At 42.7% G+C, this 115,343-nt stretch carries 69 protein-coding genes (2 of these 69 running past the window's edge); 9 read left to right on the top strand and 60 right to left on the bottom strand.

The genetic code is table 11. The annotated features are described in order from the left end of the window. The 9 genes from R8G66_05940 to R8G66_05900 all read right to left on the bottom strand — a co-directional run. Positions 1 to 10,393, bottom strand: partial view of an amino acid adenylation domain-containing protein gene (locus R8G66_05940; GenBank protein ID MDW3191881.1) — the 5' portion only. It extends 7,295 nt beyond the left edge of the window; only the first 10,393 of its 17,688 coding nucleotides appear in the window; the start codon lies at positions 10,391 to 10,393; its stop codon lies beyond the left edge, outside the window. 160 nt (positions 10,394 to 10,553) lie between these two features. Beyond that, positions 10,554 to 12,929 carry an ABC transporter permease gene (locus tag R8G66_05935; protein MDW3191880.1) on the bottom strand — a complete coding sequence of 792 codons (2,376 nt, stop codon included), beginning with the start codon at positions 12,927 to 12,929 and terminating at the stop codon, positions 10,554 to 10,556. A 119-nt stretch (positions 12,930 to 13,048) separates the two neighbouring features. Next, on the bottom strand, positions 13,049 to 13,972 hold the full coding sequence (locus tag R8G66_05930; GenBank protein ID MDW3191879.1) for a cupin-like domain-containing protein: 924 nt from the start codon (positions 13,970 to 13,972) through the stop codon (positions 13,049 to 13,051). Positions 13,973 to 14,199: 227 nt separating this feature from the next. Next, complete coding sequence (locus tag R8G66_05925) at positions 14,200 to 15,780, bottom strand: cyclic peptide export ABC transporter (GenBank protein MDW3191878.1); 1,581 nt, start codon at positions 15,778 to 15,780, stop codon at positions 14,200 to 14,202. 7 nt (positions 15,781 to 15,787) lie between these two features. Continuing rightward, entirely contained in the window at positions 15,788 to 16,516 is a 729-nt protein-coding gene (locus R8G66_05920; protein MDW3191877.1) for an alpha/beta fold hydrolase, read from the bottom strand. After that, complete coding sequence (locus R8G66_05915) at positions 16,513 to 17,952, bottom strand: condensation domain-containing protein (GenBank protein MDW3191876.1); 1,440 nt, start codon at positions 17,950 to 17,952, stop codon at positions 16,513 to 16,515. Before R8G66_05915 ends, R8G66_05920 begins: the two co-directional genes overlap by 4 nt. Before the next feature lie 183 nt (positions 17,953 to 18,135). Next, complete coding sequence (locus tag R8G66_05910) at positions 18,136 to 22,605, bottom strand: type I polyketide synthase (GenBank protein ID MDW3191875.1); 4,470 nt, start codon at positions 22,603 to 22,605, stop codon at positions 18,136 to 18,138. A 15-nt stretch (positions 22,606 to 22,620) separates the two neighbouring features. Then, positions 22,621 to 23,601, bottom strand: coding sequence for a TauD/TfdA family dioxygenase (locus R8G66_05905; protein ID MDW3191874.1), 981 nt, complete (start codon positions 23,599 to 23,601; stop codon positions 22,621 to 22,623). Between the two features lie 54 nt (positions 23,602 to 23,655). Beyond that, positions 23,656 to 24,579 carry a cupin-like domain-containing protein gene (locus tag R8G66_05900; protein MDW3191873.1) on the bottom strand — a complete coding sequence of 308 codons (924 nt, stop codon included), beginning with the start codon at positions 24,577 to 24,579 and terminating at the stop codon, positions 23,656 to 23,658. A gap of 159 nt (positions 24,580 to 24,738) precedes the next feature. Between R8G66_05900 and R8G66_05895 the strand changes: the two genes are divergently transcribed. Both R8G66_05895 and R8G66_05890 read left to right on the top strand, forming a co-directional pair. Then, the gene (locus R8G66_05895) at positions 24,739 to 29,181 is read left to right on the top strand and encodes an amino acid adenylation domain-containing protein (protein MDW3191872.1); all 4,443 of its coding nucleotides are present in this window, start codon (positions 24,739 to 24,741) and stop codon (positions 29,179 to 29,181) included. Positions 29,182 to 29,443: 262 nt separating this feature from the next. Continuing rightward, positions 29,444 to 31,435 (top strand): alpha/beta fold hydrolase, encoded by a 1,992-nt coding sequence (locus R8G66_05890; protein ID MDW3191871.1) that lies wholly within the window; start codon positions 29,444 to 29,446, stop codon positions 31,433 to 31,435. On the opposite strand, the gene R8G66_05885 is transcribed toward R8G66_05890, so the two are convergent. Continuing rightward, positions 31,430 to 33,007: an NAD(P)-binding domain-containing protein gene (locus R8G66_05885; GenBank protein ID MDW3191870.1), complete on the bottom strand. Its 1,578-nt coding sequence runs from the start codon at positions 33,005 to 33,007 to the stop codon at positions 31,430 to 31,432. The two genes, R8G66_05890 and R8G66_05885, sit on opposite strands and share 6 nt — an antisense overlap. A gap of 424 nt (positions 33,008 to 33,431) precedes the next feature. On the opposite strand from R8G66_05885, the gene R8G66_05880 reads away from it, so the two are divergent. Further along, positions 33,432 to 33,599, top strand: a complete 168-nt coding sequence (locus R8G66_05880; protein MDW3191869.1) for a hypothetical protein — start codon at positions 33,432 to 33,434, stop codon at positions 33,597 to 33,599. 485 nt (positions 33,600 to 34,084) lie between these two features. Here R8G66_05880 and R8G66_05875 read toward each other — a convergent pair whose 3' ends face one another. From R8G66_05875 to R8G66_05850, 6 genes are all read right to left on the bottom strand, one after another. Further along, complete coding sequence (locus R8G66_05875) at positions 34,085 to 34,966, bottom strand: glycosyltransferase (protein ID MDW3191868.1); 882 nt, start codon at positions 34,964 to 34,966, stop codon at positions 34,085 to 34,087. Positions 34,967 to 34,985: 19 nt separating this feature from the next. After that, positions 34,986 to 36,401, bottom strand: a complete 1,416-nt coding sequence (locus R8G66_05870; GenBank protein MDW3191867.1) for a trehalose-6-phosphate synthase — start codon at positions 36,399 to 36,401, stop codon at positions 34,986 to 34,988. Between the two features lie 311 nt (positions 36,402 to 36,712). Then, on the bottom strand, positions 36,713 to 37,918 hold the full coding sequence (locus tag R8G66_05865; GenBank protein MDW3191866.1) for a condensation domain-containing protein: 1,206 nt from the start codon (positions 37,916 to 37,918) through the stop codon (positions 36,713 to 36,715). 161 nt (positions 37,919 to 38,079) lie between these two features. After that, positions 38,080 to 38,409 (bottom strand): hypothetical protein, encoded by a 330-nt coding sequence (locus R8G66_05860; protein ID MDW3191865.1) that lies wholly within the window; start codon positions 38,407 to 38,409, stop codon positions 38,080 to 38,082. Positions 38,410 to 38,428: 19 nt separating this feature from the next. Then, the gene (locus R8G66_05855) at positions 38,429 to 40,153 is read right to left on the bottom strand and encodes an ABC transporter ATP-binding protein (protein ID MDW3191864.1); all 1,725 of its coding nucleotides are present in this window, start codon (positions 40,151 to 40,153) and stop codon (positions 38,429 to 38,431) included. Positions 40,154 to 40,168: 15 nt separating this feature from the next. Then, a complete protein-coding gene (locus tag R8G66_05850; GenBank protein ID MDW3191863.1) occupies positions 40,169 to 41,437 on the bottom strand; it encodes a cupin domain-containing protein in 1,269 nt (422 codons plus the stop codon). A 104-nt stretch (positions 41,438 to 41,541) separates the two neighbouring features. Here R8G66_05850 and acpS point away from each other — a divergent pair, with 104 nt between their 5' ends. Continuing rightward, positions 41,542 to 41,919: a holo-ACP synthase gene (gene acpS / locus R8G66_05845; GenBank protein MDW3191862.1), complete on the top strand. Its 378-nt coding sequence runs from the start codon at positions 41,542 to 41,544 to the stop codon at positions 41,917 to 41,919. A 4-nt stretch (positions 41,920 to 41,923) separates the two neighbouring features. On the opposite strand, the gene R8G66_05840 is transcribed toward acpS, so the two are convergent. From R8G66_05840 to R8G66_05750, 19 genes are all read right to left on the bottom strand, one after another. Continuing rightward, entirely contained in the window at positions 41,924 to 43,255 is a 1,332-nt protein-coding gene (locus tag R8G66_05840; protein ID MDW3191861.1) for a condensation domain-containing protein, read from the bottom strand. 5 nt (positions 43,256 to 43,260) lie between these two features. Continuing rightward, positions 43,261 to 43,806 (bottom strand): 2OG-Fe(II) oxygenase, encoded by a 546-nt coding sequence (locus R8G66_05835; GenBank protein MDW3191860.1) that lies wholly within the window; start codon positions 43,804 to 43,806, stop codon positions 43,261 to 43,263. Between the two features lie 47 nt (positions 43,807 to 43,853). Further along, positions 43,854 to 44,693: a cupin-like domain-containing protein gene (locus R8G66_05830; protein MDW3191859.1), complete on the bottom strand. Its 840-nt coding sequence runs from the start codon at positions 44,691 to 44,693 to the stop codon at positions 43,854 to 43,856. A gap of 73 nt (positions 44,694 to 44,766) precedes the next feature. Then, positions 44,767 to 45,552: a class I SAM-dependent methyltransferase gene (locus R8G66_05825; GenBank protein ID MDW3191858.1), complete on the bottom strand. Its 786-nt coding sequence runs from the start codon at positions 45,550 to 45,552 to the stop codon at positions 44,767 to 44,769. A gap of 21 nt (positions 45,553 to 45,573) precedes the next feature. After that, positions 45,574 to 47,904 (bottom strand): FtsX-like permease family protein, encoded by a 2,331-nt coding sequence (locus tag R8G66_05820; GenBank protein MDW3191857.1) that lies wholly within the window; start codon positions 47,902 to 47,904, stop codon positions 45,574 to 45,576. A gap of 46 nt (positions 47,905 to 47,950) precedes the next feature. Further along, complete coding sequence (locus tag R8G66_05815; protein ID MDW3191856.1) at positions 47,951 to 48,232, bottom strand: hypothetical protein; 282 nt, start codon at positions 48,230 to 48,232, stop codon at positions 47,951 to 47,953. A gap of 11 nt (positions 48,233 to 48,243) precedes the next feature. Beyond that, a complete protein-coding gene (locus R8G66_05810) occupies positions 48,244 to 50,139 on the bottom strand; it encodes a S8 family serine peptidase (protein MDW3191855.1) in 1,896 nt (631 codons plus the stop codon). 51 nt (positions 50,140 to 50,190) lie between these two features. Beyond that, positions 50,191 to 51,642: a radical SAM protein gene (locus R8G66_05805; protein ID MDW3191854.1), complete on the bottom strand. Its 1,452-nt coding sequence runs from the start codon at positions 51,640 to 51,642 to the stop codon at positions 50,191 to 50,193. A gap of 298 nt (positions 51,643 to 51,940) precedes the next feature. Beyond that, positions 51,941 to 52,120: a hypothetical protein gene (locus R8G66_05800; protein MDW3191853.1), complete on the bottom strand. Its 180-nt coding sequence runs from the start codon at positions 52,118 to 52,120 to the stop codon at positions 51,941 to 51,943. A 25-nt stretch (positions 52,121 to 52,145) separates the two neighbouring features. Further along, entirely contained in the window at positions 52,146 to 52,325 is a 180-nt protein-coding gene (locus R8G66_05795) for a hypothetical protein (GenBank protein MDW3191852.1), read from the bottom strand. A 25-nt stretch (positions 52,326 to 52,350) separates the two neighbouring features. Then, positions 52,351 to 52,530, bottom strand: a complete 180-nt coding sequence (locus R8G66_05790; protein MDW3191851.1) for a hypothetical protein — start codon at positions 52,528 to 52,530, stop codon at positions 52,351 to 52,353. Positions 52,531 to 52,554: 24 nt separating this feature from the next. After that, the gene (locus tag R8G66_05785) at positions 52,555 to 52,716 is read right to left on the bottom strand and encodes a hypothetical protein (protein MDW3191850.1); all 162 of its coding nucleotides are present in this window, start codon (positions 52,714 to 52,716) and stop codon (positions 52,555 to 52,557) included. A 164-nt stretch (positions 52,717 to 52,880) separates the two neighbouring features. Beyond that, on the bottom strand, positions 52,881 to 54,824 hold the full coding sequence (locus tag R8G66_05780) for a S41 family peptidase (protein ID MDW3191849.1): 1,944 nt from the start codon (positions 54,822 to 54,824) through the stop codon (positions 52,881 to 52,883). Next, on the bottom strand, positions 54,811 to 55,725 hold the full coding sequence (locus tag R8G66_05775; protein ID MDW3191848.1) for a UPF0489 family protein: 915 nt from the start codon (positions 55,723 to 55,725) through the stop codon (positions 54,811 to 54,813). The genes R8G66_05780 and R8G66_05775 overlap by 14 nt, the downstream gene beginning before the upstream one ends. Positions 55,726 to 55,810: 85 nt before the next feature. Continuing rightward, on the bottom strand, positions 55,811 to 57,139 hold the full coding sequence (locus tag R8G66_05770) for a cupin-like domain-containing protein (GenBank protein MDW3191847.1): 1,329 nt from the start codon (positions 57,137 to 57,139) through the stop codon (positions 55,811 to 55,813). A 1-nt stretch (position 57,140) separates the two neighbouring features. Further along, positions 57,141 to 57,875, bottom strand: a complete 735-nt coding sequence (locus R8G66_05765) for a hypothetical protein (protein ID MDW3191846.1) — start codon at positions 57,873 to 57,875, stop codon at positions 57,141 to 57,143. A 12-nt stretch (positions 57,876 to 57,887) separates the two neighbouring features. Continuing rightward, a complete protein-coding gene (locus tag R8G66_05760) occupies positions 57,888 to 58,664 on the bottom strand; it encodes a helix-turn-helix domain-containing protein (protein MDW3191845.1) in 777 nt (258 codons plus the stop codon). A 228-nt stretch (positions 58,665 to 58,892) separates the two neighbouring features. After that, positions 58,893 to 59,411, bottom strand: coding sequence for a UpxY family transcription antiterminator (locus R8G66_05755; protein MDW3191844.1), 519 nt, complete (start codon positions 59,409 to 59,411; stop codon positions 58,893 to 58,895). Between the two features lie 286 nt (positions 59,412 to 59,697). After that, positions 59,698 to 62,826, bottom strand: a complete 3,129-nt coding sequence (locus tag R8G66_05750; GenBank protein ID MDW3191843.1) for a lantibiotic dehydratase — start codon at positions 62,824 to 62,826, stop codon at positions 59,698 to 59,700. A gap of 871 nt (positions 62,827 to 63,697) precedes the next feature. Here R8G66_05750 and R8G66_05745 point away from each other — a divergent pair. The 4 genes from R8G66_05745 to R8G66_05730 all read left to right on the top strand — a co-directional run bounded on the left by R8G66_05745 (position 63,698) and on the right by R8G66_05730 (position 68,069). Next, the gene (locus R8G66_05745; GenBank protein MDW3191842.1) at positions 63,698 to 64,744 is read left to right on the top strand and encodes a histidine kinase; all 1,047 of its coding nucleotides are present in this window, start codon (positions 63,698 to 63,700) and stop codon (positions 64,742 to 64,744) included. Further along, entirely contained in the window at positions 64,725 to 65,450 is a 726-nt protein-coding gene (locus R8G66_05740; protein MDW3191841.1) for a LytTR family DNA-binding domain-containing protein, read from the top strand. The genes R8G66_05745 and R8G66_05740 overlap by 20 nt, the downstream gene beginning before the upstream one ends. A 317-nt stretch (positions 65,451 to 65,767) precedes the next feature. Further along, entirely contained in the window at positions 65,768 to 66,268 is a 501-nt protein-coding gene (locus tag R8G66_05735; GenBank protein ID MDW3191840.1) for a YHS domain-containing (seleno)protein, read from the top strand. 400 nt (positions 66,269 to 66,668) lie between these two features. Beyond that, on the top strand, positions 66,669 to 68,069 hold the full coding sequence (locus R8G66_05730; protein MDW3191839.1) for a hypothetical protein: 1,401 nt from the start codon (positions 66,669 to 66,671) through the stop codon (positions 68,067 to 68,069). 12 nt (positions 68,070 to 68,081) lie between these two features. On the opposite strand, the gene R8G66_05725 is transcribed toward R8G66_05730, so the two are convergent. The 25 genes from R8G66_05725 to R8G66_05605 all read right to left on the bottom strand — a co-directional run bounded on the left by R8G66_05725 (position 68,082) and on the right by R8G66_05605 (position 114,196). Then, entirely contained in the window at positions 68,082 to 68,312 is a 231-nt protein-coding gene (locus R8G66_05725; GenBank protein MDW3191838.1) for a hypothetical protein, read from the bottom strand. A 55-nt stretch (positions 68,313 to 68,367) separates the two neighbouring features. Beyond that, the gene (locus tag R8G66_05720) at positions 68,368 to 68,787 is read right to left on the bottom strand and encodes a hypothetical protein (protein ID MDW3191837.1); all 420 of its coding nucleotides are present in this window, start codon (positions 68,785 to 68,787) and stop codon (positions 68,368 to 68,370) included. Between the two features lie 20 nt (positions 68,788 to 68,807). Beyond that, the gene (locus tag R8G66_05715; GenBank protein MDW3191836.1) at positions 68,808 to 73,112 is read right to left on the bottom strand and encodes a hypothetical protein; all 4,305 of its coding nucleotides are present in this window, start codon (positions 73,110 to 73,112) and stop codon (positions 68,808 to 68,810) included. An 18-nt stretch (positions 73,113 to 73,130) separates the two neighbouring features. Beyond that, positions 73,131 to 73,946, bottom strand: a complete 816-nt coding sequence (locus R8G66_05710; protein MDW3191835.1) for a hypothetical protein — start codon at positions 73,944 to 73,946, stop codon at positions 73,131 to 73,133. Between the two features lie 11 nt (positions 73,947 to 73,957). Beyond that, positions 73,958 to 76,078: a DUF4157 domain-containing protein gene (locus tag R8G66_05705; GenBank protein MDW3191834.1), complete on the bottom strand. Its 2,121-nt coding sequence runs from the start codon at positions 76,076 to 76,078 to the stop codon at positions 73,958 to 73,960. An 11-nt stretch (positions 76,079 to 76,089) separates the two neighbouring features. Beyond that, positions 76,090 to 77,442 carry an ATP-binding protein gene (locus R8G66_05700; GenBank protein MDW3191833.1) on the bottom strand — a complete coding sequence of 451 codons (1,353 nt, stop codon included), beginning with the start codon at positions 77,440 to 77,442 and terminating at the stop codon, positions 76,090 to 76,092. Next, positions 77,436 to 80,264, bottom strand: a complete 2,829-nt coding sequence (locus R8G66_05695; GenBank protein MDW3191832.1) for a contractile injection system tape measure protein — start codon at positions 80,262 to 80,264, stop codon at positions 77,436 to 77,438. Before R8G66_05695 ends, R8G66_05700 begins: the two co-directional genes overlap by 7 nt. Next, positions 80,264 to 86,140, bottom strand: a complete 5,877-nt coding sequence (locus R8G66_05690) for a carboxypeptidase-like regulatory domain-containing protein (protein ID MDW3191831.1) — start codon at positions 86,138 to 86,140, stop codon at positions 80,264 to 80,266. Before R8G66_05690 ends, R8G66_05695 begins: the two co-directional genes overlap by 1 nt. Positions 86,141 to 86,152: 12 nt before the next feature. Beyond that, positions 86,153 to 90,724, bottom strand: a complete 4,572-nt coding sequence (locus R8G66_05685; protein ID MDW3191830.1) for a hypothetical protein — start codon at positions 90,722 to 90,724, stop codon at positions 86,153 to 86,155. Next, positions 90,721 to 95,049, bottom strand: a complete 4,329-nt coding sequence (locus tag R8G66_05680) for a baseplate J/gp47 family protein (GenBank protein MDW3191829.1) — start codon at positions 95,047 to 95,049, stop codon at positions 90,721 to 90,723. The genes R8G66_05685 and R8G66_05680 overlap by 4 nt, the downstream gene beginning before the upstream one ends. Next, a complete protein-coding gene (locus R8G66_05675; GenBank protein MDW3191828.1) occupies positions 95,049 to 95,462 on the bottom strand; it encodes a GPW/gp25 family protein in 414 nt (137 codons plus the stop codon). Before R8G66_05675 ends, R8G66_05680 begins: the two co-directional genes overlap by 1 nt. Before the next feature lie 12 nt (positions 95,463 to 95,474). Next, on the bottom strand, positions 95,475 to 95,753 hold the full coding sequence (locus R8G66_05670) for a PAAR domain-containing protein (GenBank protein MDW3191827.1): 279 nt from the start codon (positions 95,751 to 95,753) through the stop codon (positions 95,475 to 95,477). A 141-nt stretch (positions 95,754 to 95,894) separates the two neighbouring features. Next, on the bottom strand, positions 95,895 to 97,646 hold the full coding sequence (gene vgrG, locus R8G66_05665; GenBank protein MDW3191826.1) for a type VI secretion system tip protein VgrG: 1,752 nt from the start codon (positions 97,644 to 97,646) through the stop codon (positions 95,895 to 95,897). Next, positions 97,639 to 98,373 (bottom strand): hypothetical protein, encoded by a 735-nt coding sequence (locus R8G66_05660; protein MDW3191825.1) that lies wholly within the window; start codon positions 98,371 to 98,373, stop codon positions 97,639 to 97,641. The genes vgrG and R8G66_05660 overlap by 8 nt, the downstream gene beginning before the upstream one ends. Then, on the bottom strand, positions 98,374 to 98,523 hold the full coding sequence (locus tag R8G66_05655) for a hypothetical protein (protein ID MDW3191824.1): 150 nt from the start codon (positions 98,521 to 98,523) through the stop codon (positions 98,374 to 98,376). It lies immediately after the preceding gene. A 6-nt stretch (positions 98,524 to 98,529) separates the two neighbouring features. Beyond that, positions 98,530 to 98,988 carry a phage tail protein gene (locus tag R8G66_05650; GenBank protein MDW3191823.1) on the bottom strand — a complete coding sequence of 153 codons (459 nt, stop codon included), beginning with the start codon at positions 98,986 to 98,988 and terminating at the stop codon, positions 98,530 to 98,532. A gap of 1 nt (position 98,989) precedes the next feature. Further along, entirely contained in the window at positions 98,990 to 99,424 is a 435-nt protein-coding gene (locus R8G66_05645) for a phage tail protein (protein ID MDW3191822.1), read from the bottom strand. Between the two features lie 55 nt (positions 99,425 to 99,479). Continuing rightward, complete coding sequence (locus R8G66_05640) at positions 99,480 to 100,883, bottom strand: phage tail sheath C-terminal domain-containing protein (protein MDW3191821.1); 1,404 nt, start codon at positions 100,881 to 100,883, stop codon at positions 99,480 to 99,482. Positions 100,884 to 100,920: 37 nt separating this feature from the next. After that, a complete protein-coding gene (locus R8G66_05635) occupies positions 100,921 to 102,996 on the bottom strand; it encodes a phage tail sheath C-terminal domain-containing protein (protein ID MDW3191820.1) in 2,076 nt (691 codons plus the stop codon). 14 nt (positions 102,997 to 103,010) lie between these two features. Continuing rightward, complete coding sequence (locus tag R8G66_05630) at positions 103,011 to 104,111, bottom strand: hypothetical protein (protein MDW3191819.1); 1,101 nt, start codon at positions 104,109 to 104,111, stop codon at positions 103,011 to 103,013. A gap of 7 nt (positions 104,112 to 104,118) precedes the next feature. Next, positions 104,119 to 104,721, bottom strand: coding sequence for a DUF4255 domain-containing protein (locus R8G66_05625; protein MDW3191818.1), 603 nt, complete (start codon positions 104,719 to 104,721; stop codon positions 104,119 to 104,121). A gap of 630 nt (positions 104,722 to 105,351) precedes the next feature. Continuing rightward, entirely contained in the window at positions 105,352 to 112,026 is a 6,675-nt protein-coding gene (locus R8G66_05620; protein MDW3191817.1) for a hypothetical protein, read from the bottom strand. Further along, positions 111,983 to 112,432 (bottom strand): T9SS type A sorting domain-containing protein, encoded by a 450-nt coding sequence (locus tag R8G66_05615; GenBank protein MDW3191816.1) that lies wholly within the window; start codon positions 112,430 to 112,432, stop codon positions 111,983 to 111,985. The genes R8G66_05620 and R8G66_05615 overlap by 44 nt, the downstream gene beginning before the upstream one ends. A 333-nt stretch (positions 112,433 to 112,765) precedes the next feature. After that, positions 112,766 to 113,287 carry a DinB family protein gene (locus R8G66_05610; protein MDW3191815.1) on the bottom strand — a complete coding sequence of 174 codons (522 nt, stop codon included), beginning with the start codon at positions 113,285 to 113,287 and terminating at the stop codon, positions 112,766 to 112,768. A 474-nt stretch (positions 113,288 to 113,761) separates the two neighbouring features. Continuing rightward, positions 113,762 to 114,196 (bottom strand): helix-turn-helix transcriptional regulator, encoded by a 435-nt coding sequence (locus tag R8G66_05605; GenBank protein ID MDW3191814.1) that lies wholly within the window; start codon positions 114,194 to 114,196, stop codon positions 113,762 to 113,764. A gap of 174 nt (positions 114,197 to 114,370) precedes the next feature. Between R8G66_05605 and R8G66_05600 the strand changes: the two genes are divergently transcribed. Then, positions 114,371 to 115,343 carry the 5' end (the start) of a TonB-dependent receptor gene (locus tag R8G66_05600; protein ID MDW3191813.1) on the top strand. It continues 1,097 nt past the right edge of the window, so the window shows 973 of its 2,070 coding nt (coding positions 1-973); its start codon is at positions 114,371 to 114,373; its stop codon lies beyond the right edge, outside the window.

The raw sequence follows: 115,343 nt of genomic DNA, 5'->3' as shown, positions 1-115,343 counted from the left end.
AGGCTAAGTCGAATGGCAGATATGAATCTAGCGTGATCAGGCGCTCAATCTCTTTCCCAGTATTGCCAAGACCAACAAGATCGAAATACTCCAGGGGTATCTTGACGTCATTGGAGGGAAGTACCCACTGACGAATTTCGCCGCCCTCATTTTCCTTAAAGACAGTCCTTAACACCTCGTGCCTTTCGATGATAGCGCTAACTACTTTCTCCAGGATTTGGATATCATAATCACCTTGTAAGCGGATTTTAGAAGGAATATTATAGGCCTGGTGGGCGTTATCGAATTGACTAAGTATCCAAATCCTTCTCTGTCCGTCAGAAAGCACATAATTTTCTGAAATAGGTGCCTTCGGAATGGTAAGCGATTCGGACACAGATATGTCTGAGACCAAAAGGGCTTGATCCCGAATGGTGGGATTGCTAAAAAACTCTTTGATGCTGATTTTAACATCGAAGGTCTTTTTATATTCATTGGAAAGGCGGATAGCTTTTAAACTATGGCCGCCGATTTCAAAGAAATTATCTGAAATACCCACCTTGTCCACACCAAGCACCTTTTGCCAGATTTCAGCCAATTGCTGGTGAATTTCAGATGCTGGCTGATCTTCATCGATATCATGGACAGTCTCTATCAAGGCTTCCTCAGCCAATTTATGCTTATCCACTTTGCCATTAGGCGTGAGTGGCAGCGAATCCATAGGTACCAAATGCGTGGGAATCATGTAAGCAGGCAAAACCGCTTCGAGTTGCGTTCGAAGTTGCGCTACATCTCCTTCCATCACCACATAGCCAATCAGGTCATTAACCCCCGCTCCTGTTAAGTCTTTGGCAAGTACCGTCACATGACCCACTCCTTCACACGCTAGCAAGTGATGCTCGATCTCTCCGAGTTCCACACGGTAGCCACGTACTTTTACCTGATCATCCTTACGACCCAGGTATTCTATCGTTCCGTCAGGTAGCCACCTGCCCATATCCCCGGTGCGGTACATGCGTTCATCCGCTGCATGTGGGTTCGATATAAAATGTTCATCTGTCAGCTCTGGCCGATTGAGATAGCCCCTGGCAACTCCCGGCCCCGATATGCAGAGCTCACCAGCAACGCCAATGGGTTGCAGCTCCAACTCCTCAGATAGGATGTAAACCTTCTTTCCTGCAAAACCACTACCTATAGGAATATGTTGGTCCTTCTCCTGTACATGATAGAAGGTACTGTCTACACAGCATTCAGTAGGTCCATAAACATTGGTCAACTGCGGACGATCTGCTACATCAGCAAAGCTTGACAAAAAGCCATCTACGGTCTCGGAGGTAAGGGCTTCACCACCAATCAATAGCTGTTGCGCTCCGCGCCCCAACTTGTCACCTGCCATGGTCATTATTTGCAGATGTGATGGCGTACCGTCTACCAGGTCTAATCCCTGATTGACCACATAATCCCAGATATGGCCGCTTTCTTTGACTGCTTCGGGCACTATATGCAACTGATGCCCCCCTAAAAGGGCAGCAAATATCTGTTGGACGGAAGCATCGAAAACTACAGAAGCGAGCAAGCCTACCTTCATTGGCTTCTCATACTTGTCATAAACTTCTCGGAAAAGCCCTTCTACCAATCGCACTACCGAGAGATGCTCTACCATCACCCCTTTGGGATAGCCTGTAGATCCGGATGTATAAATGACATAAGCCAGATTCGAAGGGCTTAACGTAGCAGCAACAGGTTCCGTCGAATATCGCTCCTGCTCCGCCTTAAATGTCTCAATTTCATTTTTGTCTAAACACAACTTGCCAGCACTATCCTCCAAAATGAAGGAAATTCGGTCTTCCGGATAGGATGGATCTATAGGAACATAGGCCCCGCCACACTTCAGTATTGCCAGCATGGCGATGATCTGCCATTCTCCGCGCTCTAATAAAATTCCTATGCGATCTTCAGGCTTAATTCCATACGAATCTTTGATGTAATGAGCCAATTGGCTGCTTACCTTATCAAGCTGTTGGTAGGTCAACTCGGTTACCTCGTAGGAAAGCGCTATGGTATCGCTATGACGGGAAACAACTTCTGAAAATTGATCGATCAACGAAACATCTTTGCCCCCATATCCATGTGACTTGTTAAAGGTATGTAGTAGGGTCTCTTGCTCTTCGAAAGGTATATAGCCTAAAGCGCTCAACTTTCGATCGGGGGAAGTAACGAATGATTGGACCAAAGTGAGAAAGTGGTCCCCCATATTAGAAATCAGCTCGCCATCAAAGATATGCTGGTCATATTCGAAAGTGATCTCCAGATAGGTATTATAGTCCGTAATGGAAATACTGAAACTGTAGTTGTTTTCTTCATACGTATCAACAGAATCTAGTCTGATACCTGTCTCATTATTGCCTTTGGAGAGCATGATCTCCATCGGATAATTCTTATAAACCAGTACATGATCCAGCAAGTTCATACCAAGATCGCTAAGCGATTGTATGTCTGAGAGGTTTTGGTAATGATAATCGCTGCCACGAATCGACTCTTGCTGCAAGCGCTTCAAAAGGCTTAATGGAGAGTCTTTGTCTTTTTCATAATTTACCCTAACAGGAATGGCATTAATGAACAAACCAATCATCTGTTCTACCCCCAACAATTCGGATGGGCGTCCGGATACGACCATTCCAAATACTACATCTTCCGTATGGTTGTATTGAGATAATAGATAACCCCAGATTCCATTGACCATGTTGCCCTGCGTAATGCCCTGGCTGGCACCAAAACCTTTGAATTGCTCGTATAGTGCTCCTTCAATATTGACCTTCTTAAGGCCAAGTGATTTTTTACTTTCAATGCTCCTATTTGTCCGTAGCTTCGTCAACGGAACAGAGGTTAACTTCTTGTACCCTGAGAGATATTCTTTCCAGAAAGCATCCGCTTTTGATGAATCCAGCTGATCTAGCCACTCAATATACCTTGAGTATAAAGGAGGAAGGGGCTGATTAAAAGTAGAACTCCCAAGAACATCGTCGACGAGCTGGTAGAAGTCATTGACCAATGGACTCATACACCATCCATCCATAAGGATGTGATGATGGCTCCAAATAAATTCGTATAATCCTTCTTCGATCTGCAGTACCTGCAATCGAATCTGTCCTGGTGAATCTAAGTCAAAACCCCTCTTGCGGTCCGTTCGTTTCTTTTCAGCAATGTAGCGTTCGCGCTCCTCTTCTTGTATGGTTGGAGGAAGGACCTCAAAGCTAAAACTGTCTACCGCTATCTCTCGATGTACAACCTGTAAAGGCTGTCCATGAAGGTCGTTTCTAAAGCTCGTCCGCAAGACTCCATGTCGAGCAATCAACCGTTCATAGGCTTGTGCCAGCACATGCCCTTCTATGCTCTCGAAACGATATTGATAAGCGATTTGGCCAAAATACAATGAGGTTGAGGCATCTCGTAGCCAGTGATAATAAATACCAGACTGCAAAGGAGACAGTTGATAGACGTCCTCAATCGTACCGGATTCATTAATGACTGCAAGCTCTTTGAAATCCAGGCCTTTGAATGTCAGATCTGCAGGCGTCAACAACCTTTCTTTTGAAGCTGACAGCCGTGTAATCATGGTGCTCAGATGCGATTCATAAGCGTTCAACAGCCGTTCTATTGTCGACTGGTGGTAATTTTGAGAAGAATAATTGATCCATAAGCTCAACTTCCCGGAAACCGTCATGCCCCCAACACTCAGCTTGGCTTCTGATCCGTTTTGGCTTCCTATTTCAACTCCTATAGACTCTTCTTCCGGTGCATAACTAAATGCTGCTAAACTGTTATCTTCATTGCCATCACCAAAATCACCCAGGTAATTAAACTCTACGGAGGGCTCATAATTCGTTGAGAAGCCATCTCCCAAGTAGGCTAATATGCCATACCCTATTCCTTTATTTGGAACTTTTCGTAGTGACTCCTTAATACTGATCAGCGCTTCGTCATCAACATGCTCACCAATTTCCAGCACATAAGGATACAGAGAAGTGAACCATCCCACCGTGCGAGTAATATCTATTGAATCAAGTATATCTTCCCTACCGTGTCCTTCAAGCATGACTGCAATGGACTTACTTCCAAAGACATCTCTTAAGGCCAAACCCAGGCCGGTCAACAACAGGTCATTGACTTCCGTGTTGTAAGTACCATGTACTTTTTCAGCCAGCAATTGGGTTAATTCCTCAGATAAAGAAAAGCTCAGTTTTTGGTCATAAGCTACCGTGACATCAGTTTCGACATCTACCGGCACCACGTCAGTACTTCTATTTAACTGACTTTCCCAATATGCCTGTTCTTTCTGTATTTGTGGCGTTTTCGCAAAGTCTTGTAACCCTCTTGCCCATTTCTGATAGGCGTCTGTCTTTGAAGGAAGGTTCAAAGATTTGTTTAACGAGGCTTGATCGTATAGCGTTGAAAGATCCTCCAATAAAATACGCCAGGAAACGCCATCTATGATCAAATGGTGCATGATCAGTCCGAGCCGATCACCATCAGATAACTGAAAGTATGCGATCTTGAATAATGGTCCTTGCTCTAATTCGAAAGAGGCTTGTATTTCCTGACCTATACTTGACATTTTGGCGAGTTCGTCCTGCTCGCCGCGCAAGTCATATTGGGAAAGGTCATATCTTTTACCCTCCTTACCACTCCTGTTAAACTGCAGCCATTTAGTACCCCTTTGTCGGTAAACCATTCTAAGAGCATCGTGATGCCCGGTTAAAAAATCGAGGCATTTGGTCAATATATCCCTATCTATTGGGTCTGAACAGCGCAGTAGAAGCGATTGATTGAAATGGTGATGCTGATGAATATGTGAAGCCTCAAAAAATGCCCATTGAACCGGAGTTATAGCAACTTCCCCCTTGACCTCTGACTGGTCCATGGTCAATGAAGATTGAGCTGTCAAAAATGTGGACAATACACCTATCTCCGGATTGCGCAGGATATCCTGCATTTTTAAGCCAAATCCCTGTTTTTTCAGTCTTGCTATTATTTGGATAGACTTGATAGAGTCACCACCTAACTCGAAGAAGTTGTCTCTAATGCCAATGGTTTGACGTTTTAGTACTTCCTCCATCACAGCTATAAGCATCTCTTCCTCATGATTTCTTGCCGCTTGATACGTTAATTCGTCAGCAACAGAGTGATCCGGATCTGGAAAGGCATGCTTATCCACTTTGCCATTAGGCGTGAGTGGCAGCGAATCCATAGGTACCAAATGCGTGGGAATCATGTACGCAGGCAAAACCGCTTCGAGTTGTGTTCGAAGTTGCCCTACATCTCCTTCCTCCATCACCACATAGCCAATCAGGTCATTAACCCCCGCTCCTGTTAAGTCTTTGGCAAGTACCGTCACATGACCCACTCCTTCACACGCCAGCAAGTGATGCTCGATCTCTCCGAGTTCCACACGGTAACCACGTACTTTTACCTGATCATCCTTGCGACCCAGGTATTCTATCGTACCGTCACGTAGCCACCTGCCCATATCCCCGGTGCGGTACATGCGCTCATCCGCTGCATGTGGGTTCGACATAAACCGTTCATCTGTCAGCTCTGGCCGATTGAGATAGCCCCTGGCAACTCCCGGCCCCGATATGCAGAGCTCACCAGCAACGCCAATGGGTTGCAGCTCCAACTCCTCAGATAGGATGTAAACCTTCTTTCCTGCAAAACCACTACCTATAGGAATATGTTGGTCCTTCTCCTGTACATGATAGAAGGTACTGTCTACACAGCATTCAGTAGGTCCATAAACATTGGTCAACTGCGGACGATCTGCTACATCAGCAAAGCTTGACAAAAAGCCATCTACGGTCTCGGAGGTAAGGGCTTCACCACCAATCAATAGCTGTTGCGCTCCGCGCCCCAACTTGTCACCTGCCATGGTCATTATTTGCAGATGTGATGGCGTACCGTCTACCAGGTCTAATCCCTGATTGACCACATAATCCCAGATATGGCCGCTTTCTTTGACTGCTTCGGGCACTATATGCAACTGATGCCCCCCTAAAAGGGCAGCAAATATCTGTTGGACGGAAGCATCGAAAACTACAGAAGCGAGCAAGCCTACCTTCATTGGCTTCTCATACTTGTCATAAACTTCTCGGAAAAGCCCTTCTACCAATCGCACTACCGAGAGATGCTCTACCATCACCCCTTTGGGATAGCCTGTAGATCCGGATGTATAAATGACATAAGCCAGATTCGAAGGGCTTAACGTAGCAGCAACAGGTTCCGTCGAATATCGCTCCTGCTCCGCCTTAAATGTCTCAATTTCATTTTTGTCTAAACACAACTTGCCAGCACTATCCTCCAAAATGAAGGAAATTCGGTCTTCCGGATAGGATGGATCTATAGGAACATAGGCCCCGCCACACTTCAGTATTGCCAGCATGGCGATGATCTGCCATTCTCCGCGCTCTAATAAAATTCCTATGCGATCTTCAGGCTTAATTCCATACGAATCTTTGATGTAATGAGCCAATTGGCTGCTTACCTTATCAAGCTGTTGGTAGGTCAACTCGGTTGCCTCGTAGGAAAGCGCTATGGTATCGCTATGACGGGAAACAACATCTGAAAAAAGATCGATCAACGAAACATCTTTGCCCCCATATCCATGTGACCTGTTAAAGGTATGTAGTAGGGTCTCTTGCTCTTGTAGGGGTAAATATTGTAACTCCTCTAAATTCGTATTTGATTCAGAGATGGCAGCTAATATCAGGTTTTCAAAATGGAGAGTCATTCTCTCCACAATATCCAAATCGTAGATATCTTTATTGTATACCACCGTCAACTCTAACCCATCCCCTTCCCGGAAATTGAAGCTTAAATCAACATGTGCCGGGATAACCCCCACATCATATTCTTCTATTTTTATCTGATGTAAACTATCGTTTGAAACGATACTATTGACCTTACTTTGACTTTGAAAGACCATCATGACATCAAATAGTACTGAACGACTGGGGTCTCGCTCCAAATCAAGTTTATCCACTAACATGTCAAATGGATAGCCCTGATTTTCGTAGGCTGCCAAAAACTTTTTCTTTTGTTGTACAAGTAGCCCTTCAAAATGACCATTATCTGGTATGATGGTCCTGATCGCGAGCGTGTTCAGGAATAACCCTAATTGACCCTCCAAATCAGGATGGTCTCGACCCGCAATCGGCGTACCTATGATAATATCTTGTTGACCAGTATAACGATATAACAAGGCATTCAATCCTGCCATCAATGTCATAAACAGTGTGGCATCACTTTTCCTAGCAAACTGATTGAGTGTTAAAAGAAACTCAGGTGAATAAATTTTGACATATCGACCTCCCTGATAGGAAAATGTTTTTGGTCGCTCTTTGAATGTAGGGAGTTTGAGGTGCGTGATTTTTCCTTCGAATTCCTTGAGCCAATATTTTTCGGAGACTGCTATTCGTTTGTCGCGCAATTCGGCCAATAGCCACGTAGCATAATCCTTATACTGAATATGCAATTCATCTAACCGGTATTCCTTGCCCTGGACTAGATTATTATATATCTGTATTACTTCGGAAGTGAGTAACTCTACGGACCATCCATCACTGACAATGTGGTGCATGACAATGGAAAACAAGTGTTTTCCATCACCAATTTTGACAATACTGGCTTTTAGCAGTGGTGCTTGCTCAAGGTCGAATGGAGCTATGAGATAAGATTGAAGATATGTATCAACTTGATCGCTACTCTTACTTTTAAAATCCTGATATTCAATCTGAAAAGTCAACTCTGAAGCAGAAACAACGAATTGCCCAACATCGCCACCTGGATTTATCTTGAAAAAAGTCCTTAAGATTTCGTAACGATCAATGAGTTGTTTAAATGAAATCTCTAGCTTATCCACCTCCAAATCACCCGTTAACAACAACGAGCTTGATATATTGTAAGCAGCATTACCACCCTCAATTTGACTAAGCACCCAGATTCTTCTCTGGGTATCTGTCAACGGGTAGTAATCAGCTTCCAGGGCGCTAGGTATCGGAGCATAATCAACCGTATTGAGGCTAACACTTATTTCCGATATTTTAGGCTTTTCAAAAAACTCCTTTACTGAGATGCTTTTTCCTAATGTCTGATATATTCTGTTAGTAACCTGACCAACCAGTAAACTATGACCTCCTAAATCAAAGAAATCATCATTCACTCCCACTTTATCAAGTGTGAGTACTTCCTGCCAAATTTCTACCAGGGCTTCCTCCGTGTGATTTCGAGGGCTTACATAGGGTACTTGATTTACATCTTGAGTGTCTACATCGGGAAGTGCTTTCTTATCCACCTTCCCATTTTTAGTGAGTGGCACCGCAGGGACCCTGATGTAATATTTAGGAACCATATAATGTGGCAGCTTACCTTCGAGCAAGGTTTGTAATTCTACGCTTGCTATCTCTTGCCCAACAAAATAGGCTACCAGCATTTTTTCTCCTCGAACCAGCCTAAAATCAATCACTGCCTGATTGATTTCCGCGGGTAATTCTAACAAGGCATTTGCTATTTCTTCGAGCTCAACACGGTATCCTCTAATTTTGATCTGGTCATCAGCCCTTCCCAGATACTCCATGGAAAAGTCGCTCTTCCATTTTGCAAGGTCTCCGGTTCGATACAAACGTCCGTTGGGATCAAATGTATCCACCAAGAACCTTTCATTGGTCAACTCACTTCTGTTCAGGTAACCTCGTGTTACACCAGCTCCTCCTACATAGATTTCACCGATGACGCCCGTGGGCACCAGTTGCTGGAATTCATCAAGAATATAGCAAGTTGTCGTTGGGATTGGTTCTCCGATATTACTTGAAGGACTATCCATCTCTTCAAGAGAAACTTCATGATATGTTACATGTACGGTAGTTTCTGTAATACCATACATATTCACAAACTTAATATTCGGATATCCCCCTGCCCATTCCTTCAACCTTTTGGGATTAAGTTTCTCACCTCCAAATATGATGTAGCGTAAAGGAACCTTATCGACACGGCTCGAATGATCCATCAAATTGTAAAACGCAGTTGGCGTTTGATTGAGCACTGTGACTTGCTCTTCGATGATCAACTCCAGAAATTTATCCGGATCTTTGGTGATATGTGAAGGCACTACAATCAGCTTGCCTCCAAAAAGCAAGGCTCCAAAAATTTCCCAAACAGAAAAGTCAAAGCAGAAAGAATGAAACAGTGTCCATGTATCCTGATCGTTAAAATCAAATGATGGATTGGCGTTCTTGAATAACCTTACAACATTTACATGCTCCACCATGGTCCCTTTGGGTTTACCTGTGGTTCCGGAGGTGTAAATAATGTAGGCGAGATTGGATGGATTCAGTTTAACATCCGGAGTTGTGGTGGCATATTGGCGATGGGTTTTCCAAAAACTCTCTATTTCTAGCTTGTCAATGCACAATTTACATTGACTGTCAGACAGGATGTATTCAATTCTTTCCTCCGGATATTCAGGGTCGATGGGCACATAGCATCCACCTGACTTCAATACCGCCAGAATAGAAATGATCTGCCATTCACTTCGGTCAAGATTGATCCCAACTAATTCTTCAGGCAAAACGCTGTAGCGTTCAATTAGGTAATGTGCCAACTGAGAGGATCGCTCATCAAGTTCTAAATAAGTATATTCCTTGTCGCCGTATTTTAATGCGACGTTGTTAGGGGTAGCAATGACCTGCTCAAGGAACAGACTTACGATGGTTTTATCTTTAGGATAATCCGTTTTAAAGTATTCTAATGCTTTAAGTTGTTCGGTAAGTTCTTCATCTGTTAAGATTGGAATATTTGCTATTTCCAGTGCCAGATATTCTTCGAGGTTCACTAGCCATTTTTCATAATTCCTTAGAAAATGGCTGGCCACTTCACCCTCCAAATGAGCATTTTCGTAATACAATGAACAGCGTAATTCACGCCCGTCAATAGTGGTTTGAAGGTGTAGACGATTTGCATCAATCCCGGCACTATCATGATTAAAGGAAAAAGCAAGTAATTCCGTATTATCTAAAGATTCCTCGTTGGAGCTAGCACTATTTGAAAGGTTATTGTAGGCATCCTGCACCTCTTGCGTTACCATTTGCAAGTATTGCTTCAATGTGACCCCCTCAATTGATCCTAAAGAAAGATGCACTCCCAACTCCTTGTCTATCAAGTTTTGGGAAAATATTGGCTCTTCTTGCCTAAAGTACCTTTGAGACAAGGCACTATACAGGGTGATCAAAATGGTGAATTCAGCAGCTGCATTGCCTTTTGTTACCTTCTGAAAATAGGGTAAATCACTGCTACTGAAACTTACCTTTTCTATGCTGTTTTGCTGATAAGATTTCTGATGAGCCAGACGCTGCTGATCCTCCATTGATTGTTTGTTTTTAGTTTGGTTTGGTAGTTGACTCATTTAGGACACTGCGAAATAAATGTTTATAAATGAAATCCAGATTCCTTTTTATCAGGTTATCATTCAGTCTTCAATATTTGGGGTACAGATTAGCTTTTAATCTTCATTTTAGGGATAGCCATCAATCGTTTCTCAAAGCTTCTGTAGGATTTATCCTTGCCAATGAGAGTATTTGCCTCAAAATTGTCACAAACGATATTGCGGCAAGGGTGAGGACAGGAAACACAAAAACACCTAGATCAAACCCTTTGCGAAAGGCAAAATTTTCCATCCATGATTGGCCAAAATAAAAAACGACAGGAAGAGAGATCGCACTTGCTATGATCAACAGTATCACATATTCCCTGACTAACAGAAACATCAACCCTGAAAGACTGGCGCCATGGACTTTTCTCACACTGATTTCCTTGCGGCGCTGAGCCGTAGAAAAAGTGACCAATGCAAATAACCCCAAACAAGTAATAATGACTGATAGCAATGAAAAAGATGTTAACAAGTCTCCAAATTGCACTTCAGATTTATACTGCTTTTCAAATTCTTTATTTAGAAAGAAGTAATCAAAAGGTTCGCCTGGAAAAAGAGAAAGATAGGTTTCTTCAAGGTGGTCAACGGATTCTTGAATTCCCCCCTTGGTTACCCTTGAAGATACATAAGAACATATATAAGGATTAATCGCAAACAGATAAGGTGAATTAGGCTGTTTTAGGGAACTCCAGTGAAAGTTTTCTATCACACCGATAATCTTCACTGTATCGTTAATTGCACTGATGATCAATTTTTCTTCAAGTGCTTTTTCCGGTGATCCCAATTCCAACATGTTTACAGCTTCCTCATTGATGATGACACCATCTTTATGCGAAGACATAGTGGCAGCGAATGGACTACCGGACATAAAGTCAAAGTCATAGGTTGAATTAAATTCATTATCAACAAAAATCACCGTGACATCCGATTGTTGATCCTGGGCTTTGCCCAATTTTCTCACCCCGCCTCTCCAGTTGAATCCGGTACTTGGTACATGCCCTGAACAAGTTACACTCTCAAAAGTATTATGCTCCTTTAATTCATCTTTCAAAACACGTAGCTTCGACGCTGAAAAGTCACTGTTTCTTGGCCCCTTTGCTACCAGTATCTTTTCCATTTCGATACCCAGGTCTTTGTTTTTCATGTAGCGTATCTGCTGATAAACAAAATAGGTGCCTGATATCAACAATAAGGAGATACAAAACTGAAATATGATCAGGCCTTTTCGCAAGGCAAAGCCCCCCATGCGTTGTAGTTTTTCTGACTTCAGCGCATTGATCACATGAAAGGAAGCTATGACGAATGCAGGATAAAACCCGGAAAGGAAAGATCCTAGCAGCAAAATAATGATCGCATACAACCAGAACGCCGGTTGACTAAAAAGCGTAAGATTAAGCTCCACTCCTACAATCGTATTCAAAGCTGGAAGCAATAAATAAGAAACACCAATAGCTAACATTGCGGACAACACATTTAATAAAATTGATTCCGCCATGAACTGAACAACGATTTGTTCTTTATACGCGCCAAACGATTTTCTTACCCCGACTTCACGTGCCCTTCTTATTGCTCTTCCAATTGATAAGTTGATATAGTTGGCCCATGCAATCACCAGAATAAAAATGCCTATTATGGTGAGAATTCTCACATTCAAAATGTCTCCATTGTTTGCCGCCAAATCTTCAGGAAAATCAGACTTAAGGTGTATGTCAGTCAAAGATTGCAACGTCATCTCCCATGAGACGTTGGCCTTTGCTAATTCTTCACCTATTTGATTGTCTACTAGTCGATTAAGCTTTTGAGTAACCACTGAAGCACTGCTGGCATCATCTACATTCAAATAGGTAACAAAGTTGGTCCATCCCCATCCATCACTGTTTTTATACTGATCGTGAGCCAACAGCATATCCATAGGGATCAGAAAATCAAACTTTAAGTGTGTATTAGAGGGTAGGTTCCCTAATACCCCCGTTATTATAAAATCACTTCTAACCCAATTTCCACTTACGGTTAATCTTTTGCCCATTGGATCCTCATTCCCAAAATACTTCTTAGCTGCTTCTTGAGAAATAACAATGTTGCTCTGCCCCTGAAGGCAGCTTTCCGCATCCCCTTTAAGCAATTGATAACTAAATAGTTGAAGGAAATTTTTATCAACGAAAAGTATGTCACTTTCTTCAAATGATCGACTTTCTTCTTTAATACTTACAATACCGCTTTCTTCAGGGTGAATCCTACTGTATCCCACAACCTCTGGTATGGTTTCAAGGCTTGACACACCAAGACTGAAGGGAGTAAAGGGTCCGGATGAGAGTATTTCATCATTTCGCAATTCTGATCGAGTCAGTCGGAATGTTTCATTTCCATTGGCATGGAATTCATCAAAACTCAACTCATAATTAACGTACTGAAATATTAAGATACCAATACTAAACCCTATGACAAGACCTGAAATATTTATGAAGGACATCATTCGATCACGCAAAAGATGGCGCAGGGTAATTAGGAGGTAATGTTTAATCATAATCAATAATTTTTGGGAAGTTGATTTACCGAATTATAATTCAGTATTTCATTGATTTGTCTAAGCCTTTATAATTGTCTAAATCGTTTATTAAAACCAAAACTGGCAGCTGCTATTAATCCAATAATTGGTGAGAGAATCGAAAAAGGCGTTATTGGGTAAAGAATATTTTTATAAGCATACCTAACAAAGAAGTTAGAAAAGTCTCCTAGCCTGTGAAGTGGGCTACCCCAACAGTAGGCCAGCGTAAAACCAATTGAATTGTCTTCGGGTACCACACCATGATACCAATAAGGTGGGATATAAAGTGCATCGCCTTGCTCCACCGTAGCCACCAAAGGAGACAAATTGAATGAAGCATCCAACTTTTCGCCATGTACATACTTGTCTTTATTAAAGAATTCAACGATTTCCCGGGCGTTTTCAATATCTGGAGACAACAACGCTACTTGTTTTGTGCCGGCTACCTGGCACATCAATGTTTCATCAAAATCATGAAAGTGCCAACCTGTTGCAGCTCCTTTATACATAAATGCCCTCAACTTGGGATAAGCTCTGGGCCCTGTTGGATCAGAAAGGAACTCAAATGTCCCAAGTGAATCAACTGCCTTAGCAAGGCCTTCTATTTTTGTTAGTTCAACTGTTGGGATGCTGAATATTTTATTTTCGCCACTAAATAGCCGCTGAATCGCTGAGTGAAATCCCATGATTTCTACCTTCTCTTTCATCCATTCCTGATCATTGTAATTGTGATTTGTAAAAGTCCCTACTTTAAAATCACTGATCTCATGTAACCAAAAGTCCTGGTTTGTCCATTTGGAAACTGCATCCCAGTGAGAGACCGCACCTTTGATCAGGCATGCCTGGCTTCTATCAACGAATTCTCGTTTAAACTCCTTTTCAGAGACGGTCAGTGCGTTCAGAACTGGCAATTCTCTGGCTGAATCTATATTTGGAATAGCTGAAAAAATCTGGTTCTTGTTGAGACTCAATGTTTCGTATTGTTATTTCAGGAATATTGAAATCAAAAGTAATCAATTCATTACAGTTGAATTAGGTATGTACTTAGTTGAATTAGGCATGTACCATACTCGAATTGGACAAATCTCTAAGATTGGATCAATGAAACCGGATAGGTTCATTAATTCGTCTTTGTAAAAATCAAATCTATTCCTGGTCAAAACTCATCGCCTGATTCCATAGAAATATTCATTTATGGTCAATTCACAATCCGACCGTACTCAAACTTGATCATTCTATCAGCTGCGTCGAAATAAGTGTCGTCATGTGTTACCGCTAATACGGTTTTCCCCATTGCTCTGAATTGTGGCAATAGTTCTCTGTAAAAGTATTTCCTGAACTCAGGATCTTGTTCTGCCGCCCATTCGTCTAATATAAGGATCGGTTTATCTTCAAGTAACGAAAAAATCAGGGCTAATCTTTTACTCTGGCCTTTTGATAGATTTTTTCGAGTAAAATACTCATGATCCGTGCCAATTATTTTTTCTAATCTCATGAGTTGGATTAACTCACTGAATCTGGTGTTTCCTTTAAGGGGAAAATCTTCATAGTTATTAGAAAAAAGATGATTATCCGTATAAATGGCCGCAATGAGTCCATGCAGACCATCTTTAGTACTATTAAGAACCTTGTCATTTAACCTAATTGCACCATTTTCCGGTGTGTAAAGGCCTGATAGCAAATTGATGAAGGTACTTTTACCTGACCCATTTCCTCCAGAAATAAACACAATTTCACCCTTTCTCAGTTGGAAGTCTATTGGTCCGAGGACAAACTCACCATTTTCGCTTTTGTGCCGAAAGGTGATATTTTCCATTTGAAGCAACTCGAAACTTTTGTCTATCTGCTCTTCTTTTTCTTCTTTACTTTCTACTGCTTTAAAGTCCTCAAGAAATTGTTTTACCCGATTGATGGCTACCAGAAATCGCGTATAGGTCTGTTGTAGATTTATTAGGTTGTTGATCGGCCCTGTTATAAACAATAGAATGATCACATAGATCAGCATCTCGTTTTGCGAGATCAGATCAAAAGCTGGTAAAATGAACAAAATCACTGCAATGACGAAGTGTAATCCGTACTCACTGATCATACTCAACGAAAGGAATACGTAGTTCAATTTATAGTCGAGTTGTTCAGATTTATCGCGATTGGGGTTTAAGTATTTGGAGACAACATTTGTTCTTCTCACCAGACTCAACTTAAATTCCTTAAATCCGTCGACCAAATCTTTGATGTATTCGTGGTAGGTCTCATCATACTCCCGTAGTTTGTTCATTTGAGAAGACATGAGGTTAATGATGAAAAAGTACACACCTGTCATGATGACGATCAGTGAGAATACGATGGACGCGGATACAACCGAAATGGTAAACATGTAGCCCAATCCCAGTATGAGGAGCATTAAGGAACAGACAGTCTCTTTAATCACATATGGCAAACCAGAAAAAGCCCTAAGGTCCGTCATTACCGTGTAAAAACGCTCACTTCCAAACTTATCCAATGCTTTTATGGGAGCATTCAACAACTGCTTGAACAACTTTTTCTCACTATCATAGAGGATTTTGAAAGTATACTGGTTGAGCTTTTTTTGAAAAATGACGTTTAATAAATAAGCATAGACGATGAATGAAATAAATACAAAGCCCATGTAGGTCTTGAGAAAGGCCTCATTTCCTACCAACACATTGTTGATGATGTAGATTATACCAAAATGCAATAATGTATGTGGGATGGCATACAATATGACATATACGATATGTAGTTTATTTATTTTGAGCATACTGTCTTTAGTGGGTTTTTGGTTGTGCCTCAGTAACTTCCTTAGAACACGTCATCAATACTTCCACGACCTGTTCCGGATGTTCGTGTATAAAAAAATGATTGCCCGAAAATATCTTTTTATTTAACTGCTGCTTAGTGTAGCGTTGCCAATTCTTGATTTTGTCGTGATGTTCTTCTTCATCACCCATAAGGGCATAAATGGGACAGTCGATTTTAATGCCTCCTTCAGTAAAATTATCAGGGTCTACTACTTCAAAATCCGCTCTGATGATCGGGTCAAAAAATGAAAACAATTCCTCTTCCTCCAAAATCTCTTCGGGAATACCGCCCATGCTCTCCAATTTGGCTTTAAAAGTTGCGGAATCCATCAAGTGGATTTTCTCATCTCTCTCTTCTTCAATTCCTGGCCCTGCTGTTCCCGAGACGATCAAATAGCCTGGAGGGTCTCCCATCTCCTTCATTTTGAAAGTCAGCCACAATCCCATAAGAGCACCCATGCTATGTCCGAATATGACATACGGGATATCCTTATTTCTGATGACCTGTAGTTGTTCCAGGAGGTCCAAAACCGCTTTGTTTTTGTCAGTGATCAGCTCCTCGTCAAACCTCCTTCCCCTGCCGGGCAGTTCAAGAAAATGATAATGGTGTTGTGCAGGAAGATGATCCTTAAGAAAACCATAGGAATAATGACTACCCCCCGCAAAATGGAAAAAGAATACTTGAAGTTCAGTCATCCTCTGGTAAGAATTTCATTAATCGGCATATAATGATAGTCCATCATTTTATTCAAAATTCTTCTATATCGCTTTGACAACATTTCAATGAAAGACCTATCAAATAGTCCTTGCTTGTATCTGAATTTCACCTCTATTCCATTCGTACATCTGGTAATCATACAATCTATATCATAAAAACATGGTGAATTTTCCTCTTCGTATGCAGAGGAAAAGTCGGTAATGGTTTGCTCCTCAGTTTCATGAAAAATATTGATGAATGTGGTCCCAAGTGCTTCCAGAGAAACATCACAAAGCTCAAGTATTCTGTCTAATCGAAACAATTTATGATCCAGGACTTCAAAGGTTTTGTGCTCAACATTTTCGATAAAGTCACTTAATATCATTTCTTCATCAATGACTGATCTCAATAAAAAATTATAGGCCAGCCATCCAACCGTATTCATGAATTCCGAATCTCTTAAGTCCCAGACACCACCAACCACTATATCTGGCTTATGTGTCAGGTCAAACAGTGTAAGCTTATAACCGACGATCAACAAGTTGGAGAAGGTAGTCCCGAGTTTTGCCGCTACTTCATTAAGAGAGTCTAAAATACTTTGTTCATACACGGTCCGATACACAGGACCTTCATAACATGTAATGCGATGAATGTTGCCTACTAAGCTGTTAAAGTCCCTGACATTCAAGCTGAGACCATTTGAATCGCACTCATAGGCCAACTCCTCCTTATAGGATTGAATCAAGGGATGATGATACGCTGGGTCATAAAATTGCTGAAGATAAAACGTTGGTAATGTGCCTGATAGTTCTCTTTTCCAATAGTCTTTAAGTGATTCTCCATGAATTGCCAATTGCTCCTTTTCCCAATTGCCAATTTGAGCACCAGGTAATCCTGATTCAACTGATACATCGGCACCTGACAATATAGCTTCGTACAAACTCCATAGATCATGATTGAGCACATTCATCGACCACTGATCGGTAATGATATGATTGACAGAAAATGAAAATATGGCTTCGGAGTTTTCCTTTACATATAGGTTTGCCATCCACAAAGGCGAATCAATCAGTTCAAATTCCCAATCCTCATCTTTTCTAAGGTGTTCTTGTATTAAGACGTTGGACGCTTCTAAATGAACTACATTCAGCGAAGGAACCTTATCTGTAGGCAATATGACTTTTTTAAATGAACTACCCACCTTTATAAAATGGGCTCTTAAATTATCATGTCCCGCTACCATTTGACCAAAGGCCTGAGCAAATGCTGAAACATTGATTTGTCCCAGATTAATGACCGCCAAAAGATTCAAACAAGAAGACTCTCTTCTTAGGTCTAGCTCCGAGTTTACATGAAGGTTATACAATAGTAATTTGCACCTCTCCCGGTGGGATAAATCATAAAACTGGTTAGAAGAACTGACCAACGTTTCCATTATATATTGTTGGAGTTTTAGTACCGTGCTGATCTAAGACGGCCGAGATTAATTAAAAAACCAGGGTCATTTAGGGCATTCGGAATGAGCGTTTGATCAAAAACCCCATCTTCCATATTTCGCACTTTTATCCTTGCAAACAGTTCGTTCATTAATTTGAAATTTCTTGTAGTTGTTCCCGCTCTAGATAATCAATTCATAAGTATCATCTACTTTATCATCGGCATTTTCGCTGTTTTGCCGCGACTCAATTAAAGTTGTCAATTTACTTACGGATGGATTGACCAAAATATCTGTAGGGCCGACGTTGACGTTTATCAGCTTAGATATTTTGTTGGCAATATGAACGGCTTTTAAAGAATCTCCACCAATCTCAAAAAAATCAGTATCCAGCGTGATGTCTTTACGGCCAAAGAAACTACGCCAGATCGCCAATACAGATTTTTCTTCATCTGTAAGATGATCCAGGTAGCTCATTGTCTGGTCTTCAAACCCCGCATCGAGCGAAAGGTCATCTTCATCATCCGTGGCCTTATCTACCCACTTATCCATTTGTAATCCCAGGTTGGTGTAGGAAACCACAACTTGTGGATTATCTTTCAAGGAAATCAGCTTTTGGAGCAAACCGGAAATTTCTTTCTTGTGTAAACTCTCACGCTCTAAACTATCGAAGTTGACCGAGATCCAAGAACGAAGTTTTCCTTGTGATCTATTCGACGCGACGAAATAATCCAGAAACGTGTTTGCAGCAGCATATGCCGCAAACCCTAAACCTCCCAAAATAGAGGATATTGATGAGGTCAGGATACAAAAGTCCAAATCGTAATCTTTGAGAGATTCTTTCAAAGAAATCAGACCTGAAATTTTTGGAGCAAACTGACGATTGAAATCATCTTCACTCAAATCCCTAAGCGGTTTAAAAGTCGACCCTCCTACAATACCTGCTGCATGAATGACTCCATTGGGTTTCCCGAAAATCTTCTCACTTTCTTTTAAGATATCGTTAAACTCCGTCTGGGAGGAAATATCACATGCGAAATAGACAGGCTGGTTTTCCAATTTTTCAAGAGCCATCATTTTTACTAATTTCTCTTTGAAAGAATCCGAAGTGCTGCCATCTTCTATCATGCCTTCCCAAAGGCTTCTATCGGGAAGCTTGGATTTACCTAACAGAATAAGTTTTGCATGATAAGTTTCTCCAAGAAATTGAGCTACTCTATAGCCAAAATCACCCAGACCTCCAGTGATGAGATAAACACCTTCGTGTCTGAAAGCAGTGACTTCTTCCTGATGAACTTTTATAGGATCAAATATCTGTTTGAACCTTAGCCCATTCCGAAGAGCAATCACCTTACCTGGTTCTGCATGAATGACCTCCGCATATAGTCTGTCATCCTCTTCAGGTTGGTTAGTAGATATATCCACTAACCCAGTTTTGATACCTGGAAACTCCTGTCCTATAACTTTTAACATAGGCACAATAAGCGACTTTGCAGGACCGGATATTTGAGGATTCGTACTTTCTATATCGTGTAGTTCATTGACGATTGCCGTGACCTCACTTATTGAGGTCATCTCTGCTGGCAAGGTCTTTATAAAATTGAGTAACCCTGGAATACACGTTTGATTAACAGTAAAAGGAAGAGGCTCCTCCTGAGGTTCTTTCGATAATAATCCCCAACAATAAATGATCCTTTGTGGACTTAATTTCCTTGTTAATATCGAATCAAACAGACGGGTAAAGTCCTTTTCGTTGTTCGGGTTTAAAATAAAACTTAATGAATCATCATGCTGAATAAACTCATCACCTTCCTTAACCACAATGACCTGTTTACCCTCATTTTTTAATTGTTCTACAATCAAAACCCCAATATCCTCTTTGTCTAGAAAAACCAGAGAACAATTCAGTAAATCTTCTTGTCCATGTGGTTTGGGGACAAGTTTCCATGTGGGACGATAAAACCAGTCATCCATCTTGATTCGCTCAGTACCTGAGCCAAGCCTTCTATATAAAATGTTTCTAACATCTACATTAGAAACGCATTTCAACTGATCAAAAGCGTAAGTAGGTAGCGGTATAACCGCTCGTTTTTCACTTTCTGAAATTTTATCCCAATCAGGCTCAAGGCCAAGCGTCCATAGTTTTGAAACACCACTCAGGACATGTTCCAAATCGCTTGCTGTGTCCTTTGGGTGGCCCAGAAAGTTAATGATGGGTTGGTTGTTTGTTTTGTTGCTATTTCCACCGACAAATGAGCTCAATGTTTTACCCGGCCCAACTTCCAGGAATAGGGCATTTTTTTGGTTCAATAAGGTGTCAATACCATCGCAAAAACGCACTGTTTGGCGCAAATGACTGGTCCAGTAACCTGGCTGTGATATTTCAACATCCAGCGCTGATTTGCCTGTCAGGTTTGAAATAATCGGAATCTGCTGAGCAGATATCTCGATCTGGTCAAATGCGTTTTCAAAATCAGTTAAGACACCATCCATCATAAAAGAATGGGCTGCATGTGAAGTTTTAATAAGCTTCGTTGAAAAGCCATTTTCTTCCATTTTTGTCCGAAACTGATCGATCACTTCAACAGGGCCTGAAACAACACATGATTGGGTACTATTTACAGCAGCCAATGACAATTTGTCCGTATTGGAAAGATAAGGAGTAAGGTTTTTTTCAGATATAGAGATACTCAGCATGGCCCCAGTTGGCATGGATTGCATCAATTCAGCTCGCTTTAAAACAAGCCACAACGCATCCTTAAATTTGAATACTCCACCTATGCATGCCGCAACATATTCACCTACACTATGCCCAATCATACTCTTAGGCTTGATGCCCCAATTGATGAGCAATTTGGCAAGAGCATACTCGAAAATAAAGTTCAAGGGAATGGCATATTCCAGCTCATTGATTGGCGTTTCTGTATCAGAAAAAACGACAGATCTTAAATCTTTTTTTGTCAGGCTCTTGAGGTGATCAAAACACTGATCCACTTCTTTACGAAAATACGCTTCCTGCTCGTAGAGCTGCACACACATATTTCTATGTTGTGAACCTTGCCCTGGAAACATAAAAACAATATGATTCTGCTTATTTTTTGTTAGAGGAGTTGATGGGGGCTCTTTTTTAAGGGCCTCTAACTTCTCCACCGCCTCTCCTATACTTTGACAAACCACACTTTTCCGATAAGGAAAAGACTTTCTCCTCGATGTTAGCGTGTGAGAGATATCTGCCAATTCAGTATCTGAGTGTTGACCTAACCAGACTGAAAGGTTCTCAATATTTTGATTCAGTGCAGCAACGGAGTTTCCCGACACAGTCAAGGTGTAATGACTCCTGGACGAAGCTATGGACTTTTGGATAGGTGCTTCTTCCAAAATCAGATGTGAATTCGTCCCCCCAATTCCAAAAGAGCTGACCCCAGCACGCAAAGGGGTCTTGTTTTCGCTCCAATTTTTGAGCTCGGAAGTTACCTTGAAAGGACCCGACTCAAACTCAATATCAGGATTGGCTTCGTTAAAATGCAGCGTTGGAGGGATTGTTTTGTTCTTCAGCATCAAAGCAACTTTAATAAACCCTGCAACGCCGGCTGCTGCGTCCAAATGTCCAAGGTTAGATTTAACCGAACCTAGCGTGCATGAATGTGACGTATCGTGGTTAAATGCTTTATTCAGTGCGGCCACCTCAACGGGATCGCCCAGCTTGGTTCCCGTACCGTGTGCTTCCACATAACTAATCGTATCATAGGGTACTTTACCTATTTGCTGGGCATTTTTGATGCATTCATACTGCCCTAAAATACTTGGGGCAGTATAACCTACTTTACGATTCCCGTCATTGTTGACCGCTGTGGACTTAATTACTGCATAAATATGATCCCCATCTTCAATCGCTTCTTGTAGTCGCTTGAGTACCACCACACCTACTCCTTCTCCACTTACAGTTCCGGAGGAATCCTTGTCAAATGAGCGGCAATGTCCATCGCTCGAGTCTTTGGCACCTGGCACGTAGCTATAACCTTTGCTGACGGTAGAAGAGATACTCACACCTCCTGAAACAGCGATATCGCACTCTTTCATCAAAAGGGCTCGGCATGCCAGATGCGTCGCAACAAGTGAGCTTGAACATGCGGTATCTAAATAGTAACATGGGCCTTTAAGATTCAACTTATAAGCGATCAGTGTGCTGGCAAAGTTCTTATTTGATATTTCGCTCAGAAAGAAAGGGTCGACATTCGAGTTGGGCGATAGTTCCGCATAAGTGCGCCAATTCAAGTTATCAGAAGCTGCCAAATACAGTCCGGTTTTTGAATCCGATGAAATCTTCTCCCCTGAGTCTTCAATCGCCTTCCATGTGTGTTCATGAAGCAATCGGATTTGCGGATCCATTAGATCAGCCTCATGCCTGGTATAACCAAAAAACTGATAGTCGAAATTTTCGGGATGATCGAAACTACCTTGTGAACCAATAAAACCAGGCTGATTAATGTCTTCAATTGACATGCCTAAAGCTAACAGTTCGTCTTCACTGAAAGACTTGATCAATTCTTTAGATGTACAAAGATTTGTCCAGAATTCTTGCAAATCCCTTGACTCGGGAAACTGGCCGGACATACCTATAATGGCCACTTCAAGGCCGTTGTAATTGGGCATTTTAGTTAGGCTGTTTTAGTTGACAAAGTCCTGGGATATACCCATCGCTGCTAATATGGATCTCTCACCTTCATAAGGTTGTCTTCCATGTGAAAAAAGCATGTTGTCCAGTAAGAGCATGTCATCCTTTTTCCATTTATATAAAACTGATTTTCTCGTATAGTAATCCTTAATCTTAGCGACTACTTCTTCTTCGATATCAGTTCCATCTCCGTAATACGAAGTAAAAGGCAGGCTTTGTTCCCCAAAGTAATCCACAACATCCGGATCATACTGAGATTTATGATAGAAATACATATGATTAAACCAGACCTCTTGTTTCGTGACAGGATGTATTTGAAAGGCAGGTAAAACCCAATTTAACCTGAGATGATAGTCATCAACCCATTGATAGGAAATATCGTTTTTCTCTAAAATGTCATGAAGGACATTTTTATCGCTTGTTTGATAAGTAGTTTGCCAATCAAGTCCGACCCCCTCTATGATGTTTCGTTCGTACATTATTCCCTTTTCTCGAAAGGTTTGAAGCTCTTCAGGTGATAAAAGCTTCATAACTTCTCTCTCATCTGCTATTGGTGTTTCTCCACCTTTATCTGCTGGTGTATTACAGAAAAATGCAATGATCCGATTAAAGGTCTTCGAATAGGAATTTTCGGTATGCAGATTGATCGGCTGATCGCTTGGATAAGTCGTAGACGTATAGACCTTCTCATAGACTTGATCTCGTGGCGAGGTTCGATTGACATATGAGAGTGGTTCTCCAATAATCTCAGAAAAGACTTCATTAAATTCTTTTGAACCCCCAATAGTCATGCCCGTGAAAAGAATAGCCCCATGTTTTGCCAAAATATCCGAGATATCCTCTTTATGGGACTTGGCCCATTGTATAAAATCAATTTTTTGAGTTGGTGATATCGTAACGGGCATGGAACCGGGCTGAGTTCCAAACTGCAGTTTAATGTCATCGCCCAATACGGAAGCTGTTTGATTTCCCATATGTTGGTTTAATCGTGTTTGTGAGTATTAAAAAAAGAACGTTTTATATAAAGCTTAGATTGAAATTCGCTGCTCTTCGACCATTTCTGAATTTTCGAGAAATTTAAGTAAATCGTTGACCGTGATATGTTTACCTAGCATATCCGAAAAGAAGAAAAACAAGATTTCCAGCTGGTCATCGGCGGGATTTTCTTTTACAAAATCGATAAGTCTTTCTTTCTCCGTGTGGTATAGAAAATTCCAGGTAATTGAGATGCTATCTGTTAAACAGGTAACATCATGAAACCAGCCCGATGGAAAAAGAATGATCTCTCCTGGTTTCAAAGTCAGGTGATAATTAGGGGATGCATTTTTGAAGTTTGGGAACCTGGAATGATCAGGTTTTTTAACATCTACAAAATCCTGCCCTGACATCAAATACTCTGCTTGAGAAGGATCATATAAAATGACCTCTTTTTCGCCAAAAAGCTGACAGAGAATGGCATTGCTTCCAAATGGATCTCGATGAAGCCTCGTTCTTGCTCCTTTTGCAGAAATAAAAAGACCCTTGTAAGGATACCGTGAGGTCGTTATATCTTTCTCAGTATTAGTATCACCGAAAGGGACAACAAGTGATGATTTAGGCAAAAAAGTGGGATGGGTCCAAGCATCCCTAAGTTGCTCAAAAGCAGTATCAGACCAACAAAAGTCCGCATTTTTAAGCTTAGTATACCATCTAATGTATTCAGTGCATTCTTTATCAGGACGTGAAAAGTTATTTGTTAGGTAATCATTTAAAGACGTGACATCCTGAAGGTCAAACAGGTTATTGTAAACTTGTGTTTCAAAACTTCCTAACTCTTTTTTCAAGGAATCTGGAGTGAATCTGGTTAAGTCCCAATCCCTCATCCCATCTAAAACAATTACTGGTTTATTTGATGCCAGGTATGAATCAATAAAGTCCGTCTCACTTAAATTTTCAACCTTATCTATAGTCATTTGGATTGTAATTGTATTTAATGTGCTTCGATAATTCGCACATATATAATTGAATTAGCTCTAAAACTAATCAAATCTACAAATCCTTTGTGATTCTTGTTAGGTTTACAACGATCTAAAAATAACTTATCGTTTTATTTCACGAATAACTAAATAATAATGGAGCTAACTCTCACCTTGCCACAGCAGGATATATTTTATGAACAAATCCTCTACCCTGGTGAACCTACTCACAACATAGGAGCAAAAATTGAGATAAAAGGAGTCCTGAATACCAGCACTTTACAGAGCGCCTATGTAGAGATGCTCGATCAAAACGATGCTTTTAGAATGGTATTCAATCGCAAAAATCATCGAATACAAAGTGGCATCCTCATCGATCACATGAGTGAGCTAAAATTGCTTGACTTTTCAACATTCGAGGATCCTGAACAATCTGCTCACCAATTCATGCAATCGGAGTTTAGCTTGCCAATGGATATTTTATCGGGCAAACTGTTGCACAAGTTTATACTTATTAAGATAGGCAAACAGTTGCATTATCTTTTTTCGGTCTACAATCACATCATTACTGATGGCTGGGGAACTTCATTGATGTTTCAGCGACTTGTAAGTAACTATAATGAGTTGCTTGAACATAAACGGGTCGTCAGCAAATACCCTTTTAGTTACAAGGATTTCATCGCTGATGACAAGTCTTATGAAGATTCAAACAATTACAGATCAGATAAGGACTATTGGGTAAAAAGATTTGATCCCCTTCCTGAAAGCTTACTAGAGAAAACCAATGCGACCGAAACGCATGCGGCTAGTACAAGAAAAGAACTCTATGTGGAGAGAAATCAATTTAATCGCATTGGAGAACTAGCCAAGGAATGGCGCATCTCCTCTTTTCATCTGATGCTATCAGTATTGTTTACCTATCTAGGCAGAAGGTATGGCAAAGAAGATATTTCAATCGGCTTACCTACTCTGAATCGAAACAAAGCAATATTCAAAAAAACTGTTGGATTGTTCATGGGGATCACCCCGCTCCGAATGAAGCTTGATTTCGAAGAGAGTATCCCCGAATTAGCCGTAAGAATAAAGGACCAGTTAAGAATCGATTATAGGTATCAACGATTTCCGCTCGGGAGACTCCTTCAAGAATTGAATTGTCTGGAAGATAGACAAAGACTATTTAATATCACTTTGTCTTACGAAAAACATAATTACGCCAGTCAATTCACTGAGACCCGTACAACCGTTATGCCTTTATCTCACGGATCAGAAAGAGTAGCACTGGCCATCTATATTCGTGAATTTGATGACGAGAAAGATGTTAGAATCGATTTTGATTACAACACATCATTTTTCACACCCGATGATATCCATTTTCTTGCAGGACATTTTGAAAAAATACTTCATGGTGTCATTGAAGCCCCTGGCCGACCTGCAAAAGATGTGATCTACATCACAAAAGAAGAACAGAAAATCTTTGATGAATCGAATAAAACAGACCAGAAATTTCCAGACCGCATTACACTTCTTGATCTGATCAAAGGAAATGCAAAAGACCTACCTGCTAACAGCGCCGTTCGGGATTCTGAGAGATCACTAGCATTTTTAGAGCTTGAAAGGATTTCAAATCAAATCGCAAATTTCCTGACTATTGAGAAGTCCAACGGTAACATCAATCAACCCTATGTTGGTCTTCTATTAGAAAGAGATTCGGCCACACTTGCCATTATTCTGGGCATCTTCAAAGCAGGGATGAGTTACATCCCTATTGATACAAACATGCCGGAATTGCGGGTCAGGGCGGTCCTGGAGGAAAGCCTACTCGACTACCTTATCGTTACCGAAAGCGCGAAATTAGACGCTCCTGGAGTGTCCCAGATGCCCGTTAAACGGTTATTGCGACAAAGCCAACAACATTCAGAAGAAGTTATTTTCAAGATAGAACGGTCTGATATTGCTTATATCATATACACTTCTGGCTCAACGGGAAGGCCTAAGGGAGTCAAAATCTCACATGGCGCTTTAGTGAACCTCTTGTTGAGCATGAAAGAAAGACCTGGTTTTGATCAGACCGATGTTCTTTTTGCAGTCAGCACCTACTCTTTTGACATTTCCATTTTAGAATTCTTCCTGCCATTAATTGCTGGTGGCACTGTCTATATAGCCTCCAAAAGCGAGCTCAATGATCCCAAAAAGCTGATTGGCACGCTGGAAGCAGTCAAGCCTTCTGTCATTCAAGGGACACCTAGCTTTTTTCAATTTTTGATCAATGCCGGATGGAAAGGAGATTCTGGCCTCACCATCTTATGTGGCGGCGACCGACTCAGTAAGGAACTAGCCCATGTATTGATTCCTATCTGCAGCAAGCTATGGAACATGTATGGGCCTACCGAAACCACGATTTGGTCTAGTGTGCACCGCGTCTCATTCGCTGACCAATCGTTGATCATTGGTAAACCCATCGCAAACACACAGTTTTACATCTTAGATAGTTATCAAACTCAAGCTCCTGTTACTACCTGGGGTAATTTATATATCGGTGGGGACGGGATTTCCGATGGTTATTTCAATAACGAAAGACTTACAAAAAGTAAGTTCATTTCCAATCCATTTAAGAAAGGGAGTACGCTTTACGATACGGGGGATATCGCCAGATGGAGAATAGATGGTTCGGTAGAATTCCTGGGCCGCCAGGATGGACAAATTAAGATTCGAGGCTATCGGATTGAATCTGCCGAAATTGAAACCAAACTAGTTGCTATCTCTGAAATTTCTCAAGCGATAGTGGTAGCATCAAAAGATGGCAACTCGGAAACTGTCCTTGTAGCATATGTCATAAGCAATGATACCTGTGACCCTGTTGATATCAAACGATCATTACAAAGGGAATTACCCGATTACATGGTCCCATCCGTGATCAAACAAGTTGAAGCATTTCCTCAAACGCACAATAACAAAATTGATCGAGTAAGCCTTTCAAAAATTCCCCTGGTTAATGCCCCTAAAGAAGCAACCTATCTTGCCCCAACTACTCCGTTAGATTTGACTATTCAACAGTATTGGAAAGAAGTGCTAGGAACAGATCATTCCATGAGCCTTGATGTCAATTTCTTTCAATTGGGTGGCCACTCACTTAATGCAGTGAAGCTCATTCATCTGATCAATAAGAACCTGTCTGTTTCGCTTGAATTGGGCGAGGTATTTAAATATCCTACGATAGCGCAAATAGTCAAAAGAATTGAGGAAAATCTGTCATCAAACAGCACATCTCAAATACCAATAGCAGATGACTTCACTTATTATCCGCTTACTCCTGCACAATATGAAATATGGCTGGCCTCTCAAAGCTCAGACATGTCTATTGCATATAATTTAGCTGCAGCATTTTATGTAGATGGAGCACTTTCCATGAACAGAATTGCGAAGACTTTCGACTCCCTGGTAAAAAGGCATGAAATATTAAGAACGAATTTTTTGGAAAGAAATGGGACCACATTTATGCATTTCGCCGATGAAGAAGTGGTTTCCCCGGAGTATTCGTCAGTTACTCTGGAACAAAGTGAGGTACAAAGGGAGCTGAATAATTTTGTCAATACTGAATTCGATCTGGAGCATGACTTATTGATCAAGTTTATGATAATTCATGTGAAGGGCGGACAACCGGTTATTGCTTTCTGCTCGCATCACACCATTTTAGACGGCTGGTCACTGGAACTCCTGACAAAGGATTTTATGCATCTATATGATGCCGACTCGGATATGCCTTCGCTTCCTGGAAAATCTAACGAAATCCAATTTAAGGATTATTCACAATGGATGTTAAATCATCTGAGGAACCAGGATGTGTCTACTTTCTGGAAAAAATATCTTGAAGGATACGAGTTCAAACCTAGCATTCAGCGTAATCAGGACTCAATTACACAAGCAAGCACAGGAGAAGTATTATCCTTTACTATCCAGGGTGACGATTACATCCACATGAAGAGTCTTGTAGCTACGTATAAGATCACAACTCATACGTTGCTTATATCCGTACTTGTCATGTGCATCAAAGCAAAATCACAGCATCGCGATTTCTGCTTAGGTATCATTAACTCAGGACGAGCTTATTCTCAGACCACTAACCTTATCGGCATGTTGGTTAAAACGATCATTTTAAGAGTTGGAATCAAGGATGATCAATCCCTGATGGAACTATTTGAGGACATTCAAGAAAATGTTTTGCTAATCGCCAAACATCCGGATCTACCAACAACGATCAACAAGAATAAGATGATTGATCTGCTTGTCACTTATCAAGATCGAGAAACAAATTTCCTGGAATCGCTTCACATGAATAACACAACTTTTCATCCACTGGACATTCAGCTGAATCACAGCAAATTTCCATTAGTGGTCAATTTTGATGAATTGGAAAGCTCACTAAAAGTGACCATTTCATATGACATTAAATTATATGCTAAAGATTCCGTCCAATCCATTCAATCTACATTTGAACAAATCGTAAAACTTATTGAAGGAGACGGTGATCAATTAATTGCCGAAATAGTTGAAGAGAACGGAAGTATTTCTGAAGAACTTACTATTGACTTTGATTTTTAATCCGAATCTTTGAACGGCACTTACCAGGCTTACGTACCTGACAAGAATTATCAGTTGTTATCTAATAATTTAATTTTACCTGAAACTCAATTGGCTAAACGTGAATGACAAATATTTGTGCAGTCTGGCAAGATATGCGCTGTTTTTTTCTACAACTTTAGGGCCATGGAAGATACCATAACTTTCTCCTAATCATGTGACGCTTACTTAAGTACAAATCAACATATAAACCAATTAGCCTTACCCAACAAAATAGAAGAGGATGTTAAAAAATATTAAAACGTTGTATTTGATTAATAATTTCGTCAAACGAGTAAAGCATAAATTTGCTATCAGCAGGATTATCATCTTGTTCATGCTTTCTTTTTTGGGCTATAGTGTATTTGCTCAACAGGACATATTGCAATTTGAAAAGACAGATCCATTTTATCCGAATATAGATTCCACCCTCCTCAAAGACATGGAATGGGGATATTTCAATGTTCCTGAAAATTGGGAGATGCCTGATTCTGAGCCAATTAAACTAGCAGTTGTCAGACTGAAAAGTCAATCTAGTGAGGCAAATCCACTGGTTGTTCTTGCAGGAGGACCAGGGTCAAGCATTATTGAAGGTGGGTGGTATTGGCTCAATCATCCGATTAGGGAGAAGCACGATATCATTTTAGTAGATATCAGGGGTACAGGATTTTCAAAACCAAGGCTTTGTCCTGATCTCGGTAAAGCGTTTTTTGAAATTTTTGCGAAAAATATTGACGTAAAGCAAGCGACATCATTGAGAGTAGAAGCGACATTGGACTGCCAATCCGACCTGACAGAACAAGGGGTTGATATTGCAGCTTTCAACAGTATAAGTGTCTCCAATGACCTCAATGCCCTAAAAAATTACCTGGGTTATGAAAGCTGGAATGTAATGGGCATTTCTTATGGAACCTATATCGCACAGGTTTATGCTAATTATTTTCAAAACGATATAAAATCCTTAATTCTAGACTCTCCTATTTTAGACATCAAGCAGTATTACACTACGAATACCGCCAATTATCGCAGTAGTCTGCAAAAGGTTTTTGAAAATTGTAAAAACAACCCGGATTGTAACCAGGATTATCCGGAGTTAGCATCTGTTTATTTAGAAACCATAGAAAGCCTTGAAGCGAACCCAATAACCCTTTCTGTAGACAATAGCATCGTAGCAACAGGGAGTTTTACTTTCAATACAAATGACTTCAAGCTGGCCGTGCAACAAAGTCTGTATCGGAAAGAACTGATAGAAATCATCCCACTCCTGATCTATCAATTCAGCAATCGCAACGAATCAGCTTTGGCAGCACTAATCGAGTCGTTTTCGCAAAACCTTAACTTAGATTACGGAGTGTATTACTGCTTTACCTGTAATGAAGCCATACCGGCCAACTCGTTCAGTGATTACGAGCAAAACTCAAACAGCTCAGGCAATCAACCGTATCAATTGTCTTTCTATAAGTCCGATTTTGAAATCTGCTCTGTTTGGAATAATGAAAGAGACACATTGCGTTTGCCTGAATCACCGGATTTATTGAACATGCCCTCCCCAGTCCTTATTTATAATGGATTTTTTGATCCAATTACCCCTCCTTCAAATGGTAAAGGATTAAATAACCTTCTTCCTAATTCGTATTTGGTAAAAGCCGGAGCGTATGGTCATACACCAAGCTTTACAAATGAAGGCAATTCAGTCCTCAAAGCGTTTTTAGCAAACCCATCAACCCAACCAAATGTCGATGAGTTTGCTCCTTTCGATCCGGCAAAGTTTGCCACGGGCATATTTATTACCTCAGGAGCGATTGGTATGGCAAAGAGTATTCAGAATTTTGATATACTCTTCTTTGCACCACTCATCATCTCGTTAGTTATTTTTATCAGCTATATCGTTTTTCAAGTTTTCTCGAAATTCAATAAACAGCAAACACGTCGACAACAAAAGGTCGCAGAATCTTTGATACTGTTTTGTTCCTCGATCGCCCTGGTAATCGTGCTGATTTTGGTCTATGCCATTATACAGACTTTGAATATTAACTTCAACATTGTAGCGTTCGGTATTCCAAATGATTTTGCATTTATCAGCATCTTGAATTATGCATTCATTGGAATACTCGCAGCTACCTTTATTTACTATGCCATTAGATTCAAAAACCTGAATAATAGAGCGCTTCTTTTTGCTATATTATTTTCTAATGCAATAACTGGAACCTACTTATATCATTGGGGCTTTTTATAACATTTCAATCATTTTGCCAGCCTCTTCTAGTCGAGCATTAATATGTTTTTGAAGAGGATTGAAATGCACAGCTTCCTCACTCCAGTTACTCTCAAAATCTTCTATAATGTGATGTGACGATAATAATGCTCCATCCCTGTATTCGCGAATAACCGGATGCAAGAAGGCACTTTTATCCGCATTGTCAACGTCATCTTTATGAACTCGTTGCACTGCAAAAATATTGTCAGCATTTTCAAAGACTTCATTGCCATATTCAAGCGTGATTACCATGAAATGAGTAGCAAACAAATTGGTATTGTCATGGAGGTAGTCAACTGGCACGTCATAAAAATATTCAAATGAATTTGTCTCTATATTCAGACACACAACATGTGAAATAAACCCAAATTGTTGCCAAATACTTGCGGCCCTATTCACATTGATAATGATCTTTCTGGAAAGTGCTGTGCTATCCAATGTCTCACTTCCATCTGTTTCCCACGAAAAGCTATTATTGAGTTTATTTATGAGAATTTGAGAAAGGCATTTACTGTTGTATCGAAAACCGTGGATGAATCCGGATGTGGATTTTTTATAATCCCGCATGTGTGTCAACGTACCGGCAAAAAACAAATTATCAACGTTCTTAGATTCCCATGAAGAAGTCTGCAAGGGGAACTTATTATTGATGGTCATCTCTGGTCGAGAATCAAAATGAAAAATAGAATTATCAAACCTAAAACCTGCGCAGGTGATGATGTCATCATATTCTATGGTTTCTACTTCACCATTTGCATTCGCATATCCAATTTCAACTAATATTTTGGAACCTTGCTTTTCAATTTTTTTAATCTGACCGTTAATGATCCCATTTTGAGACTTGAGTTGGTAGGTGTCAAGAAAGTTATTATTTATTGCCCTGAGGTTTCCAACATAATGTGATTGCCAGGCCATTTTTATTGGACTTGGGCTAAGGCAATGAATTAGTGAGGCATAAGGAGTTAGACTTTCAGCAGTCTCCAGGGCAGAATTTCCTTTCCCGATGATAAGCACTCGCCTGTTGGCATAGATCTCGGGATTGTCTATATCTTCATAGTTTTTGCTAATATCAATGTTCTCTATTTCAGGGATATTGGGCTTACTCAAGCCAGTTGCAACCACCAGATACTCCGACTGGTAAATAGCATCCTGGGTTACGATCTCAAATGTTTCATCAGTCTTCTTAATTTCATTGATGCAACTGTTATAATTCACGTTCAGGTCATGTGTTTTGACATAGTCATTCAAATAATTGACTAGATGGTCCGGGTCTGGGAAATATTCTTTCGAATAATCTTTGAATTTAACATCGCCTTTATCTGACAATAGTGAATTCCAATCAAATCTCATGTTTACCTCCGGGTCATCTGACCCTGTGTAAACTTTGTTAATTGAAATCAATCTTCTTTGTATGGGAAATTTCGAAAAAAAAGATCCGGCTTTATCGTTTCTTTCTAACACCAGATAGTCCACCTTCATTTTTTCCAGGAAATAAGCCAGTTGTACTCCTCCTGGACCCGCCCCCATGATAATAACCTTCTTTTTAGTCATTTGATATAGATATTAATTGATTTAGTTATATAATAATTAAAGCTTGACTCTATGAAATTTTGGATAGTTAAAACTGTCTTGATATTGAATTATTTTAACTCTTTCTTATAACTCTTTAAGGTAAAAGAAATACAATATTTTGAAATAAGTGCTCTTTAAAATGGAGAATAAATTCTCATTAAGCTGTATTGGCATAAATTTTTAGAAATAATCAGATAAGACGAACAATGATAGAGAAAATATATGTCTTTTGAAATGTAAAAACATCCCATGAAACTAAGATATTGGTTTACTTAAATCAATGATGTTTCTTAATGTAGTTGATGATTTCTTAAAAACTTCTTCCATAAGTCTCCTAAATTTTTCTCCCTTTGATTTGACGCATTAATTCAACTCATTCTGAAGCCTTCAAATGAAGATGAACATGGTCTTAGACAACAACTCCTTTCAATATCCGGATGACCATCTCATCACAGATTTCTCTGAGGCTTTTTTATTTGGAATTTTTGAGGACAAGAAATTGGATCGGGCGAAATCCCGTAGCAATCAATTCTTCTGTGAAGCAATAGTGGAAGTGGAAGTTGCCTTCTAACAAAAGACTTGATCTATTTGAGTTTTTCAAACTAAAATGAGCAGAAAAGAATAAGGACGACCAGTCAAAAAACGCTATTAGAGCCAATGAATCAGTATTTCGTCAATATCTAAATTGGTGAGATAATGGGAAAACGACTACTTCTTATATCCTATTGTTTTGCCTTATAGTTTTCAATTAATCCATCTCCCCACAGCGCTTCTATGACTATGAAATTTGTGCGTATCCATATTACACCGGAACTTCATCTTCACATTGAAGATAAAATTTCTTTAAGACCATTCAAAATACCAAATGACTGAAAATCCCATCATTATAAATTAATAAATAATCCAATTCCCACTAACAAAAAAACCCTCCGAAAATCAGAGGGTCTTGTTGGGGCGTGACTACTACCTAAATTAATATTGAGATGTTTTTCTATTTCAAAACAGTTTACACTTATGCAACAGCGTTTTGGATTTTCGCTAAATCGTCAACCTGCACTAAATCGGAACTGTTGACGTATTTGTCACCAGTTTATCGTTTAATTCGTGTGTACCACAATGGAGTAATAGCTCCGTTTCATATGCAGGAAATTTTTCATAGAAGTATTGCTTATTTCTCATCTCCTGGACTTCTCTCTCTTTCGGGTTTTTCTTATGAGGAATATGTAAACCCTCGGCACCCCGAACCAGCTTAAATCCTACCCCTTTGGAATACATATGATAGCCCAGGTCCACATCCTCCATGCCCCAGCAACCATCATAATTTGTATCAAATCCGCCCAACTCCAGCAACAACTCTCTTCTGGCAGCCACATTACAAGTCCAATAGAGTACCCAGGGGGCTGGCAAACCATTTAATTCATCCTGGCAGGACTGATAATCCTGTTCCCGAGCATCATAGAACTGTCCTGACGTTCTAAAGAGTTCAAATGTCTCTTTAGCGGTCCCTTTGACCAGATCGAAAAACTGCGCTTTCAATTGTTCTCGAAAATATAGATCATCCGGCTCTGTCCCATACATATAACCTATCGTCGTTATGGCCTCGGGTGATCCCTGATGCGCCTGGTAATGACTTTTCACAAAATCAGGGGCAATGACCATCCCTGCATCGATAAAAACACATAATTCATTTTTTGCCTCCTTTATCGCCATATTCCTCGCAGAGGCTACACGAAATCCCCTATTCTCCTGAAACAGGTAATTCAGCTCCAGTCTTTCTTTATATTCGGCAATCACTTCTTTCGTACGATCACTGGAACCATCATCGGCTACAATCACTTCCAAGGTTAAATCACTTAGGTTTTGTTCGACTACACTTTGAAGTGTAGTTCGCAAAAGAGCATCTCGATTGTAGGTAGGTATGATTAAACTAACACTCATGTTTCGAATATTTTATACCTCACTTAACTGACTTCAATTCCTTTCTTTCTTCAAGAGCCGTTAGAAAATTCCGTCTCCATGTATTCACATTATTGGAAATAAGTCTTCTTCGCATCATTCCCATCCGTCGATTCTGTTCGTTCACTGTCATCTTCAATCCACGCCAAATCGCATCCCCTAATTCGGTTATATTAAAGGGATCAATGATCAAAGCTCCGATATTCAGCTCCTGACTTGCTCCCGCCCATCTACTCAATACCAAAACACCTTTTTCTTTCCTACTGGCCACGTACTCTTTGCACACGACATTCATGCCATCACTCAGAGAAGGGATAACCATTACATCACAGGATCTGTATATACTGGAAAGTACCTGATCATTTACTGATTTATACCAGAGCTTCACTGGCTCCCACCCTGAACTACCGAAATCAGCATTGACTTGTTCTACTTTTGCAAATATTTCTTTTCGGATGTCCTGATACGCCACTACATCTTCGCGAGAAGGGACCAATAAAAGCACCAATTTCACTTTGGTCCTTAAATTTTGGTGCCGCGACAGCAATGCCTCATAAGCTAATAGTAAATTGGGAATACCCTTCGTATAGTCCAATCTGCAAACGCAACCGATCACTTTTTCGACATCAAATTCTCCTCGCAACTGGCTGGCTTTACGTCTAACAACATCTGTCCTGGATAATTCGAAGTATTTATCAAAGTCAATGCCCATTGGAAAAGCCTTAACGCTAAATTCATTAGAGCTGTTTTCATCTGCAGTAGCATCATAGAGGGGATTAAAGTAGGCTATTGTGTCCTTAAAATTTCGGATATACTCATCTAAATAGAAGCCAACTAGATCTGCACTTTGTAGGGAATCAAGCAAAGCGGTAATGCCAGGCATTCGTATCGCAGTTTCTACTTTAGGAAAAGGAATGTGGCTGAAAAACCCAATTTTATTCATCAACCCTCGGCTTCTCAACATACCTGGAACAAGCATCAACTGTATATCATGGATCCATATCACATCTTCAGGGGACGCATATTCCGCGACTATATCAGAAAAGATCGCATTTACTTCCAGATATGTGTCCCAGTAACTATCACGTGCTGATACCCTGGATAACTGATCATGGAAAACAGGCCAGATCACGGAATTGGTAAAACCATTATAAAAGCCCTCCACCTGATCTTCTGTAAGTGATACGGGTACCAAGTTTTGCTCAGAAAGATCAGCTGCAATTTCATTTAACTGTTCTTTATTGTCTTCATCGGCAACTATTCCGTTCCAGCCGATCCAAATGCTATCTTCTCCCGGGTAGATGGATCCCAGTGCGCTGATGAGCCCCCCGTTACTTGCCTGTACCTCAAATTCATTTTTGTGCTGCTCAATCGTCACAGGCAAACGGTTAGAAACTATAATTGTTTTTTGTCTCATGCTTTAATCTTTTTTGGTAATTAAAAAAATCGTATTTCTTACTATTTGGAAAACCTCATATGACAGGACATCAATACAATAATTGTGATTGGAATCAACGTCAATAATTACATCAACCAGGGAGGTGAATGCACTTGCTACACACTGCTTAAAAACTAGATCTACCTAATCGTGAAGTGAAATCTTGCGGGTGTTATGTGAATCGCAGCATACATCCATGACTAGCATCATCAAGTGTATTCGGGTCAAAATTTTCTTAGCGGTAGCCTTTAGTTTGTTGAATTCGCTTGCATTAAAACGCAATTCTATTTCTATCCAATCAGTTCTAATGCCTTGATCGAACTTAGTTGCTCGAAGAGCAGTTCATTACACTTTTGTTGAAACGCAAGTAGTGTCTTTTTAGTCATTTGACGTTGACTGGCGCAATAGTGCAACAATAGCCCGTTATTATATTCGTAGGCGTAAATGATAATTGGCGAACGTGTCCAGTCCTCTGACACCTCAGTATTGCACTTACCTTCAAAGGACTCATCCAGGCGGTTGTGCGAAATCCAAACCGAACGACTCACAATCTCCTCAGCATCTAGTTCAGTCTCATCGTATATGATCCTGCGAGACGCTTTAAAATATTCCTGTCGCAGTAACTTTATCCAATCTTTAAACGCTCTATCTTGCCGTATAGGGATCAGCATATATACCTCACTGAACAGTGGGCCAATCAAATCCTCTTTCGTAAGATGTCTCAAGTTAAATACCGACCGAACCAGACATTGCTCATTGGCCGAGCATTCAGAGGTGGTCGCCAACATAGCTGCAATAACAGCTAAATGCAGTGAATAAGCTTGCATCTCTTTTCTGGCGTTTTCCACATCGATTGGAATAAATGTACTGCACGCATATCCTCGATCTGTCTCAGATTTGTCCGGCGTATCCTGATTAAAGGAAACTTTCCAATTTTCATTTTCCAGACGTTGTTTCCAATACTGAACAGATCGTATGTTTTTACGGTGCCATTGCTCAAAATACGGATAATAACGCGTTTCAAGACTTATCACATCCTGTTGCGTATCTTCTTCTTTATTGAGTGATTTATAGATGGTGTTTATCTCCTGTCGTATTATGTCAAGCGAAGGCGTATCGTAAACCAGGTGATGCATGAGGATCATGAGATAATCCTGATCTCCTGAAGACAGCAGATAACCCTTCACCACACCATTCATAAGATCAATCTCTCGCTTGGCCTGTTCTACAAAACCATCAATGGATTCACTGTTTGATAAAAGGACGTGCTCTAAAGGAAATTGTTCAGCAGATCTGATCTTTCTGTGGTAACCGTCTTTCTTCCATATGTAGCTGCTCCTTAATATTTCCCACTTTGTCATGAATATACGAAAACTCCGTTCTAAACATGCTTTATCGGCTTTTGTGGCATTGAGCCTTAGCTCAGCGATCAGGGATGTACCCAGGTCTTTCGCTCTAAGAACGGCTAAAATGGCATTTTCCTTAGGTGACAACATCGGTTACAACTTTATCCTCTGGGGATCTAAGAACGGCAATACCGAGAAATTCAGGGCCTACAACAACGCTCATCGCAAATCATCTTCAAGTTTCACTTCAATAGAAATTATTAATGACCTGAGCGTTGTTATCAAGTTGGCCCAATGGGTTCAAAGTTTGTTTACCATAAAAAATCAAAATCACCATCTGAATACTTATCACCAGAAGCACTATATCGCCCAAAGTGATTCATTGGGTCTTTTCTGGACTTAGAAACGATACCGTCCCCAGTCAAACTTCCGGATTGATCAACCGTTTTTGAAATATCTTGAGATAAAAGTTCTTCCTCACTCTGATCCTTTGTGACCTCTTTGGTCTCTTCTTGACCAAGCCCAAACAATCCTCTTAACATGCCAAGAAAATCTTTTCCCTGATATGCATCCACCGATAAGGAACCAGTATGGGAATCTTTCTTTATCGGAAATTCCTCGCTTTTCTGTAAGTCTTTCATTTGACGATATTTAAAAAATTTAAGCGTAAACGAGTTGATCTTTCATCAACTCATAGTAATAATTCTTGTTTGAAATAAGGTGATCATGACTTCCACACTCTACTACTTTCCCATCGTGTAGGCATAGTATCGTATCGAACTTCAAGATCGTACTCAGGCGATGACTTATCGCCAAAATTGTCTTCTCCTGATAGTTATTCAGGATGGCCTTCCATAATTTCTCTTCTTTCAGAGAATCAAGAGCCGCAGTAGCTTCATCAAAAATCAGCACTTGCCTATCAGTTAATAAGGATCGCGCAATGGCTATCAACTGTTTCTGACCTCCTGACAAGCGTACTCCCTGGTCCCCCATGGGGGTATAATAGCCATGGGGCAGTTTCATGATATCTCCATCAATTCCAACCAATTTTGAAGCTTCCTTCGCTTGCTTCTCACTGGAATTAAGGTTTCCGTATTTGATATTTTCTACAATCGAATGGTTGAAAAACTGATGATTTTGTCCGGTATAATAAAGTGTAGATCTTATTTGAAAAGAATCCATGCTTTCAAGATCCGCTTCATCCAGATAGATCGATCCTCTCGTAGGCGTATAGTACCTACCCAGTAGTTTCATTAAAGTACTTTTCCCCGCACCACTTTTACCTACCAGGACATAATTTTTACCTTTTTCGAATCGAAAATCGAAATCCCTGATCAAGGATTCTCCATTATAGGAGAAGTTGACTTTGTTGAATAAGATGTGCTCCTTCAAATCGAGAGGACCGCTCATAGCGTTGACAGGTTCAACTGTAGGCAAGCTGAAATAGCTAAAAACCCGCTTCATGTAGGATTTGGCCTGTATCAATTCTACATAGAGCCTCATTAAATCCCTGAAAGGAGAAAACAGGCGGTTCAGATATTGCAGAAATGCTACCAAAGCTCCTACGCTCATTGCTCCGGTCATCACTCCTTTGCCTCCCCAACTAAAAACAATGATTGGGGCCAGAGATATTAGGAAAGTGATGATCCCTGCATTACCAGAGGCCAGCAATGTTTCTTTCAAACTAAAACCGATAATCGTATAACTGCGTTTGGTAAGATTATTCACTTCGTAACTCTGCCGGTTCAAACCTTTAACAAGCTCTATGTTCTCGAGCCTCTCTAACATGAAAGCGATAAAGCTCCCCTCCTTCTCCCGTAGCACCTCTGCTGCCTTTTGTATACGAATCTGAAAGAATCGTATGGTCAGATAAATAATGGGAATAACAGTAATCGATAAAAGAAAGAGCTTGAAATTCAGCATAGAAAGAGCCACACCTAATCCAATAATTGTCAGGATATTATATACAAATCGTATGGCACTGCTGGTCAAAGCGCGTTCTATGATATCTACCTCGTGGCCTAACCTTTGTATGATATCACCTTTCTGAGTTGTATTAAAAAAGCTCATTGGGAGTCGTAAGACATGTGAAAACAGGTCTTTCCTGATATCCAAAATGACTCTTCCACCAATCCAATCGCGCAGGTAATCAGAAATGATTTCGATAAGGATGCGTAAGACATTGACGATGATAAGCACCCCCAGAATATTCAACAGGCCCTCGTAATCTCCCGCCGGAAATAAATCGTCGATAATTACCTTTAGGATGTAAGGTGAGGCCAATGTCCCGAAACTGGCCAAAGATATCAACCCCAACGTCAAGACTAGTTTCCAGGTGTAGGGTTTTAAATACCTTAAAAAGGTTAGGATAATTTGGTCCTTCATGGTTGATTTTTAAGGTTATTGGATCAGCTCGATTGTTCTTGCGTTATTGAGTACACTCAGGAAATAATTCACTACTTTCCCAGGTAAATCAATAAGAATCTCCTGGATGTCAGCTCCACTCAATACCTCGTATGTATTCAGTCTATGAATCAGATCCAGTAGCTGCTCCGAATAAATCATATTGATCTCGAAGCTTCGGGCATATAGAACCATTGTACTTCCTGACACAGTGTAAGTCAGGTAAAAGGGCCTAATCAATTGTATTCTTGTCTTTTTGCTAAGGAAAATCTCTGACTTCTCTTTCTCATTGCTTAAAGAAACAGGCTTTCGACTCCAACCTCCGTTGCTAAAATTTTTCTTCACTCGCTGCTCAAATGCACACCAAAGAAGGTCTTCAATAGAAGACTTATGGTCGTTTAATTGTAAGCTTTTCAGCATCTGATTAAACTTATCTTTTATGTTGTGTTCTTTAACCTGATCTTCCGGAACCACATGATTGTCTGCAAGTACATTTTCAAGGTAATCGTCCATTAATGATAGCGTGACCTTCTTGGAAGGGTGGTTGTCAAACCAAACTGTTACACTGATAGATAATTGTTGTGTTTCACCAAGGTGATAAACACCCCAGGGCATGAAATACATGTCTCCTGGTCCTAATACATGCTTCTTTGAAAAGGGCAAAAACCGATTTACCTGAGTTTCATTGACCTTGGGATCCATGCTTTCATAAACTTTCGTATCCCAGGTATGCATTACCTTATAATTCGGTCCAAGGTGAAAACTGAACACATAAGCATTGGCTGTATCCATATGGATGCCAATAGGCGTGTAACCATAGTTTCCAATGAATGTCGTAGTATGCAGTCCGTTTACCGGCAAGCCATATTTATCGATTACGGGTTTTAATATGTTGGAAAAGAATGATGCGAAATAGTTATCAAATCGTTCTGCATAATTCAAGATCAGGCAAAATGGATCATCGCCAAAACCTCGCTCTGCCCATCCTTCCAGCCCTGCATCCAGGTTCGAACAAGATTTGCTCATCAGTTTTCGGATGTAGTTGAAGTCCTTTCTTTCTTCCGAAACCCAAAGCCTAAATCCATCACTGTACGCTTGTAGTTTCTCAATCTTCCTCAATACCCGAACCAAAGCAGACTTGATCGAGACAATATCTTCCATGCTTAAAAGATCTTTTTCTACATGGATTTTTTGATAACCTGAACTCTTTTCATCAATCTGATTCCAGGCATCGGAAACTTCGACTTCATTACTATTGTACCACATGTTATAAGAAGATTTTTAGGTTTTTAGAATTATCAACTTCACTTTTATGAGAGATTAAAAATCATTTCAAAAAGACCAGCAGAACATTTTAGTGATCTAGTTATATGACCCTTTCCATCGGAGTAGATATCGAAGAAATAGCCACCATTGAGCGCCTGTGGAATGAACATGGCGATAAGTTCCTTAACAAAGTTTTCACCGATCAGGAACGATCTTATTGTTTGGACAAACCCTCACCACTTCCACATCTTGCTGCCAGGTATGCGACGAAAGAAGCCACTATGAAAGCTTTAAAAACAGGTTGGAACGACGGCATTCAATGGAAACACATTGAAGTCGTCAAAGAAGCTCCTGAAGGATTCCCTGCTCTAAAACTTCATAAAAAAGCGCAAGAGGCATTCGATACCCGAGGATTTTCAGCCCTGGATATATCTTTCAGTCATTCAGAAAATTATGTAGTAGCTACCGTCCTTTTTTCATAAACATTTAGACAGCAACTTCCCGCATTGGCTCTTTTTCTTGATCACAATCCTGTGTGCATACCATCCTTATAGTTTCTTCCACCCCTCGGATCATATGAGTAATTGTATCTTTTTCAAACTTGAAAGGCGGATACTGGAATTCTAGCCGAATATTATGACTTAAGTGAACAATCAATGAGAACAAAAAGAGCTCCCCACGTTTGTTATCATACTCCCATTCCTTTCTTGGCATTGGTTGTTTGTCCAGATCATCAAAACCTCTTTCATTCAAGAAGTTAAAAGCAAAATCAGTATGTGCAGCCAAATTACGACCAACCAGATAGTGCGGATAGCCCTGGTTTTTGTGCACCATCATCAACTCTTTTTGCACTTTCCGAAAGAATTTTACGAATGTCAGGTCCTGATCAAATCGATGTTTCAAAATCACAAGGTTGATAAATAAGCCCAGTACGGACTTCAATAAAGGAGATTCCTGTCGTCCCTTATACACCGTTATTACCGGAATATCATCGGCCCCTGTCCACTCCCTAAGCGACAAAAAATAAACTCCCAGGAAAAAGGTCACAGGAAGGATACCCTGTTTTTTGCAATAGTCTGCCATCTGGAAAGAAAGTTCTGAATCTAGCCTCACGAATAAGGATTTCCTCCTTCTGTCCTCTACATGAGATACATCTTCTGAATCAATTAGCAATTCAGGGATGATACTTTTGGACAACTTTTCCCTCCAATAGGCAGCTTGCTTTCCATCTCTCCCCTCAGGAGGTACCGACTTTTGCCAAAGAATGTAATCCAGATAATCAATTGAATCTGAGTGATCATTAAGCTCTTTCTGCTGCTTCAATGATCTGTAAACTTCACTCAACTTTGTCAGAAATAAATGGCATGATTCGGTATCTGAGACAAAATGATGAAAGACAATAAAAATCCGAAACCTGTTTGAAGCTATCTTGATCAAATGCATCCTACATAACGGAGCACGGTCTAAAAGAATCGGCAACTCATTTTCCTGACAATAGATATCCGATTGAGATTCAGCCTGATTACCTAGTGTGCTAAAGTCCACATACTGAATTTCGTCGTTAGCCTTATCCTTGATGGTAATCTCACCTTGACCTTTTTCGAATTTCAATGTAATCCTGAAATATCTTTCCGTAGCTAAGAGATGCTGATAAGCCTGATTCAGTAAACCCGGGTCAATTGCATGATTGAAGTCCCTTGAATATGGCAATACATGCTTATTCAACATCTCAGGAGTATAGTTAGCGGTAAAGCGAACTTGTTGATGTGAAAGAGGATAACCTGACTGGTCAGGTCTTCTGGTAATATTGGATTCCATTTCGACTAAGCTTTGGCGTATTTCATCGCTAAAGTGAAGCGAGACTGAGTACAAATTCTTGTGGGTATAGTACCTACATGTTCAATATTTCCATCAAAAAGAACAAAACGACCGGGTCTTGGTGTGATGCTCGTTACTGCCTCATTATCCTCATAAAAGTGAGTTTCACCTCCCCAGGTATAATGCCAATCGGTATTTGCGTAATAGAGCACAGTGATATCATCTGCTTTCACATCACAATCAAGGTGAGGGTATTCCATGTCTCCATAATGACACATATTGATGTATGCTCTATAAAGTTTATGCTGATGGGGCTTCAACTCATCTAGCAGTTTTCTTCCCATTAATCCAACTTCAGTCTGCGTTTCAAACTTTTCACTTTGAAAGTTGACACTGAAAATCGGGTATTTATCATCCTCATCATCCAACTCTCTCCGACTATAAGGCAAACCGGATATCATCTGGTGAAAGTCGTCCACAGTGTCCTTATCGACAGCATCGTCCACTACAAAAACAGACCTTCCACAAACAATTCTTTCAGAAACTTTCATATTTATATCGTATTTAATCCCTTAAAAAATTCGAATTGATCCTACCGCTATATTGTCAGGTGCTCCTCGACAATTTTGCTCATGGACTCAAAACCTTGTTTTGACTTTTTCTTTTCAAAATGGGCCAGCACGTTTTTATAATTAGTTTCATTGATGAAGTTTTCCGTCAACGAAAAAGTCGTCTCCAGGTTAAGGATGGTATGCCACCAACCCGAAGGAGTAAAAACAGTATCACCAGGGTATTGTAAACAATACTTAGGCCGTGCTTTAGCCAGATCGGGATAATCCTCCAATGAGGCTTTAAAAGGATCTACTTTACCTTCATATAGGTAAGGGTACTGGGATTGGTCGAAAAACAACCACAACTTCACTCCGGTAATCAGATAATTCCAGGCACTTGTATCCCAAATATCCAGATGCAACCCACTTCTGGTGTTTTTTGCTCCGATATAAATCCAGGAAAAATTGTATTTCCTTTTTTCAATAGGCAATTCAGTATACCAACAATTGAAATAATCCGGCACTTCATAATCATCTTTCATGGAGGTATAAGCATGAAAATGTATGTTGTTGAGATAATAAGGATCTTCCTCCTCTACAGACTCCAGGTATCTAAAGTATTCTTGAAGTTCAAAAACTTTATATTCAGATCCCGTCTCAGTGACCCGTTCACCTTTCACTTTGAATTGTCCAAAATGTGTCTCCAGAAAGGGCAAACTCCACTTATCAGGGAGAACCCAGTCCGCATCAATTCCAGAAATAGTTACAGGTTTGGCTGGGAAACCGTACTTCTCGTTAAAGGTTTTCTTATCCATATCACCAGAAGACTCGATGTGTTCAAGCTCTTCCAGACTCCAGGGGAGTTTAGTCAATTCATTTAATGACATAGAAATTCATTTAGTGCTTAAGATTAATCACGGAGTATCCAGGCTTTTTGGACCAAAAATTTGCTTTCCCGCTTCACTCAGGCTTACACACCGTGATCAGTCCTTTTAGGACAGTGTCTGAGAGTTTAATGTCTTTCGTCTCAAAACCTGCGTCCCTAAATTCCGATTCGATAGATTCGATTGAAGGAAAGAAGTGCTGATATTCGGTACCTGAATGGATCACATCACCAATCTGGTAGTTCATATTACCTAATATTATACGTCCTACCCATTTACTAAATATCGATAGACCAGGTGGATAATTTGACGCTTCATATTTATACTGACAGACCAGATATCCACCTGGCTTCATCGCCTCATTGAGACTCCTTAACATGGCAATTCGTCTCTTTCTGGAGGGTATCAATGAATAGAGGCTAGTAGATAGCCATACCAAATCATACTCTTCACAATTTTTGAAATTTAAAGCACTTATATCAGCAGTAAACGCCTTTAACCTAACTCCAAATTTCTCAGCATTCTTTTTGGCTCCTTCTACCATTTCAGGAATGAAGTCTATACCTGTCACCTGATACCCACGTTTGGCCAACGCTATGGCTTCTCTGCCTCCTCCAACACCTAAGACAAGCACTTCGCCTTTACTGAAAGGGACAGTGTTAAGTAAATACTCTTCGAAATCGTAGAGTCCACGAAGCACAACATCTTCTGAAATCCACGAATCAACGACTTTCTGATCATTGTAGATACGTTCGTTGAAGCTCACCAAATCATCAGGTCGCAGTACTGCTACCGAGAGAGATTCCGAAATAAACCTACCCAGGTTGATGAAATTGTCGGCGATCGTAAGTCTAAGATTCATGGTCGTTAATACAATTCGACATTAATCATCCGCCTTAAGCGAATGGACAGGATTTCTATTAATGGCCTGAAGGGTGTAGTATGCAGTAGTTACCAATGCCACCGAGAGAATAATCACCAGAATAGCGATGAATAAACCCAGTCCTATTTCCGCGTGAAAGTAAAATTGTTGAAGCCATTGACGGCTTAGCAGATAGGAAGCAGGTGCAGCAATAAAGAAAGAAACAATGATCATCACCATGTATTTTCTGATCAAACCATAAAATATCTGGTGTGAAGCAGCTCCCAGCACTTTCCGTACGGCTATCGACTTCTCATTTTTCTTTGTGTTGTATAGAGAAAGGCCAAACAATCCGAGTATGGATATAATCGTAGCAACGATCGCCAGAATTTTATTCAGCTTTTCTACAACCATCTCACCACTGTAAAGACTTTCATATCGATTCTCTAATAGAGAGAAGTCTACAGAATAACCTGGTGAGTACTTTCGCAGCAGAATGTTGAGGCTATTAATCATCACATTATCTGGTTCCCGGGTAAATCGGACATAAGCATATGCTGTCTCTTCAGGATCAAACATGAGGATCAATGGGTCAATGGGGTTATATAAAGATTCGTGGTGAAAATCCTGAGTAACTCCAATTACAGGCGCCCGGCCGTGCCAAAAAGTCATGGCCTTATTTAACATGGAAAGTGGTTCACCGTCCATGATAATGGAGGCAGCTGTAGCATTGACCACATAAGCCAACGAATCCGAACCATAGTCCCGTGAAAAACCTCTACCTCCCTGGATGGGGATCTCAAAGGTCTCCAGAAAATCATGGTCAACTTGCACCAGGTTAAAACTGTATTTTTCGTATGGATCTTTCCAGGCCCAAGAGGCATCAGTACTCGAATTATCAATATTGAACGGAGCATAATCCGCCCTGCAGACACCTTTGACAAAAGGCAATTGCATCATATCCGTTCTGAACGGCTCATAGTTCTGTCGAATTTGATCGGAAAGCACAATCTCGACTGTGTTTCTATACTGGAATCCCAGGTCCTTGTTGATCACATATTCATTTTGAATTCTCACAATCTGGCTGATCACCATCAACAAAATAGCAAGGCAGAACTGAAATATGACCAGACCACTTCGAAAACTGGTTTTCTTCTTCCCTGCGTCAAAATTGTTACCGGGAAGACTTTGTAAGGGATTGAGTTTCGTGAATAAAATTGCCGGATAACTAGCTGATAAAATCGAAGTTAACAGCACACCACCGAAAATCAACAGGATGAAATTAGGATCAAACCATTGAATAGATATGTCTTTTCCTGTCAGCGTATTGAAGTAACCGAGGAATAGTAATACCACGATCAAAGCAATGAATAGTGCACCTATCGTAAGCAGCAATGCTTCTGTAAGGATATACATGATCACGTTCTTTTTGGTCGCGCCAAGGATATTGCGCAGTGCGAATTCCTTGGATCGGTCACTTGCAACCGCGGTAGCCAGATTCACATAATTGATGCAGCCAATGATCAGAATGAATATCCCGAATATGATGAATGCCTTGATATAAACAATCTTACCTGTAGGATCTTCCTTACCTGCCGAAAAATCTGCATGGAGGTAATAGTCTTCAAACGGGTAAAGAAACAAGCGATTCGTTCTCCTCTCCTGCTTTTGATGAATAAAATCCACGATTTTAGAAGAAAACTGATGCGCTGACGCATTACTGTTGAGTGTAACAAAGGTATTGATCGCACTACTTCCCCATTTGTTGATCCATGTGTGTTGCTTTTCCAGAGTCACAAATGGGATTAAAAAATCAAACTGAAGTGAAGAATTGGCAGATTTGCTATCGACGACAGCTTGCACCTGAAAACTACCCACCAGTTCACCTGCTGCCCCATTGATTTTTACAACCTTACCTATGGGATCCGCTTCTCCAAACAGGGCTTCGCTGACAGATTGTGCCATTACTACTTTATCTGGCGAGGACAATAATTCTGTCTTTGGTCCATTGACAATTGGAAATGAAAAGATATCCAAAAACTCAGGGTCTGTATGAGCTCCATCAGTACGTATTTCCTTCTCTTCCCATGAAATGACATAGTTCCCATCAAAATTCTCGACATATCTGGTAATGAACTCAACCTCGGGGTTTTCACTGGCTAAACTTGGTGCAAGCAGCGCCGGTGTGCTATGGTAGATATCCACTTGCCCATTTGCCCGGGGCATTTCCTGCATGATCTTATAGATATTTTCATTATCATGAAATTGATCTACACTCAGTTCATCGTTTACCCACAAGTAGGTAATGATCAAACAAAACAGACTGACTGATAGCCCGAGGATGTTGATCACAAATAAGACCCTTTGTTTAGAAAAGGATCGAAAGAAAAATTTAATATCAAGCTTCAACATTTTCTAGTTCTTTATGTTTTTGGATAAGGGAAACAATGGTTTCTATGCTTAAAAAAAAGTTTAAATCAACTTCATCATCATCGAATTCGAGATCAAACTCCTCTTCGATATACATGACAAAACTGAGTGCCTGACTCGATTCACTCAGTACTACATGCAATACATGATCGTCCAGATCACTCTTCAAGTCCAGGACTTCCCGGTAGTCTTCACCGAGTAATTCCTTCAAAATTTGAACTAATTTCTTCTCTATTTCAATCGTCGACATGAATCAAAACGTTATTTGAAAAAATTCTGAATTTCGCGTAGGATGAGTGGTTTATTGCGCTCATCTTTTATGTTTATAACTGGTATATGCAATTTTTCTGTAAGCTCTGAGGCTTTAGCCTCAAACTCCTCCTCCTTCAACCAGGTATCGGATACAAACCTCTTCCCTTTCAATTCCCTGACCGACCTCATTTTAGGTGTCATGGCAAGGAACAATGGTTTAGCATCATAATAGACCCGCATGACGTTTAGCAGATTTTCAATGATTTCGACCGGATCTTCAGGACTTACGGTACATATGAATGCATCTGGCCTGATTCCCGACAAGAAATGCATGGAAGAGAAATCTGCAATTTTATGGGTCACTCTGGGTATGGTCAAACCCTGTGTACCGCTCAGGATAATCTGAGGCGACTGATATCGCGCAATTCCATTGGTGACCGCATCAATGAAACGACCCCATTTTTCTTCTTCCAGAAATACGTTGGAATTGTGCCCATAGGGAAAAAGAAAATCAGCTCCTAATAGCGCAGCCTGAGGTTCCGTCGCTACATGGCCCACACGGTATCCCGCGTTGGAAAGTACCTGCTTCACTGTTAATTGAGTCGTAATCTTACCCTGAGTATTTCCCGTACCTACTACTGCAATGGCAGGTACGTTGTGATCATAGAATCGATAGTTGATCACATCTTCAAACAAGTCATCCCCGACTGTAGGGCAATAGATCACTCCCTGGTAATCAGGAAACTCATTTGATTGTATCCTAAGGGCAAGTTGATGAACATTTTCATCCCAAAGAACAAGGTTCTTATCAGCACCTAATGACCGTTTCAGCAAGTTGATTGAAAAGATGATATTGGCATCAAAGAGCTGATCAAGAAAATACCCCATGACCATCGTATCATACTTATTCAGGTCTTCATCTTCCATTTTCTTTTGCACCCGAACACCACTTCCATTGATGTTTCTTGTATCCAGAATACTTCGAGGATAGTCAATCAATAATGCGATTTCAAAAGGACACAGCTCTTCAAATTCGATCACTGTTTTCATCTCCTTCTCAGAGATCCCTGTAATCGCTAATCTTCCCACATTGGGAAACGGTAAATTCCCATGGAACAGCTCCTCACCCAGGGCATCAAGGTTCTTGCTTTTTTCATTCGGAACGAAAGCATTTTCGGCTCGCTTTATGTACTGTAGCTCATATACATCATTGGAAGCATGCCTCTTGATCAACTCCAATAAGGATTTATTATCAATGATGGACCAGTCTTCTTCCTGAAGCATTTTCGCCAACGTTCCACTAAAATGTGCCGCGGCAAAACTGTTTCCGGAAGTGATTTTGTAACCGTTATCCTTCCAAAGCAACCGCTTGGTTGTTCCTTTTGCAAGCACATTAATATGACTTTGATCCAGAAACCCATAGTCCAATTTATCATTGGCAATCCCAGTGGACACGGCAATTACTTCAGGGAAGAAAGCTGGATAACATTCAAAACCAGGCACATTGTGAACGGCGGCAACAATGATCTTTCCTCGTCTTGAAGCTTCTTTGCAAACCAGGTCCAGCTCCGGATTGGGCTTATTCGTCGCAATACCTAAACTAATATTAATGATCTTGATATTGGGTTGATCGAGACACCATTTGATCCCCTCTAAAAGTAGCAACTCATTAAGTGCGTCTTCTTCCGTATGCAGTTTCACTGCGATCAGGGTTTGATCCGGGACGATGCTGTGAATGATACCGGCAATGGCAGTACCATGCCCGGTATCATCTTCAAAGTATCGATCATTTCGCGATACTTTACCGTCCTTTTCGAGGATCACAACGCCATCAAAACTGCATTTCGTGAGCTTTCTGTGAGCCACTTCTACTCCCCTATCAATTACAGCTACCTGAAAAGACATATGTGAATTTCAATTTTTACGTATACATTAATCAAAGCCAAAATGATCGTGCTACTTATTGGCGTGTCCGCCGTTTAGCACTTCATTCCCGACAGGGTTGGCAATAATTTCAGGATGATCCAACATCATGATGTACTGGTCTTTCAAGACAGATTCGAGGTTAGATTTCCAAATCGTACAAGGAGGTTTTTCCTCGTGTCGATACGCCTCAAATGAGCAAGTGTAACTATCGCAAACAGGTAAGAATTTGCAGTTTGCACAGATATCACTAAACTCATGGCGATCATAGCTCATGTAGTGTTTGAAGTCACTGATTTCATACCCATCTGAACAGTGCTTCACCATCTGTTTATCATCGTGAATTGTTTCCCAACATTTATGGACATTACCCTCGGGATCAAATACGATGTGATATGGATTGACCCAGGTCGAGCATTCTTGCTGAACGGTAGGCAGGTCCCAACCTATTCGACCTGTTTTCTTACCATTTTCACAAGCCCAGGCGTTATAACGCTCCATTTTGGTCATTTTGAACTCATTATGAATTTTTTGATACGCATCAGCATCCAGTCGATCCGAAGTATCTTCTTCATTTTCCTCATAGGATCTCAAGACTGAAGAATCTACTGTAATCGTATCACTCTTCTGTGGCCATATTCCATAGTCATACAAATCATCGAAGAACTGACCAAAGTTGCTAGCCACCTTTTTGTCCGTATTCACTCTGATGGTCAAAGTCATATCATCAGGTTTCGCCGCAATATTTCTTAATATCTTCTCGTAGTTTTCACCACCACTTTTTAGAGGGCGGTACTCATTATGCGTCTCTTTTGAACCATCTATTGTGACTTGTAAATGTGATACCTGAGCTTCATGAAGGATTTTCCAGGCTTCCTCATCCAACAGAATACCATTGGTAATGATCTGAGCATCAAACTTTTCAATGCCATTGTCTGCACAAAACTTATGGATCATCGGAGAAAACTCACGGATCAATTTTTTATTGATGAGAGGTTCACCACCGTACCAGCATAGTGAGAAATTCGCCCATTTTTTTACTGGTGCTTTATCTACAAGCTGTTGCAAATACCAAATCATTTGCTTCATCACCTCAGGATCCTTCAGGGTCTTATTTGGTTTGACGAATTCGAAGCAATAGGGACACCCCATATTACAGGTGATTGTAGTTCCTATCGTGATGGTGAGTGATGCCTTATCAAGATCAAAAAGGTTTTCCCGTCCTGAATTATAGATATCCTTAAATGCCGCTTTTTCATCATGATTCTCGTGAACCAGATAATTGCGATCCTGTAAATAATCGATGAAATCTTTAAATGAAATCAATTGATCCGGATCAAAAGCGCCATCATCGATCCAATTCTGAAATATGTTACCCTCTTTATAAGGCAGCACTTCCAGTCCTCCAGACAATAGGTTATACAATAGGTATTCGTTTTTTTCCTCTATAGGAATAAGTACGTTGTAAAAACTAGACTTTAACATAGCTCAACTGTGTTTAATTGAAGTGAACTCCAGAATCATGATTGATATCATCTCCTGAAAGGAATATTTCGGTTAATTACCCGGTAGATGAGGAACAGAAACCTGATCGCTCACTGGGTTGGTATAAAATCAAGGTAGACGGACCCCTTGGTTGTTGGTTATTGTTGTTTTGAATGGAGAGTGAATCCCCGATGGAACACGCTAAAGATAAGCGTGAATTGTTTAAGGAAAAGCTAAAACAGAGAGCAACATCGAGGCTGCTCTCTGATTGATTTGTGAAGTGTAAAATGGTCTCTGATTAGAACAAAATGTCCTCTTCAGAATCCGCACTTTTGTTACCGTCTCTACATTCGTCGCGAGACTCACAATAAGATTGTACAAGACCATAATCCATTTCCAGGTCTTTTGAAGGTTTGATCAACTCCTGGATCGAACCTTGGATGCTTCTCTCAGAAGCAGGTTTTGTTTGCTTGTTCATATGATATAGATTAAAAATTTACTATTTAAAAAAGGATATCTTCCTCGGTATCCGCACTTTTGTTACCGTCTCTACACTCGTCGCGAGACTCGCAATAAGATTGTACAAGACCATAATCCATTTCCAGGTCTTTCGATGGCTTGATCAACTCCTGGATTCCACCTTGAATGCTTCGTTTGGAAGCTGGTTTTGATTCTTTGTTCATGATATTAGATCGTTTAGATGATCAATTAAAACAAGATATCTTCTTCGGTATCAGCGCTCTTGTTGTCCTTTCTACAAGCATCTCGAGACTCGCAATAAGATTGTACAAGACCATAATCCATTTCCAGCTCTTTCGATGGCTTGATCAACTCCTGGATTTCACCTTGAATGCTTCGTTTGGAAGCTGGTTTTGATTCTTTGTTCATGATATTAGATTTTAAGGTGTTCAATTAAAACAAGATATCTTCTTCGGTATCAGCGCTTTTGTTACCTTTTCTACACTCGTCTCGTGTTTCACAATAAGCTTGTACCAGGCCATAATCCATTTCCAGCTCTTTGGAAGGTTTAACTAGTTCTTTTACAGAACCTTTCACTTTTTTTTGATTTTTCATAGTATTAAAAATTAAATAGTTACTCATTCAAAAAAGTATACCTTCCTCTGTGTCCATGCTCTTAGTAGTGATGCTACAATTATCTCACTCACCACATGGATTCCCTGCTTTCACAATAGTCCTGCACATCCATAATCCATTTCCAGATCTCTTGTAGGTTTTATCTATCTACCACCAAGTAGCTCTACACCTTTGTTCAACAATGTGTTTTCATAAGGAGCCAGATCATAGATGGAAGAATACTTCATCCACACATCAGGTTCTATTCCCTGATCTTCAATCACTTTATCTCCGGGGAAATAATTTTTATCAGCCGCGCTATTGGTTCTGAACCTAAGGCCAGAAGGGAAATAAAAATCATAAACAGATGCCAGGCTCCCTCCTGTATTATTCCCTGAAAAGAATAGCACATTGTCCAATCTGGTCATGGCTAAAATAAATTCCTCAGAAGCACATCCTGTCAATTCATTACCCAGAATCACCACTCGCTGGTCCACAGGAAAGCTGCGTTCCTTATTAGGTTTTATAACTGTGGTTTCTTTCTTGTTACCGACATAAGAGTAGCTGTAGTTATAAGGCTTGGCATGCGGTATGAATAGAGAGAACATTCGCATGGCACCCAGGGCTTCTCCTCCACCGTTGTTACGCAAATCGATGATTAATCCCTTGGCTTGCTGGATTTCTTCCCAGTGATTGAGGAACCTCAGGTATACCCCCAGTTGCCATTTGAGTATTCGGAAGTAGGCAATATCGCCTTCCAGCATCTTGAATTCATAGGACTTAGCCCTAAAACCTGGTGGAACCCGGGGCTTTCTTGTTCTTTCTACTACTATTTCTGTAGGGTTACAATTCTCCTCCAGGTAAGTAATGGTAATCGCATCTGATTGAAAAGCCTCCGTCATTTGTGTAAGTGCAAGCCTTCTTCTTCTGTCTTGAGCGCCATATTGCAGATTTGTCAAACTGTCCAACAAGTAGGACGCTTCGATCCCATTCACCTTGATCACTTCCTTATTCAGCAACGGATCTAATTCTTCTTTGAAGGATGCAGCGATGAATAACTTGTTGTTAATATCATATAGCCTCAGTGGAAAAATTCCGCGTTTTGCTTTCTGCTTGGGTACTTCCACTCGAAAATGAGGGTCCTGAAACGTTTCAAATACGAATTGTTCAAGTTTAGGTAAAAACTCGTCTTCTGGCTTGTGCTGATGATTTTCAACAATCTGCTGAAAGTCATTATAAATCTCTGCTTTATCTAACCCTTTTTCCTCATAATACGGATAGTACTGCAATGAAAGGTCCAGGATTTTCACCACTAAAGGAGCCTCTTTATCTTCTTCACTTCCTATCACTGAGTAACTACCTCTGCAATCTTTGCACGCATAAAAAGACTCTGGTGAATTCGCAATCAGACTTGGACTGTATCCTGAAGGACGCTTGATATCATAACCGAGTAAGGGATCCCTGTCAAACAGCCGGTTGATGAATGGCTGCTGCGCTTCAACTATTTCCCGATAACCGTTTCTAAGCACCAGGTCTCCAACGGTAAACTCATATGCTCGAGGTTCTGCCTGACTTACGGTGATTGCCATCTTGCCCACCCTGAAATACGCCGGCAACTCCTGTTCAGACCAATCGGAAATATCTTCATCTCCGGGTACCTGATAACCTTCATGTTTTATCGAGTACCTCTTGGTTAACCAGCGTTGTTCATCAGGAAGGAAGAAATGAATGGCATAGGCATCAATATACCTGGCCAGAACTCGCTGATATAAGATGGTCGAGTCTGCATAAAAATCGAGCATCGGCTCGAAGTTTTTCTCCCAAACTTCCTGAAGCTCACCCGAAGCAAGCGGCAATCCTGTCTTTCCTTCCTTACCTACTGCTTCAAGTAAATTATAGCCGTCGGTCAAGGGTTCTTCCAGGTATTCGTATGGGGGAAAATAATAACCTGGCTCGCTTTGGTAATTATCCGCCCTCAAGGAATAAAAGTCTTGTTTGAGTTGCTGTTGAGAGAATACGACCTTCCACTGGGCAATTACAGGCGCTTGAAAACCGGTAGTAATGATCAACACTACCAGGCCACGAAAAATTCTATTAAGCCGTTGCATATGTCAATTCATTTATATGTCTCAATTCAATATCGTAAAGACTCTTAAGTCCTTCAATCACCTGATCCTCAATGAATTGCCATTGATCTGATGGTGTATAACCACTGTGACGTGACCTGCAGATATCGATGAGTGCCGGTTGTACATGTAGTTCTTTCAACTTATTGATCATCAGATCAATTCGATGTTGGATCTCTTCCTCTGATACCTTAGCTACAGAATGATACATTTCCCGAAAGGAATTGATCAGAAAATAATACCTACCCTCCTCTTCAACGGCATATAGCTTTGGAAAACCAAGGAAATTCATTCGGTGATAAGGATCGTTCTGATAACGTTCATATTCTTCCCTGGTAATTTCCACGACCGTCTCTCTAGATTCATAAGCATCCGTCTGGCAAGAGAAATAGTCCAGGTCAATATCAAGGATAACAGGTTGATCCATGGAGGCTAAATCTTCTATATGAGATTTAGTGAACATGAAATTCTTGTTATCGAACTTGGAGCGGGTGTTTCTGATATCATCTACTTTACCAGCAATCAACTTCTTTCCCGACTGGTTGAACGATCTTACAAACATCTCTTTCGTGCCTGCTCGATCGTGTCTTTGTCGGACCCAGCACATTCCAGTAATGATCTCCAGGTAAAGGCTGGGAATGATGAAAGTAGCAATATCAATTTCGTTATAAGTAAAGTAGTGCAGACTTTCTGTATCTCTTTTGAACTCATTCAGAGAAGTACTGAATCGTGGCATTTGCAAATCGGAATGCTCATCGAAATGCAGCAAAAAATTCCCTTTTTCAGGAATAATACCTTCGTTAATAGCTTGGTTCCAGATGAAGAAGGCTTCGTTGTGTTCTTCTACGATGAATGTGGGTGTGATCTCTGTTTGAAAAGTCATGATTCAAAATTCTTTATCTTGATTAGTAAATTCAATGTCGTTTTTTGACTTGTTCTATCGTTATTTGACTCACGATAGCTATGTGCTAGGCTGAAATGATCTCTATTGCATGTATCTCATACAAAGCAGCCAAATGGTTATAGAAAGTTTCCTCTTCATAGCTGCCATTTTGTGATAATCGCTCATGTAGTTCAAGCACTGAGCCCTCCCAACCATTGTTCACATATTGGACCATAGACAGTAATGTCGAATCCATATCCAGGACTTTTGAAACACCACTATGAGAAAGTATCATTTTGTCATTGTAGCGCTTGAAGAAAACTGGAAAATCAGCATCGGAAAGGATATTTGTACTGGAGCTCAACAAAACAGAGGTTCTAGGTTTCAATCCCTTGTTAAAACCCATTGCACTCATTTTCCTGGTCCACTCGGAATTCAGAAAGAACTCATATAAACTCTCTTTGTCAAAGTTTTCAATCAACAAATTATATCGTTGTTCGAGGTTGTCCGGTAAGTCCATCTGTTTCTGTTGGTCAGGCTCAAAGACGAAGTAGTCCAGATCGTAGTACGTTCTATGATTGGCAGATTCTTGTCTGACAACCTTACTTAATGCCTGAGTCAAGACACTATCCAGATATGTTTGCTTGTCTGGTTGGACATAATCCACATTAATAGACCCGGAGAGCTTGCCATCGTTTTCACCAACGTGCCAGTACTCCATTGGCCAATACAAAACATCTCCTGGAGACAATTCAGCGACAAGTGCCTCACTTCTGAACGCTTCATAGTCATGCACTATCAACTTATTGTTGTCAGGATTTCCAAGTACGTTTTTCCATACATGATCTGACCATAATAACATGCGCCTTGTTCCAAACAACATGAACATAAAATTGGACAACTGATCTCGATGGGCTCCAAAATTGGTTCGTTGATAATTTCCAATGAACAAGTCCGTATTCATTCCAGCCGGAGAGATCTTTGTCCCTTCAAAAATTAATTTGAAAACCGGTCTCATCGCTTTCCAGATATGTTCATAGGTATGAGGTGCATTGGAATACAAGCAGAACTCATTAAACCTTTCATGTTCGGTAAGACCAAAAAGGTAATCTGAAAGATGCTTCTCTTGCCCATCTGGCAAATAGGGTTCTATTCCGGTGAGATACCGTCGTGAAGCATGAGTCCCCGACAAGGAGACTCTATGCTTATCGTACAAAGTCAGTTCTGCTGTTTTCCCGTCAAGGATTCTATTTCCCTGAAGCTGTACCAGCTTCAACAAATCCTCTTGAGTGAGCACCGGTTGCTTCGAAAACCCCTTTATGATCACAGGGGATTTGTCCCAAAATTCCTCCATGAATCGATCCCAATCTAATTCGTCCAGGATCGGCACTGTATTGATTTGCAAGACCTCCATATTAATCTTCTAATTCTTCAAATTCCAATAATGATATATTTGGCTCGTGACCCCTCTGCTCATCCTTCCACAGTGAATACTCCAGTGTCTTTCTGAACAAGTTGTCTTCAGGGATGTCTTCCCAGTTCATTGGGAAATTTTCCTCTAATGGTTTTTTGTTCCACCAGTTGATCAATAGGGTCATGCGTACATCATCATTGATATTGTCGTCACTGGCACTCAAAACTCCGTGTCGTAAGTTTCCTGGAAATAATAAGTACTGGTTGTGGTCGGGTGATGACATGGCCCCATGCGTAGGGACCTGAGGCCGGTGTTCCCGAGTTTCCGGATCAGCACTTTGATCCAATACCAACGTGGCACCGCCATTCTCCCCAAAGTAGAAAACACTTCCCATCGCTGGAAAAGCAAGCTTGCTTTCCCTGGCAAACAGCTTTTCATCCTTGTCAAAATGAAGTGGCTTTAATTCATCGGCCGGACGAATTCTCATCCACCATTCAACACCTTCGAGATTGCCTTCTGGGTCGACATAAGAAGATAAGTAAGTGATGATCTCCTCAACTACATTTCGTGGTGGAATATTTCGATAGTCGTACCACAGGAATTTACCATGCGTTTGAAACCCTTCCAATGAAGCGAATCGTTGCCTTAAAGAAAGATAAAGGTCATTCGGAAGAACATTCTTTATCAATGTTACCTGCTTATAATCTATGTTGATTTTTACTCCCAGATCATTCATGATTATCAAAGATTATTGTGTCATTAATATGGTTTTTCCCACTTCGCACCAAAAGCCATTCATCCCTTTAACCAAAATCAGCTTTCTGCATTCCCCTGGTGAGTATGGGAGTAGCTTAGCGAAAAAATCATAGAACCTTTTTTCACTGGTAAAGCCAGATAAATGAATGATCTCCTTCATGCTAAGGCCCTGGTTTCTCATCAATTTCAATGCATGACTTACTTTGAAATACAACAAGAGTCGCTTGGGGCTGATGAGGTCGTACTTTTTAAATTCTCGGGATAGCGTACTATCGGTCACCTCCACATATTGAGCTAACTCACTGGTATTCAGAATATTGAGATATTCTTCCTCAATTTTGTAGATTGTCTGATTAAGGATCTTTGATGGATACTCATCTTTCAATCCAAACTCATACCGATATACTTTGCTACAATTATCAATGATCAGATCATTGATCACGCGCTTCAGCATAGCTAAGCGCGAAAGGCTCAGTACCCGTTCCACGCCGATTACTCCAAAACGCCTGATCACATCAAAATCTATGTCATTCGGTGTGATACAGACGTGAGGAACTACAGGAAATTTCTGCTTCAGGTTCTCGATGATAGAAGAGATCAATTGTACCTGATACTGAATCTCGAATATGACACAATCAATGTTATCACGTCGTAGGGCGTTTTCGATCGTGTCGTTAGGATTGATGCTCTTATATGAGAAGTTCTCCCCAAGTAAAGTACTGACCTTCTGTTCGAAAGCCTTACTCTCTGAAACTGTAGCGATCTTCATAAGAATTGATTTGTAGTACTTAGACTGTTGCTGAACCCTTTGTTTTGAAGGCAGGATTTCATGTTTGGATAGAGCTTCGCCTTGTCAGTAACATGTTGTAGATTACTTAAAAAGGCAAAGCCAATTGGTCAGTTGGAAAACTGACGATAATTACAATAGCAGTGGAGACTAAAAATGACAGTCAAAATTTCGTACAAGAATGCTAATTCCTAAAAACGATCTGTCGGGTCATACTGCTACTTTTTCCAAACTAAACGCGGGAAGTACCACAACAATGAATTGATTAATTACTTCCACACGTACGGCCACTTTGCTTTCACCTCTGTCTTCCAACAGGATGCCTTCCAGGCCCTGGAAAGCACCGTGACCGATTTTTATCTTATCACCAGAGATTAACGCTCCGGTTTTAATGCTAAACTCTCCTTCCAACAAGGTCTGGATCGCAGACATGAGTTCATCCGAAATGACGTCAGGATGCCCCTCGTTGGAAACAAAGTTTACAAAGCCATTGATGGCATAAATCATGTAAACTTCTCTTACATTGACGCGAACAAAGATGTATCCGGGAAAGACCAGGACATTCATTTTCTTCTTGCGGTCGTGCCACTGTCGCACTTCATCCCTCGAAGGCATGAAAAACTCGATTCCTTTCGCTACCAATTCAGACGCCACTTTTCTTTCGAAATTGGGTCTGGTGTAAATGACGTGCCAGTTACGGTTGTCGGAAGCGTTACGGGAATTGATCATCTCTTCTTGCGTTTTAACTCTAACTAATTTAGAAAAGGCACCTCTTACATTAAATAGTTTTTGACCAATCTCAGTTTGCTCGGTACGAATCTTTCAAATCGGCCCAAAAACACTCTAGATGGAGTTAATATGGATTGATAAGTGCTTTTCTGTTCATAAAATCAAACTTTGGTAAATACATGCGAACGGCATCCATCATTTTAATTGGTGACAGGTATCTATTCGAAATAAAAAGCAATGGGATTTCATCTAACCTGAGGTATTCGACCTTATGATCGAAATGCACTTAGGCTACCTTTTTCATTTTGTTCATCCTCGCTACCCTGCTTTTGTAGTGCTTGACCATGAAATAATACAGGATCATTTCATAGAATCGTTGACGGGAGGTAACCAGCCGGTTCACGGACATGTGAATCAGTGAACCCACGAGACCTGGTTGCCAGTCCTCTATCCTACCGCTATGCCTGATTTGCATCTCATTCACGATCTTTTGAATCGCTTCGAATCGTTGAGTTGTAATCTTCTCAAAACCAGTTGTTTTGTCCTTTTCATCAGCAACCAGCATTTGATGGATCTCTTGTTGATATTTGCGATACTTCAAGTCCAGTTCAAGTCGAAGCTTCTTATCTACTTTGAACTCTTCCATGAAACTATCCCGGTACGACTCCAGTAATTTCAGCCGATCTGGTATTGCCAAATGAAAGGCCTTCAGCGTATCATCCATGACCTGCATTCCAAACAACCACCGGGTTTGATCCATCGGAGCCTCTTCTTCAAAAGTCAACAATTTCAGAAGGGCCTCACTGTCCTGATAGAAATATTCCTCCGCCATTTCTATAGTATCGACTCCATATCGGTTGATCTCACGTTCATAGCTGGCTATTTCAGTCTTCCAGATCATTTTTTGCTCCTCTAGCAGATCGAAGTAATCTGCGATCAAGGTAATGGCGTCTCCGAAGAATGCCCTGTCTTTCAGGTGTACCCGAAATCGAAGGTGTGGATTTCCGTCATCGTATCGAATAAAAAACCATTGATCGATCAGTCCCTGGGATTGCAATTGTGCTACCATGGGCCTGATCGCCTGTCTCAGGATCAGATCACTGGTCTGATCACCTGCATAGACTTTATAATACAGCCATTCCGAGCCTGGCAAAAATTTCCTTCGGATCTCTTGCCGTGCCACTGATGGCAATGTCGTACTGTTCGCTGAGCTGTTATAGCACCCTTTCTCACTGACTAGACAAGCCAACATTTGATTTGCATGGCCGCCAGATGAAGAGGAAACGACCGGCTTATTTTCAAATCCCATCGATTCCTTCAGTATGAAATGGTCTTTTTTCCTCGACATCTCCAATAATGTCTGAACATCGTTCAAATTAGACAGGTCAAGCAGTAGTTCATTATCGCCCTCAGCAAAAACTACATTTCGGGGCAAATGCCATTTATCTCTTAACAAAGCCAGATGAAAACGGCGGTCTATGGAATTTTTCGCGGCCTTCAATTCACAGATATCCTCGGCTGAAAACCGCCATTGTGCCGGACTTAATATTGCATTTTGAAACCTGACACGTGGGAAAAAAGTGAATTGCTGCTCTAGCGCACCCCATCTAAAAGACAAGGCTGCACTCTTCTCATGCGTTTGTAAGTCACATAAAAATTTATAGACTGGTAGATCTGATAACCTGAAGTTATGAGCTGAACTCAATCTGGGGATCACACGCTTATTCAGTTTTCGCGACCATAACTGGACCTTATTGCGCTCTACCTTAACGTACAGATCCTGAATATGGACTTGAAAATCTTCGTCGACACCCGACTTAGCCAGGTAAGGGATTTCATAGGGCCGGACAGCTGGACGCTGCAGAATATTTCCCATTCTGCTTTCTGGTAAATGAGCGATCTCTGCAAACACAACATCTGGGTTTTGCTGTTCTTCTTGATGTACCACGTCCTTCATAATATCGTGGATTTCCTGACTACCATGCGCAAAACGACCCAATAGATTAACTGCACTTGAACCACCTACGCTTTCAATGAAGACCTCCCCTTTGTCTCGATCTAATACCCTGAACATGACGGCCAGCGATGGCATCATTGCCTGGTTTCGTTCCTGAAACTGCTCTAGATCTTCTTCAGATAACTCGAATTCATATCTTCCATTGTTTTGCAAGGCCACCAATCGCTCAAAAGCCCAGGTTTCAAATTCATTCCAGGCCCGGCTTCCACCAGAATTTTCGGTGGGTAAATCAAGACCGTCACCCAAATCAAGTAAATCCGAAGAATGATGCTCAGGGTAACCAATGCCCGTCTCAGGATCAAGCACCTCCGACAAAGGGATGAGTTGTCCTTCGTATCGCTCTTGAAAACGCTCCACAAAACGTTTTATATCCTGGTTCTCTTTAGTCGAATGCATACGCATCATGCAGGCAATACCTGCCCTAAGATGTTGCTGAATATGGTTGTTGACCTTTGCTTCGCTAAAAGCAGCAAAGCTATCCACCTGAATCAAACGATTAGCATTTGGTTTTACACCCAAGCCCGAAAGCTTTTGAAGGACTCTTTGATACAACTCTTCGGAATTCCAAATATTGCGGTCCATTTCATCAAAGAGCCCCTCTACGGCTCGCAATGCTTCATAATATTGCGCTGCGGCTGGTACGACCCGTAGCCTCTCTAAAATATGAAGTAACTGCTGGTAATATTCCGGCCCTGTAACCGTAGGCTCAAGCTCGCTGACCAAAATTTGCGCTTCCACAAGTTCGGACAAATACATCGTAGCGTCCTCACTTCTGATTTCTAACTCTGAACAAAGCAAATCAAATAGGTCCATTAGTAAAATCCCTTCTTCGGCGTGCTTCAATACCAGGTTTAGGTGACTGGTTCTTGAAACTGCGGAGATCTTGTAACCATTACGGTCTTTGTGGCTCTCAGATTCTAAAAACCGATAGTCCTCCCCCATGATGTAAATGCTGCTGTTGGGGAAAAACTTGAGGTGATTGACAATTTCAGCATCTTCTTCCATGTCCATGGCAAGCTGATATAAATAGGACATGTCCAGTCTGGTTTTTCGGGCAATTCTTTGCTCACTAAGATGAATCTTTGTCTCCCCTGCTGCTGACCAATCTGCCACACCAACTGACGCAAAAAGTCCGAACGGTGTGGTTCGAGTACACATCCTACTCCAATATTTTTGAACAGACCGACGCAGTTTCTCGAACTCTATGTCCGTTAAAGTGCAGGTACCATCCAGTACATTCATTAATTGCTGATGAAGGTCTTTTGAAGAGATACTGAGGGCCTCCAAAAAGGCTTTGTTCTGAATGATCTCTTCCCAATCACTTGCCTTTTGTTGTAGTGTGTTTGTAGGTGTGCGTACGACTATTTTTTCATGAAATTCGTATTGTTCTAGTGCCATAACTTTGGGTCATGAGGCAAATTCCATAAAGTGATGCCAGTCACAACCTCAACGCCATTAGAAAATCCAGGCAACTAAATCAAAAAGTCAAATAGGTAGTATGAGGTTTCTTGACATGAAAATCATCAGGTAGCAACACAAGTAAAGAAAGGGGAAAGAAGGTTATCATGTATCATAATGGAAATCAAAATCTTTGTCCTTGCAACACTAACCAGTGCTCTCGCACCAATCTCTCCCCATACCATTGGAATTATCCTCGGTCGTTTAGAAGTTGAAAAATTATGTAGAAAATAGATAGACTTCTCAACGGAAGTCCGGGTAACTCACACTTCGCTTAAAACTCTGTGAGTGTTGTAGTCGGATCCGTTGTGCAAATCACACTGGAAGCTTTCGAATTTCTGATGGAGCTTTTGCGTAGTTTGGTAACAGTCTTTCTTTTTAGTTTAAGGTTTTTAGATGAGGTCATAATAAAAATATTAAAATATGAAACTTGAGACCGAACCTATCGAATAAGCTCTGATGATTGCAAAAAAAATACACGAATAGCATTATTATATGTACCAATTTTCGTTTTAGGCTATATTTATCACAAAAAGATCAATCAAAAGCCTAAAGACTGATTACCATACTGTTACAAATTCTAAAAAACAGTGAGTATCCCATAAAGGTCTGCTTCATGAACAGTTCATCTTTGATCATTCAATCAAAAACGAACTCACCTCTTTCAAAAACATATTCGTCATTATCATTCCATTGTCTGTCCTTGAAATATCCCTATGTATACTAAATAGGTATAAACAGTTCTAATGAGAGACGCCAGTTGGTTAATTTTATACGCAATTGAAGAGCACATTGCTATCTGATCTATACCATGAAGATTGAAAAAGAAGAAAGGAAATTTCATCTACTCGGCTGGATCATCTGGATCGGAATACTCACCTTGAATGTCCGGTTTAGGGGACCGAGTATTACGCTGTATATCCTTTCCCCAATCTTGTACTACGCCATTTTTATCGTTTACTTCTACTCCATTTCCTTTTATATATTGCCACGGTATTGGAAAGTCAATTACTTCAAACTGATTGCCTCGTTTCTACTGCTGATGGTCGCTTTTTTTGGTTATCGCTACTTTACGGTTTACCACTTGTTGTATTGGATTGATGCGGATTTTCAAAAGCCCCCATGGACGATTCAGCAATACTTATCCGCCCAGCTTCTTTATTATTCAGAGATCACGTTTCTAGCTATCGGTTACTTCGTTTTTAAGCAAAGCATTCAAAGTATCAAGCAACGGGCACAGCTTGAAAAATCACTGATCAGAGCGGAGGCCTCTTTCTTGCTTACACAATTTAACCCTCATTTTTTGTTCAACGTACTCAGCTACATGTATAGTAGGGCATCTCGGGTTTCGGATGAATTATCACAGGCCATTGAGTTGCTTTCTGAGATCATGCGCTATTCCCTGAAGAAAACAAACCCCGGAGAAAGAGTACTGTTGTCAGATGAAATCGATCACATCGAAAATTTTATTGAGCTCAACAGGATGAGGTTCGATAATGAAATCTATGTCAACTTTCAGGTGGAAGGAGACATCTTTGGCAAGAAGATCATTCCTCTAATCCTCATTTCGCTGGTAGAAAACGTCTTCAAGCACGGTAAGATCAATGACCCGGATCATCCTGCCAATTTCAAGCTGATCCTTGACCATAAATCCATTATCTTTAAATTAAGCAATCACAAAAAGAATAACAGCCATGAGCCCGGAATTGTCTCTCACGGCATTGGCAATGAAAATGTAAGAAAGCGCCTTGCCTTGGCGTATGGAGATGATTTCGAGCAAATCATAGAGGAAGACGAGACCATGTATCACTACACATTGAGCATTAAAGAAAAGTCTTATGCAATGTCTTATAATTGATGACGAAAAACACGCGATCGATATCATCTCAGGTCATATCGAACGGACCCCCCATCTGGAACTGGCATTCGCTACAACGGTAGCTTCCGAAGGACTTGCCTTCCTTAGATCCAATCAAGTAGATATAATGTTCCTGGATATTGAAATGCCCGAGATGACCGGCATCGAAGTATTGAAATTACTGAATCAGCTCTCGCTGGAAAAGCAGCCATATGTGATGTTGACCACTGCCTACTCAGAATACGCAGTTCAAAGCTATGAATATAATGTGGTGGACTACATGATGAAGCCCATTACCTATACCCGTTTTTTAAAGTCCCTGAACAAGGTGGATAACTTGTACGGCATCAGTAAGAAAGAATCCGATACAGAGGAAGATTACTTTATTGTTAAAACCGGGGTTAAGGGCAAAATGCTGAAATTAAATTTCAGGGACATAGAATTCGTAGAAGGATTGAGAAACTACTTATCCATTTCTTATCAGAACCGAAAAATCCCCGTTTTATACAACCTCTCCGATATGGAGAAGAAGTTACCTGGCAGCTACTTTGCCAGAATCCATCGGTCTTATATCCTGAATTTAAAAATGATCAAAGGTATCGAAGGCAATGAAGTAGTTCTTGATAATGACAAAAGGATACCCATCGGATTAAGTTACCGGGAGGACTTTTTTCATTCCATCGATAACAAGATCCTGAAGAAGTAATCGATTAAGAAAAGCATTTTTTCAGCTCTTTCTTTCTGTATTCTGAATTTCATTTCATTCCAATGAAAAAAGGTGTCGTTATGCTAATTGAATTGGAATACGAGAGCTACCAAATAGTTCACCTATAATCACCAAATGTCAAGCAATTGGCAAAGCGTGATTTGGATTAAACAGTCGGTCAAATCCCCTCGTATGCTAGGTACCTGGTTGATGATGAAACCTATGCCACCAGAAACTTTTGATCTTCTGGAAATCTGTTTCATTCTTTGACCAGTGATAAAAACCAGTTATCAACATCGACTTCAGTTATAGAACAAATGAAAACGAAAAGAATATTATCCGCCCTTTTTCCAGGCTTACTCATCATGGTTTTGGCCATGACGACTGCCTCTTTTATTGGCCCTGACCCTGTAGATGAAGTCAGGATGGAATACAATGTAGATGAAGAACACGTCGCTGTAAAGGGCTATAGTGTAGTCGCTTATCACAGAGATCAAAAACCAATCAAAGGGAGCAGCAGGTACAGTCATGAACACAATGGCATCAACTATCAATTCCAGAATCCGGAAGAGCTGGCGTTATTCACAGATGCTCCGGAAAAGTACTTACCCAAATACGGGGGATACTGCGCCTATGGCGTTTCAATTGGCAAGCGTTTGGATATCAATCCGAAAAATTTTAAGATGATCGACGGGGAATTGTACTTGTTTCTACTCAAAGAAGATTTTGATTCTTTGAAAGAATGGGAAAAGCACAATGAGAAGAAAATGGCCGACAAAGCAGACGCCAAATGGGAGGTACTCAGCCGGGTTTGGTAACTATTTGGTCGTGATTATCTTATCTTTTTCTAGGCCTCGATCTGCATAATTTGGTTTTAATCAATTCCCCCAACAGTTCCATGGCTTCCTTATCAATATCCAACGTCAAATACGCTCTGCATAGTCTTTTGATTGGGGAGGCACTCCGTAAATTCTAAAAATATGATTCAGATTTACCCACTTACATAAGATCCTTCAATATTTTGTACTTAGTAATGCTTTACGTTCTCTATTATTTTTTGTAAATTTATAAAGCATTATTAACCGCCATTTAGAATCCGCCATGCCTACTCCATTTCATCGATCTGTTCGATCGTTACTCAGCCCCCGTCCCTTTAGTCAAGTCTTAATAAACTTATCGAAGCACTTATTTCAGATTCCATCGTAAGCCTCGTCCGCTATGAAAGATCTAAGCCGTCTGATACATGCGGTCACGGACGAAGAATCGGAATCTGTGATCAGGTACTATTCCCTGAACAACAATGGGTCTTCCAAAAGGCTCAAGCTGTTCAATATGGTGCGCTGGAAAGACATCAATGATGATCGGCTGGCCGCTAAAAAACTGTACAACTCCAGGCCTTGTGCTGCATTTAGTCAGTTGAAAAAGCGCCTCAAGGAAGATATCCTCAACATCCTGCTTAGTCGGGAAACGGCCACCGGAAAAAGTCCCAAGAACTTTGTCGATGCGGAAGCGCAGGCCTTGAAGTATGTCCTCTATGGGAAAATGCTGCTCAACCGGGGATTGACAGATGAAGCGGTTGATGTGCTAAAAAAAGCTTTTAAACTAGCTCGGGATCATGAGGCTTTTGAAGTAGAGGCCCTGGCACATTCAGTCTTTAAGACCTATTCCATCAGTCAATATTCGGAGGAATTGGCAGATGCAGAACAGAACTTTGCGGAGCATGTCGATGATTTCTACCAACTCATGCGACTTAATCTGCAATCTCCGCACTGCCATACAATCATTGAGTCTAAGGAAATTCCTGATAAAAGGAAGGACAGCAATGCTTCAATCCGTCTCAGTTTCCTCCTGGCGCAACAGCAGTTGGAGGGATTTCTAAGGACCGGACAGTATTATAAAGCCCAGGAAGTAGCAGAAAGTACACTACACAATGTACGTAAGAATGGTCATCTCCTGTCTTCAAGCCAAAAAGCCCGATTCTATCTCAGTCTTTCTAAAGTGAAGCTAGGTCTGGAACAATTTGACGAAGTGATCTATTATGGCAGGCAGTCGTCTGAACTATTCAAGCCATTTGAGGAAAATAAGCTGGAAGCGCTGACCCATATTTTCAAAGGTTATTTTCATTGTAGAGAACAAGAGAAAGCCAAAGCCACCCTCAAAACCTGCAATGCGATGGCACAAAGTCTGAAGGATACTCCCAATGAAATCCCGCTTTTTCAGGCCTATTTATTGTTTCGGGAGATGAATTTCCGCGGATCATTGAAGTCATTAAATCAATTTTTCCGGCTATCAAAATCTCCGATAGAGGTTGTCCTGAATGGGCGTATGCTTGAACTTCAAAATCTCGTGGAAACGGAGGATTATGACTGGTTTGATTACAAGCTCGACAGTTTCCGAAAGCTGGTGAAGTATCATGCCTGCGAACAGTTATCGGAAAGATTCACCCTGATCTATAAAGTATTTACGGAGTTAAAGCGATGTAACTACCAAAAAGTATGCTTGAAGGAGCATAGTAAAAACGGATTCCTGAATAAGCTCAGTGATAAAAACAGTGATTTTTACTGGAACTCGTTAGGGTCAGAATTGGTACCGGTGCATCGGTGGCTCATGGGAGCGTAAAGATCAGGATATTCAATTCGACGAATGTTTGTCACGCTTCCCTCCTCTGAATACCTGCGCCACGATTGTAGGTGGCAACCAGATCGGCGTGGTGAGTACCACCCACTTGAAGAAAAAGAAGATGAGGTAACCTATCGCTGGTATCAACAGCCAATAGTACATCCAGGGCTGGCTCAGCATGTAAATGTCGTATTCAAACTGATACCAGAGCAGCTCGAGGTAATTATTGATGTGGGGGTTCATGAGTTCTTCGCATTTATCACCTGATGTTGTGCAACCATCTTTAGAATTGAAAACTTTATAAAAGTAGGATCATACGATCTAGATAGGGTACAAATTCTTTTCTTTTTGATCTTACCTGCGACAACATTTCGGATTGAAATACATCCAGGTAATTAACCATCACATCATCCAATTCTTCTTCAGTATATTGATCATCTGCCAAGATCAACTTTACTTTCTCTGCGTATCCAGGTTGAAAGAATTCTATGGCCTCCAAGAAGTTTGTATTATACCGCTCACTTGAGCGAAAAGCCATTATCCCTCTCTCATGGATTTGATCAAGACAAATTGACAAAACACCAGTACTATACAGTAATTCGGTGTAATTTGACTTTGCAACGCTCCCATCATTGTCCGTTTCTTGAGTGAAAAAGTCCAGGAGTAAATCCAATAGTCGGGAATCAGTAATTCCAGCAAAAAAATCATCTATGTTCATTTCGCTTTCAATAACAGATTTTATCTTTTCATTTCTCTGAGTTTCTGGAATACAACTTTCATGTGATAAGGGCTTGGATTCGATCTATACCAATCACGTATACCATTAGCTGTCAAAGGAATACCTGCTGAAGTCATCGCTGCAGCTAATTGAGTTCGAATCTGCCCTTTATTAAGCCCTTTGTTCTCCATCACTTCGTCTCGTAAAGCTAAATATTTATCATAGCTATATTGTTCGTCAAATCGTTCCATAGATCTGACAACTTGATTTATTTTCCCTCTCATCAGAGATTCATTCTCACCTTCCTCAAAGAAGCTAACTTTTCTAATGATTGTAGTCCCATCCTCTTTAGATTTCACATCACCCAGACTATCGGCTACTTTTCGTAAATAAGAAATTGTGGTATCGAAACTTAATCGGCCTTTGCTCCTTAAAAAATAATTTTTGAATCCCAATACTGTGTTGATTGATGCTGGTGCCGCAACAATGTAATAAGCTTCTGATTTAAACTTTGTATGTGTCCTCAATTGGTCCCGACCACTTTCCATTATAATTAGTGGCAGCGGACTATCTCGATTCCTAGGTGGTTTAGGAGGTATTTCAATGTCAAAGTCTTTTTTAACAATACTCGAACCTTCGGTGTAGGTGCCTTCTTTACGATCATTTTCATTCAAAGATCCAGCTTCTACATGCACTTTATCGGGGAAATTTGGATAATAGGGTGCTCCTTCTTTCGGTTCCCTATAAGCAACATTGGCCTTGAAATAGAAAATTCCTTCCGGTTCAGCTTTTAGAGCTTTCTTTACTGGATCTTCTACTTTATTCTCATAATTTATATTGTCCTTCTGTGATGTTGGAATTAAATTCCATTTAACACCTGGACCATGTAGTTTTTGATTTAGGATATGAAAACGAACCCAGTTGGGGATGGTGTAAATAGTCTTACCTCTCTTCTTACTGGCTTTTTCATCTTTGACTTCATCAAAAGACCTTACATGATCCCATCCTGGAGGTTCTTCACCTGGTTTAGTACCCTTGGTATTACCGGGCTTATTCGTCAATGGCCAGGCAGTTACACTTCCTGCCTTTTGTCCATCTTTTTGATAGGTAACTGCAGAAGGTGGCAACTCAGATTCATCATCCATCACTTTCTTTAGGTCTTCGCTTATTTCCTGCAACCCTTTCGCAATCTTAGTTTGAAAGGCTTTTTGTTCTGCTTCTGTTAGGTCTCTTTCAGATTTCGTCTGTATCTCACTTATTAAGCTATTGTATTTAATTTCAAGTGTCGTTGCCACTCCACTCTTTACCGGATCCGGATCTTTCTTTAATGCCTTTATTTTATCTTCCAAAGGCTTTTCCTTACTCCTCACATAAAGTTTTGCTTTTTTCCCTTTGCCTTTGAAATAAAGTCGATGATCTTTTCCCTTTTTATCTTTGAACTTCTTGTCTTTCTTCCACCAATTCAACAGACGCTGAACCGCTCCCTTCACCTTCTTCTTCCCTTTCTTCACCAAGTTCTTGAAAGCCCGCTTCGCCTTCTTAATGATCTTATTGATCGCTTTATCGATGCGTTTCCGGACTTTCTTGATGATCTTCTGCACTTTGCTGGTAAGACCAGTCACCCCGACTAATGCTGCCAGGAATCCTATCAGCACCGGAATAGCTTTGACCAGGGCCTTCTCAATGGCCTTAGCTACCGCACTAACATTGCCACTGGCGACTGCTTTGATCCCTTCGATAAAAGCTTGAACCAATTCAAAGATCTGAGCCGCTCGCTCAACAAAGAACTTCACCACATCGATGATCAGCATTGCGGCTTTGATGAAAGCACCTGCCGGATTCAACAGCCCTAATATCCATTTGATCCCTGCTTCAATAACCTTGGTCACAATCATGTCACGAATGGCATCCATGACCATCTCTTTCAGGTCGGTAAACTGCTCTTTGATGTGCTCCCAAAGTCCAGCCACTCCATCTTTCCGGATAATCTGGAACAGTTCAAAACCTGTCTCCATAGCCGAGACCAGAGGCTCACCTAACATTTTCACGGCTTTGTCCCGGAAGTAATCCCAGGTGAGCCCCAGGATCTGCGTGACCAGATCAAAGATGCCACTAAGACTGAACAGGTTGTCGGGCATGGTGATCCCTACATTCCCTAGTGAGCCGGTAAGCCATTCAATGAGGCCCGTCATCACATTATTGAGGATGTTGGAAAAGAAGTTGTTAATGCCCTGCTTGACGCCCTCAATCAGGTTGCTGAGGAAGCCAATTGGATCAGAAATAATGGTCCCTATCACTTCCAGTGCTGCTGCCAGCAGTTCGAACAACAAGTTCTTGATCTTCAATATGGTCTCAATAACCCCAATCAGTGCTCCAAGGGCCATATCGATCAAGCCCCTGTTCGCTGCCTTCATTTCTTCAATGCGAGCATCGACGGCCTCCAGGCTTTCCTGGTACATGCCGGCGATCGTATCTACCAGTTCTTCTCCTTTGGCGATCACACTCTCTTTCAACTCATCGAACTTACTATTGATCGCATCAGCTGCCTCTTTCCCTTCCTGCTGAAGGTTCTTAGGCAAGCTCACCACATAATCCTGAATATCCTGCTTCCCTTTCTGGATGCGGGTCTTGGCAGCTGTCAATTCTTTGGCCACATGTTCAGCGATGAGGGTCAACTCTCCATCCATGATCTCCAGATAGAGGTTTCTTCCTTCCGTAAAGAAACGATTCGCTTCATCAGGAAGTCCGGCGAATAAGTCTTTGACCCATCGACCTTTCCCTATCAAACCAGAGTAACGCCGGGACTTGTAAGCAGACATGCGGCGATCTACCAGGTTCTCAAAAGCATTGGTAGCCTTATCCGCGGCTTTGTCAAACATGGTTTCAACCGAAGTATCGAGCGTGGTAAGGATGTCTTCTACATCTGTTTTGGTTTGTTCATAAATGCCATTGATGTGATCTGCTACCTTCTGGCGCACAGAAGTATCACTGGTGGCCGTATTCTGCTGATCGGCTGACACCTGCGCCATTACTCCGGTACGGTCGTGATGCATAGCAGTCAGCTGTGATTCACCTGCTGCCTGAGCGCCTGCCTCGCTACTGGCCAGGGTTTCCTGCTCTTGCTGTCGGAATTGAACCGGGGCCTCATGTGCATGCTGCTTCGCTTCGTCCGACTTATTTACTGCATCAGTAAAAGAAGGTTCATTTCCCCTGAGCAGTTGTTCATCCGTTACTTCCGCATCTGCCTTTGCTTGCTCAACCTCATCGACGTTTTGGTCAAGTGGGGCATTCACTTCTGCCGCTCCCCTGGTCGGAGGCATGGCACTACCAGCGGCAATATCTACTGGTGCTGGTCCCGGATCTTGGGGGGCAAGCGGCTGTACCTGGCGCTCGGGAACGCTGTTGGTGTCTGGTTCTTCCTGGGTCTTCTGCTCAATGTCTCCAGCCGCACTCTCCTTCTCAGACTCCACTTGACTAGTGGCCTTATTCTTCACCTTGTCTACCTTACCACTATCGGCAAACTTATCCGCCTCATCATTGTTCTTAGGAAGTATGGCAGCAATGGCCTCCATCAGCATGGCTTTGAAGGATGCAGCATCAAACACACCAGGTTCTTCCTGATCCATCTCATTTACCTGCCCGGCTTCCGCCATACTTTCTCGTTCATTCGCAGGAGAAGTGGAAGAAGCTTGTGCGGCCCCAGCTGCGGCAGCAGGTTCTTCATGTGTTTGTTGTTCCGTAACTGTATCGTCCTTTCGAGCGACGGCAGCCTGGAAATTTGGATCTTCCTCCGGGGTACGTGGCGTGGTATGAACAGGTCCCTCCGGTGCGTCACCTGCTGCACCTGTTTCTTCTTTTCCTTCCTGCTCTTCTTCCTCTGATTTAGTTTGTTCAGCCTCTGCTGTTGGTTCTGTATCCCCATCTGAGGCTCCTGCGTCTCCACCACCTGATCCACCGACATCAGAAGGGGCACTTGGCGGAGCATCCGCGTCTGAAGGAGGCGCGCTACTGTCACCGGACGAAAATTCCTGTGCCGGTGCTTCCTGTTCTGCTGCGACACCTGCTTCATCTTCTGTTGTCAGGTTTCCCTCCATGGGTGCAACGGCCGCTGGACCTGCCACCATTGGAGCCACTTCCATAGGCGATGCAACAACGGGTTCAATCGTAGCAGTTGTAGGTGTAGTTGAGGTTTGTTCGGTAGTTGTTGTCTGGGTCTCTTGAAAGGGCTCTCCCTGGATATCTATCTCCGGAGAAATCACAGCCGAATCCTGCTCACCATGAGGTGAATGCTGAGGCGCTACGGTCGGTTCGGCTGCTATGGGCATATGACGTATTTACTTTATCTAAGAGGTTTCTTCAATAGGATTCTTGTGCATTACCAGGGCATAAACCAGGTTCAACTGATGATCGTGAACCCGCCATAACCAGGGCTTTGTGAGTTCAATCCTGGATATGTTTTCAATAAGGGCAGTATCATTTTCGCAATCATTGACGATGGCATAGGGATTGCAGCCTGCAAAGAAATTTTGGTCAATCAATAATTTTTCCATCATCAAGTTCAATTGATCTTCAGGCCACTGAAGTAAATCGGGTGCGGAAGCCGTAGAAACCAGGTCAGTTATGAACACCAGGACTCCTCCGGGGTTCAGTAGGGACAACAAATCATTCAAGTGCTTTTTACGAAGTGTCCGTATCAACATACTTAGATCTCCTTCGGGAATTGAAGGATGGATCATGTTGATCATTTCTGAAAATACAGCATCAGAAACAACCAGATCAAAAGTCCGGTCGGTAATCTTTGTGGGTTTTGCAGCAGCGGCCACCCAATCATTCATTGTTCCAGGCTGGTCGAGGCGATCATATAAGCCAGTAAAGTCGATGGCTCCCAGCTGCTCTACTTTGGAAAAATCAACCAGCGGATGCACAGCGGAAGCATCATCCAATAATTGACCATTGATATCAATAAGTGTGATCTGATCAAGTAACGATTGCCATTGTGCCAACTCCAGGTCCAGGCCGGACCCGGCACCTAAAATAGCCATTGATTTTACAGGCTCCGGCCTGATCAGTGCTGTGATCAGCTGTGAGGTTTTCTCACGATGAGACGCATATCGCTCCCATTTTACGGTTGCTATATTTTCTACCATTAACTGTTCCATTCCAAATAGCTTTAAGGGTTGACTGTATCTACTTGCGCCTTACTTACTCGCTGGTCCGCACGGGCTCCACAAGGGGTCATAATGAAGGCTGTCCCATGTCCTAATCCTAAATAATGCCCGGCTTCATGTGGCAGTCCCCAGCCGTCGCCACAAGTCGCATCAGCGATCATGGTATTATTGCCGAGATTAGCTCCACCATTGGTACCTCTTCCGTCTTGCAGGTAATCCCAAACTCGGAAAACGTTGTAATCAGCTCCGGTTCCCGTTGCAGTAACGGTATGCCACTCACCACCTCCCAGTGCAGTTTGCCACTCCACTGCTGCGCCCAGATCTCCAGGCACCACGACATTATGGAAACCCGCATCGGTGAAACGAATATTGGCCTGCCTGTGCCATACACGATTGAGTAGCGATCTCATCTCATCACCTGAAGGCGCACCGTTGGAGCTATGAGGACCTCCTGCCGCCGCGGCTCTTGAATCTGAAACATAGTGAAAAGCCACACTCCTATCAATTTGAGCTTTTACGGATACGCGTAGTGTTGCCAGGATCGTAGGTCCGTTCCTGGCGGTAATATTCGCGGTACCTACTCCAACACCCGTTACGACGATTCCATCATCGGTTGTATGAACAGTAGCTACTCCTGGCGTATCACTCACGTAAGTCGGCACGGTACCAGCAGGAGTGATAGCTACATCTGCCCTCCGTCTTCCATTAACCGGAACGACTAACCAATTCGGCGCTGCGGAAGCGTCATATCCTGCAAAAGTTTCGTTGGCTGCTTCCGAAAAAGCCGCCGTAGCGGGAACCGGAGTTGGAGCGGGACCAGTAGAAACAGTTCCGCCAGATATATCCATATCCAATAATCGTAAGGTATTCTTTCCAACCACTCCATCGATAGCAGTGCCATGATCGATCTGAAAAGCCCGTACCGCCTCTTCGGTTTCTTGTCCGAAATCACTATCCGCTCCATGAACGGGCAGTGAATATCCTTGAGCCAATAAAGCTTGCTGTACCAATCGAACATGGCGGCCCTTCTTGTTTCTTTTTTGACTAAATGAAGACCTTCCATCAAAGACTGTTTCCAGGTATCGGTTACCGGAAAACCTTGATGAAGCCAGGTCTTCCGCCTGTTGTAATCCAGGTGCTCCAGTTGTTGCCGGTGCTGTATTCCGGACGGCTCCTTGCTGCATAGTATGCGTCAACTCGTGTGCCAGTAAGTGCTTACCTTTTTTGGTTCCGGGGTTATATTCTCCCTGATTAAAGTAAACATCCTTGCCTACCGCAAAGGCTTTGGAACCGAGATCACTGTTCAATTGTGCTGCCTGCTCATCTTTATGAATCCGAACAGAACTAAAATCCGCACCCATTTTCTGCCCCATCTCCTGGGTTGTTTGTTGGCTCATGGCCATACCTCCTCCCCGAGTTTGAGAAATTCGCTGGGCAACATCCGAAGCGGCATGTCGTGCCCCTCCTGTACTGGTTTGAATGGCTGGTTTCATTCTTGCTTTTTCATTTTCACAGGAAGCACATTTCATCTGCATTTCTTCATCCTTCGTCATATCCACTCCTTCCTCTTCCTTCATTGAAACGTCCTCATCTTCTTTCATGGCCATTTCATCATCTTCCTTTGTGGCGACCTGCTCCTCGTCCGTCATCATATCCACCTTCTCGTCTTCCTTCATCGAGACGTCATCCTCTTTTTTCATGGAGACATCATCTTTTTCTTTGAGCGAAACCTGTGCTGAATCCTCCTCCGGATCCTCTTTCATTGATACCTCATCCTCCTTCATTTCCACTTTATCTTCCTCTTTGGCAGCGACTTGTTCTTCATCTGCCATCATGTCCACTTCCACGTCTTCTTTCATGGAAACCTGGCTTTCATCCTCACGACTCATGGCTACTTGTTCTTCCTCTGCTTGCATGTTCACCGTTTCTTCTCCCGTCTTCATCGCCACGGAATCTTCGTCCGATGGGGCCATCTGAACTGCTGCATTGGGGGCTGTATAGGACACAACCCGATCAGCCATAGCATCGGCTTCCTGCTCATATTTATCTCCAGGTTGTCCTACCTTAAGTTTTGGTTGGACCACTGTTTCTATTGATTTTCTCCTAATGATACCTCTTGCCATATGATGAATCGTTATAGGGTCATGCCACTTTTATGAAATTCTCGTCGGACTCCTTCGATGATGTCCTGCAATCGGATGGTCTGATCTTCTCTTTTCAAAGCCATCAAGGAGCAGTATTGCACAATGTTGATGATGGATCCACCGGCCAATTCATACTTCTTAGAAATGTCCCTAAGATCAATGCGTGATTCAAGTGCTGCTACTGCCGGAAATCCCTGCTTCCAAAGCTTCATTCGCTCTTCAGGTTTAGGAACAGGGAAATGTACCATGGTCTGGAAACGGCGGGTAAATGCATCGTCAAGGTTCGACCTGAGGTTGGAAGCCAGGATCACCAATCCATTGTAGTCCTCGATTCTTTGTAGCAGATAGGCCACTTCCTGATTGGCGTATCGGTCATGGGCATCATTCACTGATGTTCGCTTTCCGAACAAGGCTTCCGCTTCATCAAAAAACAGGATCCAGTCCTTATTCTCCGCCCGGTCAAACACCCTTGAAAGGTTCTTTTCCGTTTCTCCAATGAACTTGGAAACCACCTTGGACAAATCTATCTGGTAGACATCCGCTCCGATCTTTTTACCAATCAGAGAAGCTGTAAGCGTCTTTCCTGTTCCGGGAGGACCATAAAACAGTGCCCGGTAGCCTGCTTTCAGTTTTTTGTCCATGCCCCAGTCATTCATCAGCACTTCATGATGATGCAACCAGGTCTCTATTTCCAGAATGCGATTACGAACGGGATTGGGCAACACCAGGTCTTCCCAATCCATGGGAGTAGTGAGTAGTCGCGCCGGAAACTGTTGACTGAATACGGGCTTCCGAACCTCACCGGTGGTAAACAGGTCCAGTAATTCTTGAGAGACGGTAAGTGCACCGCTAAGGAAGGGTTCTCCTCCATTAACATCCTCAAGCCAAAGGATACTTTCTTTCGCGAAAATATGACCATTCTCAAAGAGTCGCTGCAGGTAAAACCTTTTGGCCAGGTTTCTCCCTGCCAGGATAAACATGGCTGTCTCCCCGGTAGGTAAAAATCCGGCATGATCTTTTCCTGTCTTCCCTCCAAATTCTGTGTAGATCTTTTGGGTCATGTTGTTTTTGACCAAAAAGGCGTCCAGCAGTTCCGGCTTGATATGAGGTACCAATGCCAGGATCAGGATGAACCGCTCGTCGAAGTTGAGTTCGTGCGTGCGGACAAATTTCGAATAAGCAGAAGTACTGCCATTGAAATAAGGCGGATCAATCTCTTCGACCTGTTTATAGGGTGTCTCCTTATTCGAATTGAGCGCCGAACGCGTTTTCAGGATCTCCTTGAACCAGGTAAGTTCCTTCTCCAGGTCGGAGGCATTATCGATGATCTTTTCCGTTACCATTCTACATTGATCAGGTTATCCATCCAGGGCAGTTTCACGACGCTGTAACTCCACGGCAATCGGTCCAACAGAATGTCAAAAGCAGATCGCTCCACGAAAAGCTTCCAACTGGCCATGTCTTTTTTCAACAAACCTTCCTTTTGCAGGAATGTCTGCCGCAATAAATCCACTGAATTACTTTTCAGTGCTTTCCAACTTTCTAATACCGTCTGCAACAGATGTTGGGCCTCTTCCAACTCTTCGTCAGTAAGTGCCACATCAAAAGGCACCGGTACCTCCGGTTGCATGCCTACCAATAGCTTATTGAATGCCAACTCTTGTTCTTCCGTGGCCACTGCGCCGGTAGCCATGTATTGTAGAAAATGTATGGCACGGAATTGATACTCCTCGGAAACGAACGCACCGTCTTTTACCCAATTGACCCCTTTGAACAGGATGGGCAGGTACGGCCAAAGCAACGCAAGTCCGGCATTGCCGATCTGAGCTTCTTCAATGATCTCAGGAGGCTTTCGCCAAAGGGGTGCCACAAACCGATCCTCCGGATGAGGAACAATCCGATTCATAGGACGCACACTCTCATTCAAATTTGAATCAACATCGTCCGATGGGTCTATTTGATCCCTTTGGGATCGATGCTTATGTTCTTCCGAAGGATCATGATTGCTTGAAGAGGAAACTTTAGCCAGGTCATCAATCTCAGCAGCTTCTTTGTCAACAGGTTTTTGATCATGTGACGAGTTGGCATATCTCGTATCCGTGATTTTCTGAGTCACAGTTTCAGAAGTACTTTGATCTTCCGGGCGACCTAATGGTTTTTGAGATTCAATTTCCTCTGGAGTACTTTTCTGCTGATTACTTTTCGTTTGAGGAGTCCCCGACATTTGGGAAGGACTTGTTTCTAATCCATCCGATACTTCCTGATCTGATCGTTTGTCATTTGGCATGATCACTCCTTCATTTTTCGAGCTTCCGTCAGCTTGTGATTGTTGCTCCCGAGCACTGGTATCAGGAATAGTATTATCCTTGGTATCAACTGAAGATTGTACTTGTATGAAGGGAGCTTTTTCATGTGACTTTTCCTGAGTTGTTTCCGGCTCATCTTCTACATTATTTTGTTCCGATGCAGTTGGACCTTGCTTTTGAACTTCAGCATGATGATCACGATTTGCCCTGATCTTGTCAATGGCCGAAGAGTGACTGTGAGTAGACGTTGATTCCGTCAAAGTGGACCGGGATTGTTCGGATTCTGATTGTGTATAGGACTTAGTTTTATCAATACCATGGTCGGCGCTCTGAACTCCTCCGGTCAATACTTCTTTTGTTCCTTTTCGAATTTGTCCTTTGCTCCCTTTGTCAGTTTCAATTTGTGTATCATCATCGATCCGATGAACTTTTTCCAACCTTTCATCATCTGACCTGGCAACAACATCCTGTGATCGATTTTCCATTTCCGTATGTGATGTGGCTACATGGGAAAGTTCGTCTCCTGATATTTCCTCATCCGAATCGGCCGTGTCGATCACATGATGGTCCGTTGTTAATTCGACATGTGATTCAAGTTTTTCCGTTTGATTAAAAAAATCATTTGTTCTACCTATTCGTTGATCAGTTTCCTTTTCTTCATTCACTGCCTTGGCTGGATCATGCCGTACTGGCTTTTCCTCTACCGGGACAGTTTGATCATTCTCGAATCTAAGACTAGTTGACCTTTCGTGGACTGCTTCTACAACGGACTTTGAAGCAGTAGATTCTTTGTGATCACCATCAATAAAGCCACCTCTTTTTTGAGTAACATCACCACCCATAACCACCTGTAAATCAGACTTATAAGTTGATTTTAAAGAACTTTTAGTTTCAACATCCTTAACCAACCTGGTTTTGTAGCCTTTAGATACCGTAGCATCTTGCTGTTCCAGGAATTTCAATAATGGATCATGCGCCTGTTTGAAAGTTGATTTGATTTCCGGCTCCAATAACGCCTGATGTATTTGTTGGATCAGAACGCTAGACAAATTCGACTCAATTGTTCTTGTATATCTCCGTAAATGACCCTCCCAGGAAGTCAATAAATTAGCCACAACCTGCTGGACCAATGCTAAGGAAGTTGCAGGTTCTTTCCCCTGATATATGATGACTTGCAGCAGCGTTTCTCTGACTTGTTGTTCCCAGGCCTTTGGAAAAGTTGATAAAACGGAGATCCGCTTTCGAAGCAACAAAAGTCCTTGGACCAAGGCAATTGCCACTTCACCATGTGCCGTTGAAAGCAAGAAAATTAAAGACTCGAAATCAGCCATATTGAATTGATATCCGACGCGTTTACGGACATAGTCATGGCTTAATTCCCGCATCATGATCTCCCTGGTTTGGGAAGAGGAATGCTTCGAAAGTTCGACAAACAATTGCGTGAGAGACTGGGCTTTGAAGGTACTGTTCCAGGCATGCACTCCAGTACGAAGTAAATATTGAAAAGCGGCTAGTTTGGCATCGCTCCATCCGACTGTGACAGCCTGTACCTGTCCTGGAATTCCTTCTTGCCTGTGATAGAGTAATTTGGTGATTTCTTCCTCAAGCAATCGCTCCACATGCAAGGGTAACTCCTCTTTGAGGTAGACTTGATCAATGTCCCCCAGATTGATTTCTAACCGATCAATTTTCAATACCTGCCCCTCTTCTGACAACTTGTCGAATAATTGCTCCATCCGGGGGATTACCCTGGACTTGAACACATCACTGACTTCTTCCTGAATGTCTCTGGCACCCTGATCATTCACTATTGAAAGCTCCAGCACCTGTTGTCGGATGATGTGTTTAGGGTTTGACATTAGGCTTGATCTACGACAACAAATGAGATGTTAGTAACGCCACTGCTGAGCGTGATCGTACGCTGCTGTGTGTTTTTCGTCTGTGGTACACGATAGGTCAATACATCGCCCACGCGTGTCTGGATCGTATATCTTCCCTGATCATCTGTTTTAAACTTAGTTCCCAACAGTTTACTAGAAACCTCGCCGGGAGCAGGTTCTTTATTGATGAAGATCGCCCCTGTCACTTCTATTTCCTGATCTCCCTCAACCATGCGTTTTAAGGATAGATTCCAGTCTCCTCCTGTAGGAGCCTCAAAATTCGTGGCGATATAACCATCAAACTCATAGGAGACCGGGGTACCTTTTTCAATTCTCAGCTCGTAGTTTCCTTTGGCATCTGTGATGGCCTGTCGGTCCCCATTGGTGACCACTACTCCTGCAAGCGGTTGGTTGTTATCCTGATCAGTGATCCTACCTGATAGCACTTCGGTATTGATCTCCTCAGACACCCTAGGAGTCAACACAATTTCCATGAATTGAGAAAAGTCCGTAACAGGCACCTCTCTAGATATGTAGCCATTGTGGCTTACAATGAGTGTATCACTTAAAGACAGACCAGATAAGGAAAACTGACCATCAAGATCGACGAGCGTACCAATGGTTGTCCCTTTTATAACAACAGTGCCCCCAGGCAATGTATTTTCTCCATCGGTTACTCGACCTGTTACCGTTCCATCTTTCGTATCCGGATCTTCATTTTCAGGAAATAAGACCACCCTTGCCGCACTATCCGATCCGGTAGTGATCTGAGACCTGTTGCGGTATCCAGGCGCCATGAATGTAACCGAAGTTCCCACTTCTACTGTGAAACTGAAATTACCTAATGAAGTAGTGAACACCTGACCTGAAAGCTCATAAGACGCATCTTCGATCACCTTGAATCCATCACCAATGTCTTCGAAAACCGCACCCGATACCGTTACCTCCGTATTCGAGACAATTGGTACCAGATCTACATCAATGATCGCATCTACATCACCGACCATGCGACTTTGTGGAATGAAATTGTTTAGGCTATAGTCAGTACGGAATCCGGAATATGCTTCAAGCGAGTAAAATCCCTGGCTGCTGGTCTCCACCGGTGAACGGCTAAAAGGGGCAACGCTGACACCCTCGAGTACTTTTAATGATTCCACGTTTTTAACTGTCCCGGAGATCGAAACTACTTTACGACTCATGACCACATCCACTACTGTCCGGTTGGAGACTGATTCAAGTAATGTTTCCAGGGTAGGTTTGCTAAAACGCAACGTGGCATTAGGTAGAACATCAATGCTATAATTCCCTTTACCAGTCGTCAGCACGAAATTACCAGTACCTTCTTCCTCTACTCGTACATTATCCATATCGATAACGAAAGGCGTATCATCACTTACTGTACCAGTTACCCGGATGGGCGTATCATCACAATCACAAGTAACAAGAAAGAATACTTTCCCATGTTTGACTTCCCCGTCCACCATGGCACGATACCGCATTTTATCATTGCCCTGAAAATCTTTTTCCGGATCATATTCGATCTCATTGTCTTCCAATAAGTTGATCTTTCCGTAAACAGGTGCTCGGAAGATCTGAAAATCAGTGACCTCCTGATCAGGACGGTACAGGTTGAATCGTCTAGGTTCGTTTTGCAGCACGTTGATGACTTCTATGCGTTCATAGGCATCCACAATCACAAAAAAAGTCACACATACCCTGACCTCTCCAGTGGTTATGACATACCCAAAACTATCCGTGCCAGCGTACAGTAGTGCTGGTGTATACTTGATATATGGTGTCTTTTCGTCTCCTTCGGCCACTTCTGCAGTAGCACCCTTTACCGTAGGCAGTACATTGATCGACAGTGTTGCTCCATCTGAAACCTGCTCAGGGGTCAGGACATTGAGGTCAATGGCATTATCCATGAACGTGTGCTCCACCTCTACTTGTCGATTGGTATCAACAAGCACGTGGAACTTGCCACAAGCCACAGCTTCAGCATCCATGCTGTCCCCTTTCAAGATGATATAGTGAAAAGTATCCAAACCGATGAAGCCGGCTGGTGGTTGATACTTGATGCCCTGAGCATTCACTTCCGCCACACCATTTGATTGTGTAGCTATGCTATCTGTCCACTTTCTCTTCTCTTCGTACAGCTTAAGAACGTATTTCTTGTCCTTCATGGCAACGGTCAAAACCTCGAATACACCACTTGTGTCTTTGCAGACCGTTTCTATACGGACCTTTTCACAACACTCGACCATGACCTGCATGGTTTGGTAATGCCGAATGCCCTGATCATCCTCATAAGTAAATTGGAAAATGTCGAGACCGGTGTAATCCAGATCTGGGAGATAGCTGAGGTATTCTCCGGAGCCATCTTCTTGGACAGACACTTCACCATGGAGTGTTTTGAGGTTTTTCAGCAGGTCATTACGATCCTCGTAGACATGCATACTCTTCTTCCCTTCTTCCAAAACATCGAGGCGTGTTCTGGAACCACAAATGACCCGACGTAAATAAGTTTCTGTACACGGCATCACCAGAATCTCTAGTTTCACGCGCCGCATGAATCCTTCTCTATCGGTGACTTCATAGACAAAAGTCTCTGTGCCTTTGAAGTAAATATCTGGCTGATAATACAGGTAATGCACTCCGTCTCTTTCCCTTACTTCGATAAAATGCCCATCACTTATGATAATGGATTCCATAGGTTCTCCATCTTCATTGATCAGTGTCAGGCTTGCGTTTTCATCGATTTCTCTGTCGGTCAATACCAGAAACTCTCCGGTGTTCCCCTCACAAATAACCTCAAACTCCATACGGTTGCAGCAAAAGACGATGACCTCTACCTCTGCTTCAGATGTCTCGACCTGCAAACCTCCGTCGGTCATGAACTCATACTCCAGCGTGTACTTGAAGGTATCCTTACCTTCCCGACCATACACGGGTTGGTAAAGGACCTGATTATCGCTGAGTAAGCTTAAAGGCGCACCAAACGTCGATTTCGGAGGAAGGATCACTTTGGTCCCCGGATACTCAACATCATTCTCCAAAATCCGGATGGTAACGGAATGATGGTTGTTGGTAGCCGCCAGGTCATCGACCGCCTGAATATGCTTGCGATAAGGTGACACTACCAATACCTCGACAAAGGCCGTATCCTGTAGCGTGTCATCCGCTTCACTTTCTACGGTATATTGGAAGTGGTCCTGCCCCGTAAAACTTTTGAGTGGTTCGTAGCGCAATACAGCATTGATGCCTGCATGACTAACCACTTTACCTCCGCTAAAAGAACGACCTGACTTGAATTGATCCGAACTATCAATAAATCCTTTGCTATCTATTTTCAGCAAATCCCCGTTTGGTTCCAGGTCATTGGCTGTGCTATCAACCAACCAGGTTTGGCCCTGTGTTAATAACAACGATTCTCCTCTCGCCAACGGAGGCAGTTTGGTCTTCTCCAGCTCATCGTCCAGAGGGATATCGATCTGATCAGGATCTAAACGGTAGGGCAAAGTGAAATTGGCAAAAACCTCCTTCTGAGTCGCATCTTCCTCCGATTCCTCGTATATCAGGATGTGGGTGCCATCATTGCGAATAGCATTAAAACCGACCCCTGGGTGCACTCGGAGGAAATTACAAAGGATGGAATAATGATTTTCCTGTAAGAATTGGTATCTCGCTACGAAGCTGTAGTACAGCTTATGCAACTGGAAAAAATCGTTATTGGACATGAAGTCCATGATACCATGACACGGCCGATCGATCCAGTTTTCCCATTGATGAAATAACTCTGATTGTAGAACATCTATTTTTTCGTGGATCAGGATCTCACTGGCATATTTAAGTCTAAGGAGGTTTTGATTCAGGTTTCGTCGAAAATTTCGATAGGCGGTATAGTAATCTAAGAAGGGACTTCCGGGTCCAGACTGATCATAAAGTGCCTCGATACGTGCTGGCAATTTTGAAACCAACTCATTCGCCTGCTCAAATAACCCACCAGCATTAGTGATTGCAGATAAGACTTGATCTGCTTCGAACTTGAAATTATTAACATTGACAGTAGTCAAACCAAAATCAATGTCCTGCGCTGCTCTTTCGAACACTTTCAAGACCGCAATCAAATTCTTGAACGTGACATTGAGTTCTCCTTTGGACACATTATACGCCGTTTGCAAGTCCTGCCAATGGCGTGGGTCCACAATGATGTTGTCCGGATTGGGATTGATCTTGACCGGCAAGATGGTAAAAGGTAAGTGGAAAGTATCTCGAATTTCCTCCTCTCCCTTCACCACATCTTCCAGCTTTTCTCCGAAAATGGCTTCTGTCCGAAACGTACTTTGGTAAGTACGATAATGCAAAGGCGCACCCACATAATCATTTTGAGCCGGAAACAAGTTGCTTGGCGTGATCCAATTCCGATCATAAGAACGAACTCGGATCGGCGTTTTACCCGTGACCGTCGTTTCAAAATCCCATTCTGTTTCCAGGTCGGTTGTTTGTATGCCAGGCACGGAACCTTTTTGATCAGGGATCAGGTAACGTGGGATGGCCCCTGCTTCGAGATCAAGTGGTGTTATTTTGATGGTCTCATCTACTCCAGACACTGATTTTTCCTTGATCACATTGATCTGAAAAGATTCCACCAATAAGATTAATTTTCGGTGAATGGAATTCAGTTCTTTGAGTAATACCGATTGAGAATTATGGATCTTGGGTTGTAAAAATTGTTGCCGATATTCCGAACGCCCCAGGAGGTTCCATTCGTCCATAGATTTCTTTTCGTCCCACATGATCTTTCCCAGGATCAAGTGCAATGAAAAATCTTTATCTGGACAGCAATCCTGAGCGATCCGGGCCCCTACATCAAGAAAAGTGTGATAGGAATCGATCAGCAGTTCGTAAAACTCATAGACATATTGCACACCCTTTAGGTTGTCTCCGGTCGCACCTGCCAAATAGGAACGTAAGGCATTTTTTACCTTTTTGAATTCGGAGTTATTAGCAAATGGATCCTGATAATTATAGGCAGGCTCCAATAACGGCTGAAATTCGGTATAAGTCTCCTGAATCAACCCCGTGTTGTCCCCCTCTCCAAACAACAGGTGATGCACACAATCCTCCTTTCCACTTTCATAAAGCTTAGCCTTGATGTTCATCACAAAGCTTTTCCTGACTTTGCTTTCATCACCGTCAGGATCAAATAGTGGCTTCTTCAGGTCTACCCGAAGGAGTTCTGAAGAGGGATAATATGGATTTTCAATACGCCCATTGGTCTTGGTCAAGATCTTTTTAAGTCCGCTTTCATTTACCGCGAGTTTACGTGTCGTAAAGATCCGTTCTTTCCCCAGGTCCTCGCAGTTTTTGCCAAGACATGACCGGGGATCTCGATCGAAACATTCCAAAAAGATCAACAAATACTTGTCTTCAAGAAAACTCAACGTCAGGTCCTCATGCGTACCCTCTTCAGGCTTTTTACTGAGGAGTTCATATAAAATAATGTCATCGTCCTGGGTGAAAATATTGTCGTCATCGTAGCTTCCGAATGCTTCATAAGCAACCGTACCGGGGAGGAAGTAATCCCGCTGATAGCTCATGGTACACTCCGGCATTTTCACAATGAACCCATCGGAAGTGATCCCAATGCCTTCCGATAGAATCACCTGATTTTTGTACGTACGGATTTGTAACCCGCACACGGTCCCAATACCAATGAGCCTTGAACGAGTGAACCTGTTCTGTTGATCGAGGTATTCGAACATGCCATTCAATTGCTCGCTAGTGAGGACCTGACTCCCTTCGAATACAGGGTAGTTACTGATAATGCTGCCGTTGATAGTTGGGATACTCATGGTACTAATGTTTTATATTTCGCCGAGGGCAGTTTTATTCAAAATGATCGCGCCTTCTGTGGTTTGGCTCTCATCACAATCGTGAAGGGTTTTGACCGGATATATATTTCTGAATTGATACATGATGTCCACCAGATCACGGTGGGCCTTGGACAGATCGGTTATCTGTGCTACTTCTGCTTCGCTGTAGGGTCTGACCGGAAACTCGTATTTATTTTCCAACAGCCATGTTTTCATGTTTCTCTCGAAAACTTCCATCTGATCATATCCGATCCAACAGATGTTCAGAAAAACATGGGCCGGAGCCTCCATTCGTATGGTCTTTTCAAAAAATCTTCGGAAATCAATGTTATCAAATCGCCCAGGCCAGGCCGGCACAACAACTTGCGCGATATAAGTATAAGGGTTGTCCACTTTGCAGGCGTCACAGTCTTCCCCTCCTTCAATATCATTGTCGATGGTAGGCAGGTAGATGGGCAGGAGCTTGTCCTGAACCATCATTTGATCGAGCTTCATCTTACGAGTGGCTTCGTCGACTGATGCTACTCTGAAGAAGCCATATGACGTTTCCTGTGTGGCGGACACCAATTGAATTTCGGACCATGGCTCCTCTCCTTCAGGTCCATGAAGATCCAGCTTAGAAAAGTCTGTGCCCGCTTTGAGGGTAAGCTCGAACGTTTCCTCCTCAATGGCCACCACCCGAACCAGACGTTCATATGTGATTGTCAAATCGGAGCGACCATTGAGTTCCGTTGCTATGTTCTCTCTTGCGATTACATGTGTTTCATTGGTCGCATTATCATATGCGTAATTAAGCACCTTGCACCCGTAAGTCTCTCCGCCAAAATGAATGGTCAATGTCAGGTTAAACCGCAGGTCATCCCGAAAATCTCCATCAGCAATTACGATTTCTGACCCGGAAACTTTCGCCAATTGTGTGAGTTCCGACTCCAATGGAATAAAAGTATCTGTCTCGGGTACCAGTGTCAGGATGTCTGGTCTGTTGATGATGGGCACCCAAAGGCCATTGATTTTTGGTCGTAACAAAATATGTTCTACCAAATGAAGTCCTTCCTGACGATGGAAATTCCTTCCAAAGAATGCACTCAAATGTGCCACCGCTTGTTCAAAATCAGACAACCCTTCTTTCAATACAATGCTTCCTTCCAATAAGGTATTGATCTGTGCTACGTCCCCGGCAGCAATGTCTTCTCCTAACCGCGTATCGATAATTGCCAGGCCATATTCACGTAGTATATATTGACAATCGTCTTCTCCGAAAAATACGATCTGCCAGAATATCTCCCTTACCTTTTGTTCTGCCGCTATTTTGGCCTCTTCTTCCGAATCCTGATCCTTTACTTCGATCTCGCCCTCCAATACACCACTTAGCAATACCTGATCATCCGTTTTTTGAAAAGGAGAAGCAAAAAGTTTAAATCTGATCTTGAACGTATTGTTGGTAAGATCAATGTCACCTGCTTCGAAGTAGGTGTCGAAATAAGGATCGAATGGCAAGGAAAAGTTATTTCTATTGGAAAGCGGATTGTCCAGAAATTCAGTTCTAAAAACACCGATCAGATTGTTCAAGGCCGTCCTGGCATCCTCTTCTGTTGTGAAGTTATCTTCTATGGCTGCAACTACTTCCGTGCCCATAAAAAGCTTGATACTGAGCAGATGATCTCCCAGCTCCTGTCGACAGGTAATTTGGTAATTATCCTCACAAAGACCATAAAGGATTACCTTTTCCACCACGGATTTAAGCTCCTTCATTGTGGTGTAAGTGGTCGAACTGAACAGCAAGGGGTTTCCTTCATATAGGATCTCAAAGCCAAAATCTCCTTCTGTTCCGGTTATATGGATATGATCCGGATCAAACTGCAGATCAACAAGCTCTGCCGGATCAATTCCCGAAATGAAATTGACTCGTTTTACCAATCCCGAAACGTTATCCAGGTGCCAGAGCAAAGGGTTGATGTAATTGAAAGCCTTACCGCGATTGGCACTGATCTCCGGGTAAATGTTCAGAAAGTCCTGTTTGTCTTCAATGAGTTCCAGGTCAGTTTTAGGTCCATCCAGTTTATAAGCCAAAAGTGCATAGTCTGTGAATTGCTCCGCGAAGCGTCCCATTAGGTGATCCAGGAATTTATTTCTTCTTTGCGAAAAAGTGTCTTCAGTTTCCGTCAGGGATTGTAATACCTCCAGGTGCTCCGCTTTAAAGGCTGCTTTTTTTAGTTCTCGGGCGGCTTCATCGTCTGTAGGATTGAACCCATCAAAATCCACATAGAGATCAATTGCAGCATCCACCACATCAATCAGGGGCTGTGAATAGTAGGTTTTATCCACCTGAAAATCGTAATTCTGATGAAAATCCTCGTCGGCAACCTTCAATTTGCGCTTGGGGTTGAAAGAAAACAGATCCTTCACGTGATCTAGCTGGGACAAGTAATTGGCCAATAACTGATCAAAAATCATTAAAAACCCTTTGAGCTGCCGGGCATGGGCTGTGCGTAACTTGGCAGCATCATCATCCAGGTAATCCAGTGGCACACCTGCCGGACCTACACCGTGGGTTATGGGCAAATCATCCTGAACACTGACATAGTCGGACAACTCCCGGCACTCACCAGCCGGCACATCAAAATCCAAGATCGGATCAGCTGTTTTCTGCGGCCGTTGGTTGGCTTTCTTTTCCTCAAATAATCGTTCTACTTCAAGGCTATTGGCCTGAAAAGGCAATTCGTTTTTGTAAAAGGTCAGTTTAGATCGACCGGGACTCAGGCGTGGTACATAGTCCTGATCAATGGCCATTTCCAAACACCATCGTACACTTTTTGCCAGGATATCGGGATTTTCATCCTGCGGAAAGTTTGCAATCTGCAATTTCTTGACTGCTTCCACACCTTCCACATCCATGATCAGGTTGATGATATCTGAAGCATGAATGAACCGCTTGCGGTCGGCTATTTTCAATTCCTCATTATCAATGAAGCCATTTTCCAATGCCGGACCTTCAAATACTTGTTCTGTCAGTCTGTTCTCCTCTTCACTCAGCTTGCCAATGAACAAATAGCCCCGATCTGAATCGATCAAACTAAGCACGGACTCTTCCACCTTCAAATCGGTGTAGGTTGATTGAAATGGATTGATTTCGGCAGAAACAAGGGTCACTTCCAGTACCTCCTGGGCAAAGCCCGAAAGGCTGATGATGTCTCCGGCGTTGAGTTCCTGTCTGATGAGCGAAGAAACGGTCAGAATATTCTTATCCCGATTGATGTTGATCACTTGATATTTCTTCTCTTCAGAATCCCGTATCAGGATCTCGGGCAAGGAGTAGAAATTCACCGTCGGAGACAGGAACCGATCTAACAGGAAATAGATTTCCGCCTGGACACGCTCCACATTGGCACTGACTGAAAGCTCAATGTCAGCACACAATAGGATTTCTTCTATTTTGAGGGCCTTATAGCTGAGAAAATCTTCACACAAGTTTCGATGCGCATGTAATCGTGATTTCACCTTAGCCAGTATCTCCAGTATTTTGAAAACTTTGGTCTGATAGGTGACGAGCATGCTAGTTGCATACCCCAGTACTTCGTAGTTTAGCCGGGTGGTGATCTCGTCAATAAAGGGTACAGGGCGGCTTTTGAAATCTTCGTGGATGCTTGCCAACAGGATATTGTGATCTTCATCCAATTTGTGCGTGATACCCAGTTCATCAGGCAAAAAGAGATAAGTCAAGACAATAGATTGGATCGACTTCTTGACTTCACGAATGTCCGTCCACTTCAAATCGACCTCATCCCACCGAGGGAACTGCACTTTTACCCGAAAGGTCAGATTGAGCAACACTCGGGTCTGAGCAACCACCTGGTCAAAATCTTCGGCACTCATTCCTTCCAGGCGCTGGTAAAAGGCCCGATCGTGCGGCGCCATTCCAACTAACGGCTTATCAACTGGATTACCCTGAATGAGCGCAACCACATTTGGATGGAATGCCTGTACAGTATCTTCCAGATAATCTACGTTCAGATCGCCGAATACTTGTGAATCACTGAATTCCAGTACCACATTGTATAGCGCTTTGATTTCCAGGGGATTCTGATCACCCAATTTAGGAGGAACGTAAGCAAGCAAATTCTTATCACGATGAACAAATACATCGTATTCCGCACGGTCTGCCACCGTCAACCAGGCATTTTTGATCCCAATGATCTCGCTATTCTCATTGGACTCGTCCGCCAGCACACTCACATCCATGATGAGTTTGCGGTAGTCCAGTATGGTCAGGGCGTTGTTGTGGAGGATTTCTCTGGCCGTAAAAAACTGATAGCCGTCATTGATGTTGTCGTTAGGATTGGAAGCCAACAGGTCCTTCATGTCAAATGAAGTCCGATAACCCAGGTCCGTCAGGGCATAGCAAAGCACCTCAAGGAGCATGACACCCGGATCATGAACGTTGTAATCCGTCCATATCTTACCTGAAAGCTCCTGGATACGACGAATCCCCTCAGCTTTGAGGTATTGGAAATCCATGCTTCGTATAGCAGGTGTCTGACGTGATATGGCAATCGTTTCAATCATAAATCAACTAGTATTTCTTCCGAAGAATCTCCGGGTCCAATGAAGTAATTCTCATTTTCCATCAATACCCGCCATCCCAGGTCATTGAATCTTGGCAGAGGATCGAATGCAGTAGCCTCCACCTGGATAGAGTATCGATCAAACCCAAGTCCGGAACGCAAGACAATGAACCGGTCAATCGTGTTCTCTGATCCTTTAAGTTGCAATCGGTCTATGCCTGCATGATTGGCAGGACGTACCCGGAGCGTATGCCCGACATTCAAGATCAATTGCAGGTTGATCCGGGTCTTATTGAACACCATTTCAGACGTAACTTTAGGTAGGAAAACCTGACGGATGCGACGACCTGTCCTTTTGAACAAGTTCACCTGATCCCCTACCTGGATCTTGTGCGGTTTGATCAATGTCAAACGTGTATTTTTTCCGTCAAAACCGGGTCGCTTCACCACTGGCCATCGGGCAATCCGATAGAAAGAAGGATTATTCGTGATATCCGACAAGTTTTCAAGTAAAAGCCACCCCTCTTCTGTATGATTCCCTTCTAATATTATCGAGTTCGCATCAGGTACTTCCACCACCGTTGCGGACAGACTGAATTGGAAATTCATTGGAACAAAAAAGGTATGATCCCCTTTGAGTAGATACACAGAACGTTGCCGTTGTACATTGAATTGGGCATTGGTCACATCATGAATGACCACCCTGGGCATACTGGCAACCGGGGCTGGTTCAGGGATCGGTGGACACAATTCCGTTTGAGGTGGCACAGGGAATGCTCTCATATCTGGCACACTATAGGAATAGGGATCGTCCTTGTTTCCTACCGAAATATCTGTTTCATCGCAACAGCTATCGGCAGACAATACCGGAGGTGGCGGATCGATCAGGTTATCGTCACAATCTCCACAATTATCATGATCTGAAAGGACCGTGATCTTGTGATTACCATACTCATTGATCCCTCCTGCAGAACTCAATATGGATGCTGAAGTGGAAGCAATGGCCTCCGTCGTTAGTTCCATTTCAATCATGTGTTCAGGATCAGTTCCATCACTTGGTTGGATCGAATGAAACATCTTGAAGCAGGTCACAAAATCTACATATTCACGTTCGTCAATAAAGTCAATGATCCGTGATTGGTGAATGCGACCACCAAAGGAAATGTCCGGTTGGTCATAGGCCCAAGGTGACAAAAAGGCTTTGATCTCGTCTTCCAGTTGTCTTTCGTAAAAACCCTTGTCATACCCCCGACGGAATTTCACTTTAAAATCCACGGTGATCTTTTCATAGACAGGGTTATGTACATGCAATTCGATGGGCTCAGTCCGATAAGCATCCAAATATGCTTTGATCTCTTCCAGTCGGTTGAGACTTGTCCTGGGCGTGATGGGATTGATGGCGTTCTTGTTTTGCACATTGGACACCACGATGATGCTAACATGTCCTGGCGTCAACTGATTGTAAGACGTAACCTTGCCGCTGTACCGGGTATGGTTGAGACACTTGACCTTATAGACCGATGGAAATGCCTGCAAGATCAATCGTTCATAATCCCAGATGGTAATCGCACGTTGCTTATGACGCAGCCGCTCGCTTACCCTCGTATAAAACGCAGTACTTTCTTCACGAACCGCTCCACCAACTGAAGCAAAAGGCTGTTCAATGCCTCTGATGGAAGAATCACTGAACTCTAATTTGCTGACGGTTTCTGCTGTCAGGGCCTTTGACAGGTAGTTAGGATCATTTTCATTGTCCTCAAATTGGGCCACAACCGCCTGAGTGATGATGTTGACAAATTCAGGAATGGCTTTGTAGCCATCGGGTACTGTTGCCCTGATCCAGTGTTTACCAGTGGTGAGCAGGCTATCGGTATTGGTGGTGGTCTTATAAAATGAGAAATCGATGATCCCAGAAGTCAGTAGGCCATTGGTGGTATCTGAGAGGATATCCAGGGATTTGAAAGGTTGCCATTGATTATCCGATAAATACGACCAGGATACGTCTGGTCTAGTCGTATCCGCATCTTCACTTCCTTCCAATACCTGCATCAGAATGGAGAGGTTTTGGGCTGGTAAGAGATTATCCAAACCGATGTACAGTTCCCCTTCATTGGGGTACTGTGGTAGGAAGTAATAAGGTTCGTTGGCATTGCCCGAAGCCACTTGTTCCGTCGCTCCAAAAGGATGCAGATGAAAGAATTTTTCAGGAACCTCTATCTCAGAAGACGCTTGTTCCGTGCAATTAAAGCACACGGAGGACTTATAATTCAGCGATACGGTTTTGAGGGTAGGATTGTAAGGCTGATTCGGAATTTTGGCGATGGCATTATTCTTAACTCCTGCCAAAATCTGATGCGTGAAAGCAATCTGATAATCCTTATGCCCAAAATCATGTTTGGCTAATTCCAGCCGCAAAAAACCTTTCTGTGTTTCAGTATTGAAGTTATCCGATGGTGACAATTCCCAATCTCTATTGACCGACGCCAGTTCCGTATTTTCTATTCGGATCTGATGCAGATTAGGTACCGGATCCGAAACCGGTCCTGTGGCATCAAATAAATACTCCTCCTTGGCCAATGCATTCCATTTACGTCTGTCCAGCAAATCGATATTCGCTCGAAAGGCCGCATTATCACGACCGAGATTTGAGGCACTTATGGGGTTTGAGCCATCGTGCTGATCTACGCTAATATCGTAATACTGATAATAGGATGCGAAATCCGATTCAGGAATACCGAACCACTCCAGATTAATGTCCAGTCGGGTCAGTTGCTTTTGGAATACCTCATGATTCCCAATATAAAATGTACTACCTAATACAGGTGTAATGCCAAAAGGAGCCATGTTCTTGGAAGGGTCCATGACCGTGCGATCGTTTTGTACCACCAGCGTTCCTACCTCCCTGACATCAACTTCCAGGTCAATTTGTTGGATCTCCAGGTGCTCCAGAGATTCATAAATGTAGGGTTCATGTTCTGCTGATCCGGGATTGACCTTGCTGGTATCCAGAACCACCTTCATGGCCGGCTGATTGGTATCCAAAGGATCAACAAGCACTTCCTGATTGTAGGGTACAATGGCAGGTTTGTCTTTTCCTATGGTTCGGGTAATGATCAATTCCTTCTTGGAAACACTGATCAAAATGTTATTGTACCTATACGCTGCACCAAACGTGTAGAGGATGTCATTGATCTTGTCTACTCCTACCCCCTCTACTGCCCTGACCTCTGTCAAGGACGTGAATTTCTGATCCGTTAATTCCGCTCGTTTCTCAAGGATGTCTTTTGCAGATTTTTTACCAATACCATAATCATTGACCTGATCTCCGTACCCTGTATAAGGGGAATCAACGACATCTCCTGTAATTTCCTGCCATGTCTGAACACCATTCAACCATTCGATGGCGGCTTCTTCGGCCATGGCCAGGTACTCCTCACTTTGCAATATGGCTTCATCCATTTCGGAAGGTCCGATCCACTCTTCTTCTCCACTGAAGTAGAAATTGAGGGCATTGTTCAGCATTAGCGGATGCAGGTTGGAGAATGCCGTTAGCTGCTCGTCATTGAATTCCTTGAAAGTAAGTTTGACCGTAATTCTCCGGATGCCTTCCGCCAGGTTGAGGATCGGAGAAGCAAAGGCAAAACCTATTTCTGATTGCTTGCGCGTTACATTACCAAACGGATACCAACTACTGGCATCATTCAGGATCTCGGCCCCCAATCCATCTTCAGAGTTTGACATGTCCGATTGGTGCAACAGCTTCGTTTCAGGATCTCTATAAATGCTTTTGATCTCACCAACCGTAGCTTTGTTGACCCCAATTTCTGATTGAGCCGTATAGAAGATATTGCTCCCGATCTCGTCCTTACCAGCTTTGAAGCGCGTACCTTCTTTGATTACGTGTCCGGTATTGGCGACGTGTTTGGCTAATTCTAATATGATAAAAACCTGATCCGGTACCGGCGGATTTTCTTTGAGTCGCAGGACATCTTTGTAATAAAAGTCGAGGTGCCTGGCCGTCAGGGTATTGAGGTCGCCCTGAGCAATGCTGAACAACTCCAAAAAAGCCTGAAACAAAGCAAAATGTGGCTCGGTCCGCTGATCCTGACTCACTTGCTGATCAAAGAAGCCAGACCAGTCTCCACTGGTTTCGTTGTTATTGTCGTAAAAGTGCAGTTCTCTGGAAAATTCCAGCACAAAAGTTTTCAGTTCTTCAATCTTCCGTTCATCCACTGCTACATACTCCGGCAGCAAGGCTTTGGTGAGTCTTTGTTGCTGACTCACGCCATCTCTGATGATCGGATTTTCGAAGCAGGTCTTGGCCATCAGCTGATATCAGTTCCTTCGGTGAAATAGAATGGGTAAACCAGGTTCGTTCGGGTGTTGGTTGCCCGGATCGTATATTCCAGGGTAATGTCGATACGTCCATTAGCGACATCCTGTACATAATCGACATTATCCAGTTCGATCCGGGGCTCAAAGTCCAGGATGGCTTGCTCGATCTTCCGGGTCAACAGGGCAGCCGAAGTGACCGATAAAGGTTCGAAGATCATATGGACCAGGTCGAGTCCGTACTCTGGTTCGAGTACACGTTCCTGCTGAATGGTTGACAAGAGAATTCGTAAGCTTTGCAACACATCTTCCTCGTCCTGCACCAGATTAACTGAATGACTTGCCTGGTTAAATGAAATTGGGAATCCCCAACCACGTCCTAAAATGGTGTTGTTATTCTCTTCCATGAAGTTCATTCATTATCCAATCGTTACTGTGGGTTCTCCAACTGCCGCACTCGCTCCGCATATGCAGGTATCTCCTACCCTTACGGCAGGTTTTCCTCCGATCAATACGGTTGTACTGCCTGAAGGAAAAGGGCTCGCCGTAGGCTGATGCGCATTGGGGGGTAACGTGCAAACGTGATTATCTCCCAACACCGCTGCTGGCATGCCTCCGATCAAAACCGTGGCTTCTCCCGGTCCCACGATGGACCCACCGTGGTTCGTGGTATCTGTTACTCTTGCTGCTGCAGGCATCTTGTATTCGTTTTAGGTTCTTGTTCTTTCTTTTCATATGATCTTGAACTACGGACTAGCATTTTCTTCCTATTCAAAATCTTTCGCAGATACGCTCCGTATCCTTAATCTTTCAAATCGCCCTGTTCGCGGACGACTATTTCAATTGATGGCCACAAGGGCCCCTTTGATCACCGCCTGACCGCCGGAAGAAAGTTCTGCCCCGGCACTTCCTTCAGCGAGGTACTGTGACTGTGCTGTACTGGTCAGGTTGGTTCCTTCTATGGTTACATCACCAGAAGCTTTCATGATCAGGTCGGCGGCACTCTCAATCATGATACCGTCTGCACTCATCACCAGCTTATTGCCATTTTCATCTTCCATGGTAATGCCACCTTCATCTTCACTAAGCACCATTTTATTGCCTTTAGGCGTTTCCAGGGTCACACTGATCAGGTCATCATCAAAGACCAGCTTCATTTCACTCTTGGTATAGAGACCTTTCTCGTTATTCTCCTCTGCTGGGTTTACAGGAGAAGCTTTGGCGCTACTGTGCAACATGCCAAGGACCACCGGATCAGTAGGATCGTCATTGAAAAATCCAACGATAACTTCATCCTCAATCTCTGGTCGGAAAAACAAGCCACGATTGGCTCCAGCATCCACTGCGGCCACCCTTGCCCAAACTCCTTCATTTTGAGGATCAATTACCGGAATCCTGACTTTTACCCGGAATTCCCCATCGGGATCTTCATGAACATTGGTAACTACACCATTCTGCAATCCCTGAATAGGTGGTATCAACCCAGAAGCAGGTCGGGCACTGACATTTTCGTATTTTTCTACAAACCAATCCTGCGGCAAACCAAACTGAATATCACTATACCAACCCTCCTCTGGTGTGATGGTATGGGTCACGGATGAGATGAAGGCCTTGCCATTGAACCGATCTCCAAAACCCACAAAATTCAGGGTCTCTCCCGGTTTGGCTTTATGACCGCCATGGGTCTTCACCCGACCCTGAACATGGGATAATCGACTTCTGGACAACTTGGCATCGGACCAGGCTTTAAGCTCCTGATCGGACACTTTGCCTGAGTGTACCTGATCAAAAGATTCCAGCCCCAGTACATCGGCCAATTCCTTGGCTTTCAGGTTTCCCTGTTCCTCGAAACCCGGATCTTTGCCTTCTTCTTCAAGCACTTCTTGTTTGGCATAGTCCCAGGCCATACTCTTCGTGGTTGCATATTGATCCCGAGCGTCCACACCCGCTTCAAATTCCAACACATTGTGCCCATAGGCCAGCTCTGCAATTGGCGATGCACTCAGGTCGGGCTTTTTCACGGTCACTTTGCCATCATCCACGAACACCACCTGGCCGTTCGCTTCAGCACGTGTGACCATGAAGTCCCAATCGCTCACGTAGTACTGCACCATTTCCAGATGTTTCACCTTGGTGGTCTCCACATCGGGTATGAGCTTACTGTAGGTACCCAGCAACTCCTCCATTACATCACTGTCCGTCACTTCTTCGAAGTATTTGTTCTTTCGTCCTGCGGTCATAGCTACTACAGCATCTTTGAGGTCTACGATCAGTGCAGAGCTCGCCCTCGACGTTTTGATACTATGACGGATGACAATGCCTTTGAAGATAGGATCTTCCTTCATGCTATAGCCCGCGTTGATCTCCACTTCCTTGCCAGGAATGAACATGTCGCCACTACTGATCTCAAAATCCTCTTTGGCTACATTGCCATCTTCCAGAATAATTCGAGCTGTCGGAATCCTGTTGATGGTTTTGGAAACGATCATTGATTTCAACCCATACAGTCCGCCCAGGTCTTCCCCTTCTACCAATACCGTGTAGGTAGACAGGGCTAGTTTATCCTGAACAGGCAATTTTCTGTTAGCCATTTGCTTCCGTTTTTAGTACTGGTGGAAAGATCAATTTTTGTCCTATTGTGAGTCTTCGGAAATTATTGACGCGATTGATACGTGCCAATTCCAAATAATATTGAGGGTCTTTATACTCCTTATTTGACATCAACGGCAACGTATCTTCTTCCCCAACCAATCTTCGTTTGGTCAGGTCAGGTGATTCTTTCTTCACCTCCTTGGCCTGTTGATCCAGTGACTTGTGAGTCTTAAAGGTACAATTGACCGTAGATCTGACTGGATAGCCATTGGTATCAAACAACTTATGGGTGACCGTTGCTTTTTCGGCACGACCTTCAAAAAGGAAATCGCCCCATTGCAACCTCAGGTAACGAGGCTCGTGGGTATCTCCCTGCACCTTGAAGGCAAACGCGAGAAAGGAATCAATGACCTTATCTGTTCTTTTATCTGCCAGGATCTGACGGGCCATATTAGAACTACCCGAGATAGACGTGCCCAGTGCATCGAACAGAAACTCAAACGTCATCGTAGGTGATTCCGTCTGCTTGTACATCAGCGTTTTCTGGCTCCCTTCTACTTCCCCTTCGTCAAATACATTGGCGTATTCTCTGGAGTAAGTCGTCGGGTTGTACATCAATTCCAAAGGCTCCTCTAATGATGGCGTTTTGTAGTCTTCATCTTCAAAGGGCGAAATGGTCATTTTGACCAGCTCACCAGTGGGTGCTTGTACGTTAGAAGCTGGCATCTATCGCTCGTTCTTATTGTCTAATCCTTTCAACAATTCTTCCATAGCGGAAACATCCTTTTTAGAGCCGGAACTTTGAATAACCCCTTTCGATTCAAGGGATTTTTGGGTCACATTGGTGCGTATGATCAATTCACGAATTTCTATCATGACCTTCTATAATAACCGTTTGTAGTATTGATAACAGAACTCAATGCTCTCGATCATCAAGCCATTGTTCTGGGCATTGAGCCCTTCCACCGACCACTTGATCGGCCAGGCTTGTATAAAGTTCCAGGCTTCCAAAGGCGCATGGTCTTTATCCAACAAATAGACCGTAAGCCCATAAGTTTTGAACTGAAAACTCTCTACTTCTTTTTGAAACCATTGGATCACCTGAGAATTCATTAGCATACCCCGCTTCATGACCAGGTTGGCATATGAAACGGGATTTGCCAGTCTATGCGCAAATCGATTCTCTCCACCTTCGCGGTATTCTTCCATGCCTACATCGGCCCCGATACCGGAGATTTCCTGAAATCCGATATCGGGTACTCCCTGATGCTCGGAAGTGATCCCTTCAATTCCCACGGAAAAGTGGAAACCTACAGGCGGATGACTATCGAATCTGGGCATCTTATGCGAATTCTATTGTCAGTCCTTCATGTGCTAACTCAATGGACTCAATGGCCACTTCGTTTCCGGTAGAATTAAGTGTAGGGCCTTCTACTTTCACGGGAAACGCCTCTTTGACTTTCCAGGTGACTACTGGTGCATGCTCTTCATTGAGTAGGCTGATGGTCAGGTCTCTTCGCTCGATGTTATTCATACGAACGGTACTGATCCAGGTCACGAAATCGTCATCGGTTCTTGCGATACCGCGCTTCATCGTGATGTTGGAAAATTGAGGGATACCGGGCATTTTAGTAACCTGATATTCCTGGGCATCACCTTCCCGGTAATCGATGGTCTGTAATTCAACGGTCAATCCGGATACTTCGGTGAAACCAATTCTGGACCCACCCCAATCGACCTGGAAGTGAAAAAGACTGATAGGATATGACTGTGCCATAATGACTAAATGTTTTTGCGTTTAGATTTTATTGTTATCTCTTGTTATGCTTGAATTAAGACTCCTGAAGCTTGTGAGAGAATTTCAGGATGATGAATTCCGCAGGACGCACAGCGGCCATCCCTATTTCGACATTCATGCGACCTTCGAGGATGTCCTGAGCGGTCATGGTGACTCCCAGTCCTACATTCACGAAGAAGGCATCTGAGGGCGCGGCACCTGCCAGCGCTCCGTCGCGCCATAATGAAGTCAGGAAATTCTCGATCATGGTTTTCACTCTCAGCCAGGTTTTGGCATCATTGGGCTCAAACACCACAAATTCCGTGGCCTTCTTGACGGACTCTTCAACAAAAATGAACAGTCTTCTTACCGGCACATACCGCCACTCATTGTCATTTCCGGCTAGTGTTCTGGCGCCCCAAACCAGGGTACCTTTGCCGACAAAACTTCTTATGGCATTGATGGACTTGCCACTCGTGGGGTCCACATTGAGGCCATCCTGAATATCATTGGTGATCTTGACCGTAGGCCCAATCACATTATTGATACTCACATTGGCGGGGGCTTTCCAAACGCCACGATTATTATCTACCCTTGCATAAATACCGGCCATGGTGCCCGAGGGTGGCAAAGTCACGTACATAGCATTGAGCTGCGCCTGGATATTACGGTATACATTGGGGTATTCCCGCTGGATATCCGCCAGTGTTGGTGGATCTGAAGCATCCACACTAAAGGAACCCGCAGCACTCAAATCAGGATCATCATTGGTTGGAGAAGCCGGAGTCCCAGTGTGAGTAATACTCACCTCATGGTCGATCAGGAAATTAAGCGAAGTATTGAGATCAGGATAATAAGTGGCTCCATACTTAAGATCCGACATACCCAACTCACCACGATACGCTGTAAAATCATCTCCTACTACATCGGCAATGGTGAAGCGGTCTTGCAATAAGTTGCAATGCGATAGTGCTTTTTTCACAACCGTACCATAATCAGAAAGGCTCAACGTGGTAGCATCAGGAAAGACCAATAACGTAGGCTCATCGACCTTTTTCAGTTCATCAATCCCACCAGTGATCTCCCCGGCTGAAACACCAATCGGACTGTATGTTCCGACAGACATGACGTAGCAAGCGCCACCGCCATTGTTGTAGAACATCTGCATGCTGTAATACAATTTGAAAACTGAGGGATCATCGATCGATACCATGATCTCGCGACTGGTCAGTGCGGCTCCGTTCCTGGTATCCTTTACCTCGATGGTGGGCACTTCCTTAAAAGGTCCCCCAAAGCGCTCTTCAAAATCGAGCATCGAAGTAATCTTGGTGGGACTACCGTCACCCGCTTTTTCGGTGTAGCCGATGAATGCAGGAATGGCCGTTTCTACCGCGGCCACCGAAGCGGGCAGGGTCGAAATCTCTTCTATGTACACTCCGGGTGTACTATAAGTAGGCATATCTTATTGTGTTAAGTGTTTTTAAATCAATTTCAAATCAGGACTCCTGCAGCTTATGGGAGAATTTCAGAATGATGAATTCTGCCGGTCTGACTGCTGCAATACCTACTTCTATGTTCAATCTGCCTTCCAGAATGTCCAGGGACGTCATGGTTTCACCCAGGCCCACTTTCACGAAGAATGCATCGGAAGGTGCTGCTCCAGCGAGTGCACCGTCTCGCCATAGGGAAGTCAGGAAGTTCTCGATCATCCCTTTCATTATCACCCAGGTATTGGCATCATTGGGTTCAAAGACAAAAGGTTCACTGGCTTTTTCAATGGATTCTTCGATGAAGATGAACAGCCTTCTGACCGGCACATAGCGCCACTCATTGTCATTTCCGGCCAACGTACGTGCTCCCCATACCAGGGTTCCTTTTCCTGCGAAAGATCGAATCACATTGACGGATTTTCCGGTATTGGCATCGACATTCAGACTGCCTTGCTCATCTGCGGAAACCATCACATTGGTTTTTTGCACCATGCTCATGCTGACATTAGCTGGTGCTTTCCATACCCCGCGGTTCCGGTCTACCTTCGCGTATATACCGGCCATGGCCGCAGATGGATAAAGATCAACCTTAAAGGCATTCAATTCCTTTAGAATCCGCTGATACAAGGCAACATCGGGTTGATCGCCCCCTTCAGTACCTCCTTCGAGTTCAGCGCCAGAGACCCTCAATCCTGCTGAGCCACTGTAAACCAGCTTAATGCCATTTCCGGCTTCGCCTTCTGCCAGGGCTGTAAGGGTAACGACATTGCCTTCGGCTGCGGCCGAAACCAGAGAAGAAGCTGTGGTAATTGCGCCAGCCAGCGAAGTAGCCGTATCAGCAGCTGTGTCTTTTATGATCGCCGCCGAGGCCAGCGTAATGGGTGTTTCACTGGCAATGGTGATGGCTTTATCCAGTGCTTTTTTAAATCCGTTGGTAAACGTGATCGTAGCGGTAGCATATGCTCTACCTTCTTCTGAGCCTCCTTCCAGTGTGCCTCCGGAGGGTTCAAGTATGGCACCGCCATCAGCATAAGCGAAGGTATAAGTATTCCCTACTTCACCTGCATCTTTGGCCGTAATTGTAACCTCTGCACCACTGACTGAAACGTCTACTTTACTCGCTGCGGCTGAAAGATCGATAGCATTCTTAATATTGAGTGCGGTTGCATCATTATCTCCGCCTACGGCGAAAGAAATACCGGATGTTCCAGCCACTTCGATAGAAGCAGGATCCGGCGCAATGGCACTGAAGTCTGTAATTGTAATTTTACCACTAGCCTTAGCGGGATCACTTCCCGTACCGGTAAGTAAGGTACCGAGTGGTTCCTTATCATACTTAGGTGAAGCTCTACTATCAACAATGTTTACGGTCTGGTCATCAAAATATTTGGTGATGGTGGTTTTCAGTGATGGATAATAAGCCGCCCCGTATTTCAGGTATTCGGTCCCAACCTCGTTGCGAAAATCATTGGCATCCGCCAACGGATCCAGCGAAAGCCGGGATTCATCTACCAATACATCCATCAGTGCAAACCGGTCCTGCATCTTGTTGCATTGGCCCAGCATCTGATTGTGTAGATCTGTCCTATCCACCGTATCCAGTTCTACTGCTTCAGGAACGACGATCAAGGTAGGCTCATCCTCTTGTTCCAGTGCATCTACTCCATCTGTAAATCGATCTGGCAAAATATGCGGATCATCATAATCGTACAATCCAACGGATACGATGTAACATGGACCTCCTCCGTTGGCGAAGTAATGCTGGATCGCATAATACAACAGGTAAGGAGACGTTTTCGGGTCTGCTCCTGGTTTGATAGCCGCGATGACCGGGGGATTATTGACTGGATCATCGGGATCATCCTGAATGGTGACCTTGTAATTTTCGTCGAAAGGACCGCCAAATATTTGCTCATAATCCACGAGTGAAGTGATCCTCTTAGGCGTATCCGCGGGAAATCCATTGCCTCGCTTCTGCGTATACCCGATAAAAGCCGGAATGGCCGTAGCTACCGGGGCAACCGAAGGTGGAAGCAGCGAAAGTTCCTGTACGTATACACCTGGGGTACGGGGGTTTAACATGTGCTACAATTAAGTTATAGGAATACAAAAATTTCAGAGACATCAGCACACACCCCAGCCAACGGCGGGTTGGGAAGATTCTCAATCACTACATCACCATCAACCTTGAGGTTGAGATGAAGCTTGGGCCTTTCATAGAAAGGAATATCTTCTAAAGAAGTGAACACTACGGTTTCATACCCATTGATGGCGATGTTCGGATCTGGCACATCGCCTTTGGTGAAATTGTATGAATCGTAAGGGTTGGACATGTCAGTATCATCGTCACTATCATCGTCCAGTATTAATATTTGGCTACTCAAGTCCACGTTGCCATTCTTATTAGCCACGTAGTATTTCCACTTGCTTTGTTTCCTAATGAAGGTGATCCCATAATATTCCGGGGTACCATACAAGTGGTCATCTGCAGGGTCATACGTGATCTGGATGATCCCTTGCGGATTTTGAGTATTAAGTACATTGTCCAGATAAAGGATCTCTGTTAACAGGTCCGTATCATCCGCCTGATTGCGAACGGTGAACGTGTACTTTCCACTCACCTTATGACCAAAATCAATGGGTACATTGTACAATCCCGAGGAATCAGGCGCCATCTCGGAAGTCTCATTGTATTCGATCGTTTCTACCGTACCATCAGGCCCAGTCACCTTAAGAATGGTCTCTTCCGGCACAGGTACCGGATCGAGGGTATAGGAATAGGTGAACACTTTAGGCCGCAGGGCATCCAACAGTACATGCCGGATCTCTTCCGGCACATCTGGATCATTAGATGCCGCACTGCCATCATTCTCAAAGAATGGGATCTTACTGCGACCATATGCTTTGGACGGAGAGCCTTGATTCAGATTGGTGATGTTCTGAAACGTAGCTGTATTTTGTGGGCATAGGGTAAATACGAATTGGACTTTCCCATCCTCTTCGACAAAAGGTGTTGCTGTATTAGAGAACGTACGGTACAAAACACGCTCTCCTCCGCCATCACTTTTGAAGATCATTTTAAGGTTCTTCAGCAAGGTGCTGGTTTCTTCAGTAGGCAGGATGGACATGTTTCCGACCATACCATTCACGAAGAAATTATGCAGAAAAGAGATATCGAAAAGGGTTTTGTAGTTCATCTCTCTGCTATTTTGACAGGTTGGTCAGGTCAAGATTGCTGAGTGTTTCCTGTTGCTCCATCACACGCTCATCCTGGAAATGGATCAACCGTGTTTTATACAATACCGAAGGCAGGTACTTGGCTCCAAGGACAGTCCAGAAGTTGTACAGCTGTTCGAAGTTGTAGGAAAACAACTCGACCACCAGCTTTTGTACACCCGTCCCATCTAATGATGGGGAGTTATCCGGGGTGAATACATTCTTGCCCTGAAAGAAGGAAAGTACATAGGAAAGTTGCTTGAGCCCTTCCAGGTATTCTACCCCATCGTTCTCCGCCATGGAGCTGGTGTAGTTGGCAGTAAATAAGATGTAAAGGTTGATCTTAATCTCCGGATTGTATTTCTGAGCCAGCCCCTGTGCATTGACAAACGAGGACCGCTGTTCTTTGAAGATCTTCTCTTCTTCTATATTGATGAGTGACAATCCCAGTCTATTAGGTGGGATCGCCCAGTTGCCTTCCTGGGTGGCCACATTGGTAAGGATCAGCTTTCCTTCATCTGTGGTACCATTGATGAGATCGAGATAGGTGTTCACCTCATCGGTCAGGAATTGTAAGGCGTGGTGGATCAATTTCTTACTTTTTTAAGCGGCCGTATTCCATACGCTGAACACCCTTGAAACTGGAGTATCAAGTATCGAAATAGCTGGCCTTGTCTTTATTCAAATGAACGAGGAGAACAGAGAAAAAAAAAGGAGAACTCAGGAGGGAAATTGACAGGCACTACTAAAGTATTCAAAACAGTAAGTCACTGAATTTCTAATCATTATGTGGCTTCTATATGAACAGATTTGACAGTCAAATATCAACTTTAGTAAATATTTGTGCTTACCTCAATGTGAAAACATTAAAGAAAGTCTTCATTCTACAGAATGAAACCTATAAAGTCTCTTCATGCAGGGGTTACACCTGATAGGTTTGAAGGGAATCAGCATTGCAAATACTGAATAAGATTCAGTCGCCCGCCTTGCCGAGGCAGGCAATGCATTTGCGACTGAATGTAGTGGCCTACATCCTTTTTACAACTATCAAAATCAATCGAAGGGGTATGTGGCTTTCGTCGATAAATCTTCAAGGTATTTATCTTGCAAGAGTTAGACGTCATAGGTTTGGAAGTCATTTAACTAGAAATGCCAGATTCTTTTCACTGCACACCAGGGTATTTACCGGTTACAAAACCTGGCATTAAGGTGCAACATGGATTATTCACATCCATCACCAACAGTAATAACTTGATAGGAAGTACATCCCAAATTAGGTACACTTCCTTTTTCAACGAATATGGTGTATGTGCCATTTTCAAGTCCCTGCAAGGATAGGAGGTCTCCATCAACCGTTGCTGAGCCAGCATTCGAACCTGCCGATGATCCAATATCGTCAACAATGAAACTCGCCTGTGATATGCCCGGAGCGGCCGTAAATGAACCTCGATACCATTCTATGGATAAATCGGAAAGCGGTATGGCAACACCGGCTTCCGTAATCGATACGGATGCTGACCCATCGCCAATATTATTTATGCCATCACATGAAGAATCCTCCACTGTACTCGTAAGGTTAATTACCGGATCAACCGCATCATCCAATAAAGTGAAATCTTGCATGGTAGAACAACCCGTCACCACATTCGTCATGGTAACCATGTAATTACCTGCAAGCGCATCGGTAATCTGATTATCAGTTCCTCCTCCCAGGTTACCCAGAATGCCATCCGTTCCATTGACAAATGCGACCCCACCAAACTGCCAGCTAAAGGAGTAATCTGCTAACGAAGATGTACTTACACCATTTTCCATTACACTCAGTACCTGGATAACTCCATTGGAATTGGCACAATTCGTATTATTTATAAGGTTAACATCTGAGGCAGTTAACGAGATCACAGAAGGGTCATTGTTGATGGTTACTTCAATAACATCAGATTCACACCCTACGTGGGAAGTATTATCAGTAGCCTTTACATAGTAAGTTCCATCAGGTAAGTTGGATGCCATGTTACCATTGATGTTAAAGGTTGCGGAAGTTGTCGTGGTACCCAAAGTCGAAGTACCATCTGACTCAAACCAGGAGAAAACGTAATTGGACGGTACTTGAATGACTCCCTGATATACAACATCGACGGTAGCCGATCCGGTTGCGCTTACCGCATCGCATGAAGCATCAGCCTGAGTTGCAGTAACTTGTAATTCCGGTTTTATAGACGAGGAAGTCACGGTTAAAGTACTTGTTGCCGGGTCAGGATCGGAGCAATTCGCTTCAGATATCGCCACGTCATAATCGTTTGCTGCTAGCCCGGAAATTGAATTTGCCCCGATCGTTCCCGAGGTAGCTGAAATATCCAAAACATGATTTACCAAAGCAGATGTTCCTGTAGTACCTCCAATGATCAAGTCATTGTCCGAGATACTTTCCGAAAGCCCGGAGACGGTCAGGAAGTTTCCAGATGCACCCACCACAGTGGCGGAAACACTACTCCCTACGGTTAGCGATTCTCCACTTTGAAACGTGCCTGTAAGTCCGTCAAATGGAATCACCTGAAGCATTCCTCCCCCTGAAATTGACCACTGAAACCGGAAATCTGTATAGGTAGTTGACGTAGGCTCCGGAAAGCCGCCCCCCTGCGATTGCGTGATGGTATTGATCACCAATGAACCCGTATTTCCTGCACAATCATCACTGTTGACAATGGTTACTTCACCATTCTCAACAGTCCAGGCAATATTGGACAAATCAATAAACACTTGATCATTTGATGCCTCACAGCCCGTTTCTAAATCTCTAACTGTCAATTTATATGTACCGGCCCCCACTTGATTCAAGACTGCATCATTGTCTAGTACCGTGGCAGGGTCTGAAGTATTGGCCCATGTATAGGCATAGTTTCCTGATCCGCCAGCCACGGCTCCCGAAGCATCTGCCTCTCCCGTGTAAGCGGTATTGTCGCAAGTGACATTATGTGCGGTAGTTATGTTAGCCAGAGTGATGACCGGTACCACTGAAGCATCATTTGCAATGACAAAGTTATGATCCAGAGTTTCTGAATTATCCAGGTCAGTTATCTTCATTACATATGATCCGCCAGCAAGGCCCAATACCGTAGTGGAAGACGATCCAGTTGCATTATCTTTATAAGTCACAGTCCCGTCAAGATAGACTGCACCATTTGAGATACTGGTTCCATCTGAAGTAGCTAACGCAAACGTGTAATTATTGGAAGAAACACCATCCGTTTCTGGGGTAAAGGTGATCGACCCATTCGCATCATTTGCTGCAGGATCGTTATTCGCGGGATCACATACCGTATTATCATTCAGGGTACTTACACCTGCGCTAATCACAACAGGTACACTAGCGATCGAGGTTGTCGCTGCTAACGTTCTACAACCTGTAATGGGATTCACTACTTCAACCGTATAACTTCCTGATGAAAGACTGGTAAATGAATATGGAGCCGTACTATCCTCCTCTGGAGTGCCTGAAACGTTTGTACCCGCATACAATTTGACAAGGTAATTTGCCGGCGCATCTGCTCCTAATGCCACATCCAGATCAGATTCGGAGAAAGTAATTGTACCATTATTAGAAATGGACGAATTGTCATCCGTTACTGATAAATCCGATGAGATATCAAAACTGGTGAGAACATCCTGAAAGTCATTAACAATGGTTACCTGAAACGTGGTATCACAACTGTTCACTGTATTTGAAATGTTAACCGTATAAGTCCCCGCAGGAGCAAGGGAAAGCACGCTATTCTGGGAACTATTGGTTACCGTGTAGGCTGTTGGAACTGAAGTCCCGGAACCATCGTACCAGTTAAAGATGTAAGGACCTGATTCTGTCGTGGTAATTGAAACGGCTCCATTATAGTCTCCGGCGGTGGTTACGTCACAAACTGTATTGAATGCCGAACCGGCTCCTATCGCATCAACCATGAATGTGGGATTATCCATATCATTAGAGACCGTAACTGTTACGGGTAGCGCCATACAACCCCTTTGATCATCAATTACGGAAAGGATGTAATCTCCTCCGTCCACGCCATTCAACATCGCATCATTATCAATTAAAACGCCTGGGGCAGTGGCAAATGCCCATTCGTATCGATAATCACCTGAACCTCCGGTAACCGCATTAATTGCAGCAGCGTTGGCCTCTCCTGTCCAGGCGGTATTGTCGCAAGTCGTATTATTTGAGATGGAAATATTCTCTAATGTAATTAAAGGAATATCCGTAGCATCATCAACTATGGTAAAGGCATAATCCAGGTCACAGCCAACATCAGCGTCTGTTATGGTCATTACATAGTTACCTCCCGAAAGGCCAGTGACAGTCGACACGGATCCGGTGGTAGAATAGGAAATATTAACGGAATTATGCGTACTCCCATTCACTATGGTCGTGCCACCAGCGGTAGCTAACGAAAAGTTATAAGCAGTAGCAACTGTTGTTGTAGCCACTATGTTATTAGTTGTGGTTGGTGTAAAAGTAATCCTGCCATTAGCATCCAAATCACCCGCATCATTTTCAGCGGCATCACAAACCGTATTGTTGATTTGTAAAGAAACCACGGGGTTGATCGTAGGGAATATATCCCCAATAGTCACTTGTACTGCAGTTGACGCACAACCAGTTTGATCATCTGTCACCGTAAGGATGTAATCTCCTCCGTCCACGCCATTCAATATCGCATCACTATCAATCACAACTCCTGGGCTAGTAGCACTTGCCCATTCGTAACGATAATCACCTGATCCACCTGTCACCGCATTACTGGCAGTAGCGTTGGCCTCACCATCAAATGCTCCATTGCCACAAGCCGTGTTACTCGAAATAGTGATATTACCTATAGTGATTACTGGCAAATCAGTAGCATCATTGGCAATATTGAACGCGTAAAGTGCCGAGCAACCGTTACTGAGGTCAGTCACTGACATATAGTAATCCCCGGCATCCAATCCCGTAACCATCGTACCAGAAGATCCAATGTTATCACCGTCATAACTTACTGTCCCATTGAGATGGGTACTTCCATCCAATATATCGGTCGCATCTTCAACGTTCGGTCCGTTAGCGGCTTTGAGCAAAAAGGTGTATGTTCCCAGGTCCACACCACCGGTCATCGGATTAAAGGAAATGGATCCGTTGGCGTCATTGGCTCCTGGATTATTATTGTTGGCTTCACAAACCTTATTATCAGTAATACCTGTGGCTCCTAGCATAAAAGCAGGAATATCATCAACCACAACGACTGTCTTAGCCGAAGAACGGCAGCCTGCCTGATTGTCAATTACCCACAGCATATATTGTCCACCACCTACTCCATTCAGTATAGCATCATTGTCAATAATGACTGTAGGGTTAGAAAAATTGGCCCACTCATATCTATAATCTCCTGACCCTCCGACTACTGCTCCTGGGGAGGATACATCCACCTGTCCAGTGAAGGCATTCGCATCGCAAGATGCGTTATTCGTAATCTGGGACAGAGCAAAACTGACACTTGGAGCACCCGAACTGCTATCAAAAATCTGGAAGGCATAAGAAATCGCACATTGATTCTCCAAATCTGTAATGATCATTACATAACTGTCGCCATCAAGTCCAGTGACAGTGGTAGTAGCAACCCCTGCTCCACCATCATTGTAGTTCACCGTTCCGTTTAAATGGACTCCTCCGTTCGGTATAGCCGTACCGTCAGCGGTCTCCAACGCAAACGAATAATTACCCGAAGCAACCCCGTTGGTTTCAGGTGTGAAGGTAATGGTACCATTCGCATCAACTGCCGTAGGATCGTTGGTAGAAGGATCACACACCGTGTTGCTGCTTCTCAAACTCTCAACCGCAGTTATGACAGGGGCATCATCAGCTATGGTAAAAGTCTGGGAAGTTATACATCCTAATTGTGCATCAGTTATCGTTAATATATACACACCACTAGTAATAGCACTAAGCACTGCATCATTATCGATCGGTGTACTGGTATCTTCTGCTTTGAACCATTGGTAAAGGTATTGACCGGAACCACCAGAAAGCACATTTGCACCAGAAGCATCAATCTGACCATTTGCTGCTGTTGCGTCGCAAGAGGTATTGTCGCTAATGACAACCTGAGTAAGTTCAATCACGGGCTCATTGGTAAAATCTGCCAGGATTTCAAAGGTGTGCGTAATCTCACACAATGTCTCATTATCCGTCACCACCATTTGGTAGTTATCATCTGGCAATCCCGTGACAGTGGATGTACTTCCCGAAGTGGCGTAGGCGACCTCATTGAAACCATTCGTAGAGCCGTCACTATTTACAGTGACTCCATCGCTGGTCATCAACTGGAAGGTAAACCCTCCCGAGGATTGGACACTAGTTGGGGTAAAAGTAACTTGGCCATTATGATCGGGTGCCATTGGGTCATTTGAATCGGGCTTACATACGGTATTCGGCTGCACATTTGAAACACCTTCATCAATTGTGCGCTGTTGCACATTTACGGTGAACGTTTGAGACAATGATCTACCCGCCCCGTCCGTGATTGTCACCGAATAGTTTCCGGCTTTTACATTTTCAATTTTGAACTGATCCGTCACACCATTGCTCCAGGCAATTGAAAAAGGTTGCTGTCCTCCAGTCAAGTTAATTTCTACGCTGCCAGAGGCTGATTCGCAATAAGCATCTACGACTTTATTAGTAACAATACTCAATGGTGCGGCATGCATATTCACCCAATGTCCTCCATCACAGTATTGAATCACCTTACGGGTTGGTTCAAATCGCAACAGTCCAGCATTGTCCTCTGTGCATTCTGCTTCGTTTGGTTGAATTCTGGGCGATCTGATCGGGATCGTTACACTATTGGATCCACTGATGCTCAATAACTCATTTTCGAAACTCAGCGATTGAATTTCATTGGTACTGTCAGCATCTACTCCGCTCCTGGCATAGGCAGCAGTATCAGCATATGCCGTTTGATCTACAACATACCCGGAAATCAGTGATTGTGCGACCCGAGCAGTAACTGCTTCACCGGATATCGTTGCATAATCCGAAGTATCTGTATATACAGAAGAATCAGCATAAACAGCCTGCTCACTTTTCTCGACTACATAGCCCGATGTAAGTGATTCGGCCACCTGGGCACTGACTGCTTCTTGGGATAGCGTGGCGTAATCGGCCGTATCGGCATAGTTGGCATTCAAACTCTGATCGACGATATATCCTGATATCAAAGAGTTAGCTACTTCGGCAGCATCAGATTCACCAGACCGATTGGCATAATCTGCGGTATCCGCTTTGAAACTTCGAGTAGGAACTACGTCACTTGATATTGATACGGCGAATCCGGCAGTATCAGCATAGTCAGCTTTTCTACTCTGCTCTACGATATACCCTGAAATCAAAGAGTTGGCAATTTGAGAGGAATCAGATTCGCCGGAACGAATGGCATAATCTGCACGATCACTTACCAAAGCATAGGGTACAGAAAGTATCTGGGACATGCCCATCAATTCATAACTCTCTCCATTGGTGGTTCCGTCCCTATCGAGCTCTACCTGAATATGTCTTTCACCTGAAACCCAGTCGATCTCTAAAAACTCGCCGAGGGAAATGGCACCCGCTCCGATTTTGATCGCATAAATTCCATTTTCGGTGGTAGTGGTGATGTGAGTTTCCGTGTACAAAGCAATGAAATCCTGATCTAGTATGCTTACCCGGATTCCTATTTCCGCATTTCGTATGGGGTCTCCACCATCCACATCTTTGACTAGCCCCTGGTAGTTGATGTATTGAGGTACTTGCTGGCCCTGTAATGTAGCAACCTGTATCAGGCAAAGGACACTAAGGACGTACTTTAGAAATTTTGATTCTTTTGACCTTTTCATTGTTGAAGGTAAGGGTGAGCAATACGACCGATTCGGCCAATTGCTTTAAGTTAATACTGGATTGCTTTGTAGATATTCCTGTTTCAGAGATTAACTTCCTTCCGGTAAGATCTGAAACCGTGATCGATGTAATCAATTTTTCAGAAGCAATATGTAGTACATCGCTTACCGGATTTGGAAAAACATTCACGTGAATTTTTTCTTTCTCAAGCCCAAGGGTAGTTGTAGTTACTTCTTCAATCAGATAATTGTGAATAATCACCGCATGATCACCTTCATAGGTCGTTGCTACCAGTACTCCCAATCTGAATTCATTCGCCTCAGTCGTTTGGACCGCCGGTACAAAGTCGCCGATGAGCTGTGCTTTCGTACTCAACACGAATACTACACACGCAATGCAAAGCATGCTATGTTTTGAATAGAGAAAGGACACGTTATTTTGTTATGTACCTCTAAAGTACGAAACCTGATGCTTTGATGCAATCTTATGGTAGAATCTATTTTATTGGCTTCTGAAACAACCAGTTCTAACGGAATGCATCAAAAAGAAAGTACGGAATTCACCATGGAATATGCTGCATTATGGTTATTTACCAAATTCCGTCCGCTCGTCTTGGCGAGGCAGGGAATGCAATAAAATTCGAGCTCAAAAGAGAGAAACCTATAGCCGCCATCCTCGCGGATTAAAACCTATAAGGTCTGTTCACACTAGCGTTAGACCTTATAGGTTTGTTTGGAACTATTCATCCAGTGGCATATACCTTTCTCTGATGACATTGAAATGATGGATCTGATGTGCCGCAATGGTCAAGCCAATGGTGTACAAAGGCATCTCATATTCGAAAAATACACAGTTCATTTCCAATATTTTTTCTTTGAAAGACTGGAACATCAATATCGATGATTGCCGTACCGCCCGAAGCTCATTGATCAGCTGCTCGATGGACAGTTCATTCGCATTTGAGTTCGCTCCCATGATTTCCTGGTCATGTGATTCTGGAATGGTCCCTTCTCCCCTGGCAAACAGGACGGCTCTGAAACACCAAATCCTTTCCCAGTCGATGAGGTGTTGCAGGATCTGGTGAATGGTCCATTTGTCCTTGGCATAAGTCTTCAAACCAATTCGATTCAATTGATCGATATCTAATTGATTGATCTGTTCCAGGCTTATTTGTAATGCTTCTTCGAGTGTATGGCCCTCATTCAATTCTAATACATATGCTAAGAATGCGGGATCTTTCTTTACTTCTTGATTTTTCATAAACAATAGGTGTTGTGATTCACATGCAGTAGATGTAGACTATGCCATTGCTTATTCCTATCTATAAGACTAGCCCTCAGACACAGCAATAGAACTGATCAAACACATGCAAATCCTTGATAAAATAGAATTAGGTTCGGAAGAACTCCGAACACAGAAATATTAGCCTCCGGATGAGGGGCTAACGATTAAGCTGCTATGAATTTCAGAATTACTCTCAAAGCTTGAAACATTTTGTGTGAATCAAAGATAAGGGATTTTGAGGAGCTAATGGAAAGAAAAACAGCAAGCCATTATTCCACAGAATGAAACCTATAATGTCACTTCACACAGGAGTTAATCCTGATAGGTTTAGAGGGTTAGTATTACAAATGCTGATTAAAATCCAGTCGCTCACCTTACCGAGTCGTGCAATGCAATAATAACCGAGCAGCATTTGGACGAACACAGAGTATCCTACCCACATCACTGCAATCACGCCATCATACGTTTCATAAACCCATACAGCTCGTCTTTCATTTCGTTGTTCTCATCGGTCATCCGTGTAATGTACATGGTCACCTGGCGGGCAATCTGATTGCGCTTGTCTTTGTCCTGTTCATCAATCAGATCATAAAGAAGACCAATGATCGCGGTTGAGCTTTGCTTCTGTTCGATTGAAATGTTCTCATCTGCAGATTTCAGAAAAAACGTTTCGAAAGTACCATCTGTCATTTTACGGGTAAAGAAGTAGTGAAGGTTGACATGGTATTTCTCTACAATGGTCATCAAAAATTCCTGTCTGGGCTCAACGGATTCTTCGTAAGTCGCAAGCATCCCCCTGGTGACACCCAATTCCTCCGCAAACTTTTGCTGACTCAGGCCTTTTTTAGTTCTCCAAAATCGAAGGTTGTAGCTTATATAACTCAATGGAATGTGCATTTGTCATTAACATCTTCAATTAACAAAATTATTCGCAAATCACACCCCTTATCCTCGTTCAATCCAATCAAATCGTGAAATAAGTCAGTTCCCTTTCCTCCGGTGATCAAAAAGCTGCTTCCATCTTTCAGGATAAATTCAATCTTTGCGGAAATTTTACCTATGAAGCATTTGTTCGCCTATTCTTTACTCCTGTCTGGTTTCCTTATTCCCTGGAATGGGATTTCTCAGGATTATGTATCCGACTCAACCATCGTTCGGCTGAAGGAAGTTACGGTCAATGCCATAGGTGTCGAGCAGGACTATCAATCTTATGGTGGCAATATCTCCATCATCAAACAAAGTGACCTGGAAACCGCTGATCCTACGAACATTCAGGAATCCATCAATCGAATCCCCGGTGTATACATGCATTCGGGTACCATCAATACCAACCGGATCACGATCCGTGGCATTGGTTCCAGGTCTCCTTTCTCGACCAATAAGATCCGTGCTTACTTTGGCGAGATCCCACTGACCAACGGCTCAGGCGAAACCAATATCGAAGACATTGACCTGGCAGGTCTCCGATCTTACGAAATCATCAAAGGTCCCAACGCTTCTGTCTTTGGTAGTGGGCTTGGAGGCGTTATCCTGATGAACCCCATCGCTCCCACTACAGGCAAAGCGACATTGACCAATGATCTAACCGTTGGTTCTTTTGGATTGGTGAAAGAACAACTGCGCTTCGCTATGGGAACCGAAAAGCTCAAAGTTTTTGCTACAGCCGGACACCTGACCAGTAGTGGCTATCGTGACAACAATGAGGTGGACCGCTCCCATACCTTGGTCCATATTGAAACGGCGTTGGGCAACGGAAAGCTCAATTTCCTTACTTATTTTGTGGATCAAAAGGCATTCATTCCCAGTTCAATCAATGAGACGGACTTTGAACAATCTCCCATCAAAGCCGCCTTTACCTGGGGCAGTGCCGAAGGTTTTGAAGATTATGCTACCTTACTACAAGGCGTGTCTTATAGCACGTTAATAGGGGCTAACCTGACCCTTAAATCCAGTATCTTCGTCACCAACCAGAATAATTATGAACCCAGGCCTTTCAACATCCTGGACGAAAGTACGACTGGTGTCGGTACCC

This window comes from Cytophagales bacterium (assembly GCA_033344775.1).
In the GTDB taxonomy this organism is placed as follows: Bacteria; Bacteroidota; Bacteroidia; order Cytophagales; family Cyclobacteriaceae; genus JAWPMT01.
The sequence above is the reverse complement of the archived record's forward strand: the minus strand, read 5'-3'. Positions and strand labels throughout refer to the sequence as shown.

Coding starts and splice junctions, on each gene's coding strand:
- R8G66_05690 (MDW3191831.1), bottom strand. CDS start 86,140: ATGAGTATCCCAACTATCAACGGCAGCATTATCAGTAACTACCCTGTA.
- R8G66_05740 (MDW3191841.1), top strand. CDS start 64,725: ATGCAATGTCTTATAATTGATGACGAAAAACACGCGATCGATATCATC.
- R8G66_05880 (MDW3191869.1), top strand. CDS start 33,432: ATGGTCTTAGACAACAACTCCTTTCAATATCCGGATGACCATCTCATC.
- R8G66_05635 (MDW3191820.1), bottom strand. CDS start 102,996: ATGTTAAACCCCCGTACCCCAGGTGTATACGTACAGGAACTTTCGCTG.
- R8G66_05830 (MDW3191859.1), bottom strand. CDS start 44,693: ATGTCATTAAATGAATTGACTAAACTCCCCTGGAGTCTGGAAGAGCTT.
- R8G66_05780 (MDW3191849.1), bottom strand. CDS start 54,824: ATGCAACGGCTTAATAGAATTTTTCGTGGCCTGGTAGTGTTGATCATT.
- R8G66_05865 (MDW3191866.1), bottom strand. CDS start 37,918: ATGTTGTCACCTAAGGAAAATGCCATTTTAGCCGTTCTTAGAGCGAAA.
- R8G66_05735 (MDW3191840.1), top strand. CDS start 65,768: ATGAAAACGAAAAGAATATTATCCGCCCTTTTTCCAGGCTTACTCATC.
- R8G66_05870 (MDW3191867.1), bottom strand. CDS start 36,401: ATGAGACAAAAAACAATTATAGTTTCTAACCGTTTGCCTGTGACGATT.
- R8G66_05675 (MDW3191828.1), bottom strand. CDS start 95,462: ATGGAAGAGAATAACAACACCATTTTAGGACGTGGTTGGGGATTCCCA.
- R8G66_05655 (MDW3191824.1), bottom strand. CDS start 98,523: ATGATAGAAATTCGTGAATTGATCATACGCACCAATGTGACCCAAAAA.
- R8G66_05640 (MDW3191821.1), bottom strand. CDS start 100,883: ATGCCTACTTATAGTACACCCGGAGTGTACATAGAAGAGATTTCGACC.
- R8G66_05815 (MDW3191856.1), bottom strand. CDS start 48,232: ATGTCGACGATTGAAATAGAGAAGAAATTAGTTCAAATTTTGAAGGAA.
- R8G66_05785 (MDW3191850.1), bottom strand. CDS start 52,716: ATGAAAAATCAAAAAAAAGTGAAAGGTTCTGTAAAAGAACTAGTTAAA.
- R8G66_05920 (MDW3191877.1), bottom strand. CDS start 16,516: ATGACTGAACTTCAAGTATTCTTTTTCCATTTTGCGGGGGGTAGTCAT.
- R8G66_05750 (MDW3191843.1), bottom strand. CDS start 62,826: ATGGCACTAGAACAATACGAATTTCATGAAAAAATAGTCGTACGCACA.
- R8G66_05760 (MDW3191845.1), bottom strand. CDS start 58,664: ATGAAGATCGCTACAGTTTCAGAGAGTAAGGCTTTCGAACAGAAGGTC.
- R8G66_05680 (MDW3191829.1), bottom strand. CDS start 95,049: ATGGCCAAGACCTGCTTCGAAAATCCGATCATCAGAGATGGCGTGAGT.
- R8G66_05710 (MDW3191835.1), bottom strand. CDS start 73,946: ATGGAACAGTTAATGGTAGAAAATATAGCAACCGTAAAATGGGAGCGA.
- R8G66_05795 (MDW3191852.1), bottom strand. CDS start 52,325: ATGAACAAAGAATCAAAACCAGCTTCCAAACGAAGCATTCAAGGTGGA.
- R8G66_05840 (MDW3191861.1), bottom strand. CDS start 43,255: ATGGAATCCAATATTACCAGAAGACCTGACCAGTCAGGTTATCCTCTT.
- R8G66_05900 (MDW3191873.1), bottom strand. CDS start 24,579: ATGACTATAGATAAGGTTGAAAATTTAAGTGAGACGGACTTTATTGAT.
- R8G66_05890 (MDW3191871.1), top strand. CDS start 29,444: ATGTTAAAAAATATTAAAACGTTGTATTTGATTAATAATTTCGTCAAA.
- R8G66_05660 (MDW3191825.1), bottom strand. CDS start 98,373: ATGCCAGCTTCTAACGTACAAGCACCCACTGGTGAGCTGGTCAAAATG.
- R8G66_05770 (MDW3191847.1), bottom strand. CDS start 57,139: ATGGAGGTCTTGCAAATCAATACAGTGCCGATCCTGGACGAATTAGAT.
- R8G66_05835 (MDW3191860.1), bottom strand. CDS start 43,806: ATGAAAGTTTCTGAAAGAATTGTTTGTGGAAGGTCTGTTTTTGTAGTG.
- R8G66_05935 (MDW3191880.1), bottom strand. CDS start 12,929: ATGATGTCCTTCATAAATATTTCAGGTCTTGTCATAGGGTTTAGTATT.
- acpS (MDW3191862.1), top strand. CDS start 41,542: ATGACCCTTTCCATCGGAGTAGATATCGAAGAAATAGCCACCATTGAG.
- R8G66_05790 (MDW3191851.1), bottom strand. CDS start 52,530: ATGAACAAAGAATCAAAACCAGCTTCCAAACGAAGCATTCAAGGTGAA.
- R8G66_05610 (MDW3191815.1), bottom strand. CDS start 113,287: ATGAAAAATCAAGAAGTAAAGAAAGATCCCGCATTCTTAGCATATGTA.
- R8G66_05910 (MDW3191875.1), bottom strand. CDS start 22,605: ATGCCCAATTACAACGGCCTTGAAGTGGCCATTATAGGTATGTCCGGC.
- R8G66_05810 (MDW3191855.1), bottom strand. CDS start 50,139: ATGTCTTTTCAGGTAGCTGTAATTGATAGGGGAGTAGAAGTGGCTCAC.
- R8G66_05670 (MDW3191827.1), bottom strand. CDS start 95,753: ATGCCTGCAGCAGCAAGAGTAACAGATACCACGAACCACGGTGGGTCC.
- R8G66_05695 (MDW3191832.1), bottom strand. CDS start 80,264: ATGTCAAACCCTAAACACATCATCCGACAACAGGTGCTGGAGCTTTCA.
- R8G66_05745 (MDW3191842.1), top strand. CDS start 63,698: ATGAAGATTGAAAAAGAAGAAAGGAAATTTCATCTACTCGGCTGGATC.
- R8G66_05630 (MDW3191819.1), bottom strand. CDS start 104,111: ATGAACTACAAAACCCTTTTCGATATCTCTTTTCTGCATAATTTCTTC.
- R8G66_05715 (MDW3191836.1), bottom strand. CDS start 73,112: ATGCCCATAGCAGCCGAACCGACCGTAGCGCCTCAGCATTCACCTCAT.
- R8G66_05915 (MDW3191876.1), bottom strand. CDS start 17,952: ATGGAAACGTTGGTCAGTTCTTCTAACCAGTTTTATGATTTATCCCAC.
- R8G66_05645 (MDW3191822.1), bottom strand. CDS start 99,424: ATGGCACAGTCATATCCTATCAGTCTTTTTCACTTCCAGGTCGATTGG.
- R8G66_05685 (MDW3191830.1), bottom strand. CDS start 90,724: ATGATTGAAACGATTGCCATATCACGTCAGACACCTGCTATACGAAGC.
- R8G66_05850 (MDW3191863.1), bottom strand. CDS start 41,437: ATGTGGTACAATAGTAATGAAGTCGAAGTTTCCGATGCCTGGAATCAG.
- R8G66_05805 (MDW3191854.1), bottom strand. CDS start 51,642: ATGTTAAAGTCTAGTTTTTACAACGTACTTATTCCTATAGAGGAAAAA.
- R8G66_05895 (MDW3191872.1), top strand. CDS start 24,739: ATGGAGCTAACTCTCACCTTGCCACAGCAGGATATATTTTATGAACAA.
- R8G66_05875 (MDW3191868.1), bottom strand. CDS start 34,966: ATGAGTGTTAGTTTAATCATACCTACCTACAATCGAGATGCTCTTTTG.
- R8G66_05775 (MDW3191848.1), bottom strand. CDS start 55,725: ATGACTTTTCAAACAGAGATCACACCCACATTCATCGTAGAAGAACAC.
- vgrG (MDW3191826.1), bottom strand. CDS start 97,646: ATGGCTAACAGAAAATTGCCTGTTCAGGATAAACTAGCCCTGTCTACC.
- R8G66_05765 (MDW3191846.1), bottom strand. CDS start 57,875: ATGAATGATCTGGGAGTAAAAATCAACATAGATTATAAGCAGGTAACA.
- R8G66_05700 (MDW3191833.1), bottom strand. CDS start 77,442: ATGGTAACGGAAAAGATCATCGATAATGCCTCCGACCTGGAGAAGGAA.
- R8G66_05905 (MDW3191874.1), bottom strand. CDS start 23,601: ATGGGAAATCAAACAGCTTCCGTATTGGGCGATGACATTAAACTGCAG.
- R8G66_05620 (MDW3191817.1), bottom strand. CDS start 112,026: ATGAAAAGGTCAAAAGAATCAAAATTTCTAAAGTACGTCCTTAGTGTC.
- R8G66_05860 (MDW3191865.1), bottom strand. CDS start 38,409: ATGAAAGACTTACAGAAAAGCGAGGAATTTCCGATAAAGAAAGATTCC.
- R8G66_05720 (MDW3191837.1), bottom strand. CDS start 68,787: ATGAACATAGATGATTTTTTTGCTGGAATTACTGATTCCCGACTATTG.
- R8G66_05925 (MDW3191878.1), bottom strand. CDS start 15,780: ATGCTCAAAATAAATAAACTACATATCGTATATGTCATATTGTATGCC.
- R8G66_05650 (MDW3191823.1), bottom strand. CDS start 98,988: ATGCCCAGATTCGATAGTCATCCGCCTGTAGGTTTCCACTTTTCCGTG.
- R8G66_05755 (MDW3191844.1), bottom strand. CDS start 59,411: ATGATCAATTCCCGTAACGCTTCCGACAACCGTAACTGGCACGTCATT.
- R8G66_05825 (MDW3191858.1), bottom strand. CDS start 45,552: ATGAATCTTAGACTTACGATCGCCGACAATTTCATCAACCTGGGTAGG.
- R8G66_05725 (MDW3191838.1), bottom strand. CDS start 68,312: ATGAACCCCCACATCAATAATTACCTCGAGCTGCTCTGGTATCAGTTT.
- R8G66_05855 (MDW3191864.1), bottom strand. CDS start 40,153: ATGAAGGACCAAATTATCCTAACCTTTTTAAGGTATTTAAAACCCTAC.
- R8G66_05615 (MDW3191816.1), bottom strand. CDS start 112,432: ATGCTTTGCATTGCGTGTGTAGTATTCGTGTTGAGTACGAAAGCACAG.
- R8G66_05885 (MDW3191870.1), bottom strand. CDS start 33,007: ATGACTAAAAAGAAGGTTATTATCATGGGGGCGGGTCCAGGAGGAGTA.
- R8G66_05800 (MDW3191853.1), bottom strand. CDS start 52,120: ATGAACAAGCAAACAAAACCTGCTTCTGAGAGAAGCATCCAAGGTTCG.
- R8G66_05730 (MDW3191839.1), top strand. CDS start 66,669: ATGAAAGATCTAAGCCGTCTGATACATGCGGTCACGGACGAAGAATCG.
- R8G66_05705 (MDW3191834.1), bottom strand. CDS start 76,078: ATGGCAAGAGGTATCATTAGGAGAAAATCAATAGAAACAGTGGTCCAA.